This window comes from Novosphingobium sp. FG90 (assembly GCF_057808725.1).
Genome location: NZ_JBMDIO010000024.1, coordinates 1 through 83632 on the forward strand (window position 1 = coordinate 1; position 83632 = coordinate 83632).

At 67.0% G+C, this 83632-nt stretch carries 87 protein-coding genes; 38 read left to right on the top strand and 49 right to left on the bottom strand.

Features of this window, described 5'->3' with window-relative positions; genetic code table 11:
- Positions 1-110 precede the first annotated feature (110 nt).
- From ACODRZ_RS18435 to ACODRZ_RS18445, 3 genes are all read left to right on the top strand, one after another.
- Positions 111-1856 (top strand): methanol/ethanol family PQQ-dependent dehydrogenase, encoded by a 1746-nt coding sequence (locus ACODRZ_RS18435; protein WP_488972023.1) that lies wholly within the window; start codon positions 111-113, stop codon positions 1854-1856.
- A gap of 61 nt (positions 1857-1917) precedes the next feature.
- Positions 1918-2598, top strand: coding sequence for a response regulator transcription factor (locus tag ACODRZ_RS18440; RefSeq protein WP_008830497.1), 681 nt, complete (start codon positions 1918-1920; stop codon positions 2596-2598).
- Between the two features lie 45 nt (positions 2599-2643).
- Positions 2644-3075, top strand: coding sequence for an acyl-CoA thioesterase (locus ACODRZ_RS18445; protein ID WP_488972022.1), 432 nt, complete (start codon positions 2644-2646; stop codon positions 3073-3075).
- Positions 3076-3172: 97 nt separating this feature from the next.
- Here ACODRZ_RS18445 and ACODRZ_RS18450 read toward each other — a convergent pair whose 3' ends face one another.
- The 4 genes from ACODRZ_RS18450 to adh form a co-directional block, all read right to left on the bottom strand.
- The gene (locus ACODRZ_RS18450) at positions 3173-5404 is read right to left on the bottom strand and encodes a hybrid sensor histidine kinase/response regulator (RefSeq protein ID WP_488972021.1); all 2232 of its coding nucleotides are present in this window, start codon (positions 5402-5404) and stop codon (positions 3173-3175) included.
- A 198-nt stretch (positions 5405-5602) separates the two neighbouring features.
- Positions 5603-6778 (bottom strand): FIST N-terminal domain-containing protein, encoded by a 1176-nt coding sequence (locus ACODRZ_RS18455; RefSeq protein ID WP_488972027.1) that lies wholly within the window; start codon positions 6776-6778, stop codon positions 5603-5605.
- A 63-nt stretch (positions 6779-6841) separates the two neighbouring features.
- Positions 6842-7279: a DUF779 domain-containing protein gene (locus ACODRZ_RS18460; RefSeq protein ID WP_488972026.1), complete on the bottom strand. Its 438-nt coding sequence runs from the start codon at positions 7277-7279 to the stop codon at positions 6842-6844.
- A 328-nt stretch (positions 7280-7607) separates the two neighbouring features.
- Positions 7608-9128 carry an aldehyde dehydrogenase gene (adh, locus tag ACODRZ_RS18465; protein WP_488972020.1) on the bottom strand — a complete coding sequence of 507 codons (1521 nt, stop codon included), beginning with the start codon at positions 9126-9128 and terminating at the stop codon, positions 7608-7610.
- A 202-nt stretch (positions 9129-9330) separates the two neighbouring features.
- Here adh and ACODRZ_RS18470 point away from each other — a divergent pair, with 202 nt between their 5' ends.
- From ACODRZ_RS18470 to ACODRZ_RS18480, 3 genes are all read left to right on the top strand, one after another.
- A complete protein-coding gene (locus ACODRZ_RS18470) occupies positions 9331-10818 on the top strand; it encodes a helicase HerA domain-containing protein (protein WP_488972019.1) in 1488 nt (495 codons plus the stop codon).
- Positions 10819-11058: 240 nt separating this feature from the next.
- Entirely contained in the window at positions 11059-11235 is a 177-nt protein-coding gene (locus ACODRZ_RS18475; RefSeq protein WP_488972018.1) for a DUF4169 family protein, read from the top strand.
- Positions 11235-11438 (top strand): hypothetical protein, encoded by a 204-nt coding sequence (locus ACODRZ_RS18480; RefSeq protein WP_488972017.1) that lies wholly within the window; start codon positions 11235-11237, stop codon positions 11436-11438. Before ACODRZ_RS18475 ends, ACODRZ_RS18480 begins: the two co-directional genes overlap by 1 nt.
- A gap of 96 nt (positions 11439-11534) precedes the next feature.
- On the opposite strand, the gene ACODRZ_RS18485 is transcribed toward ACODRZ_RS18480, so the two are convergent.
- The 3 genes from ACODRZ_RS18485 to ACODRZ_RS18495 all read right to left on the bottom strand — a co-directional run bounded on the left by ACODRZ_RS18485 (position 11535) and on the right by ACODRZ_RS18495 (position 13775).
- Positions 11535-12014 (bottom strand): hypothetical protein, encoded by a 480-nt coding sequence (locus tag ACODRZ_RS18485; RefSeq protein ID WP_488972016.1) that lies wholly within the window; start codon positions 12012-12014, stop codon positions 11535-11537.
- A 115-nt stretch (positions 12015-12129) separates the two neighbouring features.
- On the bottom strand, positions 12130-13188 hold the full coding sequence (locus tag ACODRZ_RS18490; RefSeq protein WP_488972015.1) for a L,D-transpeptidase family protein: 1059 nt from the start codon (positions 13186-13188) through the stop codon (positions 12130-12132).
- Positions 13189-13304: 116 nt separating this feature from the next.
- The gene (locus ACODRZ_RS18495) at positions 13305-13775 is read right to left on the bottom strand and encodes a peptidylprolyl isomerase (protein ID WP_488972014.1); all 471 of its coding nucleotides are present in this window, start codon (positions 13773-13775) and stop codon (positions 13305-13307) included.
- Between the two features lie 237 nt (positions 13776-14012).
- Between ACODRZ_RS18495 and mgtE the strand changes: the two genes are divergently transcribed.
- The 3 genes from mgtE to ACODRZ_RS18510 are packed head-to-tail and all read left to right on the top strand — an operon-like array spanning position 14013 to position 16109.
- On the top strand, positions 14013-15446 hold the full coding sequence (mgtE, locus tag ACODRZ_RS18500) for a magnesium transporter (RefSeq protein ID WP_488972013.1): 1434 nt from the start codon (positions 14013-14015) through the stop codon (positions 15444-15446).
- Positions 15447-15474: 28 nt separating this feature from the next.
- Positions 15475-15870 carry a DUF1489 family protein gene (locus tag ACODRZ_RS18505; protein WP_488972025.1) on the top strand — a complete coding sequence of 132 codons (396 nt, stop codon included), beginning with the start codon at positions 15475-15477 and terminating at the stop codon, positions 15868-15870.
- Between the two features lie 32 nt (positions 15871-15902).
- Positions 15903-16109, top strand: coding sequence for a helix-hairpin-helix domain-containing protein (locus tag ACODRZ_RS18510; protein ID WP_488972012.1), 207 nt, complete (start codon positions 15903-15905; stop codon positions 16107-16109).
- A gap of 1 nt (position 16110) precedes the next feature.
- Here ACODRZ_RS18510 and ACODRZ_RS18515 read toward each other — a convergent pair whose 3' ends face one another.
- From ACODRZ_RS18515 to ACODRZ_RS18530, 4 genes are read right to left on the bottom strand one after another with little or no spacing between them, the layout of a single operon-like run.
- The gene (locus tag ACODRZ_RS18515; protein ID WP_488972011.1) at positions 16111-16518 is read right to left on the bottom strand and encodes a DUF1801 domain-containing protein; all 408 of its coding nucleotides are present in this window, start codon (positions 16516-16518) and stop codon (positions 16111-16113) included.
- Between the two features lie 32 nt (positions 16519-16550).
- Entirely contained in the window at positions 16551-17471 is a 921-nt protein-coding gene (nudC, locus tag ACODRZ_RS18520) for an NAD(+) diphosphatase (protein ID WP_488972010.1), read from the bottom strand.
- Positions 17443-18741: a serine hydrolase domain-containing protein gene (locus tag ACODRZ_RS18525; protein ID WP_488972009.1), complete on the bottom strand. Its 1299-nt coding sequence runs from the start codon at positions 18739-18741 to the stop codon at positions 17443-17445. Before ACODRZ_RS18525 ends, nudC begins: the two co-directional genes overlap by 29 nt.
- Entirely contained in the window at positions 18738-19790 is a 1053-nt protein-coding gene (locus tag ACODRZ_RS18530) for an A/G-specific adenine glycosylase (RefSeq protein ID WP_488972008.1), read from the bottom strand. Before ACODRZ_RS18530 ends, ACODRZ_RS18525 begins: the two co-directional genes overlap by 4 nt.
- A gap of 29 nt (positions 19791-19819) precedes the next feature.
- Here ACODRZ_RS18530 and ACODRZ_RS18535 point away from each other — a divergent pair, with 29 nt between their 5' ends.
- The 4 genes from ACODRZ_RS18535 to ACODRZ_RS18550 all read left to right on the top strand — a co-directional run bounded on the left by ACODRZ_RS18535 (position 19820) and on the right by ACODRZ_RS18550 (position 25557).
- Positions 19820-20401, top strand: coding sequence for a DUF721 domain-containing protein (locus tag ACODRZ_RS18535; protein ID WP_488972007.1), 582 nt, complete (start codon positions 19820-19822; stop codon positions 20399-20401).
- Positions 20401-21138 (top strand): thioredoxin domain-containing protein, encoded by a 738-nt coding sequence (locus tag ACODRZ_RS18540; protein ID WP_488972006.1) that lies wholly within the window; start codon positions 20401-20403, stop codon positions 21136-21138. The genes ACODRZ_RS18535 and ACODRZ_RS18540 overlap by 1 nt, the downstream gene beginning before the upstream one ends.
- A gap of 189 nt (positions 21139-21327) precedes the next feature.
- The gene (locus ACODRZ_RS18545) at positions 21328-22089 is read left to right on the top strand and encodes a DsbA family protein (protein ID WP_488972005.1); all 762 of its coding nucleotides are present in this window, start codon (positions 21328-21330) and stop codon (positions 22087-22089) included.
- A gap of 27 nt (positions 22090-22116) precedes the next feature.
- Complete coding sequence (locus ACODRZ_RS18550; protein ID WP_488972004.1) at positions 22117-25557, top strand: AAA family ATPase; 3441 nt, start codon at positions 22117-22119, stop codon at positions 25555-25557.
- Positions 25558-25560: 3 nt separating this feature from the next.
- Here the strand turns inward: ACODRZ_RS18550 and soxR are convergent, their stop codons facing one another.
- Positions 25561-26001, bottom strand: coding sequence for a redox-sensitive transcriptional activator SoxR (gene soxR / locus ACODRZ_RS18555; protein WP_488972003.1), 441 nt, complete (start codon positions 25999-26001; stop codon positions 25561-25563).
- A gap of 95 nt (positions 26002-26096) precedes the next feature.
- Between soxR and ACODRZ_RS18560 the strand changes: the two genes are divergently transcribed.
- Entirely contained in the window at positions 26097-26468 is a 372-nt protein-coding gene (locus ACODRZ_RS18560) for a VOC family protein (RefSeq protein ID WP_488972002.1), read from the top strand.
- A 4-nt stretch (positions 26469-26472) separates the two neighbouring features.
- Here the strand turns inward: ACODRZ_RS18560 and ubiA are convergent, their stop codons facing one another.
- Entirely contained in the window at positions 26473-27387 is a 915-nt protein-coding gene (gene ubiA, locus ACODRZ_RS18565; RefSeq protein ID WP_488972001.1) for a 4-hydroxybenzoate octaprenyltransferase, read from the bottom strand.
- 130 nt (positions 27388-27517) lie between these two features.
- On the opposite strand from ubiA, the gene ACODRZ_RS18570 reads away from it, so the two are divergent.
- Together ACODRZ_RS18570 and ACODRZ_RS18575 are read left to right on the top strand one after the other, a co-directional pair.
- On the top strand, positions 27518-28264 hold the full coding sequence (locus ACODRZ_RS18570; protein ID WP_488972000.1) for a 16S rRNA (uracil(1498)-N(3))-methyltransferase: 747 nt from the start codon (positions 27518-27520) through the stop codon (positions 28262-28264).
- 69 nt (positions 28265-28333) lie between these two features.
- Entirely contained in the window at positions 28334-29707 is a 1374-nt protein-coding gene (locus ACODRZ_RS18575) for a glutamate--cysteine ligase (protein ID WP_488971999.1), read from the top strand.
- A gap of 180 nt (positions 29708-29887) precedes the next feature.
- Here the strand turns inward: ACODRZ_RS18575 and ACODRZ_RS18580 are convergent, their stop codons facing one another.
- From ACODRZ_RS18580 to ACODRZ_RS18600, 5 genes are all read right to left on the bottom strand, one after another.
- Entirely contained in the window at positions 29888-31207 is a 1320-nt protein-coding gene (locus ACODRZ_RS18580; protein WP_488971998.1) for a methyltransferase family protein, read from the bottom strand.
- A 114-nt stretch (positions 31208-31321) separates the two neighbouring features.
- The gene (locus ACODRZ_RS18585; RefSeq protein WP_488971997.1) at positions 31322-32683 is read right to left on the bottom strand and encodes an outer membrane protein assembly factor BamB family protein; all 1362 of its coding nucleotides are present in this window, start codon (positions 32681-32683) and stop codon (positions 31322-31324) included.
- Positions 32684-32708: 25 nt separating this feature from the next.
- Positions 32709-33497, bottom strand: coding sequence for a tetratricopeptide repeat protein (locus ACODRZ_RS18590; RefSeq protein WP_488971996.1), 789 nt, complete (start codon positions 33495-33497; stop codon positions 32709-32711).
- A gap of 121 nt (positions 33498-33618) precedes the next feature.
- The gene (locus ACODRZ_RS18595) at positions 33619-34746 is read right to left on the bottom strand and encodes a glycosyltransferase family 4 protein (RefSeq protein ID WP_488971995.1); all 1128 of its coding nucleotides are present in this window, start codon (positions 34744-34746) and stop codon (positions 33619-33621) included.
- Between the two features lie 2 nt (positions 34747-34748).
- On the bottom strand, positions 34749-35615 hold the full coding sequence (locus tag ACODRZ_RS18600) for an alpha/beta fold hydrolase (protein WP_488971994.1): 867 nt from the start codon (positions 35613-35615) through the stop codon (positions 34749-34751).
- Positions 35616-35691: 76 nt separating this feature from the next.
- Between ACODRZ_RS18600 and ACODRZ_RS18605 the strand changes: the two genes are divergently transcribed.
- Together ACODRZ_RS18605 and ACODRZ_RS18610 are read left to right on the top strand one after the other, a co-directional pair.
- Complete coding sequence (locus ACODRZ_RS18605; RefSeq protein WP_488971993.1) at positions 35692-37089, top strand: protein adenylyltransferase SelO family protein; 1398 nt, start codon at positions 35692-35694, stop codon at positions 37087-37089.
- A 113-nt stretch (positions 37090-37202) separates the two neighbouring features.
- Positions 37203-38648: a succinylglutamate-semialdehyde dehydrogenase gene (locus ACODRZ_RS18610; RefSeq protein WP_488971992.1), complete on the top strand. Its 1446-nt coding sequence runs from the start codon at positions 37203-37205 to the stop codon at positions 38646-38648.
- Between the two features lie 124 nt (positions 38649-38772).
- Here ACODRZ_RS18610 and ACODRZ_RS18615 read toward each other — a convergent pair whose 3' ends face one another.
- Both ACODRZ_RS18615 and ACODRZ_RS18620 read right to left on the bottom strand, forming a co-directional pair.
- Positions 38773-39486, bottom strand: coding sequence for a hypothetical protein (locus tag ACODRZ_RS18615; protein ID WP_488971991.1), 714 nt, complete (start codon positions 39484-39486; stop codon positions 38773-38775).
- A gap of 251 nt (positions 39487-39737) precedes the next feature.
- Positions 39738-40178, bottom strand: a complete 441-nt coding sequence (locus tag ACODRZ_RS18620) for a glycine zipper 2TM domain-containing protein (RefSeq protein ID WP_271180871.1) — start codon at positions 40176-40178, stop codon at positions 39738-39740.
- Between the two features lie 221 nt (positions 40179-40399).
- Between ACODRZ_RS18620 and rarD the strand changes: the two genes are divergently transcribed.
- Positions 40400-41320, top strand: coding sequence for an EamA family transporter RarD (gene rarD, locus ACODRZ_RS18625; RefSeq protein ID WP_488971990.1), 921 nt, complete (start codon positions 40400-40402; stop codon positions 41318-41320).
- A 24-nt stretch (positions 41321-41344) separates the two neighbouring features.
- On the opposite strand, the gene ACODRZ_RS18630 is transcribed toward rarD, so the two are convergent.
- Together ACODRZ_RS18630 and ACODRZ_RS18635 are read right to left on the bottom strand one after the other, a co-directional pair.
- The gene (locus tag ACODRZ_RS18630) at positions 41345-42670 is read right to left on the bottom strand and encodes a dihydroorotase (RefSeq protein ID WP_488971989.1); all 1326 of its coding nucleotides are present in this window, start codon (positions 42668-42670) and stop codon (positions 41345-41347) included.
- Between the two features lie 89 nt (positions 42671-42759).
- On the bottom strand, positions 42760-43302 hold the full coding sequence (locus ACODRZ_RS18635) for a hypothetical protein (RefSeq protein ID WP_488971988.1): 543 nt from the start codon (positions 43300-43302) through the stop codon (positions 42760-42762).
- Between the two features lie 251 nt (positions 43303-43553).
- On the opposite strand from ACODRZ_RS18635, the gene rplU reads away from it, so the two are divergent.
- The 4 genes from rplU (at position 43554) to ACODRZ_RS18655 (ending at position 45736) form a co-directional block, all read left to right on the top strand.
- A complete protein-coding gene (rplU, locus tag ACODRZ_RS18640) occupies positions 43554-43850 on the top strand; it encodes a 50S ribosomal protein L21 (protein WP_008828935.1) in 297 nt (98 codons plus the stop codon).
- Positions 43851-43874: 24 nt separating this feature from the next.
- Positions 43875-44144 (top strand): 50S ribosomal protein L27, encoded by a 270-nt coding sequence (gene rpmA / locus ACODRZ_RS18645; RefSeq protein ID WP_008828936.1) that lies wholly within the window; start codon positions 43875-43877, stop codon positions 44142-44144.
- 282 nt (positions 44145-44426) lie between these two features.
- On the top strand, positions 44427-44984 hold the full coding sequence (locus ACODRZ_RS18650; protein WP_488971987.1) for a GNAT family N-acetyltransferase: 558 nt from the start codon (positions 44427-44429) through the stop codon (positions 44982-44984).
- A gap of 188 nt (positions 44985-45172) precedes the next feature.
- Complete coding sequence (locus tag ACODRZ_RS18655; protein ID WP_008830645.1) at positions 45173-45736, top strand: GNAT family N-acetyltransferase; 564 nt, start codon at positions 45173-45175, stop codon at positions 45734-45736.
- Between the two features lie 22 nt (positions 45737-45758).
- Here the strand turns inward: ACODRZ_RS18655 and ygfZ are convergent, their stop codons facing one another.
- Both ygfZ and ACODRZ_RS18665 read right to left on the bottom strand, forming a co-directional pair.
- Positions 45759-46508 carry a CAF17-like 4Fe-4S cluster assembly/insertion protein YgfZ gene (ygfZ, locus tag ACODRZ_RS18660; protein ID WP_488971986.1) on the bottom strand — a complete coding sequence of 250 codons (750 nt, stop codon included), beginning with the start codon at positions 46506-46508 and terminating at the stop codon, positions 45759-45761.
- Between the two features lie 40 nt (positions 46509-46548).
- On the bottom strand, positions 46549-47463 hold the full coding sequence (locus ACODRZ_RS18665; protein ID WP_488971985.1) for a LysR family transcriptional regulator: 915 nt from the start codon (positions 47461-47463) through the stop codon (positions 46549-46551).
- A 115-nt stretch (positions 47464-47578) separates the two neighbouring features.
- Here ACODRZ_RS18665 and ACODRZ_RS18670 point away from each other — a divergent pair, with 115 nt between their 5' ends.
- The 4 genes from ACODRZ_RS18670 (at position 47579) to ACODRZ_RS18685 (ending at position 50140) form a co-directional block, all read left to right on the top strand.
- Positions 47579-48277: a pirin family protein gene (locus ACODRZ_RS18670; RefSeq protein ID WP_008830642.1), complete on the top strand. Its 699-nt coding sequence runs from the start codon at positions 47579-47581 to the stop codon at positions 48275-48277.
- 84 nt (positions 48278-48361) lie between these two features.
- Positions 48362-48940 (top strand): nitroreductase family protein, encoded by a 579-nt coding sequence (locus ACODRZ_RS18675; protein WP_271180865.1) that lies wholly within the window; start codon positions 48362-48364, stop codon positions 48938-48940.
- 143 nt (positions 48941-49083) lie between these two features.
- Positions 49084-49416, top strand: coding sequence for a hypothetical protein (locus ACODRZ_RS18680; RefSeq protein ID WP_488971984.1), 333 nt, complete (start codon positions 49084-49086; stop codon positions 49414-49416).
- A 16-nt stretch (positions 49417-49432) separates the two neighbouring features.
- Complete coding sequence (locus ACODRZ_RS18685; protein ID WP_488971983.1) at positions 49433-50140, top strand: HPP family protein; 708 nt, start codon at positions 49433-49435, stop codon at positions 50138-50140.
- Positions 50141-50249: 109 nt separating this feature from the next.
- Here the strand turns inward: ACODRZ_RS18685 and ACODRZ_RS18690 are convergent, their stop codons facing one another.
- The 15 genes from ACODRZ_RS18690 to coxB all read right to left on the bottom strand — a co-directional run bounded on the left by ACODRZ_RS18690 (position 50250) and on the right by coxB (position 61913).
- Entirely contained in the window at positions 50250-50669 is a 420-nt protein-coding gene (locus tag ACODRZ_RS18690) for a hypothetical protein (protein ID WP_488971982.1), read from the bottom strand.
- 213 nt (positions 50670-50882) lie between these two features.
- On the bottom strand, positions 50883-51323 hold the full coding sequence (locus ACODRZ_RS18695; RefSeq protein WP_488971981.1) for a molybdenum cofactor biosynthesis protein MoaE: 441 nt from the start codon (positions 51321-51323) through the stop codon (positions 50883-50885).
- A gap of 1 nt (position 51324) precedes the next feature.
- The gene (locus tag ACODRZ_RS18700) at positions 51325-51579 is read right to left on the bottom strand and encodes a MoaD/ThiS family protein (RefSeq protein WP_488971980.1); all 255 of its coding nucleotides are present in this window, start codon (positions 51577-51579) and stop codon (positions 51325-51327) included.
- Position 51580: 1 nt separating this feature from the next.
- The gene (gene moaA / locus ACODRZ_RS18705) at positions 51581-52600 is read right to left on the bottom strand and encodes a GTP 3',8-cyclase MoaA (protein ID WP_488971979.1); all 1020 of its coding nucleotides are present in this window, start codon (positions 52598-52600) and stop codon (positions 51581-51583) included.
- Positions 52597-52944, bottom strand: a complete 348-nt coding sequence (locus ACODRZ_RS18710) for a Rossmann fold domain-containing protein (RefSeq protein WP_036529442.1) — start codon at positions 52942-52944, stop codon at positions 52597-52599. Before ACODRZ_RS18710 ends, moaA begins: the two co-directional genes overlap by 4 nt.
- Complete coding sequence (locus ACODRZ_RS18715; protein WP_488971978.1) at positions 52941-53312, bottom strand: dihydroneopterin aldolase; 372 nt, start codon at positions 53310-53312, stop codon at positions 52941-52943. The genes ACODRZ_RS18710 and ACODRZ_RS18715 overlap by 4 nt, the downstream gene beginning before the upstream one ends.
- 13 nt (positions 53313-53325) lie before the next feature.
- Entirely contained in the window at positions 53326-54213 is an 888-nt protein-coding gene (locus ACODRZ_RS18720; protein WP_488971977.1) for a class I SAM-dependent methyltransferase, read from the bottom strand.
- Positions 54213-55616, bottom strand: coding sequence for a threonine synthase (thrC, locus tag ACODRZ_RS18725; protein WP_488971976.1), 1404 nt, complete (start codon positions 55614-55616; stop codon positions 54213-54215). Before thrC ends, ACODRZ_RS18720 begins: the two co-directional genes overlap by 1 nt.
- 239 nt (positions 55617-55855) lie before the next feature.
- The gene (locus ACODRZ_RS18730) at positions 55856-56410 is read right to left on the bottom strand and encodes an SURF1 family cytochrome oxidase biogenesis protein (RefSeq protein ID WP_488971975.1); all 555 of its coding nucleotides are present in this window, start codon (positions 56408-56410) and stop codon (positions 55856-55858) included.
- Positions 56411-56498: 88 nt separating this feature from the next.
- Complete coding sequence (locus ACODRZ_RS18735) at positions 56499-57320, bottom strand: cytochrome c oxidase subunit 3 (protein WP_008831555.1); 822 nt, start codon at positions 57318-57320, stop codon at positions 56499-56501.
- Between the two features lie 82 nt (positions 57321-57402).
- Positions 57403-57990 (bottom strand): cytochrome c oxidase assembly protein, encoded by a 588-nt coding sequence (locus tag ACODRZ_RS18740; RefSeq protein ID WP_069708864.1) that lies wholly within the window; start codon positions 57988-57990, stop codon positions 57403-57405.
- A complete protein-coding gene (locus ACODRZ_RS18745) occupies positions 57990-58115 on the bottom strand; it encodes a hypothetical protein (RefSeq protein ID WP_256434530.1) in 126 nt (41 codons plus the stop codon). Before ACODRZ_RS18745 ends, ACODRZ_RS18740 begins: the two co-directional genes overlap by 1 nt.
- Positions 58116-58124: 9 nt before the next feature.
- Complete coding sequence (locus ACODRZ_RS18750; protein ID WP_271180858.1) at positions 58125-59051, bottom strand: heme o synthase; 927 nt, start codon at positions 59049-59051, stop codon at positions 58125-58127.
- Positions 59052-59163: 112 nt separating this feature from the next.
- Complete coding sequence (gene ctaD / locus ACODRZ_RS18755; RefSeq protein WP_488971974.1) at positions 59164-60852, bottom strand: cytochrome c oxidase subunit I; 1689 nt, start codon at positions 60850-60852, stop codon at positions 59164-59166.
- Between the two features lie 29 nt (positions 60853-60881).
- A complete protein-coding gene (gene coxB / locus ACODRZ_RS18760) occupies positions 60882-61913 on the bottom strand; it encodes a cytochrome c oxidase subunit II (protein ID WP_488971973.1) in 1032 nt (343 codons plus the stop codon).
- A 210-nt stretch (positions 61914-62123) separates the two neighbouring features.
- On the opposite strand from coxB, the gene pyrE reads away from it, so the two are divergent.
- Genes pyrE through ruvX form a run of 6 tightly spaced genes read left to right on the top strand, consistent with a single transcriptional unit; the run spans position 62124 to position 66432 of the window.
- The gene (gene pyrE / locus ACODRZ_RS18765) at positions 62124-62705 is read left to right on the top strand and encodes an orotate phosphoribosyltransferase (RefSeq protein WP_008831550.1); all 582 of its coding nucleotides are present in this window, start codon (positions 62124-62126) and stop codon (positions 62703-62705) included.
- A gap of 21 nt (positions 62706-62726) precedes the next feature.
- Positions 62727-63467 carry a pyridoxine 5'-phosphate synthase gene (locus tag ACODRZ_RS18770; RefSeq protein ID WP_488971972.1) on the top strand — a complete coding sequence of 247 codons (741 nt, stop codon included), beginning with the start codon at positions 62727-62729 and terminating at the stop codon, positions 63465-63467.
- Positions 63468-63492: 25 nt separating this feature from the next.
- A complete protein-coding gene (gene acpS, locus ACODRZ_RS18775) occupies positions 63493-63897 on the top strand; it encodes a holo-ACP synthase (protein WP_488971971.1) in 405 nt (134 codons plus the stop codon).
- Positions 63898-63916: 19 nt separating this feature from the next.
- Positions 63917-64837 carry a signal peptidase I gene (gene lepB, locus ACODRZ_RS18780; protein WP_488971970.1) on the top strand — a complete coding sequence of 307 codons (921 nt, stop codon included), beginning with the start codon at positions 63917-63919 and terminating at the stop codon, positions 64835-64837.
- 6 nt (positions 64838-64843) lie between these two features.
- Positions 64844-65965 carry a DUF3089 domain-containing protein gene (locus tag ACODRZ_RS18785; RefSeq protein WP_488971969.1) on the top strand — a complete coding sequence of 374 codons (1122 nt, stop codon included), beginning with the start codon at positions 64844-64846 and terminating at the stop codon, positions 65963-65965.
- A complete protein-coding gene (ruvX, locus tag ACODRZ_RS18790; protein ID WP_488971968.1) occupies positions 65941-66432 on the top strand; it encodes a Holliday junction resolvase RuvX in 492 nt (163 codons plus the stop codon). Before ACODRZ_RS18785 ends, ruvX begins: the two co-directional genes overlap by 25 nt.
- Before the next feature lie 223 nt (positions 66433-66655).
- Here ruvX and ACODRZ_RS18795 read toward each other — a convergent pair whose 3' ends face one another.
- The 4 genes from ACODRZ_RS18795 to argH are packed head-to-tail and all read right to left on the bottom strand — an operon-like array spanning position 66656 to position 70371.
- Positions 66656-67432: a precorrin-2 dehydrogenase/sirohydrochlorin ferrochelatase family protein gene (locus tag ACODRZ_RS18795; protein ID WP_488971967.1), complete on the bottom strand. Its 777-nt coding sequence runs from the start codon at positions 67430-67432 to the stop codon at positions 66656-66658.
- Positions 67433-67436: 4 nt separating this feature from the next.
- Positions 67437-68696 carry a diaminopimelate decarboxylase gene (gene lysA / locus ACODRZ_RS18800; protein WP_488971966.1) on the bottom strand — a complete coding sequence of 420 codons (1260 nt, stop codon included), beginning with the start codon at positions 68694-68696 and terminating at the stop codon, positions 67437-67439.
- A gap of 9 nt (positions 68697-68705) precedes the next feature.
- The gene (locus tag ACODRZ_RS18805; protein ID WP_488971965.1) at positions 68706-68990 is read right to left on the bottom strand and encodes a hypothetical protein; all 285 of its coding nucleotides are present in this window, start codon (positions 68988-68990) and stop codon (positions 68706-68708) included.
- Between the two features lie 7 nt (positions 68991-68997).
- Positions 68998-70371, bottom strand: a complete 1374-nt coding sequence (gene argH, locus ACODRZ_RS18810) for an argininosuccinate lyase (RefSeq protein WP_488972024.1) — start codon at positions 70369-70371, stop codon at positions 68998-69000.
- Positions 70372-70390: 19 nt separating this feature from the next.
- On the opposite strand from argH, the gene ACODRZ_RS18815 reads away from it, so the two are divergent.
- Complete coding sequence (locus tag ACODRZ_RS18815; protein ID WP_271180850.1) at positions 70391-70993, top strand: TlpA family protein disulfide reductase; 603 nt, start codon at positions 70391-70393, stop codon at positions 70991-70993.
- 27 nt (positions 70994-71020) lie between these two features.
- Here ACODRZ_RS18815 and ACODRZ_RS18820 read toward each other — a convergent pair whose 3' ends face one another.
- From ACODRZ_RS18820 to ACODRZ_RS18845, 6 genes are all read right to left on the bottom strand, one after another.
- A complete protein-coding gene (locus ACODRZ_RS18820) occupies positions 71021-71446 on the bottom strand; it encodes a Rap1a/Tai family immunity protein (RefSeq protein WP_488971964.1) in 426 nt (141 codons plus the stop codon).
- Positions 71447-71503: 57 nt separating this feature from the next.
- Positions 71504-72418, bottom strand: coding sequence for a VOC family protein (locus ACODRZ_RS18825; RefSeq protein ID WP_488971963.1), 915 nt, complete (start codon positions 72416-72418; stop codon positions 71504-71506).
- A 128-nt stretch (positions 72419-72546) separates the two neighbouring features.
- Complete coding sequence (locus ACODRZ_RS18830; protein ID WP_488971962.1) at positions 72547-73905, bottom strand: aromatic ring-hydroxylating oxygenase subunit alpha; 1359 nt, start codon at positions 73903-73905, stop codon at positions 72547-72549.
- 95 nt (positions 73906-74000) lie between these two features.
- Positions 74001-75248, bottom strand: a complete 1248-nt coding sequence (locus ACODRZ_RS18835; RefSeq protein ID WP_488971961.1) for an MFS transporter — start codon at positions 75246-75248, stop codon at positions 74001-74003.
- Between the two features lies 1 nt (position 75249).
- Positions 75250-75663 carry an EthD domain-containing protein gene (locus ACODRZ_RS18840; protein ID WP_488971960.1) on the bottom strand — a complete coding sequence of 138 codons (414 nt, stop codon included), beginning with the start codon at positions 75661-75663 and terminating at the stop codon, positions 75250-75252.
- A gap of 12 nt (positions 75664-75675) precedes the next feature.
- Positions 75676-77268, bottom strand: a complete 1593-nt coding sequence (locus ACODRZ_RS18845; RefSeq protein WP_488971959.1) for an SMP-30/gluconolactonase/LRE family protein — start codon at positions 77266-77268, stop codon at positions 75676-75678.
- 270 nt (positions 77269-77538) lie between these two features.
- Between ACODRZ_RS18845 and ACODRZ_RS18850 the strand changes: the two genes are divergently transcribed.
- The 4 genes from ACODRZ_RS18850 (at position 77539) to ACODRZ_RS18865 (ending at position 83516) form a co-directional block, all read left to right on the top strand.
- Positions 77539-78465, top strand: coding sequence for an SDR family NAD(P)-dependent oxidoreductase (locus ACODRZ_RS18850; RefSeq protein WP_488971958.1), 927 nt, complete (start codon positions 77539-77541; stop codon positions 78463-78465).
- 80 nt (positions 78466-78545) lie between these two features.
- Positions 78546-80390: a flavin-containing monooxygenase gene (locus tag ACODRZ_RS18855; RefSeq protein WP_488971957.1), complete on the top strand. Its 1845-nt coding sequence runs from the start codon at positions 78546-78548 to the stop codon at positions 80388-80390.
- Positions 80391-80694: 304 nt separating this feature from the next.
- Positions 80695-83094: a DNA translocase FtsK gene (locus ACODRZ_RS18860; protein ID WP_488971956.1), complete on the top strand. Its 2400-nt coding sequence runs from the start codon at positions 80695-80697 to the stop codon at positions 83092-83094.
- The gene (locus ACODRZ_RS18865) at positions 83091-83516 is read left to right on the top strand and encodes a hypothetical protein (protein WP_488971955.1); all 426 of its coding nucleotides are present in this window, start codon (positions 83091-83093) and stop codon (positions 83514-83516) included. The genes ACODRZ_RS18860 and ACODRZ_RS18865 overlap by 4 nt, the downstream gene beginning before the upstream one ends.
- Positions 83517-83632: the final 116 nt, after the last annotated feature.

Here is an 83632-nt window from a genome sequence, read left to right on the forward strand (position 1 = left end):
CTGACGATGGCCCACGGCCACAGCCGAAATTACACCACCTTGACGGACGCGACCGCATTGTCCCGAAGCACGCACCCCCGGCCGGGATACCCGAAAAACGGAGGGACAGGATGAAGCGGCGTTTCACATATATACTCGCAGCCCTGACGGCAGCCAGCAGCCTCGCGGCAGTGCCGCTCTCGGCAGCGGACGGCCCGACCGGCGCCGACCTGCTCAAGGACGCCGACACCCCCGGCGACGTGCTCACCTATGGCATGGGTCCATGGCAGCAGCGCTTCAGCCAGCTCGACCAGATCAACACCGGCAACGTCGCGAAACTGCTCCCGGTCTATGCCTCCTCGCTCGGCGGCGAGAAGCAGCGCGGGCAGGAAGCGCAGCCGCTGGTCTATGACGGCACCATCTACGTCACCGGCTCCTACTCGCGCCTGTTCGCCTTCGATGCGCGCACCGGCGAGAAGAAGTGGGAATACAACGCCCGCCTGCCCGACGCGATCATGCCGTGCTGCGACGTCGTCAACCGCGGCGCCGCGATCCATGGCGACAAGATCATCTTCGCCACCCTCGACGCGCATCTGGTGGCGCTCAACCGCAACACCGGGAAGGTCGTGTGGAACAAGAAGACCGGCGACTATCAGGCCGGTTATTCCGCCACCGCCGCGCCGCTGATCGTCGGCGACAAGGTCATCATCGGCAACTCGGGCGGTGAATTCGGCATCGTCGGCGCGGTTCAGGCGCGCAATGTCGATACCGGCGAACTGATCTGGGAACGCCCGGTGATCGAGGGCCACATCGGCACCCTCAACGGCCAGCCCAACGGCATGACCGGCAAGCTCAACGCCACCTGGCAGGGCGACTTGTGGAAGACCGGCGGCGGCGCGACATGGCTGGGCGGCACCTATGACCCCGGCACCAACCTCGTCTACTTCGGCACCGGCAACCCGGCGCCGTGGAACAGCCACCTGCGCCCCGGCGACAACCTCTACACCTCCTCGACGCTCGCCATCGATGCCGACACCGGCGTCATCAAGTGGCACTACCAGACCACCCCGCACGACGGCTGGGACTTCGACGGCGTGAACGAGTTCATCCCCTTCGACGCCACCATCAAGGGCAAGGCGATGAAGCTGGGCGCCAAGGCCGACCGCAACGGCTACTTCTACGTGCTCGACCGGACGACCGGCAAGTTCATCTCCGCCAATCGCTTCGTCATGCAGACCACCTGGGCCGACGGCATCAACCCCAAGACCGGCCGCCCCAACGTGATCGACGCGGGCCGTCCCGGCGCGCCGAGCGGCACCGAAAAGGGCAAGCCGGTGTTTTCTTCACCCTCGTTCCTCGGCGGCAAGAACTGGATGCCGATGGCCTACTCCAAGGACACCGAGCTGTTCTATGTCCCGTCGAACGACTGGGGCATGGACATCTGGAACGAGCCGATCGCCTACAAGAAAGGCGCGGCGTACCTCGGCGCGGGCTTCACCATCAAGCCGATCGCCGAGGACCACATCGGCGTGCTGCGCGCCATGGACCCCAAGACCGGCAAGATCGTGTGGGAATACAAGAACAAGGCCCCGCTGTGGGGCGGCGTGCTGACCACTCACGGCAACCTCGTCTTCACCGGCACGCCCGAAGGCTATCTCAAGGCGTTCGACGCCAAGACCGGACAGGAGCTGTGGAAGTTCCAGACCGGCTCGGGCGTAGTCGGCTCGCCCATCACCTGGGAGCAGGACGGCGAGCAGTACGTCGGCGTCATGTCCGGCTGGGGCGGCGCGGTGCCTTTGTGGGGCGGTGAAGTCGCCAAGACCTTCAAGGAAATCAGCCAGGGCGGCATGCTCTGGGTGTTCAAGATCCCCAAGTAACGCAACCCCAAAATGGCGCGCCGGTTACCGCTGGCGCGCCATCCCTCCCCGGGATAAAGACATGGAAACACTCGCCGTCACGGAAAACAACATGGGCGAATATGGGGCACCCGACCGCGTTCTGATCGTCGACGACCACTCTCTGGTCCGCGACGGGCTACGCTCGATCTTCGACGATGCCTTCCCCGACTGCACGATCCTCGAGGCGGACAGCCTCGAAGCGGCGCTCAGGGTGCTGGACGAAGCGGGCGACGTCGATCTCGTGCTGCTCGACCTCAACATCCCCGACGTCTCGCACCTTTCGGGCCTGCAGGCAGTGCGGGACAAGTTCCCCGCCACGCCGGTGGTGATGGTCTCGGGCGTGACCGACCGCAACGTGGTGCGCGATGCGTTGGCAGCGGGGGCTGCGGGTTTCGTGCCCAAGTCATTGAAGCGCGCGGCGATCGTCGATGCGCTGCAGCAGGTGCTCTCGGGCGAGATCTACATGCCCGACCTCCCCGGAGACGAAAGCGCGGCGGCCGAGGAAGACCTGATCCGCGCCCGCATCGACACCCTCACCCCGCAGCAGCGCGTGGTGCTGGGGCATCTGGTGGCGGGAAGGCTCAACAAGCAGATCGCCTATGAACTCGACGTCTCGATGACGACGGTGAAGGCCCATGTCTCGGCGATCCTGCAGAAGATGAACGTGTTCAGCCGCACGCAGGCGGTGATCATGGCGGGCAAGATCGGCTTTCGGGGGTAAGGAAGCGCTGGCGCTCCTTCGCCGGCTCTCCTAACACCGCCCCCGATGAGCCGAGAACCCTTGCGCCCGCGCACCGCCTACCGCGCCTTCGTCCCCCTGACGACGCGCTGGCATGACAACGACGTCTACGGCCACGTGAACAACGTGGTGTATTATTCGTACTTCGACACCGCCGTGAACACATGGCTGATCGAGGCGGGCCTGCTCGACATCGAGAGCGGCGACCCGATCGGCGTCGTGGTGGAGACCGGCTGCCGCTATGCCGCCTCGGTGCATTTCCCGCAAAAGCTGGAAGTCGGCATGACGGTGGCGAAGCTGGGCACCAGCAGCGTGACCTATCACCTCGGCCTGTTCGTCGAGGGCTCGGAAGAACCGGCGGCCGAAGGGCATTTCACCCATGTCTATGTCGGACGCGAAAGCCGCCGCCCGGTAGCCTTGCCCGATAACTGGCGCGAACAGCTGACTGAACTGGTCTAAAGCACGCGGGGCCTTCGACAAGCTCAGGCTGAGCGGATTCAGGGGTAGGTTTTACTCCCGAACCCCGCTCAGCCTGAGCCTGTCGAAGGCCCCTCAGCTACAGCACATCCATCTGCCGCAGCAGCGCCCGCAGTTGCGCGGGCTTCACCGGCTTGTTCAGCAAGGGGAGCGCCAGTTCGGCCAGTTGCGCCTTGGTTTCCGGCCCGCGATCGGCGGTGATGACCATCGCCGGGATGGCCCGCCCGGCCTTCTCGCGCAGCATCGCCACCGCGCGGTCGCCGGTCAGCCGGTCGTCGAGGTGGTAGTCCACGATCAGCATCGCCGGTCCCTGCTCCAGCGCGGCCAGCGCCGCCGCATCGGCAGGATCATTGGCGGTCACCACGTCCAGCCCCCAGTTCTCCAGCAGCGCTTCCATCCCCGCAAGAATGCCGGGATCGTTGTCAATCACCAGCACCAGGCCGCCCGCCCCGGCGCGCGGAGCGGCAGGCATCGCGCCCGGCGCCTCCGGCGAGGCGACCGGGTCCACGCGCGGCAGGCGGATCGAGAAGGCCGCGCCCTTGCCCGGCGCGGTATCGAGTTCGATCCCGTGGCCCAGCATCGTCGTCACCCGCCGCACGATGGCGAGCCCGAGACCCTTGCCGGGGATCTTCTGCGTCTTGCCGACGCGGCGGAACTCCTCGAAAATCTCGTCGCGATCGGCCTCGGCGATCCCCGGCCCGGTGTCGCGCACCGTCACCACCACCGCCCCGGCCTCCTCGCCGACCTCGACGGCGACGCTGCCGCGCTCGGTGTAGCGGATCGCGTTGGAGACGAAGTTCTGCAGCACCCGGCGCAGCAGGCGCGGGTCCGAGCGCACCCATAGGCCCGTATCGGGCACCACGAAGTCCAGCCCACCCGCAATCGCCAGCGGCCCGAACTCCACGCGCAGCGCGGAGAGGATCGCGCCCAGCGACAAGTCCGCGAATTCGGGCTGGATGGCGCCTGCATCGAGCCGCGAAATCTCGAACAACGCTTCCAGCAGGTCTTCCACCGAATCGAGCGCCGTCGACGCCTGATGGGCCAGCGAACGCGGCCGCTCCGCCATTGCATGACCGTCCATCGCGGACACGAACAGCCGCGCCGCGTTCAACGGTTGCAGCAGATCGTGGCTGGCCGCCGCGATGAAGCTGGTCTTGGAGCGATTGGCCGTCTCCGCCTCGTTCTTCGCCTCGACGAGTTGGCGGTTCACCTCGACCAGTTCGGCGGTGCGCTCGACCACGCGGCGCTCCAGCGTCTCGGCGGTTTCGGTCAGGGAGCGTTCGAACTGGATGTGGTCGGTCACGTCGTCGAACGTGAAGACCATGCCGCCGTTCTTGAGCGATACCGAGCGGACGGTGAAATAGCGTTCTCCTCCGACGCCGTCCCGCATCGTGCAATTGGTGACGACCCGCGCCCCGCCGCCCGCGCGCCAGTCCAACGCTTCGGCGCGGTCCAGCCCGCGCTCGCCGATGCACCAGCGCATCAGCGCCTCGTGCGTGTCGATGCGGGGGCCTTCCTCGACCGCGTGGTCCATAAGCGCGAGGACCGTTAGCATGCCCTCGTTCCATGCCTGCAACTGGCGCTGGGCATCGAACAGGCACACCCCTTCGGAGAGCGTGTCCAGCGTCGCCTGCAGCGCGAGGTTGCGCTCGGCCAGTTCGCGAGCGCGCTGGCGGGCATCCTCCGCCTTCACGGTGGTGATGTCGGTATAGATGCCGACGGTGCCGCCATCGGTCGTGCGCAGTTCGTTGATCTGGATCCAGCGCCCGTCCGCCAGCGCCTGCACGTGGGCACCCTGCGCCCGGCGATGCTGCGCCATGCGATCGCTCAGCCAGCGCTCGGGCGCCATGCGCGAACCCATCGTGGCGCCTGTCTGGGCAAGGCGGCTGGCCAGCTCGGCGAACTCCGGGGCATCGTCGCTGACACCCTCGAAATTCGGGAAGATCTTCAGGTAGCCGCGGTTGCACAGGACCATGCGGTCTTCAGCATCGAACAGCGCGAAGCCGTCCGACAGGGATTCGATGGCGTCGCGCAGCATGATCCTGGTGGCGGTAGCGTCGCCGTGCGCCGCTGCAAGTTCGGCATTGGCGGTGTTGAGCCGCTCCAGCGCGACTTCCAGCGCCTCCGTCCGGTCGCGCACCATGGCGTCGAGGGAGATCGCCGTCTCGAACATCGAGAACGCTCCGCCCTGCATGTCGGTGGAGCGCTCCACCCGGTCCATCAGCGCGGCGTTGATCTTCTCCAGCTGCGCGATACGGGCGCGCAGGCGGGCGGTTTCGGTGTCGCGGGCGTCGGGGTCAGTCAGGGCCATGATCGAGCCCCAACTCCGCGCCCTATTCCCCCGTCACCCTGAACTTGTTTCAGGGTCCATCGCGCAGCAACCACTGCCCTATCCCGCAGCAAACCGACAGCGCCGCTGACGAACCGACCCTCCGGCACCAACCGCCCAATGGACCCTGAAACAAGTTCAGGGTGACGAATCTGGTGGAGGCGAGCCAGCGCGAGCATGCTACCGGTCCGTCACCGTTTCCACCGCCCGCCCGATCGCCAGCCCGCTGAAAGTCTGGTTCATATGCGCGGCGAGGAACTGCTCGCCATAGGTGCTGAACCCCAGCACGTTGTTCTCGACATAAATGTCGGAAACTTCGCGCATGATCTGCCGGTCCTCGGCGTCGAGGCGATTGAGCACGCAGTCGAAACCGATGATGTGGTCGATCTCCCCGACCTTGCGCGAGACCGACTGGAACAGCTCGCGCATCCAGGTGAGCCGGTCGACCGGCTCGCCGATGGTCAGTACGACGCCAGTGTCGATCGCGCAGTAGAAGGTCAGCGAGCCGTCGGGGTTCGCCGTCTGCACCGAGCGGACGTGATACTGCCCGCCGGTCCGCACCATCGGCGGATGGGCGGCGAAGAAGTGGACGTCGAGTTCCTCCCCCGGAGAGCCGGAAAGCCGCAGGTATTCCTCGGCGGCGGGGGCGGCGTTGATCTCGTAGACGGTGCGGGTTTCCGGGTCCGCCTCGGTGATAACCATCTTGGCCGGGCCGGGGCGGTAGTGATTGGCGCAGAAGACGTGCATCGGGCGGCGGCTGGTCAGCACCGCGATAACCGCCGCGTCGGAATGGAAGCGCCCTTCGTGCAGCACCGCCGTCTCGCGGAAGGACAGGCCGTCGCCGCTGGAGCCGCCGATCAGCTGGACGTCGCCCAGCGCATGCTGCGCGGTCATCGTCAGCAGTTCCTCGCGGTGCGACAGGCCGTCCACGAAGAACAGCGCCACCTGATGCAAATCCTCCGCCGCGCCGTGATCCAGCCGCGCCCCCGCGACGAGCTGACGGATCGCGCCCTGTGCGGTCACCGGGTCGAAATTGTCGAGATCCTCGAACCGCAGCGAGGCCATCGAAAAGCCGGCAGCGGGAAAGCCGATCAGCAGCAGGCTGTCCGTGTCATAGCCCCGGCTGGTGAGTTCGCCCGCGCTGGTGCAGCCGATCAGCGGCACCCCCGGCAGCCTTGCGGTGAGTACGCGCGCCAGTTCCTCGCGCGGGTAGCGGTGCGAGCAGAACAGCAGCGCGCCTGCCAGTTCCACCCCGCCGATCGCCTCGACCAGTTCCGCGACGGCATCGCCCGGATCCTGCGCGTGCGAGGCGCAGGCCACCAGCGGGCGGTCACCGTCGTGAAGCTGTGCGTCCATTCGCATGTCCCTCTCCTTCCGGCCGCCCTCTTCGGTGCGGTCCGTGACCCAAGCGCGAAAGTTCTAGGCCGAACCGCTCCCCTCGCCAAGCGCATTCACGGCATCGCCCCGCAGTGGGTCACCTGCCGCTTCGAGCGCGGCGTTTTCCTCGTCGGTGAAGATGCGGCTGCGCACGATGAAGCGTACGCCCTCGGGCGCCTCCAGGCTCATGCCCGAGCCGCGTCCGGGCACCACGTCGATGGTGACCTGCGTGTGGCGCCAGTATTCGAACTGCGCCGCGCCGATCCACACGCGGGTGTTGCCGATGAGCGTGCCGAGCAGCACGTCCTGCGCGCCGACGCGGAACTCGCCCTCGGTGAAGCACATCGGAGCGGAGCCGTCGCAGCAGCCGCCCGACTGGTGGAACATCAGCGGGCCGTGGATGGCGCGCAGCCGCTCTATCCATTCCTCCGCCGCCGGTGTGGCGAGGATGCGGGCCGGGAGATTGGCAGGCAGGCTCATGACGCCGAAAAGCGGCGGATGGCGCAAGGGCCATCCGCCGTTTCGAGGTATCCGGCGCCGTTATGGTGGCGGGACGCCGGGTTGAGAGCCTGTGAGACTGTGGCAAGCGCCACGGTCGAAATCCTGTCTTCGTCACCCTGAACTCGTTTCAGGGTCCATTCGGCCGCCAGCCCTGCGCTGTGCCGCAGTAAACCGAAAGAGCCGATGGCGAACCGACGCTCCGGCACCAACCGCCCAATGGACCCTGAAACAAGTTCAGGGTGACGGAGCGAATGTTGGAAGGAACTGTGGCTGGACGAGATCGTCGCCCAGCCTTGGTCTGCCTTCATTAGAAAAAGCCGAGCTTCTTCGGGCTGTAACTGACGAGCAGGTTCTTGGTCTGCTGATAGTGGTCGAGCATCATCTTGTGGTTCTCACGACCGATCCCCGACTGCTTGTAGCCGCCGAACGCCGCGTGGGCGGGATAGGCGTGGTAGCAGTTGGTCCACACACGCCCGGCCTGGATGCCGCGGCCGATGCGGTAGGCCCGGGTTCCGTCGCGCGTCCATACCCCGGCGCCGAGGCCGTAGAGCGTGTCGTTGGCGATCTCCAGCGCCTCCTCGTCGGTCGAGAACTTGGTCACGGCAAGCACCGGACCGAAGATCTCTTCCTGGAACACGCGCATCTTGTTGTGGCCTTCCAGCACGGTCGGCTGCACGTAGTAGCCCTGCGCCAGTTCGCCATCATGCGTGGCGCGCTCGCCGCCGGTTAGCACCTTGGCGCCTTCATCCTTGCCGATCTGGATATAGCTGAGGATCTTCTCCAGCTGGTCGTTCGATGCCTGCGCGCCGATCATCGTCGAAGCATCGAGCGGACTGCCCAGCTTGATCGCCTCGACGCGCGCGATCGCCTTCTCGATGAAGGCGTCGTAGATCGATTCGTGGACCAGCGCGCGGCTGGGGCAGGTGCAGACCTCGCCCTGGTTGAGCGCGAACATGGTGAAGCCTTCGAGCGCCTTGTCGAGGAAGTCGTCGTCGTGGTCCATCACGTCGGCGAAGAAGATGTTCGGGCTCTTGCCGCCCAGTTCCAGCGTGCAGGGGATCAGGTTTTCCGAGGCATACTGCATGATCAGGCGGCCGGTCGTCGTCTCGCCGGTGAAGGCGATCTTGGCGATGCGCTTGTTCTGCGCCAGCGGCTTGCCCGCCTCGATGCCGAAGCCGTTGACGATGTTGAGCACGCCCGGCGGCAGCAGGTCGGCGACGACTTCGGCCAGCACCAGGATCGACATCGGCGTCTGCTCGGCGGGCTTGAGCACCACGCAGTTGCCCGCAGCCAGCGCCGGGGCCAGCTTCCACGCGGCCATCAGGATCGGGAAGTTCCACGGGATGATCTGGCCGACCACGCCCAGCGGTTCGTGGAAGTGGTAGGCGATGGTGTCGTGGTCGATCTCGGCGATCGAGCCTTCCTGCGCGCGCAGGCACGATGCGAAGTAGCGGAAATGGTCGATCGCCAGCGGAATGTCGGCGGCGGTCGTCTCGCGGATCGGCTTGCCGTTGTCGATCGTCTCGGCCAGCGCCAGCTTGTCGAGGTTGGCTTCGAGGCGGTCGGCGACCTTGAGCAGCGTGTTCGCGCGCTCGGTGGGCGAGGCCTTGCCCCAGGCGTCCTTGGCGGCGTGCGCGGCGTCGAGCGCCAGTTCGATGTCCTCGGCGGTGCCGCGCGCCACCTGGCACACGACCTGCCCGGTCACCGGCGAGATATTGTCGAAGTACTGCCCCTTGACCGGGGCCACCCACTTGCCGCCGATGAAGTTGTCGAACTTCTCGCGGATGAGCGACTCGCCCGCGAATTTGCCAATCGCCTGTTCCAGCATCCCAAATCTCCGAACCTGACCCCCGTGGGGTTTCGACAGGCAATGTGAGCCGATGGGCGCGGCAGGCCAATTGTACCTTGGGACGATGAAAGGCGAGGCGTGCGGCAGATCGGCCCGCCACCCCAAGCGCGCCAGGACGCAACCTCTGGATAACCCCCCGCCCCGCTTGCACCCCGCCCCCCGCTTTGGCACTAGCCCGGACGTGAGCGCGAACATCGTCATCGGCACCGCCCAGCGCGGAGAGCCGGTAGAGATCGACATCAAGGAACTCTTGGCGACCCGCCTGCTGGTGCAGGGCAATTCCGGGTCCGGCAAGTCGCACCTGCTCCGCCGCATCCTCGAGGAGAGCGCCGGGATCGTCCAGCAGGTCGTGATCGACCCCGAGGGCGACTTCGTCAGCCTTGCCGAGCAGTTCGGCCACGTCGTCATCGACGGTTCCGCCTATGGCGAGGCCGAGATCGCCCGCCTCGGCGCGCGCATCCGCCAGCACCGCGCCTCGGTGGTGCTCGCGCTCGACGAGCTGGAGATCGACCAGCAGATGAAGTGCGCCGCGCAGTTCCTCAACGCCCTGTTCGATGCCCCGCGCGATCAGTGGTATCCTGCGCTCGTGGTGGTGGACGAGGCGCAGATGTTCGCCCCCGCCGCTGCCGGCGAGGTCTCCGAGGAAGCCCGCCGCGTCAGCCTCGCGGCGATGACCAACCTGATGTGCCGCGGCCGCAAGCGCGGTCTGGCGGGCGTGATCGCCACCCAGCGCCTTGCCAAGCTGGCCAAGAACGTCGCGGCCGAGGCCAGCAACTTCCTGATGGGCCGCACCTTCCTGGATATCGACATGATCCGCGCCGCCGACCTGCTCGGCATGGAACGGCGGCAGGCCGAGACGATTCGCGACCTCGGGCGCGGACAGTTCCTCGGCCTTGGCCCCGCGATCGCGCGGCGGCCGGTGTCGGTCAGCGTCGGCACGGTGCAGACCGGCGCGAAGTCGGTGACGCCGGGCCTCGCCCCGCTGCCCACGGCGACCACCGAGGAACTGCGCGAACTGCTGCACGACAATCTCCACGTCGAGCCGGACCGTCCCGAGTTCCACCGCCCCGCCCCGCGTGTGGACGATGCCGAGACGCTGGCCCGCCGCATCGCCGCGACCGAACTGCTCGAACCCACCACCGCGCAGGCCCGCGAACGCGAGCGTGAAAGGGAGCGCAACGAGCCCGGCGCCGAGGAAACCCGCGCGGCGATGATCGAGATCATGAACGTGATGGCCGAGGAACCGGACTGCACGTTCCAGTCCGCGACCACGCTGTTCCAGGACTTCACCATCCGCTGCCGGATGAAGGGCATCTCGGTGCGCGGGCTGGACGCGACGATGTTCCGCCGGGGCTTCGCCGCCGCGCTGGCGGGGATCGAGAACCCCGACGACGCGCGCTGGGAAGACCTCATCAACCTCTCCAAGCACGTGCCCGACGATGCGCTGGCGACGTTCTACGTGATCGCCCGCGCCGCGATCGACGGCAAGCCTTGCCCGGACGACATGGACCTCGCGCGGATCTACGGCACCAGTTCGCCCCGCCGCGTGCAGCGCCTGCTCGATTATCTGGAGAAGGACGGGCTGATCGTGGTGCGCACCGACTTCTCTGGCAAGCGCTCGGTCGGCCTGCCCGATCTGGGCGTGACCACGGCACCGGTCGAGGCGTGACCGTTCACCGGGCCGATTACCACACACCGTCACCCTGAACTTGTTTCAGGGTCCATTGGGCCGATGGCGCGGTGTTGTAGTTCCTGAAGCGCCAACGCGGCTCTGTGACTCGACGCTCCGGACAATGCTGCCCGATGGACCCTGAAACAAGTTCAGGGTGACGACGAATTTTTCCTGGACGTGGAGCGTTCTCGAAACGCCGGTCTATCGCGCCTCACCGAACCCGTGTAGGACGCCCCCATGGCCGAGATCATCAACCTGCGCATGGCCCGCAAGGCCAAGGCCTGCTCCGCCGACAAGGCCGAGGCGGCTGCGAACCGCGCCCAGCATGGCCGCACCAAGGCCGAGAAATCCGCCACGCAGGCCGAGATCGCGCGGATCGATCGCACGCTCGACGGGGCCAGACGGGAAGACTGATGCGCACGACTTACGAAGACGCCAGCGTGCGCCTCTACTACCTCGATGGCGGGGCCGAGGGCGGCGCGGCGAACACGCTGTTCTATGGCCCGCTGTCCGAAGCCATGCGCATCGCCTCACTGCAGAGCGAGGAGGTGCAGGACGGCCTGTTCCTCGCCACCGACAACGATGTGGTGGCTTACGTGGACCTGCTGGAAAGCTGAACCTGTTCCGTCATTGCGAGCGCAGCGAAGCAACCCAGGGCGGTTTGATACTGCCCTGGGTTGCTTCGCTGCGCTCGCAATGACGAAGGGGCGAGATCAGAACTTCGCCTGCACACCCGCCGCGACATAGTGATCGCCGACGTTCACCTTGCCCGAGAGGAACGGCGCCAGCGGCATCGCGGCGGTGCCGTAGGCACGCAAGTCGTTGCCGATCAGGCGCGCGCCGAGGCCGAAGGTGAACGACATCGGCAGCGTGTAGGTCGCCTCCACTTTGCCGAAGATCTTGGTGCCCGAACTATCGCAATGGCCGTCTCCAACCTGCTCGTCGTTGGAGCGGCGGAAACACTGCGAGTTGTCCTCGTAGTACCCGTCATGGTCACGCTTGTGGAAGAACGCCCCGACCGCCGGAGTGATCGCGAAACCGCCGTCCTGGATCACCGGCACGCCGACGGCGAGTTCTCCGCCCCAGCTGCCTTCGGAACGGGCGACATTGGCCTCGGCGGTGACGGTCGCCGCATTGGCGGTGGAGGCGGCAAAAGCGCAGATGCCCGCAAGGGCGATCAGGCGGATCTTCATGGGCGGGGGACTCCCTGTATCCTTGGAAACGATGGGAATCGGCTAGATTCCACGCATCGCGCGAACAAGAGGCCCGGATTCGCCCTGCCCCGTTAAGGACTCGGCCCGTCCGTTTTCACGCCTGGAACAGAACTTCGGTTCCCGAATGGACCATCTGTGCAAGGCGCGCCGCGTCCCAGTTGGTCAGGCGCACGCATCCATGGCTTTCTGTGCGACCGATCTTCGCGGGCTCGGGCGTGCCGTGGATGCCGTAGTGGTCCTTGGACAAGTCGATCCACACCACGCCGACCGGGCCATTGGGGCCGGGGGCGAGGCGCTTTGCAGTATCGTTCTTGTTGGCGTCCCAGAACAGGTCCGGATCGTACTGGTAATCCGGATTGCGCGAGGTACCCTTGATCTCCCACTTGCCGAGCGGGAGCGGATCATGGCCGCTGCCCGTGGTGACGGGGAATTGCGCGATGAGTTTGCCTTGCTTGTCAAAGGCCTGCAGGGTACCCTCGGACTTGTCGACGACGATCTTCTCGGCTGTCGGCTGGTCGCCGGCGACACCGAGGCGCTGCAGCGTGTCGGACCAGCCGCGCTCGTCACCCTCAATCTTCGCGACGGGCACATTGGCGATCGCGGGAACGCGCACCGTAGTGCCCGAACCGACTTTCGTGCCGTGGCCGTTGAGTGCCACCAGCGTATCGGGCGTCGTATGAAAACGCTCGGCCAGCGCCTCGGTCAGCGAGCGGTAGCCGAGATGGTCGAAGCCCGCCTGTTGGGAGGTTCTGGTTGGCAGGTTGCGCGTGAAAGGCCCCCGCGCGAAGGCATCGGGGATCACCACCAGCCGCGTCGCCGCCATGCCCTGTCCGGGGAACAGCGCCTGCTGGGTTGCCGGATCGAGCTGTCCGCTACGGGGAAGCCCGCGCGCTTCCTGGAAACCGCCGAGCGCCAGCTTGTAGGATTGCCCGTCCTTTCCATCGATCACGCCGGGCGAGAACCCCGCGCGGTCGAGCGCCACTTGCGCGCGCATCAGCAGGCTGTCGGCGGCCTCCGTCTCGCCGCCGCCGGGGGCATCGGCGAATGCAAGGGTGTCGGAATTCTTCGCGGGAGCTTTCGCCTGCTCGGCCTGAGGCCCGCATGAGGCCAGCAGCACGAAGCAGGAAAGGCTGAGGGGAACGAGACGTTTCAAGCATCACCCATCGTTATGGTTCTGTTGCCTTGAAAACGCCCGAAAACCGCGAAAGCTCCGCAAACGAAAAGGGCGGCCCCGCAGGACCGCCCTTCCGTGTTCCGTTTCGGGACCGCTCAGCCTGCGCTGACGGTCGCCTTGACGATCTTGCCCGGCTCGCGCGGCGGCTCACCCTTGGGGAGCGCATCGACGTGCTCCATGCCTTCGACGACCTGGCCCCAGACGGTGTACTGCTTGTCGAGGAATGTCGCGTTGTCGAACACGATGAAGAACTGGCTGTTGGCCGAGTGCGGCGCGCTGGTGCGGGCCATCGAGCAGACGCCGCGCACGTGGGGCTCGGCGTTGAATTCGGCCTTCAGGTCGGGCTTCGACGAACCGCCCATGCCGGTGCCGTTGGGGCAGCCGCCCTGCGCCATGAAGCCGGGGATCACGCGGTGGAATTTCACGCCGTCGTAGAAGCCTTCGCCGGCCAGTTCCTTGATGCGCTCGACGTGGCCGGGGGCGAGGTCGGGGCGCAGCTTGATCTTGACGTCGCCGCCTTCGCCGTTGCCGGTGTCGAGCGTGAGGGTAAGGAATTCGTCAGCCATTAGCCTGTCTCCATGAGGCCGATGCACGATGGCACCGGTAAAACTTTGGCGCCCGATATAGGCGATGGCGCGGCAATGTCACGGGGGGACCGCAAGACCACCTTTCCCCACCACCCCCGTCACCCTGAACTTGGTTCAGGGTGACGAAGTGGGGGACAGCTTGCTCATCTGCCAAATCTGCCCAAACCGGCCCTGCCCCCTGTTGCAATTGCGAGATAGCTGCGTAGACCGGCGCGCATGAGCGAAACGGACCTCAAGCACGACCCGATGGGAGAAGCGGAAGACACCGCACGTCAGGATGTGCCCGAGTCCGAATCGCTGGACGAAGACAACCGCCTCAAGCCCGAATTCGTCCGCAGTGTGAAGGAAGCGCTGGACGACGAGGACACCGACCGCGTCTACGACCTCGTCGAAGGGCTCCACCCTGCCGACATCGCCGACCTTTTCGAGCTGTTCGACGAACGCGAGCGCCTGACACTCGCCAGCGCGATCCGCGACCTGATGGGCTCGGAAGTGATCGCCGAACTCAACGACTGGGTCCGCGAGGCGCTGGTCGAGGCGCTGCCCGCAGACGTCGTCGCCGAGATCGCCGAACAGCTCGACACCGACGACGCCGTCGCGATGCTGGAGGACCTCGACGAGAAGGACCAGCAGGCCGTCCTTGCCGAAATGGAGCCGGAAGACCGCGCCGCCATCGAATCGGCGCTGTCCTACCCGGAGGAATCCGCCGGCCGCCTGATGAGCCGCGAGCTTGTCGCGGTGCACGAATCGATGACGGTGGGCGACCTCATCGATTTCCTGCGCGAACATCGCGAACTGCCGACCGAGTTCTGGGAAGTGTTCATCGTCGATCCCATGCACCGCCCGATCGGCACCTGCTCGCTCTCGTGGATCCTGCGCACGCCGCGCAACATCCCGCTCTACGACGTCATGGCGCGCGACCAGACGCTGATCCCGGCGGACATGGACCAGGAAGAAGTCGCGCTGCGCTTCCAGAAGTACGCGCTGATCTCGGCAGCGGTGGTGGACCCTGCGGGCCGCCTGATCGGCCAGATCACCGTCGATGACATCGTCCACATCATTCAGGAAGAAGCGGGCGAGGACGCCCTCTTGCTCTCCGGTGCAGGCGACGGCGACATCAACGAGCCGATCCTGCTGACGGTGCGCGCGCGCCTGACGTGGCTGGTGGTGAACCTTGCGACGGCGATGCTCGCGGCTTCGGTCGTCGGGCTGTTCCAGGGCGCGATCGCGAAGTTCGCGCTGCTGGCGGTGCTGATGCCGATCGTGTCGGGCATGGGCGGCAATGCGGGCACGCAGACGCTCGCCGTGGCGGTGCGCGCCATCGCCACGAACCAGCTGACCGATTCCAATACCGTCAGGATGATCCTGCGCGAATTCCGCATCGCGCTGGCCAACGGCTTCGCGCTGGGGCTGCTGATCGGCGTGGGGACGTGGCTGATATTCTCCAACCCGCTGCTCGGCGCGGTGATCGCTTCGGCCATGGTGATCAACAATCTGGTCGCAGGGCTGATGGGCATCCTCGTGCCGGTGGCGCTGGACAAGTTCAACGTCGATCCGGCGGTGTCCTCGGCTGTCTTCGTGACGACGGCGACGGACACGATGGGCTTCTTCTCGTTCCTCGGCCTTGCGGTCGTGGTGGGGCTGGCCTGACAGGCAAAGCGATCCTATCTTGGCGGCCATGCCGCTCAACATGACCAAGATCGCCTTCTCTGCCGAAAGCCCCGCCTCCTTGCGCGCATGGCTGGAAAGCCACCCGGACGAGGCGCTGATGACCACCCGCTATCTACCCAAGCGGCACGAGGAGATGATCGGCGGCTCGCTCTACTGGATCTTCGAGCATGCGCTGATCGGCCGCTCGCCGATCGTGCGGTTCTCGCAGCGCGAGGACGGCCGCTGGCACATCCACCTCGAACCGCGCCTGATCCCGGTCGTCACCCAACCCAAGCGCGCGCATCAGGGCTGGCGCTACTTGTCCGAAGAAGACGCCCCGCGCGATCTGGGCGAAGGCGAAACGGCAGGCGATGCGATGCCGCCCAAGCTGGCGCGCGAACTGGCGAAGCTGGGGCTGGTCTAATGGATCGCTTCAATGAGACGGAACGCGCGGCCTTGCTTGCTGTCAAAGGCGTAGGCCCCACGGTCGTATCGCGTCTGGAAGAACTGGGCATCGCCGGCTTCGCCGACCTCGCCGCCGCAGACGCCGACGAAATCTGCACGCAAGTCTCCGCCAGCCTTGGCGCGACATGCTGGCGTAACAGTCCGCAGGCCCGCGCCGCGATCAGTGCCGCGATCGCCCGGGCGCGCGAACCGGCGTGATCTAAAGCCGCTCATTAGGCAGTTCGCTGGCCTGCCTGACCCAGTCGGCGAAGAGGGCCTCGTCGATCCTATCATCCTCATGAATGTGGAAGTGGCGGACTTCAGCCTGCTTCGACTTCTCCGGCGGCTGAGGGAGCAGCGAAGTGCCCTTGAAGAACGTCACTTTCACGTAGCGATCGAAGCAGTGGAAGCCGAGGAACCACTCTCGCTCGGCCATGCCGTATAAAGGCGTGTTCCACTTCACCGCCTTGCGCACGCCGGGCACGCTGCGCGTTACGATGGCATCTATCGCCTCACCCACCCGGCGCTTCCAGCCCGGCATCGCGGAAATGTAGGCTTGCACGGGCGCGTCGCCATCACCCTTGGGTATCTGCGGGTTACCCCCGGAAAGCAGTTTCTGTTCGCTCATGCCTCACACCTCTTCGGCGGAGGCTATCGCGATCAGTCTCCGCGTTCCACCCACCACTTGAGCAGCACATGCGCCACCGCGTGCTTCGGCGGCGCCCCGAAAGCGCGGCCCATCTCGCCCGCAGCGACGGCTTCGAGCGCATCCACGCATTCCTCGCGGGTGAACCAGCGCACGTCTTCCAGCTCGGTCTCGTCGATGACGATGGCCGGGTCGTCGGCGAAGGCGTGGCAACCGATCATCAGCGAGGACGGAAAAGGCCAGGGCTGGCTCGCGACATATTCGACATCCCGCACACGCACACCCGCTTCCTCGAAGACCTCGCGCGCCACCGCTTCCTCGATCGTCTCGCCCGGCTCCACGAAGCCTGCCAGCGCCGAGTAGCGATGCGCCGGAAAACGCGGCTGGCGGCCGAGCAGCAGCTTGCCGTCATGCTCCACGGTCATGATGGTCACCGGATCGACGCGCGGGAAGTGCTCGGCCCCGCAGCCGGTGCATGAGCGCTGCCAGCCGCCCTTGGCAAGCACCGTGGCCGCGCCGCAGACCGCGCAGAAGCGGTGCCGCGAATGCCAGCCGACCAGCGCCCGCGCCCCGCCGTAAGCCGCGAGTTCGCCCGGCTCCAGCGCGTTCATCGCATTCCAGCTCGGCGCTCCGGCGGCGGGAATGCCCGGCAGCACTTGCGCGAAACAGCCGCGCCCACCTTCGAGGCCGAGGAAAAGCAGTTCCGCATCGTCTTCCGCATCAGCGAGGCTGCCCCAAACGAGCCCGCCCTCCGCCGTCATCACCGGGTCGAGTCCGTCCAGCTTCAGCAGCCGCGCGCTCGGCCCCATCAGCGCGGCAATGGCCTCCGGGTCGCCGCGCACGTGGTCGGCGCGGTCGATCGGCGATCCGCCGAAAGCGATAGGAGCGTCATAGGTCAGCAGCACGTCAATGTTTCTCCAGGATCGCGAGCACATCGGCCTTCAGGGCCTTCTGGAATTCAGGCAACAGGTCGAGGGCATTGGGCGGCATGAACTGCACGAAGATCTGCGAGCGCAGGCCATGGACCATGTCGACCATGCCCACCGTCCCTGCCGCGCCCGACCAGCCGTAGAGCCCGCTCTCCGCCCCCTGCCCGACGCGCCCTCCAGCGCCGAAGCCGCTGGGACCGCCGAACATCTCGGGCACGAGGACACCGGGCGGGAGCAGATTGGAGGTGCCCATCCGCACCGCGCTCTCGGACAGCACGCGCACGCCGTCGATCATGCCCATCTGCGCCAGCATGCGCAGGAACCGGTCGTAGTCGCGCGGACTGCTGACCAGGCCCGCCCCGCCGAACGGGAAGGCGGGCTTGTCGAGGTAGATCGAACTCGCCCCCTCGTCGATCGGCGCCAGCACGCCGCCGACGGCCGCGTAATTGGTGGTGAGGCGGTGGGCGTCGGCGGCCGGGACGCGAAAAGCCGTGCTGGTCATCCCGGCGGGGCCGAAGATCGTGTCCTGAAGGTAGACGTCGAACGGCTTGCCCGAGACGACCTCGATCACACGCGCCATCAGGTCGAGGCCCATCGAATAGCTCCAGCGCGTGCCGGGATCGGCGACGAGCGGCACTTGCGCCAGCCCGCGCGCGAATGCGTCCAGTCCCTTGACCGGCTCACCCCGGAACAGGCCGGGCAGCTTCATCCGGCTGATCTGCCCGGCGACGAGGCCCTTGTCCTCCATCAGCGTCTTGATCGGCCCCTGCTGGATGATCGTGTAGCCGATCCCGGACGTATGCGTGACCAGATGCCGCATCGTGATCGGCCGGGGCGCGGCGTGGACCTTGGTAATCGAGCCGTCGTACTCGTCCTGCACCATCATGTGCGCATATTCGGGCAGCACGTCCGCCACGGGCTGGTCAAGGCCGATGCGCCCTTGCGCCACCAGTTCCATCGCGGCCATGCCGGTGATCGGCTTGGTCATTGAATAGATGCGGAACAGACTGTCGGCGGTAACCGGATCGGCGTCGTTGAAGCCTTCCGAGCCCCGCGCGACATATTCGGGCTCACGTCCCGGAAGGCCCAGCGAGGCGACCATGCCGGGAAACCTGCCCGGCCCCACCCAGCGCTCGACGACCGCGCGGACCTGCGGGATCAGCTCCGGCTGCTGCGCGGCGCGCGCCAGTCGCGGCAGTATCGCCCCGAGCCCCGCAGCCGCCCCCATGCCGAGCAGCATGCGACGGTCCAGCGCGGCTTCGAGGCGATCGATCATGCGTCTTCCTTCTCAGCCAGCGCCAGCCGCGCGGCCTTGGCGAAGAGGGTGGGCAGCCCCGCCTCGTCGAGCCGGTCGAGCGGCCACCACTCGCCCTCCCCCAGCCCCTCGAATCCATCGCCGAGGTAGACCGCAAGGTTCAGTTCCAGCGCGAAGTGCGTGAAGACGTGGCCGACCTTGCCCGCGCTTTCCCACGGTCCGGCGAGCGGCCCCTCGCCCGAACCGTCGATGCGCGCGGCCCAGCCATCGTCGGGCAGGGCGCGCATTCCGCCGAGCATGCCGCTGCCGGGGCGGCGGACCAGCCAGACCTCGGCTTCGTCCCGCTCGATCCAGAAGGCGCGGCCCTGTCGGACCGCCTTGGCCTTCTTCGCGGCCTTGACCGGAAGCCTTGCCGGATCGCCCATCCGCCGCGCCTCGCACGGCGCGGAAATCGGGCAGAGCAGGCAGCGCGGATTGCGCGAGGTGCAGACGGTCGCGCCAAGGTCCATCATCGCTTGCGCAAAGTCACCCGCGCGCAAATCCGGCGTAATCGCGTCGGCCTTGGCGCGGATGGCAGGGCGCGAACCGGGCAAGGGCTCCTCGATAGCGAAGAGCCGCGAGACGACGCGCTCGACATTGGCGTCCACCACCACCGCTCGCCGCCCGAAGGCGATCGCGGCAACGGCGGCGGCGGTATAAGCCCCCAGCCCCGGCAGTGCGCGCAGGCCCTCCTCGGTATCGGGAAAGCGCCCGGTCCGCGCCACTTCGCGCGCGCAAGCCAGCAGGTTGCGGGCACGGGCGTAGTAGCCGAGCCCCGCCCACGCCGCCATGACCTCCTCGTCCGCAGCCGCCGCCAGCGCCTGCACGGTCGGCCAGCGCGCGGTAAAGGCGGCAAAGTAGTCCTTCACCGCCGCAACCGTCGTCTGTTGCAGCATGACTTCGGACAGCCAGACCCTGTACGGATCAGGCGCAGGCTGGCCCGGAAGCGCGCGCCACGGCAGGTGGCGGGCATGGGCGTCGTACCAGTCGAGCAGCAGCGCCGCGATTGCAGTATCCGAACTGGCATCCATGCCGCCGCTATGGCATTGGATCGCGGGCAATGGAACGGAATAGCGGCAAATCCCCCGGTGAATCGAAGGCACGTCCCGCCAAGGGCAAGACGGGCCTCAAGCAGTTCGAGCGCATGCGCGGCGGACAGGCGCGGCAGATCTCGGACCTGATGCCCGAAGTCGGCCGCACCGCCTTCCGGCGCTTCGGCTTCGTGCAATCGAGCGTGGTGTCGCGCTGGCCCGAGATCGTCGGCGCCCGCCACGCCCGCGTCTGCTCGCCGGAATCGATCCGCTTCCCGCCCGGAGAGAAGAGCGACGGCATCCTCCAGCTGGTCGTCGTGCCCGCTCATTCGCCGATGATCCAGCACGTGATCCCCGAGATCATGGACCGGGTGAACCGCTTCTTCGGCTATCAGGCGGTCGCCAAGGTGAAAATCCGGCAAGGTGAGGTTAAGCCGCCTGTTGCCACGCAGCCGCGCCCGTCCGCGCCGCCTTCGCTGAAACCGGTCCCGTTCGAGCTTGGGGAGTCGCTGCGCGACATCGGCGACCCGGAGCTTCGCGCGGTCCTCGAATCGCTGGCACGCAGCATGGGCGCTGCCGAAAGCAAGCCTGACAGTCAGGAAGACAAGTGATGACCAAGACCGTCTTTCGCGCCGTGGCGCTCGCCGCCTGCGCCGTTCTCAGCATGGCCGCTGCTCCCAAGGGCGCCGCGCCGAGGAAGGGGCTGCCCGCCGCCTCGACGAACTGGGCGACTGCCACCGCCGTAACCGCCGACGGCAGCCACCGGCTCGGCAATCCGGACGCGCCGCTCAAGCTGGTCGAATACGTCAGCTACACCTGCCCGCACTGCGCCCACTTCCACAAGGAAGCGGACCCGGTCCTGCGCCTGACGATGGTGCCCAAGGGCCAGATCTCGGTCACGGTGACGAACTTCCTTCGCAATCCGATCGACCTCACCGTGGCCATGCTGACCAACTGCGGCGATCCGAAGCGCTTCTTCGTGCGCCACAACGCCTTCTTCGCGTCGCAGGACAAGTGGCTCGCCAAGGCCGAGGCGACCAACCGCGAACAGCAGCAGCGCTGGTATCAGGGCGACTTCCCCGCCCGCATGCGCGCCATGGCGAGCGACCTCGGCTTCTACGACCAGACCGCTTCGTGGGGCCTCAGCCGCGCGCAGACCGACCAGTGCTTCGCCAACACCGCGATGCTCGACAAGCTCAAGGGCCAGCAGGGCGAAGTGCAGGCGCTTGGCCTGCAGGGCACGCCCAGCTTCACGCTCAACGGCAACCTGCTCGACGGGCACGACTGGGCCACGGTGTCCAAGGCGATCATCGACAAGCAGGCCCAGCAGCGCGCGGGCAATATCTGATCCACGAGCCCACCCCCGGCCCGTCCCGCATGCGGGAGGGGAGCGAGACTTGGCAGCTTGCTGCCTAGTCGCAGCGGGGTGGGCATTCCCACACAACGCCACACTTGTGGAATACCCCCGTCCACGCTTCGTTTTCCCCCCTCCATGGGCTAGCCCTGTAACAAATCCACACGAAGGATTCGCCTCCCGATGACCCGCACCCGTTTCCGCACCATCGCCCTCGGCCTCGTGGTCGCCCCGCTGGCCCTCGGCCTCGCCGCTTGCGGCAAGAAGGACGAGCCCACCGCCGGTGCCACCTCCGGCGCGCCGATCGCCAAGATCGCCGCTCCTGCAGGCAAGTCCTGGGCCGACACGATCGAGAAGACCGCCGAGGGCGGCTATCGCATGGGCAACCCGAACGCCCCGATCAAGCTGGTCGAATACGGCGCCCTCAGCTGCTCGCACTGCGCCCTGTTCGCGCAGCAGAGCTTCGAACCGCTGCGCGACGACTACGTCGCCAGCGGCCGCGTCAGCTACGAACTGCGCTACTTCATGCTGAACGCGCTCGACATTCCGGCCTCGCTGCTCGCCGAATGCGGCTCGACCGAGGCGGTGATCCCGCTCAGCGAGCAGTTCTGGGCCTGGCAGCCCAAGATGTTCGAGAACATGCAGGCCGCCAGCAAGGAACGCCTCGCCCAGATCGATGCCTTGCCCAAGGAGCAGCAGCTCGCCGCCATTTCCGAAGTCGCGGGCATGACCGACTTCTTCGCCTCGCGCGGGATCGCGCGCGATCAGGCCGCCGCTTGCCTCGCCGACACCACCAAGGCCAAGGCACTCGCCGACGGTACGCAGAAGGCGAGCGAGCAGTTCAACGTCACCGGCACCCCCACCTTCATCATAAACGGCAACAACGTCGGTTCGATGGAATGGGACAAGCTGGAGCCCAAGCTCAAGGAAGCAGGCGCGCGCTGACCGGCGTGATCGCCTGACCCGACCTCGATGCGCATCCACCGGCTAAAGCTCAGCGGCTTCAAGAGCTTCGTCGAGCCCGCCGAACTGCGCATCGACCCGGGGCTGACCGGCGTGGTTGGCCCCAACGGTTGCGGCAAGTCCAACCTGCTCGAAGCGATCCGCTGGGTCATGGGCGAAAGCTCGCCCAAGTCGATGCGCGGCGGCGGGATGGAGGACGTGATCTTCGCGGGGACGGACAAGCGCCCGCCCCGCGCCTTCGCCGAAGTCGTGCTCAAGGCGGAAACCGCGCCGGGCGCCGAAGGCGTGCGCGACGAACTCGAAGTCGTCCGCCGCATCGAGCGCGGCGCGGGCAGCGCCTACCGCATCAACGGGCGGGACGTGCGCGCCAAGGACGTGGCGCTGATCTTCGCCGATGCCGCCACCGGCGCGCACAGCCCGGCGCTCGTCAGCCAGGGCCGCATCGCCGCCGTCATCGCCGCCAAGCCCGCCGAGCGGCGCGCCATGCTGGAGGAGGCCGCAGGCATCGCGGGCCTCCATGTCCGCCGCAAGGACGCGGAGCAGCGCCTGCGCGCCACCGAAGCCAACCTCGCCCGCCTCGACGACATCATGGCGGGCCTCGACAAGCAGGTCGGCACGCTCCGGCGCCAAGCGAAAGCCGCGGAGCGCTACAAGGCCCTGACCGACCAGATCCGCCTCGCCGAAGCCCGTGTCGTCTTCGCCCGCTGGCGCGAGGCCGCCGCTGCCGCCGATGCGGCACGCAAGGAAGCGCAGGCCTCCGAGGAGCGCGTCACCGTGGCGCAGGCCCTCGCAGTGGAGGCCCAGAGCCAGCAGGCAGCCGCCGCCGAAGCGCTGGCCGAAGCGCGCGACGAACTCGCCGACCGCCGCGACGATGCCAACGCGGAAGGGCACCGCATGGCGACGCTGACCAGCCAGCTCGAAGCCGCCGAGCAGCGTCTCGCCGATCTCGACCGCCAGCGCACCCGGCTGGAGGAAGACCGCCGCGACGCCGACCGCCTGACCCGCGACGCCGCCGAAGCCCTCGCCCGGCTGGAACGCGAACTGGCTGAAGGCGAAAAGCAGCTCGCCGCCGACGAAGCGCAGCGCCCCCGCTTCGCCAATAGCGTGGACGGCGCCGAACAGGCCAGCCGCGCGGCCGAACTCGATCTCGCGCAGGCGACCGCGAAGCAGGCGGGCGTCGAGGCCGAATGGCGCATCGCCGAAGCCGAACTGACGCAGGCGAAAGCACGGCAGGCCCGTGTCGCGCAGGACGTCGCCCGGATCGAAGCGCAAGTCGCCGCCCTGCCTGACCTGGGCGATCTAGAAACCGCCATCGCCGCCGCGCGTGCGAAGGCGCAAGAGGCAACTGCGGCCCTCGCCCGCTCACGCGAGGGGTTGGAGGAGATGCAGGCGCGCAAGACTACGCTGCAGGCCGAGCGCGACACCGCCGCCTCGGCGCTGGCGGGCGCGCGCGCCGACCTGACAGGCATCGAACGCGAACATACCGCTCTCGTTCGCGACCGCGAAGCGCGGGCCAAGGGAGCAAAGGCCGCGCATGGCCTGCCCGTCGCCATCGACGCTGTACGTGCCGCGCCGGGCTACGAACGCGCTGTCGCCGCCGTGCTCGGCCGCGACGCAAAGGTGCCGCTGGGCGCGGTGCCGAACGCGGATGGCCGCTTCTGGACCGGCGCCGAGGCACCCCCGCCGGTGGCAGAGAGCCTTGCCGCCCACGTTGCGCAATGCCCGCCTGAACTCGCGGCCCGCCTCGCGCTGGTTCATATCGTCGATGAGGACGATGCCCGCGCGCTGAAGCCTGGCGAATGGCTGGTCACCCGCGCGGGCGTGCTGCGCCGCTGGGACGGCTTCGTCGCGCGCGGCGAAGGTGCAGCCGAAGCCGCGCGGCTTGAGGCGGAAAATCGCTTCGCGCAACTCGACGCGCAGCTGCCACCATTGCGCGACGCCGTATCAACCGCCGAAGCGAAGCAGGCCGCAGTGCAGCGGGAACTGGCGGACCTATCCTCGCGCGTGATTGCCGCCGAGCGCAGCATAGCTTCCGCCGCCGACGCCGAGCGCGCCGCGCTACGCAGCGTCGATCAGGCCGAGGACGCAAAGGCTCGCCAGCAGGCCCGCCGCGCCGAACTCGACACGACGCTCGCGGAAATCGCCGACCAGCGTACCGGCGTGGAGGCGGAAGTCGCCGGCGCCGAGGCGAAGCGCACCGCCCTTCCCGACCCCGCCGCCGGCCGCACCGAACTGCAGACGGCCCAGACACGCAATGTCGAGGCACGTTCCGCCCTCCAGCACGCGATGGCCGCACTCGCCGGGCACGATCAGGCGCTTGCGGTCGCCCGCGAACGAACCACCACCCAGCGGGCCGATATCCGCGGCTGGCAGGCCCGATCGGGCGACGCGGCCAACCGCCTCGCGCAGATGGCCGGGCGGCTCGAGGAAATCGAGAACGAGCGGGCCGTCGTCGCCGCGAAACCCGCCGCGCTGATGACCCAGATCGAACAGGGCGAAGCGGTCCGCGTGCGTCTGGGTGAGGAACTGGCCAGGGCCGAAACCGCCGTCACCTCAGCCACCGATGCCGCCAGGCAGGCCGACATGGCGCTATCGGTTGCACAGGAAACCCTCGCCGCCGCTCGCGAGGCCCGTGCCGGAGCCACGGCACGCGCGGAGCATGAGGACCAGCGCCGCTTGGAGACCAACCGCCTGTCGGGCGAGCGCTTCCAGTGCCCGCCCCCGGTACTGCCCGAACGCTTCAGCTTCGCGCCCTCTGAAGTCGGCGGTACCGAGGCCGAAGGCAGCGGCATGGACCGCCTCGTAGCCGACCGCGAACGGATCGGCCCGGTCAACCTCGTCGCCGCCGACGAACTCGCCGAAGCCGAGGCACAGCTGGGCCTCTCGGTCAACGAGAAGGCCGAACTGACCGAGGCGGTGAACCGCCTGCGCGGCTCGATCGGCAACCTCAACCGCGAAGGCCGCGAACGCCTGCGCGCCGCCTTCGAGGCGGTCGATGGCCACTTCCGCCGCCTGTTCCAACAACTGTTCCAGGGCGGTCAGGCGCACCTTGCCCTCGTCGATTCGGACGATCCGCTGGAGGCCGGCCTAGAAATCTACGCCCAGCCGCCGGGCAAGCGCCTGCAGTCGCTGACGCTGCTTTCAGGCGGCGAGCAGGCGCTGACGGCGGTGGCGCTGATCTTCGGCCTGTTCCTGACTAATCCCGCGCCGATCTGCGTGCTGGACGAAGTCGACGCCCCACTCGACGACGCCAATATCGAACGCTTCTGCGACCTCCTCGAAGCGATGACGAAGGAAACCGACACCCGCTACCTCGTAGTCACCCACAACGCGGTGACGATGAGCCGCATGCACCGCCTGTTCGGCGTGACGATGGTGGAAAAGGGTATCTCGCGCCTCGTCAGCGTGGACCTCGGCGGCGCGGAGGAACTGCTGGCGGCGGCGGTCTAGCCTTCAGCTCAGCACGAAACGCGGCCCCGGCCCGTGCGCCCCCGCCATATCATCGGCGTTGTACAACCGACATTTCGTCAGGCTGAGGCAGCCGCAGCCGATGCATTCGTCCAGCTTGCGCCGGGTCAGTTCGAGCAGCGCGATCTTCTCGTCGATCGAGGAGCGCATCGAGCGGCTGATGCGCTCCCAATCCGCCAGCGTCGGCGTGCGGCCTTGCGGCAGGTCCGCGAGTTCGCGCTCGATCTCGGCCAGCGCGAGGCCCAGCTTCTGCGCGATCAGGATGAAGCTGACGCGGCGGATGTCTGAGCGCAGGAACCGTCGCTGGTTGCCCGAAGTGCGCAGCGCCTGCAGTAGCCCCTTCTCCTCGTAGAAACGCAGTGCCGATACCGCGACGCCGGTGCGCCGCGCGAGTTCGCCGATGGTGATGAAGCGGTCCGCGACCAAATCCTTGCCTTCTCGAAAGTGCTTGATCTCAAGTTAGGTTGAGGTTGCACTTTTGCCAAGCCGGCTGATTCGCCGGTGACGCAGGAGAAAGAAGAATGGCCCAGGGCCGCCTCGAACATGCCAACCTCACCGTCAGCGACATCGAGCGTTCGTCCGCCTTGCTGCAGGACCTGCTCGGCTGGCACGAACGCTGGCGCGGGCCTGCCATCAACGGCGGCGAGACGATTCACGTCGGCGGGGATTTCAGCTACATCGCCGTCTATACCGACCGCCGCAAACACGATCGCTATGGCAAGGGCGCGCCGCTGAACCACGTGGGGCTGGTGGTCGATGACCTCGATGCGGCGGAACGCAAGGTTATCGCGGCAGGGCTCGAACCCTTCGCCCACGACGATTACGATCCGGGCCGCCGGTTCTACTTCTTCGACTGGGACGGGATAGAATTCGAGCTGGTCAGCTACGAGTAGGCGATCAGATAACCCCAGCGTTGCCGACCACCCAGCAGGCCAGCGCCATCACCAGCCCGGCATCGCGGTTGGAGCGGAAGCGGGCGAGCGCGTTCTCGCCGTCCGCCGGGTCCAGCGTCATGACCTGGAAGCCCAGATGCAGCGCCATCGGCACCAGCGCGACGAGCGCCACCCAGTCCGGCCGCATCGCCCAGAACGCCAGCGCCCACAGCGCCAGCGCGAGGGCATAGAAACCGCCGACCCCGCCCTTCACACGCGCGCCGAGGCGCCGGGCGGAGGAGCGGATGCCGACGATCGCGTCGTCCTCGATGTCCTGGATCGCGTAGATCGTGTCGTAGCCGATGCACCAGACGATCGAGCCGAGGTACAGCGCCGCCAGCGCCTCCAGATGGTCGCTGCGGATCTCGATCCAGCCGACCAGCGCGCCCCAGGTGAAGACCATCCCCAGCCACGCCTGCGGCCACCACGTGATGCGCTTCATGAACGGATAGGCGGCGACGAGGCCGACGCTGCCCAGCGCCACCAGTTGTGCGGGCGGGCGCAGCTGGAACAGCACCACCAGCCCGACGGCGCAGAGCATCAGCAGCCAGGTCCAGGCCGCGCTCTTGCTCACTCGGCCGCTGGCGACGGGGCGCTGCGCGGTGCGCGCGACGCGGCGGTCGAGGTCGGCATCGACGATGTCGTTGAGCACGCAGCCCGCACCACGCATCGCGATCGAGCCGAGCAGCAGCCATGCAATCAGGCTCCAGCGGCTTTCGCCGCCCGCCAGCAGAACGCCCCAGACGCAGGGCCAGAACAGCAGCCACCAGCCGATCGGCCGATCGAATCGCGCCAGCATCGCGAAGTCGCGAAACGGCTGCGGCAGCATCGACACGAGCCCGCGATGCTGGCTGTCAGGGACGAGCGAAGGTTCGAGCATCGCGCGATGAGTAGTGCATCGTGCGCGTCCTGTCATGCCCGAACGTGTCTGGTGAACACAGCTTGCCCACCGTTGCATCCTCTCCGCCAAGGCGCGACAAGGGCCCTTCAGCCCGAGGAACCCCTTGAAGATGCCCGCAACCCCCGCCTGGCCGCCCCGCTCCGCGCCGCGCCTGTTCGTCTCCGGACCGCTCGAGGAAGGCGGGCAGATCGCGCTGGAAGGCCAGCAGGCACATTATCTCGGCAAGGTCATGCGAGTCGGCCCCGGCGACGCGGTGATCGCCTGCGACGATGCCACCGGCGAATGGGCCTGCGAGGTCATGTCAGCCAGCAAGCGCGACGTGGTGCTCTCGGTCCGCACGAAGCTGCGCGAGCGCGAGGATGTGCCGGACTTCGTGCTCTGCGCTGCCCTGCTCAAGAAGCCGAACTTCGATCTCGTGCTCGAGAAGGCGACCGAACTGGGGGTCGCAGCGGTGCAGCCGGTCGTCACCCGGCGCTGCGTGGCCGACAAGCTCAACCCCGAACGCGCGCTGACCATCGTCACCGAGGCGGCCGAGCAATGCGCCCGCACCGCCCTGCCCCGCGTCGAGGAACCGGCCCGGCTCGAAGCGCTGCTGCGCGACTGGCCCGAGGACCGCGCCCTGTTCTTCGCCGATGAACAGGGCGGCGCGCCTGCAGCCGCCGCCTTCGTCGCCCACAAAGGTCCGGCCGCGCTCCTCGTCGGCCCCGAAGGCGGCTTCGACGATACCGAGCGCGACCTCGTCCGCGCCCATCCCCAGGCGCGCGCGATCACGCTGGGGCCGCGCATCCTGCGGGCCGAAACCGCCTGCGTTTCCGCCATCGGGCTATGGATGGCGGTGTCCGGAGATTGGACATGACAGGAATGTTAGACTGACCGGTACAAAAAGTTCTGGCGCGGCGCCGAAGGGCACACTAATTCCGCGCCCATGAGCACTCGTGAGGTTTCGGATCGCGAAGATCCGGTTATCGAAAGCCTGTCCCAACTCGCCGAGCCGATGGCCGCGGGCGAAAAGCCGCGCGAGGCGTGGCGGATCGGCACCGAGCACGAGAAATTCGTCTACGACACCGCCGACCACCACGCGCCTTCGTACACCGAAAAGGGCGGCATCCGCGACCTGCTGGGCGAACTGACCCAGTTCGGCTGGACGCCGATCGAGGAAGGCGGAAACGTCATCGCACTCAAGGGCGCGGACGGCAACGTCAGCCTCGAACCGGCGGGCCAACTGGAACTGTCAGGCGCACCGCTCGAAAACCTGCACCAGACTTGCGCCGAGACCGGGCGCCACCTTTCCGAAGTGAAGCAGGTCGGCAAAAAGCTCGGCAAGGCCTACCTCGGGCTCGGCATGTGGCCGGACAAGACGCGCGAAGAACTGCCGATCATGCCCAAGGGGCGCTACGGCATCATGCTGAACCACATGCCGCGCGTGGGCTCCATGGGCCTCGACATGATGCTGCGCACCTGCACCATCCAGGTGAACCTCGACTATTCGAGCGAAGCCGACATGGCGCAGAAGTTCCGCACCTCGCTGGCGCTGCAGCCGCTGGCGACCGCGCTGTTCGCGAACTCGCCCTTCACCGAGGGCAAGCCCAACGGCTACCTCTCGTACCGCAGCCACATCTGGTCGGACACCGATCCGCACCGCACCGGCATGCTGCCCTTCGTGTTCGAGGACGGCTTCGGCTACGAACGCTACGTCAAGTACATGCTGGACGTGCCGATGTACTTCGTGTTCCGCGACGGCCAATACATCGACGCCGCCGGCCTCTCCTTCCGCGACTTCCTCAAGGGCGAGCTTTCCGTGCTCCCCGGCGAGAAACCCCGCATGTCGGACTGGCAGGACCACCTGTCCACCGCCTTCCCCGAAGTGCGGCTCAAGTCGTTCCTTGAAATGCGCGGCGCCGACGGCGGGCCGTGGGGCCGCATCTGCGCCCTGCCCGCGCTGTGGGTCGGCCTGCTCTACGATCAGGGCGCGCTCGATGCGGCGTGGGATCTGGTCAAGGGCTGGGACATGGAAGGCCGCGAAGCGCTGCGCTCGGCCGCGCCTAAGCTGGGCCTTGATTCACCGATCCCGGGCGGCGGCACCCTGCGCGACATCGCGGGCGAAGTGGTCGACATCGCGCGCTCGGGCCTTGCCGCGCGCGGCCGCCTGAACTCGGCGGGCGACAACGAGACAGGTTATCTCGAACCGCTGGCGGAGATCGTGAAGACCGGCAAGGTTCCGGCGCAGCGCCTGCTCGACCTGTATAATGGCGAGTGGGGCGGGGATCTGTCCAAGGTCTATGCGCTGAAGACGTTTTAAGGGGGGAAATGCAGGGGTTTACCACCCCTGCACCCCGTGTACCGTCGAGGGCACGCGCGCGGCATCGTCATCCAAGACGGTGAACCGGGAGACAGATAGAGCCTGCGGCGCCATTTGAGGCTGACAGGTCTGCGCGCGCGACGACGACAGTTCGGGGGTCTGGGGCAATGGCCCCAGGACTTATTTGAACTTCAACTTCCGCCCGATCTTCCCCAAAGTTCGGGTGATGAAGGCATGTTCCCCCATCCATTCGTAATATTCCCGGTACTTTGGATCCTCGGCCAGCAGGTGAGCCTCCTCGGTCCGGGCGCGCCAGTAGTAGATGCCGCTCACCACGCCCAGCAGCACGGTGTTGCGGATCGCGTCGGTCCATGACCCGTTCGTCACGAGGAATGGCAGGGTCGAGGTCCACCAGAACAGGTTCTTCGACAGGTAGGCCGGGTGGCGCGTGAAGCGGTAGGGGCCGTTCGTCAGCACGCCGCGATAAGTCAGGTTGGAAAAGCGCAGGCCGAAGGCGAAGGTCGCCCAGGCGTAGATTGCGGTCAGCACGACCATCATCGCCGCCCAGCCCCACAGGAGGACGTCGTAAGCCGCCATCCAGTGCGCCCAGCCGCCGGTGTTGACTTCGTAGCCGAGCACGTCTGCGTTGCCCATCGTGCCCCACACGAAGGGCGGGTAGCACATCAGCGCGGCCACCCAGCCCGCCAGCAAAGGGTTGCCGCTGCGGATATGCGCATCGAGCGGGCGGAAAGTGAAAAGGTAGCCGACGGTGCCGATCTGCACGTCGACGAGGAACAGCGCCTCGATCAGCAGAGAGCCCAAGTCCACGGGTTTGTGCGCGATTGCGCCAAAATCCGCCTCGACCACGCGAGCGAAGCCGCCGGGCAGGATCGAGATCATGAAGGCGCCGAAGAAGCCCTTGATCGCCCAGGCGCGCCAGTGCTTCTTCACCTCTTCGGCGGACCATGCCTCGCGGCCGATCAGCATCGCACCGAAGTGCCAGGAGGCGTCGCGCGGCTCCACCATGACCCGGTCGAGCCACAGGACATAAGGCACCGAAAGGACAAAAAGAGGTGCCACAACGGCACTCAACAGGTCCATAGCGAACAGGTACTGCCCCTCCCAGTACCACCGGCACAGGAAATAGAAGCAGCCGATCAGCGCCCAGGTGATCCACAGCCCGGTCAGCTTGGTGATCGAGATGTCGAGCGTTTCGGAGAGCGGGCGACGGCGCGACCAGTCGATGCCGGTTGAGGAGCGCAAGTACACCTTGTCGACCAGCAGCGACCATGCGGTCATGGCAGCGCCGGTGAAGGCCAGCGTGGCGAGCGAGGCATAGGGGCCGCTCATCGGCTCGCGCGGGGCCTGAAGGCCGAGCAGGTCCACCACCGAACCCCAGTTGCGACAGAACAGGATCCACAGGGCCAGCGCGACTAGGCCGGAGAGGCCCACGCCTGCGGAAACGTCGCTGGCCGGACGGCGGGTGGATGTGGTGCTCATGGCCGCAGGGGCTAGCGGCAATTGGTTAAGGGGGCGCAAACCGTCATGCACAAACCCCTCCACCACCCTTCGGGCGGTCCCCCTCCCCGAGACAAGCTCGGGGAGGAACAAGGATCAACGGAAGGCGGTGATACGGCCCGAATCGTCGAGGACGTAGAGCGTCTGGTTCGCCACGACCGGCGCCAGCGAGATCGGATCGCTGAGTTCGGTGAAGGGCGTCATCGTGCCGCTCGACGGATCGATGGTGGCCACGAGCCCGCGCGAGTTGCCGACCCACAGCTTGCTGCCCGCCAGCACCGGACCGACCCAGAAGATCGGATTCTTGCGCTTCTTGGCGTTCTTGTAGCGCTGCAGTTCGGTCAGCCAGCGGACCTTGCCGGTGCCGCGCGCGATGGCGAGGATTTCGGCGTGGTCGTCCAGCGTGAAGACCCAGTCGCCCGCCACCGACGGGGTCGAGATGCCCGCGAGGTTGAGTTCCCAGATGCGCTGGCCGGTGACCAGTTCGTAAGCGGCCATGCGCCCGCCCTGACCCAGCGCGTAGACGCGGCCACGATCGATGATCGGGTCGGCATCGACGTCGGTGAGACTGCCCACTTCGGTCGAGATCGAAGTGCGCGAAAGCGCGTCCGACCAGACCTGACGGCCGTTCTCGTAACGGTAGGCCACCAGTTCGCCGGACGAATAGCCCGCGATCACCGTGCCCTGCCCGAGTGCCGGAGAGGCGACGCCGAAGACGCCCGACTGGGTCAGCGAAGCCGATTCCTGCCACATGGTCGCACCGTCCGCCGCGTTGAGCACGACGATCTGGTTGTCCTGCGTCATCACGAAGACCTGGTTGAACCCGATCGTCGGTGCGCCGCGCAGCGGCCCGGCGGGCTTCTTGGTCCACAGCTGGCTGCCGTCCGCCGCGTTCAGCGCCGCGACTTCGCCAAGGCCGGTGGTGATGTAGAGCTTGTCGCCATCGAAGCTGACGCCGCCGCCGAACACCGACTTGGCATTGTTGCCGGAAACCGAGAAGCTCTTGGTCCAAAGCTTCGCGCCGCTCTGCGCGTCGAAGGCGTGGACAGTGCCTTCGGTATCCATCACATAGAGCTTGCCGCCGCCGATGACCGGCGCCGCTGCAAGGCGCGCACGATTGGTCGAACCGGCGATCTGCGCGGTCCACACTTTAGTCGGGTTGTCCGCCAGCGCGAGGTTGCCGTAAGCCTTGTTCGGGGTGTTGCCGCCCTGCGCCCAGGTCGTGTTGACCTCTGCCGGGGGCAGGATCACCGAAACCGCGCCGAGCGTCGCGTCGACCTTGGCGCCGCTTTCGATGCGCGACAGGATCGGCACGCGGTTGCCCACGGTCGGGGTCTTGGCCGGGCCTTTGCCGCCACCGAACATCTTGCAGCCGGACAGGCCCGCGACGAGTGCGAGGGCGATCAGCGGCACGACCTTCTTCGCGCGCGAAGAGGTCGTGTTGCGAGCTGCGTTCATGCGAATGTCCTCACGTGTCATGGTCTCAGTTCGCCACTTCGGCGGGCTGGATGATCTTGGCGCCCGGCTTTTCAAGCGGCTCCCCCTTGTCATCCACCACGTCGTCCACGGCATCGACGCCGAGCACGGCGGCAAGCTGGCGGGCGCGGCTGCGCAGGCCGTCATCGACGCTTTCGTCCTTGGCGATCGCCGCGAACAGCGGGCCAGCCTGATCCTGCCTGTTCTGCTTCAGGTAGGCCATGCCGACGAGTTCGCCGGCGGGGCCGAACCACGGGTTGCCGGGCGCGGCCATCGGCTTGAGGCGGCTGATGACGTCCTCGGGCTTCATCGCGTCGAAGTCGGCGCCGACCTCGCGCACGGAGGCGAGGTCGCGCAGCACCTGCGGCGCCTTGCCGTCGGCCGCGATCTCACGATAGAGCTTGAGCGCATCGGCCTTCTTCTCCTGACGCAGCGCGATCCCCGCGAGCATCAGGCGGGCCGACACGACGGTCGCGTCCGAGGAATCGGCGCCGGCGATCGGAGCCAGCTTCGCCTTGGCGGCGTCGAGATTTTCCGACTGCAGGGCGTCGAGCGCCTGCACATAGGCCTCCGAACGCGCCTCGCGCTCCTGGGTCTGGCGGTGCTGCCAGTAGATCCAGCCCGCGAAAGCGAGCAGGGCGATGACGATGACGGCGATCAGCGGCTTGCCGTAGCGGCTCATGAAGCCTTCGAGCTGGTCCTGGCGCACGGCGTCGTCGACTTCACGCAGGAAAACGTCCTGCTGGGCGGCATTACGCGCTGCGGCGGCGGAATTGGTGTCGGGGGGCAGAGCCAAGATAGGGCGCTTTCTAGCGAAAAACGGGACGGTTGCGGGGCTGTTTAGCGGATGGGTGGGGGTTTTCAACGGGGATGTCGGTGCCCGTCCCGCGGTGAAGCGCCGCTGAATGAGCGCGGCGTCACGGAAAGTCGCTTTTGCCCATCGCCGCGCCATAGGTCGAGGCATAACTGCGAATCATCGTGTTTTCATCGTATTGGGCCTGGGCAAGCGCGCGGTTGGCCGCGCCGATGCGCGCGCGCAGCCCGTCATCCGCCGCGAGTTCCGCCAAAGCCCGGCCGAGTGCGGCGTCGTCTCCGGGCGGGGTGATGAAGCTGCGGTTTTCCGTCGGCACCATCGCCACCACGTCCCCCACGGCGGGCGAGGCGACCGCGATCCCGGCCGCCATCGCCTCCAGCATGGAGATGGGAAACTGCTCGCTGTCGGAGGACAGCGCGAAGAGATCGAACAGCCCCACCGCGCGCGAGGGATCGGGGACGAAGCCCGGCAGGTGCACCCTGTCGGCCACGCCGGATTCCCGCGCTTGCTGCGTGATTCTTTCGCGGTCCGGCCCTTCACCGAGGATCACCAGCTGCCATTCGGGCGGCAGCGTGGCGAAAGCGCGGACCAGCCGGGGCAGGTTCTTCACCGCGCGCAGGCCTGCCAGCGTGCCGATCCACTTCGCACCGACAGGCTTGGGCAGCCCCGGAATCGCATCGGGCGGGGGCGGCACAAGGTAGGCGGCGGTGCGGATGCCGTTGATGATCAGCTTCACGCGAGAGCGCGGCTGCACCCAGTCGCCGAGCGCGATTCCTTCCAGCCGCTGCGAGGGCACCACCAGCGCCGAGGCCCGCGCCAGCGCCACGCGGCGAAACCAGTTGCGCGAAGGCTTGAGGCCGTCCGCCTCGTCCTCGTTGAAGCCGTCCTCGTGATGGACCAGCGGCGGCAGTCCGAGCACGGCGCCCCAGAGGCGATGCGCCAGCACCGCGTCCATCGCACCCCAGTTGTAGGTAAGGACGAGGTCGAAATGTTTCATGGCGCGGGCGATGCGCAGCAGGCGCAGGGGCGTCGGACGGCCCTGAAGGCTGGGAAAATTCTCCGGAAAATCAACCGTGAGCGCGGGATCGAGCGCGACTTTCGCTCCATATGCACCCGGCTGCGCGGAGACGACAGAATGCGACACAGCGCGACCAAACACGTTCATCAGCCGCACTGCGCGCAGTTCCTTGCCGCCCGCCGCGAAGCTCGAATGGAGGTGGAGGAGGTGCAAGTTCAGGCGGCTTTGGCGAGCAGTCGCTCGATCGCGGCGACCGATTCGGGCTCGTCGAGCGTCGGGGCATGGCCGACGTTGGGCAGCGTCAGCCCCTCCGCGTTCGGCGCGCGGCGCAGCATGTCGTCCAGCGTCTGCGCCGAGAGCAGGTCCGACAGCCCGCCGCGCAGGACCAGCACCGGCACCCGTGCGAGCGCTTCCCACACCGCCCACAAGTCCGGCTGGGCATTGACGTCGAGCGCCAGGAAAGGCTCGGCGATCTTCATGTCGTAGTCGAAGACGATGCGCCCGTTGCCGCCGACGGTCATCAGCCGCTTGGCCATGCCGATCCAGAAATCGAGCGGCTGACCGGGATGCGCGGCGCCCCGCACTTCCTCCAGCCCGCGCGCGGCGTGGACCCAGGTGGGCCAGGTGCGGCCCTGCCCGACATAGTCCTTGATCCGCGCAAGACCCGCCGGTTTCAGCCACGGCCCGACGTCGTTGACCACGGCTGCGGCGATCTTGTCCGGGATGATCGTCGCCAGCCCCATCGCCATCAGCCCGCCAAGCGAGGTGCCGATCACGACGAAGCGCTCCAGCCCTTCCTGCTCGATCAGGGCGAGAATGTCCTCGCCATACTGGACCGGCGTGTAAGTGGCCGAATCCTTGGCATATTCGCTGTCGCCCCGGCCGCGCAGGTCAGGGCAGATTACCCGGCGTCCGGCAGCAAGGCGCGGGGCGAGCACGTCGAAGTCGCGCGCGTTGCGGGTCAGGCCATGCAGGCACAGCACCGGCAGGCCGGTTTCGCCCTCTTCGGGACCGGCATAATCGCGGAAATGGAGCTTGAGACCGTCGCGGCTCGACCAGAAGCGATCTTCGAAAACCTTCATGCGCGGACGGCGACCTCGTCAGATTCAACACAAAGCCCGGCTTGATAGGAGGCCGGGCGGTCCCCACTATCGCCCGATGCCAAGCGATCCGCAACCCGCGCCCTATCTTCCCGACCCGCGAATCGAAACGATCGCCCAATGGATCGGCGACCCGGTCCACGCCGCCGCGTTCCCGAGCCACCAGCTCCGCTGGCGCAACGAGCGCTGGGCGGCGGCAGTCGGCCTCGACGGCTTCGACGAGGCGCGCTGGACCGCGCATTTCGGGCAGTTCCAGTCGCTCCCCGGCAATCTGCCGCAGCCCTTGGCGCTGCGCTATCACGGGCACCAGTTCCGCAATTACAACCCCGACCTCGGCGACGGGCGCGGGTTCCTCTTCGCACAGATGCGCGATGGCGCGGGCCGGTTGCTCGACCTCGGCACCAAGGGCTCCGGGCAGACGCCGTGGAGCCGCGACGGCGACGGGCGGCTGACGCTGAAAGGCGCGGTGCGCGAGATTCTCGCCACCGAGATGCTGGAAGCACTGGGCGTCAACACCAGCAAGACCTTCTCCGTCATCGAGACCGGCGAGGAGTTGTGGCGCGGCGACGAGCCCTCCCCCACCCGCTCGGCCGTGCTGGTACGCCTGTCGCACGGGCACATCCGCATCGGCAGCTTCCAGCGCCTCTACGCGCTGGAGGAGACCGCGCATCTCGCCGCGCTGGTCGACTACAGCCTCGAAACTTACCCCGGCAGCCTGCCACCCGAGGACGCTCCGGGCCGCGACGAACCGGCGGTGATCCTGCTTCACCAGGTCGTCGAGCGACTGGCCGACCTTGCCGCCGCGTGGATGGTGGCGGGCTTCGTCCACGGCGTGCTCAACACCGACAACATGAACATCTCGGGCGAGAGCTTCGATTACGGCCCCTGGCGCTGGGCGCCGCAATGGGATCCGCGCTTCACCGCCGCCTACTTCGACCGCACCGGCCTCTACGCCTTCGGCCGCCAGCCCGAGGCGCTGCTCTGGAACTGCCAACAGCTCGCCATCGCGCTGCGCCCGCTGGCCGAGACCGCGCCGCTGGTCGCAGCGCTGGAGCGCTTCGGGCCGCTCTACCAGCAGGCGCTGTGCCGCCGCTTCACCTGGCGCCTCGGCATCGAATCGCATGGGGTCGAGGCCGACACGGCGCTCGTGCAGGCCGCCGAGCGCAGCATGGTCGAGAGCGGCCTTCCCCCCGAGCAGTTCTTCTTCCTCCACCGTGGTGGCCGCAATGCCGGTGCCGACGACTTCGGTGCGCTGCTGTCCGGCTATGCCCCCGCCGCCACGACGGACGACCCGTTCTGGCAGGAAAGCGCCCCTCCCGGCGTCCTCATCGACGAGGTCGAACGCATCTGGGCCGCGATCGACACGCATGACGACTGGAGCGAACTGGACGCCAAAGTCGCGCAGATTCGCAGGCTGGGCGAACAACTTGGGAAGGCACCGTTTACTCCCCAATGATTTACGCCCCGGTAGGAATACCTGTGCGATTGGGATGAAATGTCGAACCCTATAAGCTAACGGGTCATTAGCCGTATTTCTGCAGCCGCACCGCGTTGGGACCAGATGATTTCGTGACCGCACAACTCCAGAGGGCCGATAGCCGGCCCGATACCAGGGCGGAGATCGTCTCCCACGAACCTGCCTCCGGGGCGGAAGTCTGGCGCGGCCCGGTGGCCGACGTGGACGAGACAGTTGCGCGCGCGCGGCGGGCGTGGCCCTCGTGGGCGGCCCAGCCGCTCTCCACCCGCATGGAACTGCTGCGCCGCTTCGCCAACGAAGTGCGCAAGGACGCCGAGGCGCTCGCCACCTGCATCGCCCGCGAAGTCGGCAAGCCCTTGTGGGAAGCCCGCGCCGAGGTTGATTCGGTCATCGCCAAGGTCGAAGTCTCGATCCGCTCCTACGCCGAGCGGACGGCCCAGCGCCGCCTCGATTCGGCGCTGCAGGGGGCGATGGCGGTGCGTCACAAGCCGCATGGCGTGCTGGTGGTGCTCAGCCCCTTCAACTACCCCGCGCACCTTGCCAATGCGCACATCGTTCCCGCGCTGATCGCGGGCAACGCGGTGATCTTCAAGCCGAGCGAACGCGCGCCCGCGACCGGCGAGATGCTGACCCGCTGCTTCCACCGCGCGGGCGTGCCCGCCGCCGCCATCCAGTTCGCCCCCGGCGGCCCGGTCGAAGGCGCGGCTTACGTGGCGCATGAGGGGATAGACGGCGTCCTGTTCACCGGATCGGCCGCCAACGGCATCGCCATCAACCGCAGGCTGGCGGCCCGGCCGGACCGCATGGTCGCGCTGGAGATGGGCGGCAACAACGCGATGGTCGTGTGGGACACGCCCAAGCTGACCGACGCCGCCGCGATCGTCGTCCAGTCCGCCTTCGCCACCAGCGGCCAGCGCTGCACCGCCGCGCGCCGCCTGATCGTGAAGGACACGATGTACGACGCGCTGATGGCCGAGGTGAAGTCGCTCGCCGACCGGCTGATCGTCGGCGCGCCTTTCGACGAGCCCGCGCCGTTCATGGGGCCGGTGATCGACAATGCCGCCGCCGACGGGCTCACCGAAAGCTTCCTCTACCTGCTCAGCCACGGCGGCCGGGCGATCAAGCACCTCGTCCGCACGCACGACACCGCACCTTTCCTCAGCCCCGCGATCATCGACGTGACGGCGATGGCCGAGCGCCCCGACGTCGAACTGTTCGGGCCGATCCTGCAGGTGGTCCGGGTGTCGGACTTCGACCAGGCGATCGCGCAGGCCAATGCCTCGCGCTATGGCCTCGCCGCATCGCTGGTGGGGGGCACGCCGCAGGAGTACAACCGCTTCTGGGCCAACGTGCGCGCCGGAATCGTCAACTGGAACCGGCCGACGATCGGCCCCAGCCATGCGGCGCCGATGGGCGGCGTGGGGCTTTCGGGCAACCACCGGCCAACCGGGTTCTATGCGGCGGATTACTGCGCCTATCCGGTCGCCTCGGGCGAGATGGAGCAACCGCGCGCGGTGATCGGTGTGGGGTTGCGGTAGAAGCGTCCATCACCTCGTCATTGCGAGCGAAGCGAAGCAATCCAGGGCTGTTAAGCTTCGCCCTGGATTGCTTCGCTTCGCTCGCAATGACGATCCGGGGAGGCACGGACTGGGTGCGTGCCTCTCACTTCCCGCTGGTGACGAGGTCCACTTCGGTCAGCCCGCTGTCCAGCTTGCGCGCGTAGACCACGTAAGCCTTGCCGTCCTTGCGGCCGCCCAGCACGCTGTCTCCACCGTCGATCTTGTACTCCGCGCCGTACCCGGCCCCCAGCGCCCTGGTGTAGTAGAAGCTCACCACGTCGCTGACGCTCACCGGCGTCGCGAAGTTGACTACGCGCAGCGCGCAGCCCTGACCGTCGATCCCGGCCGCTTCCTGCACCGCGCCGCGCGGATAGACCGGCAGTTCGGCGGGCAGCTTGGCCGCCCAGGTGTTGGAATACTGCACCTTGGCCGAACAATCGGCCTTGGCGACCTTGGCCTCCGCAGCGACCTGAGCAGCCGTAGCAGCACCGGCAGCGAGCGCCGCGCCTCCGCCCTGCGCCGGACTGGGCGCGGGCTTGAGCGCACCGCCGACCAGCTGCGCTGCCTGCTTCTTGGCCGCGGCGATCGCTTCGGGCGTGCGGTCCTGCGCAGGGACGGTGATGCGGCGCCCCTCCGCCGAGACGGCCGCGCCCTGATCGCCGGCCATCTCGGGATCGACCATGATCTGATCGCCGAGCGCGCCATTGAGCGCCGGGTCGGTATCGGCCGGGTCCGGCTGCTTGTCGCCCGAGCCGCAGCCTGCCAGCATCAGCGTGCCGATCAGGCCAAGAGCAGTCATTCGGGCCAGAGTCTTCATCGTCGCGTTTCCTTCGAGGGCGGCAGCCAGGCCCTGCTAGGGGCAATAGCTTAGGAAAACGCGAAAAGTCGCAAAGGTGCCAGCGGTGGAATCCCCTCGTCCCATTTCGGGATGGTCGGGACTATGGGCCTTACACATGGTTGAGGGCGCCCGCACGAATGCGGGCGCCCTCCCGCCCGAGCCGTTCAGGCCCGGACGGCTTCCCCGCAAGTCGCCGTACCTGCGGGGAAAGCTGTTCTGTCAGAGGGGCCTTAGCGGCAGCGCGATCCGCCGCGATCGACCTCGCGGCCCAGCAGGGCGCCTGCAGCGGCGCCAAGCACCGTGCCGACGGTCCGGTCGCGGCCACCGTCGATCTCGCGGCCCAGCAGGGCACCGCCTGCACCGCCGATCAGCAGGCCGGTGGTGCCATTGCCCCGGCGGCAGTAGTAACGGCCGTCGTTGCCGCGCCACGAGCTGCGGCGATAGTCATCGCGATAACGGTTGTCGCGATAGCGATAGCTGTCACGATTGCCGTAGCCGCGGCGATAATCCTCGCGCGAATAGCGATAGCGATCGCGGCCATGCTCGTAGGTCTGTTCGCCCGGCGCGGTGAAACCGTTGCCGTAAGGGGCGATGGCGGCCGAAGCAGGCAGTGCGACGGTCAGGCTGGCAGCGGCTGCGGCGATGGCCGAGGCCTTGAAGAATGCGTTCATCTCAACTCTCCTCTTCTAAGGAAGCGAACCGGCCATCCGAGTCGATCCGCCTTACGCATTCATCTTTAAGCCTTAGATCCTGAACGAGCCGCAACGCGCTTGTCAGGATTCGATTTTGCGACGAGCCGTTGGCGCAGGGGCGATGGAGCGAGTGGTTGCCCCCGTTCCGGTGCCCTTCTAAGGGGCATGCACGGCGGATACCCCCCACCGCCGGGAGAGATATGCAGCCGATGCCCGAGACAATGTCCCGCCAAGTGCCCCGGCACTCGCCTTCCGTTTCCGGCCTGCTTCCGGCATTCGGCGCCTACGGCATCTGGTGCCTGTTCCCGCTCTACTTTGCGCTATTAAAAGACGTCGCGCCGTTCGAGGTGGTCGTCTGGCGCCTGATGTGCACGCTGCCGTTCTGCCTCGTCGCGGTAGCCGTGTTGCGGCAAGGCGCGGCACTGCGGGCGGCGCTCACCAACCCGCGCACCCTCGCCACGCTGGCGTTGAGCGGGTTCCTGATCGGCGCGAACTGGCTCATCTATGTCGTCGCGATCATGGAGGGCCACGTGCTCGCGGCCAGCCTGGGCTATTACATCAATCCGCTGATGAACATCCTTGCGGCGACGGTCTTCCTCAAGGAGAAGCTGACGCGGCGTCAGTGGATCGCCGTGGCCCTCGCGACGATCGGCGTGGCGCTGCTGGCGAAGGGCGCGCTCGATACCTTGTGGATCAGCCTGATGCTGGCGCTGAGCTTCGCGTGCTACGGCCTGGCCCGCAAGCTCGCGCCGGTGGCCGCGCTGCCAGGCCTGACGGTCGAGACGCTGGTGCTGTTCGTGCCCGCGCTCGGCCTGATGTGGTGGCAGATGCAGGCGCCGGGGGGGCTGGCGATGGGTTCCTCGACGCGGATCAGCCTGCTGCTGCTCTGCGCCGGGCCGCTGACCGCGATTCCGCTGATGCTATTCGCCACCGCCGCGCGCGCCCTGCCCTTCTCGGTGCTGGGCTTTATCCAGTTCGTGACGCCGACCGGGCTGTTCCTGATGAGCGTGTTCATCTTCCACGAGCCGCTGAGGCCGATCCAGCTGGTCTGCTTCGCCTTCATCTGGGCGGCCGTCGGCGTATTCTGCTGGGACATCCTGTCGCGCCGGAAGGCAGGGTAACCCTCCGGCGCAATGGAGCGGGGGTCAGAGCGCCCCGGCGAACCGCAGCGCCTCGCCCTGCGCCTTGTTGGCGAGCTGGCCTTCCCACATCGCCGAGTGTCCGCGCACGATGGTGCCGACGACGCGGCCTTCCAGTTCCATCCCTGCGAACGGCGTCCAGCCGCAGCGGCTCTCGCCCCATTCCTCGGTCACCGTGAAAGTGCCCTTGCGGTCGACGACGGTGAAGTCCGCATCATAGCCCACCGCGATGCGGCCCTTGCCGACGAGACCGAACACGCGCTGCACGCCCGAAGAGGTCATGTCGATCAGCCGCTCCAGCGTCATGCGGCCCTTGGCGACATGGTCGAGCATCAGCGGCAGCAAGGTCTGCACGCCCGGCATACCCGAGGGGCTGTTGGGATAGGTCTTGGCCTTCTCCTCGCGGGTGTGCGGAGCATGGTCCGAGCCGATCACATCAGGCACGCCCGCACGCAGCCAGTGCCACAGCCCGTCGCGGTGTGCAGCAGAACGGATCGGCGGGTTCATCTGCGCGAAGGTCCCGATCTTGGGATAGGCTTCCTCGGCCGCCAGCGTCAGGTGCTGGGGGGTCACCTCGCAGGTCGCCACATCGCGGTGCTGGGCGATCAGCTCCAGCTCGGCCGGGGTGGTAATATGGAGAATGTGGATCGGGCGGCGCGCCTCGCGGGCGAGGCGCAGGATGCGCTTCGTCGCCAGCATCGCGCTTTCGTCGTCGCGCCAGACCGGGTGGCTGGAGGGATCGCCTTCCACCCGCAGATCCTTGCGCGCGTTCATCCGCGCCTCGTCCTCGGCATGGATGGCGACGCGGCGGCGCCCGTGGGCCAGCACGCGGGCGAGCTGCTCGTCCTCGGCCACCAGCAGGCTGCCGGTCGAGGCGCCCATGAAGATCTTGACGCCCGCCGTACCGGGAATGCGCTCGAGGTCCGCCAGCGCGACCGCATTGTCGGCCGTGGCGCCTACGTAAAACGCATGATCGCAGTACATCCGGTGATGCGCGCGCTTCAGCTTATCGAGGACTCGTTCCTCGGTATCAGTATTGGGGTTGGTATTGGGCATCTCGAACACTGCGGTGATGCCGCCCATGACCGCCGCGCGGCTGCCGGTCTCGAGGTCTTCCTTGTGCTCCAGCCCCGGCTCGCGGAAGTGGACCTGGCTGTCGATCACGCCGGGCAGCACGTCGAGCCCGGTGCAGTCGATCCGCTTCGCCGCGTCCGGATAGGAACCGACGCCGAGGATTTTGCCGTCACGCACGGCGACGTCGGCAACGACCGGGCCGCTCGGCGTATGGACGGTGCCGCCGGAAAGGACGAGTTCGGGTGCGGTTGCAGTCATCTGGGACGGCCTTTCTGCGGCAATTTCACGAAGAAGGCCGACCTAGGCCCCTCTCCCGCCGCTTTCAAGGCAATCCGGAAGGCGGCCGGTCAGGTCCTGAGGCGGCTCGCCAGCCCCGCCAGCACCTTGTCCTGCGCATCGAGCAGCGCGGCGACTTGCGTGCGGGCGTCGGCGATGGCCTTCACCTCCGGCGATTCCTCGACCGGCGCCTTGTCGCGCGCGTCGGCATAAAGAACGTCGAGTTCGGCGAGCGCCGTCATGCCCGAGGAGCGGCTCGATTCGAGCTTCGCCAGGGCGACGCTGGCAGCGCTCCACGAATCGCTGCATGTGGAACCTGCCGCGGCACTCGCCCGCTCGGCGGCGGGGCGATTGGACTGGAACTGACGATCCGCCTGCTCCGCGATTTTCACGAGGCCCGCAAGGCGCGTGACGAGATCGGCGCTCGCAGGCGGCAACGCCGGAGCAGCCTGCTCCGAATCTCCGGGCGCGGCGCTGGCGGTGCCGCTGACGCGCTCGACGTCGCGCTGCGCCAACGAGGGGTAGCCACCGGAAGACGAGCAAGCCGTCATGGCGAGGGAAAGAACGCCGCACAGGATGGCGGGGGCGGTCAAACGGACTTTCGCGCGGATCATGAGGCTGCCATAGCACGGCCGGCGCGAAGCGGGAGAGGCTTTGGACCGCCGAAACGGCCCCAGTCACCACCAAGTCCTTGGTTGACACGAATCGGCCCATCCCCTAACGGCACCCATCTTTCCGGCACCTCGCATCACGCGGGGCGGTCGGCACGTCGCCCGAAAAGTTCCATGGTCCTTCGGGACCTGAGCGGCCGGGGCAGGTTTGTTTCGGCTCGTTTCGGGCATTTTTGAGATTAGGTAAGGGCACCATGTTCGCAGTTGTGCGCACGGGCGGCAAGCAGTACCGGGTTGCCGCCGGAGACAAGATCGCGGTCGAGAAGCTGGCTGGTGAAGCCGGTGACAAGATCACCCTGGGTGACATCCTGCTCGCAGGCAAGGACGGCGAAGTCGCGGACATCGCGAACGTGACCGTCGCCGCCGAGATCATCGCCCAGGCGAAGAGCGAGAAGGTCGTGGTGTTCAAGAAGCGCCGCCGCCACAACTATCGCCGCAAGGCCGGTCACCGCCAGCAGATGACCCTGCTGCGCATCGTGTCCGTCGGCTGACCCCAGAATTCGGAGTAACCAGCAATGGCACATAAGAAAGCAGGCGGTTCGTCGCGTAACGGTCGCGACTCCGCGGGACGCCGTCTCGGCGTCAAGAAGTTCGGCGGTCAGGAAGTGATCGGCGGCAACATCATCGTCCGTCAGCGCGGCACCCGCGTGTACCCGGGCGTGAACGTCGGTCTTGGCAAGGACCACACCCTGTTCGCTCTCGCGGAAGGCCGCGTGCGCTTCCACGACGGCAAACAGGGCCGCAAGTACGTCTCGGTAGACGTCATGGCGGAAGCCGCCGAGTAATCGGATGGTCTCTGTAAGGGCCATCCTGACGGGATGGCCCCGCTGATTCTCCTTTGAGAATCAGCAGAATGAGGGAGAGGGCCCCGCCCGTCTCCCTCTTTTCGTATCTCCCTCCAGCGTGTCCGGGAACCGACACGACGCCTTCGGGTTGCACCGCGCACGGTGCGGCGGCGATGGCGCGCGTCCCCTCGGATCTGTTGCGATTACCGCCCTGTAACCACGGGCGTAATTGCAGTGTCACGCCGGCCCGCTAAGCGCGCGCCGGGGGTTGGAGTAACGAAGATGTTCATTCGCAGCGAAAGGCTGTTCCTGCGCCCTGCCTGGCCGGAGGATCGCGACGAGCTGATGGCCCGGATCGGCCATGAAGCCGTCGTGAGCAACCTCGCCCGCGTGCCCTGGCCCTATACGGCCGAGGACGCCCGCGCCTTCGTCGAAAAGCCGCAGGATCACCGCCTTCCCAGCTTCCTCGTCACCGCGCCTGGTGCCGAAGGTGCCCGTATCGTCGGCGGCTGCGGCCTGTCGATGCTCGATGGCGAGGTTAACCTCGGCTACTGGATCACGCCCGACGAACAGGGACGCGGCTATGCCACCGAGGCCGCCCGCACCCTGCTGTCGCTGACCCGCGCGCTCGGCCACGACCGCGTCGTGGCGCACCACTTCGTCGACAATGCCGCATCGGGCCGGGTGCTCGAGAAGGTCGGCTTCAGCCGCACAGGCCGTGTCGCCGAGCGTTTCAGCCGCGCACGGGGCTATGCCAGCCCCTCGCGCGAGCACGAGATCGTGTTCGAGAGCCCGGCCGATTGCGGCGGCGATTCGATGAATCGCCGATGCGCGGCCTGATCCCTCCCATTAACCACTGAAAACGGCGCTAGGGGTAATCCCCTGGCGCCGTTGTCATATCCGGTTAACCGGCGCCTGCGACGATTTCATCGCCGATCGCGAGGGATTCGCACCAAACTGCGTGCATCTGCGACGACTTGCGTGCATGATCCGAGTCGCAGGGCACTAGCACGACGGAGAACCGTGGAATGTTCGTCCGCACGGAGAGGTTGTTTTTGAGACCGGCATGGCCGGAGGACTTCGACGATCTTGTCGAGGCTCTTTCCGACGATGACGTTCAGCGCACTGTCGGCGTGGCTCCTTTGCCCCGTTCGGCGGAGGAACTGCGCATCTATCTGGACCGGCCGCGAGATCCGCGCCTTCCCCATTTCTTCATGTATCTGCGCGCGCCCGGCGGGCCGCAACTGGTCGGAAGTATAGGGTTGGGTCGGAGCGACAGCGCTCTCGGCGCCAAGGAGATTGAGGTCGGCTACTGGATCGTCCCGAGATATCGGGGTCGCGGCTATGCCGGAGAGGCCTTGCGCGCGGTGGTGAACCAGGCGCGCTCGCTCGGCCATCTGCGGGTCATCGCCAGCCACTTCGCCGACAGCCGGGGCACGCAGCAGGTGCTGGAAAGCGCCGGCTTCCACGATACCGGGCAGGTACGGTCGCGCTACAGCGCCTCGCGGGCGATGGAGCATCCGGCGCGCATCTACGTCGCCGATCTCGACCGGCGCCTGAGCCCGCGCATGGAAATGGCCGGAGCCGCCTGACAGGCTGCTCCGGTGCGTTGCCTCAGGCTTCTGCGGCAATCCACTTGGGCATGACGTCGGCCGGGATGTCCTCCACCCTCAGGTGATCCACCGCGAGCCCCAGTTCGGGGTAGGCGGCGCGGCGGCGCTTCTCGTCCGAACGGGCCAGCGGCACCACGACAAGGCGGCGGTTGACCTTCTGGCGCCAGTTCATGCGCGCGGTGTTTTCCTGCCCGACGTAGCAGCCCTTGGTGAAGCTGACGCCGTGCAGGTCCGCCGCGTTGCATTCGAGCCAGAGCGTTTCGCCGTCGCCCAGTTCCGCCCGGCCTTCGGGCACCCGCAGCGCCAGACGATGCGCGCGCCAGGCGGCGTCTGCGCCAGTTTCTTCCTCGGCTGGATCGGTGGCATCGACCACCGCGACCCAGCGCTCGCCAAGGGCGTGGAGGCGCGGGTCCGGCGCGGCGCCGTCGCCCGTATGCGGCCGCCAGTGGACGGCGAGCCGGTCGTCGCGGGCAATGTCGATCGCCTTGCGGAGCCTGTACATCGACAGACGCTTCACCAGCGCATCGGCGACCTCGGCCTCGCAATCGATCAGCAGTCCCTTGCCGCCTGGCCAGACGATGAAGTCGAACAGCGCCTTGCCCTGCGGCGTCAGCAGTCCGGTCCAGACCGGCAGCGTTCCGGCGACGTCGGACGTCACCAGCCCCTGCAGGAAATCGACGACGTTCTCCCCCGAATCGGGGCGCGGGGACAGCCGGATCAGGGCGCGGTCGAACAGGCGGGTAGCGGTCATGCGCCTTAAGTGGAGCAGCCCGAACCGACCCGCAAGACCCTCACTTCGTCGACGGACATTTCGCAAGCCGTTCGCGCATTTCGTCGAGCACCCAGACGGCGGCGGGGCCGGGGCGGCTGTCCTTGCGCCATAGCGCGACGAGCGCGTAATCGAGCGCGGACCGCTCGGGCAGCCTCAGTTCCACCAGCGTGCCCGCCTCCAAGTCTGCCCTCACGGCATGGCGCGGCATCGAGCCCCAGCCGATGCCTTCCTTGAGCAGCGCGTGCTTGGCGCCGAGGTCCGCCAGCCGCCACGAACGCGGGCTGAACACCGAGAAATCGCGCCCCTCCGTCAGCGGCGAACGGTCGGTCAGGACAAGTTGCAGGTGCTTGCGCGTCTCGCCCGGCTCGATCCGCTCGAACTTGGCGAGGGCGTGGTCGGGGGCGGCGACGGGAACCATCTCGACCGAGCCGATCGTCTCGCGCTCGATCTCCGCAAGGTCCATGATGTCCGGCCCGGCGATACCCAGCGTTGCGCGCCCGTCGAGCACCAGCGCGGCGACAGCGCCCAGCGCCTCGATGTGGAGGCGCAGCGGAACCGTCGGAAAGCGCACCTGAAAGTCGCGCAACAGGCGGGCGAGCACGTTGCCCGGCACCATCACGTCCACCGCCAGCGACAGCTCCGCCTCCAGCCCCTGCCGCAGACTGCGGACCTTGGCGAGCAGGGCATCGACGTCGTCGGAGATCGCGTGAGCCTCGGACAACAGCGCCCTGCCGGCTTCGGTCAGCTGCGGGCGGCGGGAGCCTTCGCGGTCGAACAGGCGCACGTCGAGCTGGCTTTCGAGCTGGGCAATAGCGTAGCTGACCACCGAAATCGCGCGGCCAAGTCGCCTGGCGGCTGCATTGAAGCTGCCCTCTTCCACCACGGCCAGAAAGCAGCGCAAGTGATCGAGACTGGGCGGGACGACGTCGACCATTCAACTTTCCTGAATAATTCAGCCGAGTTTATCACAATTTCGCGATAGCCACGCAAGGGCTACATGGCACTCAACAGGGCCTTAACGGCACCTAACGCATACAAAGGAGTGCCCCATGATCGAACTGCGTCCCTTCGAGAGCATCGGCGCCGCCAATCACGGATGGCTCGATGCCCGCCACCATTTCTCCTTCGCCGACTACCACGATCCGGCGCGCACCAATTGGGGGCGCCTGCGGGTCTGGAACGACGACACCATCGCCGCCAGGTCCGGCTTCCCGCCGCACCCCCACCGCGACATGGAGATCGTCACTTATGTCCGCACCGGCGCGATCACGCACAAGGACAGCCTGGGCAACACCGGCCGCACCGGCGCGGGCGACGTCCAGGTGATGAGCGCCGGCACCGGCATCCAGCACTCGGAGTACAACCTAGAGGACGAGGCGACGACGCTTTTCCAGATCTGGATCATCCCAGACCGCCGCGGCGAGCAGCCGAGCTGGGGCGCCCGTCCTTTCCCCAAGGAGGACCGTTCGGGCCAGTTCGTGACCTTGGCAAGCGGCATCGCCGGGGACGACGACGCCCTCCACATCAACGCCGAGGCGCGCGTGCTGGGCGCGACGGTGAAGGCGGGCGACACGGTGACTTACGCCACCGACGCCGCGCGCCACAGCTACCTCGTCCCCGCCACCGGCCGCATCCGGGTTGGTGACGTGGAAGCCAATGCCCGCGACGGCGTGGCCATCACCGGGCTCGACACGATCACCGTCACCGCTCTGGAAGACGCGGAACTGGTGCTGGTGGACGCAGCCTGACATAGCGCAGGGGGGCGATTCGAAAGGATCGCTCCCCTGCTTGCGCATTCTCCCTAAGCCCTTAGCAGACAAGGACATATTTCGATGACCGGACGTATCGCCAATCCCAAGATCGAGAAGCTCATCGTCGACCGCTGGAGCCCGCGCGCCTTCGACGGCAGCGAGATGCCGCAGGAAGACCTCGACGCGATCCTCGAAGCCGGTGGCTGGGCGCCTTCGGCCTACAACGTGCAGCCCTGGACCTTCCTCTACGCCAAGAAGGGCGACGCGAACTGGGATCTGTTCCTGTCGGGCCTGATCGACTTCAACGCCGGCTGGGCCAAGGAAGCCTCGGCGATCGTCTACGTCGTCTCCGACAAGTTCATGCGCTCGGACAAGGGCAATTCCGAGAACCACAGCCACAGCTTCGACGCCGGCGCTGCCTGGGTGCTCGCCGCGATCCAGGCGCAGGCACTGGGCTACCACACCCACGGCATGACCGGCCTGAAGTTCGGCGAGGCCGAGGCCGCGCTCGGCATCCCGGAAGACCATCGCCTCGAAGCCGCCTTCGCCATCGGCAAGCAGGGTGACAAGTCGGTCCTGCCCGACTTCCTGCAGTCGCGCGAAGTCGCCAGCGACCGCAAGCCGCTGGCCGAGATCGCCAAGGCCGGCAAGTTCGCCTGATCCTTTCGGCGCCCGCCCCCTCCCCCCTCGAGTGCGGGCGCTCATCGGCCCGGTCCTCCGAACGGAGGGCCGGGCTTTTTGATTCGCGGCCCGATCTTCCCGCTGCCCTGAAATCGCCGCGATCGCATGGCCTCCTGCTTTCCATGCCGATCGCCGACCTCCCGCCCGAACCGCCTGCGATCGCAGCGCCGCTGTTCGACCTCGCGCAGATGCCGCAGGACGGGACGGTCGATCTCCATGCCGTCAAGCCGCGCTGCCCGGTCGGCCGCCCCGGAGAAATCGTCGTCTGCGCGGCCAATCCGGAAAAGGAGCGCTTGCGCCCGCTTCCCGACACTTACGAAACGCCGGACGGCCTGCCCCGCGCGCAGATGGGCCTGAGCGAAAACTCCTCACTCGGCGTCGAGCTTGATTCGGCGACGCTGGGCGGCGGGCAGGTCAGCAACCGGGCGATGGTGCGCTACAAGCTGAAGTTCTGATAGCCTGCCTATCGCGGTGCGAGGCAAATCCGGGCTCGTCACCCGCACTGCTCTGCGCCATAGCGCCGCCATGGTCCGGCACATTCACTCCCTGCGCCTCCACGCCCTTGGCCGTCTGGGCTGGGCGCGCGGCGCGATCGGTGCGGCGCTGGGGATCGCGTTCTCCGGCTTCGCGACATGGGCGCTGCTCGGCGGCCATCAGGCCCACGCCCTGCCCTTCCTCGTCGCGCCGCTGGGCGCCTCGGCGGTGCTGGTGTTCTGCGTTCCGGCGAGCCCTCTCGCGCAGCCGTGGTCGGTGATCGGCGGAGACCTGCTCTCGGCCGCGATCGGCATTTCGATCGGGCACCTGATCGGCAATCCGTGGCTGGGCGGGAGCATCGCGGTGGGGCTTGCCATCGCGGCGATGTCGGTGGCGCGCTGCCTCCATCCGCCGGGCGGTGCCTGCGCCCTGCTCTGCGCGCTCGGTGCGGGCGGGCAGGTGCCGTGGGACGCGACGCTGATGATCCCGATCGCCGCCAACGTGCTGGTGCTGTGCAGCTTCGGCTGGCTCTACAACAACTTCACCGGCCACGCCTGGCCACATGTCGCGCTGCCCCCGCCGGTTCCCGTCTCCACGCGCGAGGACGTCGTCGCAGTGCTGGAGGAATGGGACGAAGTGCTCGACGTGGACGTCGATGATCTCGACGCCTTCGTGCAGGCGGTGCTGCGACGCCGGGCGTCCTGACGCGAAAAGTCCCACCCCCCGGCCAGAAGGGTGGGACTCCCCGAACGTTCCGACAAAGTCTGCCTGAAAGCCCCCCGGCCTGGTGGACCAGATTCAGGCAGGCCCCGCGTCAGGTGAAGGCGACGATGACCGCGACCGCCAGGCCCCAGCACAGGATCAGCACGGGTAGCGTGAGAACCTGGACGGCCGCTTCGCCCGCCGTGAGCCTTCCGTTCAGAGTGTCGATGCCGCGTGCGGCAAGCTGGCCCCAGGTGGGCGCGGCGGCATCGTTGTGGGGTTTCATCTTCACCCAGTACCCGGCCAGCCCGAACGCCATGATCACGAAGCCCGCGAAGATGACCATCGGGATGGCCAGTTCCGGGTTCATGAACGTGGCGGCCATAACACCGATGAAGGCGAGATAGAGCGCGACCGTGGCGACGTAGAAGCCGGTCGGCAGCCCGAAGCTGCGGTCTACTTTGACGCGGGCGGGAACGGCCGTGACCGTGGCCAGACCCTGAAGCTGCTGCCGGGTAAGACGCTGGGACATGATGCTGATCTCCTTGGGTGATCGGCATATGCGCTCGTCCGCGTCATGATTCGTTGATGCGGGTCAAAACCCTCGTTCGAGAAGAAAAGATTCGTCGTCCCGGACTTGATCCGGGACCGCTGGCCGTGACCAGCCCACCTCGCTGCACGACCGCAAGCCCATCGCCTGAAGATTTGCCAGCGGTCCCGGATCAAGTCTGGGACGACGACGGGGCTACCAGCGCGCGATATCCTCGAAGTCCTGCGCGCGCGGTTCGATCCAATGCCATTCGCCGCCGGTCTTCTCACGCTTCCAGAACCACGATTCGCTCTTGAGGTGGTCCATCGCGAAGTCCGCCGCCGCAAAGGCGTCGCGCCGATGCCGGGCAGCGGCCGCAACCAGCACGATCGGCTCGGCCGGGAGCATCACCCCGCTACGGTGGATCACCAGCAACCCGTCGAGCCCCCAGCGCCCGCGCACCCGCCCGGCCAGATCGCGCATAGCGGGCAGAGTCAGCGGATCGTAGTGCCGCAGTTCCAGCGCCTCACAGCCCCCGCCCTCGCGCACCTGCCCGAGGAAGCTGACGATCCCGCCCGCCTGCGGATGCGCGGCGGTGAAAGCGCGCAGTTCCGCCGCCGGATCGAACGCAGAGGTAAGCAGGCGCACGTCGGACATCTCAGCCACCCGATACCGGCGGCAGGAAGGCGAGTTCATCGCCATCCGCCAGCACGATCCCGCCCTTGTCGGCGATCAGCGCGCCGTTGAGCGCCACTTTCACTCGCACCCCGGCGATGGTCTCGACCAGTTCGGGCGCATGATGCTCTTCCAGATGCGCCAGCAGAGCCGCCCAGCCGAGCGGCGCATCGATGGTGGCGCTATCCGTCCCCGCCAGCTCTTCCAGCCGACCGAGGAACACCAGTCTTGCGGTCATCTCAGCCCCCGGTCATCGACATGTGGCGCGCCAGCGCGGGCGCCTCGCCGCGCGCATCGATGGCGAAGTGATGGCGCTCGGGCTTGATCCGCATCGCGGTGTCGAGCGCCGCCGACAAGGCGCCTTGCGGATCGTCCGAACGCAGCGCCGCGCGCAAGTCCACCTGCTCGTTGCCGCCGAGACACGCATAGAGCTGCCCCGTCGCGGTGACGCGGATGCGGTTGCAGCCCTCGCAGAAGTTGTTTGTCAGCGGGGTGATCAGGCCGAGCCTGCCCCCGGTCTCCGCCACGTCCCAGTAGCGCGCCGGGCCGCCGGTGCGGTGCCCGCTCGGCGTCAGGGTCCAGCGCCGGGCCAGATCGTCCTGCACCGCGACGAGCGGCAGGTAGTGATCGAAGCGGTCTTCCTCCACTTCGCCCAGCGGCATGACCTCGATCAGCGTCGCCTCGAAGCCCTGCCCGTGCGCCCAGCCGACGATATCGGCGATCTCGTGCTCGTTGATGCCCTTGAGCGCGACCGTGTTGAGCTTGACCCTGAGGCCCGCCGCCTTCGCCGCCGTCAGCCCTTCCAGCACCTGCGGCAGCGAATCGCGCCGTGTGAGCCTCTCGAACACAGCGCGGTCGAGGGTATCGAGCGAAACATTGATGCGTCGCACCCCCGCCATGCGCAGGTCGTCGGCGAATTCGGCAAGGCGGGTGCCGTTGGTGGTAAGGGTCAGTTCCTCAAGCGCGCCGTGCCCGTCATCCGCGCCGATCCGTCGGCCAAGCGCCTGCACCAGCTCGATCATGTCGCGCCGTACCAGCGGTTCGCCGCCGGTCAGCCGGAGCTTGGTGATGCCCCGGGCGATGAAACCAAGCGCAAGGTCGTGCATCTCGTCGAGCGTCAGCACGTCCTTCTTGGGAAGGAACGTCATGCGCTCGGGCATGCAATAGGCGCAGCGCAAGTCGCAGCGGTCAGTCACCGACAGGCGCAGATAGGTGATCCTGCGCTGGAACTGGTCGACGAGGGGCTGCGGCGTGCTCATTCAGACGGATATAGCACTCCGCCCGCGCCCTTGCCATTGAGCGGTAGTAATTGTCCCGTCACACCGCCCGCACCATCGAGCCAGCGTTGCGCCGCTGCCACAGCCTCGCGCTCATCGCTCTCGACGGCATTGACCCGCGAAGGTGCAAAGCGGCGGGCAAGGCCCTGCACGGCGGCAAGGCGCCAGGCGCGATGCTCGTGATTCGCCGGCAGGAAAACCAGCGTCAGCGGATCGGCGCCGCCCGACAGCGTCGCCTCGATCCCGGGCAGCAGGCGGGCATGGAAATCGGCCGCAGCCTCGAGCGCGTCGTCCGACAGCGGCCCGAGATGGAGCAGCTCGTTCAACGACGTTCCCGCGTCAGGGTCATGCCGATCAGTTCGTTGACCTCGGTGAGCGCCAGCTTGACGATCTTCACCGTCACCGCCTCGACACGCTCGTCCTGCAGGAACAGCGTTTCGCAGACATGGTCGGCGACCGCTTCGATCAGCTTGAAGTGAACCCCCTGCGGCAGCGCTTCCGACGCCGCGAACTTGAGGTCCATGTAGTTCTTGCTCGCCGTCAGCGGCGTGTCTGGGGCGTAATGGTCCGCAGGCTTCAGCTTCACCGTGATGGTGAAACGCAGGGGCTGCGGCTTGCCGGTTTCCTCCGAGTAGATGCCGGTGAGGACATCCTGCTCGAAATCGGCGACTTCAAGGATCAGCGAATCGGCCATGATGTGCGCGCCTTTAGGCGGGATTGGACCAGCGCGCAAAGATCGCTGTGGGCAGCAAGCGCCCCTCGCCGTCCTCGCGCACCGAAAGATCGCCGTGTTCGATCCTGCCCGGAAGCCCCGCGAACAGCTCGTCCATCAGCCCGGCAAGCGCCAGCGAGGACATGCGCACCGCGTACACCGTCAGGAACAGGAACCGGCTGTCGGCATCGAGCAGCTTGCGGCAATCCGCCAGAAGGCCCGGAAGGTGCTCCTCCAGCCGCCACGTCTCACCGGTCGGACCGCGACCGAACTTGGGCGGGTCGAGGATGATGCCGTCGTAACGCTTCTCACGTCGGACTTCGCGCGCGGCGAACTTGGCGGCGTCGTCGATCATCCAGCGCACCGGACGGTCCTGCAGCCCCGCCAGCGCGGCATTCTCGCGTGCCTGCGCGACCGACTTCTTGGAGGCGTCCACATGCGTCACCGGGCCATGGGCCGACAGCGCAAGAGTACCGACGCCGGTATAGCCGAACAGGTTCATCGTACTGGCATCGGTGCGCCCAGCCAGCATCCCGCGCATCCAGTCCCACACCGGCGCCATGTCCGGGAAGAAGCCGAGATGGCGGAACGGCGTGCACTGCGCGGTGAAGCTGACCTCGTTCCACGCCAGCGGCCAGCCGTCGCGGGGCACGGGCTTGTCAAACTGCCAGCGGCCACCGCCGTCCTCGTCGGAACCAGGCACGAACTCGCCGTGCGCGTCCCAGCGCTCCGAACGCGGGGTCCACATCGCCTGCGGTTCGGGGCGCACGAAGCGGTAGTCGCCGTAGCGCTCCAGCTTGCGTCCGTGGCCCGAATCGACGAGGCCGTAATCCGTCCAACCCTCTCCGGCGAGGATCAGCGGCTGGGTGACAAGCTCAGCCATCAGACCTTGGGCGCAGCGTGTGCCGCCACGAACTCGGTCACGGCCTCGAACGTGCCGGGCAGCGTTTCGTACTTTTCCTCGCGCTCGAACAGATCGCCGACGCGCGCAGGCAGGCTCGGGCGCTGGCCGGTGGCGCGCTCGACCGCCTCCGGGAACTTGGCGGGGTGCGCGGTCGCCAGCGTGACGACCGGGATGCTGGCGTCGATGCCCGCCGTGCGCGCGGCGAAGAGGCCGCAGGCGGTGTGCGGGTCGATCAGCTCGCCGGTCGCCTCGTAGGCCCAGCGGATGGTCGATGCCATTTCGTCCGCATCGGCGCGCGCCGACGAGAACAGCGCCGATGCGCCCTCGCGCTGCGCGTTGGTCAGCTGCATCGCCTTGGTCGCCTCGAACCCGGCCATCTGCTCGGCCAGAGCCTTGCCGTCGCGGCCGCCAAGGTCGAACAGCAGGCGCTCGAAGTTCGAGGAAACCTGAATGTCCATCGACGGCGCAGCGGTCGGCGTCACCGTCCCCTGCGAGTAATCGCCCTCGGCCAGCGCGCGGTGAAGGATGTCGTTCACGTTGGTCGCGACGATCAGCCTCTCGACCGGCAGACCCATCTGCGCCGCCACATAGCCCGCGAAAACGTCGCCGAAGTTGCCCGTCGGCACCGAGAACGCCACCTTGCGATGCGGCGCGCCAAGCTGCAGCCCGGCCGCGAAGTAGTACACGACCTGCGCCATCAGGCGCGCCCAGTTGATCGAGTTCACCGCGCCGATGGCGAAGCGATCGGTCATGCCCTTGTCGTTGAATACGCGCTTCACGATCGCCTGCGCGTCGTCGAAGTTGGCGTGCTCCAGCGCGATGTTGTGCACGTTGGGCGCCAGCACCGTCGTCATCTGGCGGCGCTGCACGTCCGAAACGCGGCCCTTGGGGTGGAGCATGAAGATGTCCACCTTCGCACGCCCCGCAACCGCGTCAATCGCCGCCGACCCGGTATCACCCGAGGTTGCGCCCACGATCGTCAGGTTGCGATCCGAACGACCAAGGAACTCCTCGAACAGCAGGCCAAGCAGCTGCAGCGCCACATCCTTGAACGCCAGCGTCGGACCGTGGAACAGCTCAAGCAACCACTGCTGCGAATCGAGCTGCTTGAGCGGCGTCACACCGTCATGCGCGAAACGACCGTAAGCTGCCGTGGTCAGCTCCAGCAGACGCTCTTCGGTGAGGCTGCCCGCAACGAACGGCGCCATGACCTTGGCGGCCAGCTCGGCATAAGGAAGCCCCGCCCAGCTCGCGATTTCCTCGGCCGAGAAACGCGGCCACTCACGCGGAACGTAAAGGCCACCATCCGATGCGAGGCCGGCAAGCGTCGCGCCTTCGAAATCAAGCGCCGGAGCGCTGCCGCGGGTGCTGATATAGTCCATCGGGCGCGGTTAGCCGTGAAGGCGGGAAATGAAAAGAGCGTGAAGGGTGTGAAGAAGGAAAGAAATGAATCTGGGGCCATCGCCCCAGCCCCCCATACCGTCGTCGTCGGGCGTGCAGCAGCCTCAGTCCCACATTGCGCCGCAGGCTATTAGTCTCCCGGCTCGGGGTGGGTGCGGGAGGAGGCTGCGCGCGTGATCTCGACGGTTAAGGGGTCTGGGGCAATTGGCCCCAGGACTTCCTACTTCCTCTTCTTGAGCGCCAGAAAGTAGATCACCAAAGCCGTAGCCGCGAAGAAGAACCACTGCCCCGCATAGGACAAGTGGTTATTCGGCAAGTCCGCTGGATCGGGAATCGCGTTCTCCTCCAGCCCTCCGACCGCGGGCATCGCAACGAGGCGCGGGCCGGGCGCGATCATGCCGGTTACCTCTCCGCCCTGCCATGCTCCGGCGTTGGGCTGGAGCGACCACCCCATCACCACCAGCGCACGGCCCCCGCCCGGCAGCGTGCATTCCGCCGTCTGGGCCACGCCGGGCTCCCCTTTGGCGTTGCTTCCGGCGATGCTGCTGCGATCGCCGATCGTCGAACAGGTCAGGTGGGCGCGGCGATAGAGCAGGTCCTTGCCAACACCTCGGGACGTCCACTCGACGAACGCCGGGTTCTTCTGCGCGGCAGCGTAGTGGGCCAGCAGCGCTTCCTTCTCGTGAAGACGGCGCAATTGCCAGAAGCCCATCGCGATCATCACCGCCACGGCGGCGAGGACGATCAGGGTCGCGAAGACGGGGATGCGGCGCATGTCAGGTCTCGATGCGAAAAGGGCAGCCGAAGCGGTCTTCGGCTGCCCTTTCGGAATGAACAATCTGTTCGATCAGTGGGTGGGCCAATTAATGCGTGGGATAGCCCCAGCCGCCCCAGATGTAGACCGCAACGAAGAGGAACAGCCACACCACGTCGACGAAGTGCCAGTACCATGCCGCAGCCTCGAAACCGAAGTGCTGGCGGGGGGTGAAGTCGCCGTTGTAGGTGCGCTTGAGGCAGACGATCAGCATGATCGTGCCGACGATCACGTGGAAGCCGTGGAAGCCGGTCGCCATGTAGAAGGCCGAGCTGTAGGTGTTGCCGCCGAAGCCGAACGGGGCGTGCATGTACTCGTAGGCCTGGATGCACGAGAACAGCGCGCCGAGCAGGATCGTCGCCCACAGGCCTTTCTTGAGCCCTTCGCGGTCGCCGTGGATCAGCGAGTGGTGCGCCCAGGTGACGGTGGTGCCCGAGCACAGCAGGATCAGCGTGTTGAGCAGCGGCAGCGCGAAGGGGTCCATGACCGCCTCGATCGCCTTGGGTGGCCACTGTCCGCCGATGACGTCCGCCAGTTCGGAGGGGAACAGCGAGAAGTCGAAGAAGGCCCAGAACCAGCCGACGAAGAACATCACTTCCGAAGCGATGAACAGGATCATGCCGTAGCGCTGGTGGAGCTGGACGACGGGCGTGTGATCGCCCGCGTGCGCCTCGTTGACGATCTTGGAGAACCACATGAACATCGAGGCCAGCAGGATCGCGAGCCCGGCCCAGGGCACGAAATGGCCGCCGGGCATCTTGTGCATGAACAGCACCATGCCGGTGGTGAAGGTGAAGGCGCCGATGGTCGTCGCCAGAGGCGCGATGTCGGGCGGAAGAATGTGGTAATCGTGGTTCTTCGTACCTGCCATGGTGCCTTCGTCCCCGTTCATCCAATCTCGTGTGCCGTCTGCCGCCCTGTTTTATCATGGCCGACGGTTCTTGGTACTTCGCTTAACTGCCCGTGCGCGGATGGTCCAGTGCCTTTGCGTCCTCCACCCGCGTGACGTGGAAGGTATAGCTGAGCGTGATCTGCTGCACGTCCTTGTTGTCCGGGTCGGTCAGGATCGCCGGATCGACGTAGTAGAGCACCGGCATGCGCACTTCCTCGCCGGGCTTCAGCGTCTGCTCGGTGAAGCAGAAGCACTGGATCTTGTTGAAGTAGCGCGCGGCCTGTTCCGGCTCGACGTTGAAGCTGGCGGTGCCGGTGACGGTCTTGTCGCTGTCGTTCTTGGCCCAGAACAGCGCCATGTCGCGGGCACCGATCGAGACCGTGTCGGTGCGCTGCAGCGGCTTGAACTGCCAGGGCATGTTGCGCTCGACATTGGCGTCGAAGCGGATCGATATCGTCCGGCCGCTGTCCTTGACGGTGGCAGCCTTGGCCTCGTCGGCGCGCTGGGTGGTGCCGCCGTAGCCGGTCACCTGACAGAAGATGCGGTAGAGCGGCACCGACGCGAACCCCAGGCCGAGCATCGCCAGCGCCGCCGAAGCGGCCGTCAGCGCGACCTTGCGGTTGGAGCGGGATTCGCCCTTCCCCGCCATCAGCCCATCTTCACGATGGAGATGCAGAACACCAGCACCACGAAGGCCGCGAGGCTGAGGCCGAGGGCGCGGTTACGGCTGCGGCGGATCTGTTCGATGGTCTTCTGTTCCTGTGGCGCGGGCATGAAACGTCCTCAAAGCGGAATGTAGCGATCGACCACGAGCGCGGCGAACAGGGCGAAAAGGTAGAGCACCGAGTAGGCGAACAGTTGCTTCTCGGGCTTCATGGCATCGTCATCGCCGCTGCGCGTGCGCAGTCCAACGCGGATCGAGAGGGCGAGGAACACCGTGGAGAGCGCCAGCGCCGAGATGCCGTAGATCGCGCCCGCGTGCTCCTTGCCCGGCAGCCACCATGGCAGCGCGCTGAGCGGCAGCAGCAGGACGGCGTAGGCGAGGATCTGGCGGCGGGTGGAGCGTTCGCCCGCGACGACCGGCATCATCGGGATGCCGACCTTGGCGTATTCGGTCTTCACGAAGAGCGCGAGCGCCCAGAAGTGCGGCGGCGTCCAGAAGAAGATGATCGCGAACAGGACGACCGGCATCGTCGAGATGTGCCCGGTCGCCGCGATCCAGCCGATCAGCGGCGGGAATGCACCCGCGCCGCCGCCGATGACGATATTCTGCGGGGTGCGGGGCTTCAGCCAGATCGTGTAGATCACGGCATAGTAGACGATCGAGATCGCAAGGATCGCGGCGGCCAGCCAGCTGATCGCGAAGCCCATCAGGAACACCGAGGCAGCGCACAGGATACCGGCGAAGTCGCGCGCGGTGGTGCGGTCCAGCCGTCCCTGCGGCAGCGGGCGCTTGGCGGTGCGCTTCATCCCGGCGTCGATGTCCGCTTCCCACCACTGGTTGAGCGCGGCGGCTCCGCCTGCGCCCATGGCGATGCACAGGATCGCGGTGAAGCCGAGAACGGGGTGGATGCTTTCAGGCGCGGCGAGCAGGCCGCACAGGCCGGTGAAGATCACCAGGCTCATCACGCGCGGCTTGGTCAGCGCAATCAGGTCGCGCCAGTCGGCAGGTGCCGAAGTGGTGGCAGGAATCGAATTCGTGGGGGTCATGATGGGCCGCCCATACACCCGGGGACCGATTCAGGCGAGTGCCAGAACGTCTCAGCCCCGTCCGGATAAAGGTAGCGACCGCCCCGGACACGTCCGGGGCGGCTGCAGGGGATCAGTGGTGCACCGTCTCGCCGATGACCGGGAGGGTCTCGAACTGGTGGTACGGCGGCGGGCTGGAGAGCGTCCACTCGAGCGTGGTCGCGCCTTCGCCCCAGTAGTTGTCGCCCACCTTCTTGCCGGCCGTGAATGCGTAGATGATGTTGATGAACCAGATCACGAGGCTGAAGGCCATAACCATGTAGCCCACGGTCGCGATGTGGTTCCAGTGGGTATAGGCTTCCGCGTAGTCCGGATAACGGCGCGGCATGCCCTGCAGGCCCAGGAAGTGCATCGGGAAGAAGATCATGTTCACGCCCACGAAGAAGATCCAGAAGTGGACGTGGGACAGGAACTCCGAGTGCATGCGGCCGCTCATCTTCGGGAACCAGTAGTAGAACCCGGCGAAGAGCGCGGTCACCGCACCCAGCGACAGCACGTAGTGGAAGTGCGCGACGACGAAGTAGGTGTCGTGCACGACGTCGTCGATGCCGCCGTTGGCGAGGTAGACGCCGGTGACGCCGCCCACGGTGAACAGGAAGATGAAGCCCATCGCCCAGACCATCGGCGACTTGAACTCCACCGAACCGCCCCACATCGTGGCGATCCACGAGAAGATCTTCACGCCGGTCGGCACCGCGATGACCATGGTGGCGGCGGTGAAGTACATCTTGGTGTTCACCGAAAGGCCGGTGGCGTACATGTGGTGCGCCCACACGATGAAGCCGACCACGCCGATCGCGACCATCGCGTAAGCCATGCCGAGGTAGCCGAACACCGGCTTCTTCGAGAAGGTCGAGATGATCTGCGAGATGATGCCGAAGCCCGGCAGGATCATGATGTAGACTTCGGGGTGGCCGAAGAACCAGAACAGGTGCTGGTAGAGCACCGGATCACCGCCGCCCGAAGCGTCGAAGAAGGTGGTGCCGAAGTTGCGGTCGGTCAGCAGCATGGTGATCGCGGCGGCGAGGACCGGCAGCGAGAGCAGCAGCAGGAACGCGGTCACCAGCACCGACCACACGAACAGCGGCATCTTGTGGATGGTCATCCCCGGCGCGCGCATGTTGAAGATCGTGGTGATGAAGTTGATCGCGCCCATGATCGAGCCTGCGCCCGCCAGATGGAGAGCGAAGATGCCGAAGTCCACCGCAGGTCCGGGCGAACCGCTGGTCGAGAGCGGCGCATAGACCGTCCAGCCGGTGCCCGCGCCGTTGCCCGTGCCGCCCGGCACGAAGGCGGAGCACAGCAGCGAGCAGAAGCCCGCAACCGTCAGCCAGAACGAGATGTTGTTCATGCGCGGGAACGCCATGTCCGGCGCGCCGATCATGATCGGCACGAACCAGTTGCCGAAGCCGCCGATGATCGCGGGCATCACCATGAAGAACACCATGATGAGACCGTGCGCGGTGATGAGCACGTTCCAGGTGTGCAGCGTGGTGTTGAAGTCCGGGTTCACCGCGCCGAACCAGCGGGCGAACGTATCGAGATACTGGATGCCCGGCTCGTTCAGCTCGACGCGCATCATGCCCGAGAAGGCGCCGCCCACGATCCCCGCGATGATCGCGAAGATCAGGTACATCGTGCCGATGTCCTTGTGGTTGGTGGACATGAACCAGCGCGCGAAGAACGCGGGCTTGTGATCGGCGTCGTGGTGGTGGCCGTGGTCTTCCGGGTGAGCCTGGAAGTGGTCAGCGGTGGTTGCCATGGTGGGGACCCTGTCCTCTCGTATCGCTATTATTCGGCTTCGGCGGTCGCTTCGCCGGCAGGCGCTTCGGAAGCGTCTGCGGCGGGAGCGGCGGCAGGAGCCGCAGCGGGTTCGGCAGCGGCGGGCTTCTGCCCGTCGATCGCGCCACCGGCATGGGTCAGGACCCAGGCATTGTACTTGTCACGCGGCAGCGCCTCGACTGCGATCGGCATGTAGCCGTGCTTGGCGCCGCACAGTTCGGAGCACTGGCCATAGTAGACGCCCGGCTTCTCGACGAAGAGCACCTTCTCGTTGATGCGGCCCGGAACGGCGTCCAGCTTGAACCACAGCGAGGGCACCGCGAACGAGTGGATCACGTCGGTGGCGGTGATCTGCAGACGGATCGGCTCGCCGACCGGCACGACCATGCGGTTGTCGACCTCGAGGTGCGACGGACCGTCCCAAGGCTTCGATCCGACTTCGCGCACGCCGTTGTTGACCACCGGCTGGCCGGGGATGTTCAGCATGTTCGAGATCACCTCGAAGTCGCCGTTGTCCGGGTAGCCGTACGTCCAGAACCACTGGTTGCCGGTGACCTTGACGGTCAGCGCGGTCTTGGGCGCAGGCTTGTACTGCTTGGCGATGAGGTCGATCGAGGGCACCGCGATGCCGATCAGGATCAGCACCGGAGCCAGCGTCCACACCACTTCGAGCACGGTGTTGTGGCTGGTCTTCGACGGCACCGGGTTGGCGCGGCGGTTGAAGCGCACGATGACGATGGCCAGCAGCGCCAGCACGAACAGCGAGATGATCAGGCAGATCCACAGCAAACCGTGGTGCAGCCATTCGCCATATTCGCCGGTGGGCGAGAACTGCGTCTGCAGGTTGATCCCGCCGTCCACCGGCATGCCGATGCCCGGCGTCGGCTTCATCGGGGTATAACTTCCGGCGGAAGGAGCGGCGGCGTCCTGCGCCATCACGGGCGCGGCGAATGTCAGCACGCTGGCGAGTGCCCCTGTGAGGGATAGTCCAAGGGCTTTGCGAACCCTTCCTGCACCAATGGAAATCTTGCCCAATGTCATGGTTTTTTGCGCTTCCACTTCCTTCGAACGCCCGTGCCGTATCAACGACTTCAAGCGCACCCCTGTCATGGCGGCGTTTTTCGCCCCCTTTGGGCCGGGCTATACGCGGCCTTGCCGCCCGTCTCAAGCGCCTCTAGGGGAATTTTTGCCGCAAGCGCCAGACGAACTGCGCGCGAACACTCGAAAAACGCTCCAGAGGTATAGTTGCAAATGCTTGAAGAAGAGGTCCTCGCCGAATTCCGCGCCTGCAAGGCGCTGCTGGAAGGACACTTCCTGCTCTCGTCCGGCCGCCACAGTGCGTACTATCTTCAGTGCGCCCGCGTGCTGATGAACCCCGACCGCGCCGCGCGTCTTGCCGTAGCGATCGCATCGAAGCTGCCGCACGATATTCGCAAGCAGATCACCAAGGTGGTTTCGCCCGCGATGGGCGGCGTCATCATCGGCCAGGAGATGGGCCGCGCCCTGCAGGTCGACGCGATGTTCGTCGAGCGCCCGACCGGCACTTTCGAACTGCGCCGCGGTTTCTCGCTGGAACCGGGCGACAAAGTGCTGATGGTCGAGGACGTGGTCACCACCGGCCTGTCCAGCCGCGAGGCCATCAAGGCCATCGAGGAAGCCGGCGGCACCGTGATCGCTGCGGCCTCGCTGGTCGATCGCTCGGCCGGATCGGTGGATCTGGGCGTCCCGTTCTTCCCGCTCGTCGCGCTGAACTTTCCGACTTACGCGCCGGACGAACTGCCGCCCGAACTCGCCTCCTCGCAGGCCGTCAAGCCCGGCAGCCGCGCCCAGTAATTCTCATTATCGGATGATCCAATGAACGTGCTCAAGCCCGCCCGCCTGCGTCTCGGCGTCAACATCGACCATGTCGCGACGATCCGAAACGCGCGCGGCGGCGAGCATCCGGATCCGGCCCGTGCTGCGCAGATCGTGGCGCGCGCCGGGGGCGACGGCATCACCGTGCACTTGCGCGAGGATCGCCGCCACATCCGCGACGACGACCTCTTCCGCGTCGCCGAGGCCACCGGCCTGCCGATCAACCTGGAGATGGCGGCGACCGACGAGATGCTGGAGATCGCCCTCAGGCACCGCCCCCACGCCGTCTGCATCGTGCCCGAGCGGCGCGAGGAGCGCACCACCGAGGGCGGCCTCGACGCGGCGGGCCAGCACAACCGCCTCGCGCCCATCGTCGCGCGTCTGTCGGACGCGGGGATTCGCGTCAGTCTGTTCATCGCCCCCGAACCGCGCCAGATCGAAGCAGCAATGAAACTCGGCGCCCCGGTGGTGGAATTCCACACCGGCGAATACGCCCATGCCGAGGGCGAGCAGGTCGCGCACGAGTTACGCCGGATCGTCGACATGTCGGCGCTGGCGGCCAAGAACGGCATCGAGCCGCATGCCGGGCATGGCCTGACTTACGAGAACGTCCAGCCCATCGCGGCGATTCCGCAACTGGCGGAACTCAACATCGGACACTACCTCATCGGCGAGGCGATCTTCATCGGGCTGGAAGCCAGCGTGAAAAAGATGCGCGCGCTGATGGACGAGGTGCGGTGATGACGAAGCAACCGGGAGCCCGGGCATGATCATCGGCCTCGGTTCGGACCTGTGCAACATCGAGCGAATCGCCAGTTCGCTTGAGCGCTACGGCGACCGCTTTCTGGGTCGCGTCTTCACCGAGGTGGAGCGCGCCAAGGCCGCCCGCCGCCCGCACACCATCGCGGGCACGCTGGCCAAGCGCTTCGCTGCCAAGGAGGCGTTTTCCAAGGCGGTCGGAACCGGGTTCAAGGCGGGCGTGTTCATGAAGGACATCGGCGTCGTCAACGCCCCCTCGGGCGCGCCGACGTTGGCGCTGACCGGCGGCGCGAAGGAACGGCTGAATTCCATGATCCCCGCAGGCCATGAAGCCGTGGTTCACCTGACACTCACGGACGACCACCCATGGGCGCAGGCCTTCGTGATCATCGAAGCACGCCCCCTCTCCTAATCGCCGAGTTTCCCCCCGCATGACCGAACAAATCGCCCGGCCCGAAGCTATCGAACAGGCAAAGCCGGCAAGGCAGCCTCGCACCACGAACTGGTGGCACGAATTGCGCGGCCTTTTCGTCATGCTGCTGGGCGTGCTGGCGTTTCATTCTCTGGTGGCCAAGCCGTTCTACATCCCCTCGATCTCGATGATGCCGGGGCTGCTGGTGGGGGACCGGCTGGTGGTGTCGAAGTATCCCTACGGCTGGAACTGGTCGTCGCTGAGCTTCCACCTGCTGCCGCGCTCGACCACGCGCATCCTCGGCTCCACGCCCGCGTACGGCGACATCGTCATCGTGGTGCCCGGCAACCGCAAGGCCGACCTCATCAAGCGCGTCGTCGCCCGTCCGGGAGACCGCATCGCCGTGATCGACGGCCGCATCCGCCTCAACGGCAAGTTCATCCCGCGCGAGATCGAGCCGCCGGTGCAGATCCCCGCCGACGACAAGCTGACCTGCGAAGGGCAGGAGCCGGGCCACTGCTACGACGGCTTCGAGCAATACCGCACCCGCCTGCCCTCCGGCCGCGAGGTCTACGAACTGCCGACCTACCGCGAGACGCTGCCCAACGGCGCCAGCTATCAGGTGATCGACTATATCGACCAGAGCCTCGACAACTACCCCGAGGTGACGATCCCGGAAGGCCACGTCTTCCTGATGGGCGATGACCGCGACCGTTCGGCGGACAGCCGCGCACCCTTCACCACCAACTGGCAGGGCCAGCCCGACGGCGGGCTCGGAGGTCCGGTGCCGCTCTCCGACATCGGCGGCCGGGCGGAGTTCATCACCTTCTCGCTCGACGGTTCGCAAAGCTGGAACCCGCTGACCTGGTGGAGTTCCATGCGCGAAGGCCGCGCCTTCACCAGCCTGCGCCCGCGCGTCGATCCGTCCAAGGCGTACTGACGGGGCATGGCGCGCAAGTTCCTCTACGTCATCGCGGGACTGACGGTAGCGGTGCTGGCGCTGATGCTGGCTTTGTGGTTCTGGTCCGAGGACCTGACCGAGATGGCCTTCGTGCCCAGCGTCTCCTTTGCCGAGCAACAGGCGCTGCCGCCCGAATCGTGGAACAACCCGGCGATGTGGGTCGCCCGGCCGGGCATGAAGGACGATCCCTCCTCGTGGCTCCCTCCCGGCATCGAGGCCCCCCAGACAAAACTCCCGGTCGCGGTCTTCTTCGTCCACCCAACCAGCTACATCGCACGTGACGCCTGGAACGCCGCGCTGGACGACACAGTCAGCCGCGACCGCGCGAACCTCTTCGTGCAGGGCATGGCTAGCCCGTTCAACGAAGGCGAAATCTGGGCGCCGCGCTACCGGCAGGCCGCCGTCGGCACCTTCCTGACCGCCAAGCCCGAGGCCGCGCAGGCAATCGACCTGGCCTACGCCGACGTGCTCGCCTCGTTCGAAATCTTCACCCGCAACCTCAAACCAGACCAGCCGATCGCGCTGGTGGGCCACAGCCAGGGCGCGTTCCTGCTGCGCCGCCTGATGCGCGATCGCATCGCCGGGACGCCGCTGGCGCAGCGCCTCGTCGGGGCATGGGTGATCGGCTGGCCGGTCTCGCTGGAGCATGACCTGCCAAAGATGGGCGTCCCCGCCTGCCAGCGCGCGGACGAGCCCGGCTGCATCGTCAGCTGGCTTTCGGTCGCCGACCCGGCGGATACCGCGATGCTGCTCAAGGCCTATGCCCGGCGCACCGGGCTTGACGCGCAGTCGGTGGCGGGCAGCGCGTTCCTGTGCACCAACCCGCTGACCGGCGTGCCGAACAGCGCCGCCGGGGCCGAGGCGAACCTCGGCACCCTCGTCCCCGACTTCAAGGCGCGCAGCGGGACCATGGCCGCGCAGATCGTTCCCGCGGCTTGCGGCCCCGACTACTTCCTCCACATCGGCCCGCCGCCCAAACTCGACCTTGGGGCCTACGTGCTGCCGGGCAACAACTATCACCTCTATGACGTGACCCTGTTCTGGGCGAACCTCAGGGCCGATTTCGAAAGGCGCACCCAAGCGTGGCTGGCGAAGCAGCAAAAGTGACCCCCACCACCAGTTCGCTGGAGTTCCGCGAGGCCCTGCCGAACAAGGGCGCGCTGCTCGGCCTCGACCTCGGCACGCAGACCATCGGCACCGCCTTCTGCGATGCCGGCTGGCGCATCGCCTCGCCCGGCAAGACGATCAAGCGCGGCAAGTTCGGGGCCGACAAGGCGCTGATGGAGGACCTGATCCGCGAACGTTCGATCAGGGGCATCGTCATCGGCTTGCCGCTCAACATGGACGGCTCCGAAGGCCCGCGCGCGCAGTCGAGCCGCGCCTATGCGCGCAACCTGTCGGTACTGGGCCTGCCGATCCTGCTATGGGACGAGCGCTGGTCCACCTCCAGCGCCGAACGCGGCCTCATCGAACAGGACATGAGCCGCGCCAAGCGCGCCACGCGGATCGATTCGGCGGCGGCGGCGGTGATCCTGCAGGGCGCCATCGATGCGCTGGCTGGGGGGCTGTTCTAGAAGGGCGCTGGACGGAATTGCCGCTAACACCCATTGCCGCCCGAACATCATCGTCGTCCCAGCGAAGGCTGGGACCGCTCTCGCCATCACGCTGCTTCTCGGCAAGGCCGGGATGGGGTTAGCAATGCCTTGCCGCGAGGGCTCATCATGGTCACAACGGTCCCAGCCTTCGCTGGGATGACGGTCTGAGCCTACCACCCAGACAGGACCTGCTGCCCCCTTTTCAACCGAGCGTCAGCACCACCGTCAGTCCTGCGCGCGGCGGGGCCTTGGGCAGAACATGCCGCTGTGCATCGGCGCGGGCGCGATCGAGGATCGCCTGCGGCACGCGCGGATCATGGATGACGACATCGGCAGCGCCCAGCAGGCGGGCCTGGCGGAGCGTCAGATCGTCGGGATCACCGCTGCGAAGGGTGATTTCCACCAGTTCGCCCTCGTCGGCGACAGCGTCCTTCACCCAGCCATCCACCCGCTCAGCGCTGCTCGCGACAAGCGGATCGAGTGTACCGCCCGCCGTCAGCGCCGCATCCAACGCACGGCGACGGTCGCCGGGTTCGGGAAAGCGTTCGCGCAGCCGCCCGCGTGCATTCTGCAAAGCAGAAGCGAGTGCGCCGAGCGATTGTGGCAGCAGCGTTTCCAGCCGCAACCGCAATTGCTTCGCAAGGCCAGCCGAGGCACCGCCCGTGCCTACCGCAATAAGCACCGGCGAACGGTCCAGGATCGAGGGCACCGTGAAATCGCAAAGGGCCGGGCGGTCGGTGGCGTTCACCAGCAGCCCCGCCCGGCGCGCTGCGGCGACGTCCGCCTCGGCCCGGGCGTCCTCTTCCTGCACGACGAAGGCCAACCGGGCACCTGCCGCGATGCCCTCGTCGAGGTTGCCGACCACCAGCCCGCCAGCGCGTTCGACCAGCCGCCGCTTGGCTTCGGCCGCCTCCCCCTCACCCAGCACCACGACCGGACAGCCAGCGATGCGATGAAACAGGGGAAGGCTTTCGATCATGCCGTCAGTCCAGCCAGTCCGGAACCTGCTCGGCGGCGAGGATCGTGGCAGGCTCGATGCGGTTGGCGACGAGCGCCCACTTGTCACCGTCCACCATAACCTCGGGCACCAGCGCGCGGCTGTTGTAGGTGTTCGCCATCGTCGCGCCATAGGCACCGGCGGTGCGGAACACGCCGAGGTCGCCCGCCTTCACCACGTCGATTTCGCGCGCCATGGCGAACGTGTCGGAGCTTTCGCAGATGGGGCCGACGATGTTCGCGGTCATCGTCTCGCCCGAGGGGTGCACGGCCGCAAAGTCGTGCCAGGCATCGTACATCGCCGGGCGGGCGAGGTCGTTCATCGCCGCATCGACGACGATCCACGGATTCGTGGTGCCCTGCTTGACGCGCACCACTTCCGTCACGAGCACGCCCGAGTTGCCGGTGATGACGCGGCCCGGCTCGAACATCAGCGTCACGCCCCAGTCGCCCGCGACTTCGGCCACCATGCGGCCGTAGTCGGCGGGCGTCGGCAGGTCGTCGGTCGCCTTGTAGGGCACGCCGAGGCCGCCGCCGAGGTCCATGTGCGTGACGGTCAGGCCCTGCGAACGCAGCGTTGCCATCAACGCGCCCATCTTGATGAACGCCTGGCGCGAGGGTTCGAGGTCGCTGATCTGGCTGCCGATGTGGACGGCAAGGCCGCGCATCTCCAGCCCCGGCAGCGCCGAAAGGCGGGCATAGATACCGGCCGCGCGGTCATAGGCGACGCCGAACTTGTTCTCGGCCTTGCCCGTCGAGATCTTCGCATGTGTGCGCGCATCGACGTCCGGATTGACGCGAAGGGTGCAGGTCGCCTTGGCGCCCAGTTCCGCCGCGATCTCCGAGAGTTCGACGCCCTCTTCCTCGCTTTCGAGATTGAACTGGCCGATCCCGGCGCGCACGGCGGCGGCCAGTTCGGCGCGGGTCTTGCCTACGCCGGAGAAAACGACGTCCTGCGCCTTCATGCCCGCTGCCAGCGCGCGGTTCATCTCGCCCTCGGAGACGACGTCGGCGCCGTAGCCTTCCTTCGCCAGCAGGCGCAGGACGGCAAGGTTCGGGTTGGACTTCACCGCGAAGGCGATGTGGATGCTGGGCAGCGCCGAAAGCGCCTCGCGGAACACCTTCGCATGGCGCGAGAGCGTAGCGCGCGAATAGACGTAGACCGGGGTGCCGACTTCGCGGGCGATATCGGCCAGCGGCACCTGTTCGGCGTTCATCGCGCCGTCTGTAATTGCAAAATGATCCATGGAATTTTCTTACTCGGGCTGGCCGGATGCGGCTGTAGTCGGGTCGGGCTGCGGGGCTTCGGGCGGCGGCAGGTCGAACGGGTCGTCCTGGCGTTCCTCGGAGCGGGTCCGCAGCTCGACGCTGCGCTCGGGGATGGCGATGGTCGGCGTGGTGAGAAGTTCCGAGGCCGCCGGTTTGTCCGCCCGGCCATAAGGCGCGGGCGGCATCTGCTGCCCCGGTTTCAGGCCGAGCGCCGATTTCTGCCCGCACGCGGCAAGGCTGAGGAGCACCAGAACAACAGCGGCCTTCTTCATCAACCTACTACTCCAGACCAAGCGAAACGCGGGCATCCGCCACGCGCAGGCGCACTTGCTCGGGCGCGGTGCCGCCGTGCGAGCACCGCGCGGCGACCGAAGCCTCGACCGAGAGCGCGTTGAATACGCGCTCGTCGATGCGACTGTCGATGGCCTTGAGGTCTTCGAGCGGCAATTGATCGAGAGGCACCCCGCGCTGCTCGGCCAGCTTGACCGCCGCGCCGGTGATATGGTGCGCCTCGCGGAAGGGAATGTCGGCCTGACGCACCAGCCAGTCGGCCAGATCGGTCGCGGTGGCGAAGCCCAGTTCGGCGGCGGCGCGCATGCGGTCGGTCTTGAAGCGGGTGTCGGCGACCATGCCGGTCATCGCCGCGATCGACAGCGCCAGCAGGCCCGCCGCCTCGAACACCGGCGGCTTGTCGTCCTGCATATCCTTCGAATAGGCGAGCGGCAGGCCTTTCATCGTCATCATCAGCGACATCAGGCAGCCGGAGATGCGGCCCGAGTGGCCGCGCACCAGCTCGGCCGCGTCCGGGTTCTTCTTCTGCGGCATGATCGAGCTGCCGGTGGACAGAGCATCGGGCAGCGCCACGAAGCCGAAGGGCTGGCTGGCCCAGATGATGAACTCCTCGGCCAGACGCGAAAGGTGCAGCGAGCACTGGCTGGCGGCCATCAGGTAATCGAGCGCGAAGTCGCGGTCGGACACCGAATCGAGGCTGTTGTCGGTTGGGCCGTCGAAGCCCAGCGCCTGCGCGGTCATCAGGCGGTCGATCGGGAAGCCGGTGCCGGCCAGCGCCGCCGAACCCAGCGGGCTGCGGTTCATGCGCTTCCTCGCATCGGCGAAACGCGAACGGTCGCGGCCGATCATCTCGTAGTAAGCCATCAGGTGATGGCCGAGCGTCACTGGCTGCGCGGTCTGCAGGTGCGTGAAGCCGGGCATGATGCTGTCGGCATGTTCGCCGGCGCGGGTGACCAGCGCAACCTGCAGCGCCTGCAAGCCCGCATCGGCCTGGTCCATCGCATCGCGCACCCAAAGGCGGAAGTCGGTGGCGACCTGATCATTGCGCGATCGCGCGGTGTGGAGGCGCCCGGCCGCCGGACCGATGAGCTGCGCGAGGCGCGACTCGGTGGTCATGTGGATGTCCTCGAGGTCCCAGTCCTCGGGTACGCCATCGGCTTCGTACTCGGCGGCGACGGCGTCGAGGCCGTCGCGGATGGTCACCGCGTCGGCGTCCGAAACGATGCCGCAGGCGCCCAGCATCGCGACGTGGGCCTTGCTGGCGGCGATGTCCTGACGCCACAATGCCTTGTCGAAGGGAATCGAGGCGTTTATCTCGCGCATGATTGCCGACGGTCCCTGTGCGAACCGTCCGCCCCACATTGCATTGGAGCCTGTCGCCTTGCTGTCTTCCCGTTCGCTCAAGTCGCTCGTCCTGTGTTCGCTGGCCGGGGCCTCGGCCCTCGTGATTGCGGGCTGCGATAGTAAAGGGAACAAGGACGCGCAACCGGCGGCTTCCGAAGAAGCGAAACAGGCCGGCCCGGCACAGGCGCCGGAAGCAGGCGGCAAACTCGATCGCTCGCACAAGGGCGAGCCGATGCCGACCGTCAGCCTGGTAGACAACACCGGCGAAAGCCTCGACCTCTCCTCGTTCAAGGGCAAGCCGCTGCTGGTCAACCTGTGGGCCACGTGGTGCGCACCGTGCATCGCGGAAATGCCCACGCTCAACAAGCTGATCGACCGCGAAGGCGAACTGGGCGTGACGATCCTGCCGATCTCGCAGGACATGGGCCAGACCGACAAGGTCGTCGAGATCCTGCGTCGCCGCGAACTCGAGCAGATCCAGCCCTGGGTGGACGAGCAGGGCGACCTCGGCTTCCAGTACGGGGGCAACCTGCCGGTCACCATCATGTTCGACAGGCAGGGCAAGGAAGTGTGGCGCTATACCGGCGGCAACGACTGGACCTCGCCCGAGGCGCTCAAGCTGATCGCCGAAGCGAAGTAAAACCGGGACCGCAGCGCCGGCCCGCTGCTACCTTTTCTTCTTCGTCGCCTTCTTCTTGGTCTTGGCCGGCGTCGCGGGCTTGCTGGCACAGGGCCATTGCGTGCGCGTCGCCGCGAAGACGAGATCCGACGCGGATTCGCTGCGCTTGTCCGGGTTATCGGAAAGATAGGCCACCGTCGCACGGCGCAACTCGGCGATCGTCACATCCCCGGGGATGCAGGTCTTCGCCGTGCTGGTCCGACGAACCGTGTTGAACGCATCGACGGCGCCGGTGATATAGGCGATGCATTCGTAGGTGTTCTCTACATACGTGTTGCTGCCGCGATCAGCGGTGCAGACCTTGTAGAGTTCGTTGCCGGTATAGAAGCTGGCGTCGGCGGCGACGGGAAGCAGCCCCAGCGGCGCCGCCACGGCCAGGCAGGCCAGCCTGGTCACCAGATGTGCAGATGGCATTCTCACGTGTCTCCAACAGGCACGCCGGACATTCGGTCCGAATGCCGCGCCCGTCAATCAACTCGGCGGCAGGGAGAATGTGCCCAGCTTCGATCCGACCGGAGGATAGCCCGGCGGGATTTGGCCGGTAAGCCAGATCAGCCGCCCGTGCGCCGCATCGGGGTGGATGGCGAAACGGTCCTCCACCTCGCCGATCAGCGGCAGGCCCCGGCTCCGCAGCCGGGCCGCCGCCGCTGCCGCATCGCGAACCTTGAAGACGAGATGGCAGATGCCCTTCACCTCGGCAGCATGACGCGCGGCGGATGAACCGGGTGCGCCTTCCAGCGCCTCGATCACGGTGTCGCCCATGGCAAAGGCAGCGCAGCGCCCTTCGGGCAGGTCGCGTTCGCCGATCGCGGGCCATTCGAGCCCGTCCCCGAACAGAGCCCGCGCCTCGGCCAGCGAGGGGGTGCTGACACCGACCGCCTGCAGCCCCTCGATACCGAGCGGATGATCTCCGGAAGGACGCCATGCCGGATCGCGGCGCGGATCGTTCGGCATGTCCTGCTTCACGATCTCCAGCCGCATTCCCAGCATCTGGCCCTTCGGCACGAGGAAATAGTGCGCTTCCATTCCGGGATCGTAGAACCGCTTGAAGCCGCACGCGGCGAACCACGCATCCGCCTTGCCGAGATCGGCCACCTTGAGCGCCAGCCCGATCCAGCGCTCCGGCGCCGCCGAACGGCGCAGCATGTCGCCCAGCGGGTTGCCTTCCACCGTGCCGGGACCAGCGGGCGCGATCGGGATGACCATGGTGTCGCCGATCATCAGCAGCGATTCCTCACGGTCGAGACCGAGCTTTTCCGTCTCCGGCGTGACGAGTATCTCGTAAGCGGTCTGCGCACCGAACACCTCCCGGAAGAAGGCGTCGCAGGCGGGACGCTGTGCGTTGTCGGCCAGCGCCCAGCTTACATGGACCAGGGGGAACTGCATGAGGTCTTTCCGCTATGCCAATGGGGCTTTGACAAGCTCAGCCTGAGCGGGATTGGAAGGTTTGCACTACCCCCGCCGCTTACCCTGAGCTCGTCGAAGGGTCACGGCTGAGCCTGTCTAAGCCCCCCTCAGTACGTCTTCGGCGCGCCCGTCCCCATGAACTTCGCGAGGTTCATATGCAGCGAGGCGACCGAGCGCTCCATGTAGGGATTGGGCTGCGCACCCCGGAAGCCGACGTTCTTCATCCCCTGCTGCACCGCCGCCATGTTGGCGAAGTCCTGCTGAAGCACCGGCGGCCAGTCGGCGGGCTCGGTGTATTCCCAGTCGGTCTGCGGCGCCTCCCCTTCCGGCCAGAGTTCGTAGACCGCCGCCTCGAAGATGCACTTGTCGGGATCGGTGCCATAGGGCCGCGCCTGATAGCAGAGCATGTTGTTGACCGCGTGGCCGATCTGGAAGTTCGGGAAGATCTGCCAGGCCGTGCCCGCCTGCGCCGTATGGAGCGGATCGACCTGCGCCCAGACGACGCCGCGCGCTGCGTCCTCGGCCTTGGCGGTCTGGATCCAGTACTTCGAGACTTCGGCCGCCGGCGTGCCCTCGGGCAGTTCGTCCTTGAGCCGGTTCGCCACGCCCACCAGCGTCATCGTGGTGTTGGTGTTGGCGTTGGCCCAGGTGAAGTTCTGCATGTCCGCCGTGGTCAGGCGCGGGTCCTCGCCCGCGCCGAGGCGCAGCTTGCCGGAGTCCTCCTCCTGCCCCTTGGGAGCCTCGTAGCCGATGTTGGAATGCAGGCCCTGATTGCGCGCCCAGCCCCGGAACTGGCCGAATTCCATGAATTCCGGATGCGTGGTGGAGACGTGGTAGGTCTCGCAGAAAGCCTCCATCGCGACCTTCCAGTTACACTCGAACACCACCCACTTGCGCCAGCGCGGGCGCATGTTCTGGAGGCCGTAGGGATCGAGCATGGTCGCGGCAGGATTGAGATAGTCCGCCAGCGGCATCGCCTCGGGATCGAGGGTGATCCAGAGCCAGCCGCCCCACGTCTCCACCCGCACCTTGCCGAGATCGGCACGGCCGGCGCACAAGTGCCCCTGCCAGTCGTCCTGATGCTCGACATACGTGTTCGCGCCGTCGAGGCCGAAGGTCCAGCCGTGGTAGCCGCAGATCAGCGTCCGCCGGTTGCCGCGTGCGTTGCGCTGGCCGGGCGGCACGTCGACCAGCTTGCGTCCCCGATGCGGGCAGACGTTGTGAAAAGCGTGGATCTCGTCCGCCGAGGCGCGCACGATGATCACTGAATCGTGGACGATGTCGAAGGTGATGAAATCACCCACCTCGGGGATGTCCTCCACCCGCCCGGCCTGCAGCCAGACCTTGCGCCACAGCTTGTCCACCTCGGCGCGCGCGTATTCGAGGGAGACGTAAGCCTCGGCTGGCACATTGACCGGGGCGACCAGTTCCTCGGGCGCCTGAACGATCTTGCCGATTTCGCCCATGGATATCCTCGTTCCTGCTTGTTCGGGTTTGCGGCCGTTATCTCATTATCGGTATGCGGGAGCAAACCGCCGGGGCGTTCCTTGAGCGCGGCCCTTCAGTGCGCGGCATATGCCGCCTGGCCCCTCGGCAGCGTCCCGATGGCGACGCTGCTCGCGGCCATGAAAGCCAGCGCCAGCCACAGGAACCCCGCGTAACTGCCGGTCCGATCGTAGAACTGCGCCGCCACGAGCGGCCCGATCGCCGTGCCGATCGACAGCGCCGCCAGCAGGCCGCCATAGAGCCCGCCGAAGTTGCGCAGGCCGAAGTGCCGGGTCAGCAGGTAGACGACGACGTCGATCTCGGCCCCCAGAGTAAGCCCGATCAGCGCCGAAGCCGTGCCCATCGCGGCCAGCGAGCCGCCGCCGAGCAGGAGCAGCAGGCATCCCAGCACCGGCAGCATGAACACCGCCGCGCCGACCAGCGAGGCCGGCAGCCGGTCGAGCAGCGCTCCCGTCCCCAGTCTTCCGGCGAGCGAGAACCAGCCTACGAACGAGGCGATGGCGGCAGCCGTCATCGGGCTCGCCCCCGCATCGCCGAGGATCGCGGTGAAGTGGACCACCAGGGCGATCACGGTGAACGTGAACAGCAGGCTGGCGATGAACAGGCGATGGTAGACGCTCGAGGTCAGTCCCTCGCGCAAGGTCGCTCCGGGAAGGTCGGCGGGGCACGAAACGGCGTCCTCTGCAGTCTGCTTGCGGCCACGGTCGTACCGGCCATGGAAAAACACGAAGATCACCGGGAATGCGATGCCCAGCCAGATGGCGGCCTGCACCGGAAATGCCCCTCTCCAGCCAAGCGCACCGATCAGGGCCGTCGCCATCGGCGGGAACACCCCCGCCGCGATCGATGCCCCGCACAAGGTCACCGCGAAGGCCATGCCCCGCGACACGGTGAAGCGCGAAGCGACCGCGCTCGTCCACACAGAAGCCTGCACCGGCAAGGCGGCAAGCGCGACGAGGCCCCAGAGCAGATACCAGTTCAGCAGCGATCCGTCGGCCGTACCCAGCAGGGCGAAGGCGATTCCCAGCAGCACCAGCCCGGCAACCCCGAACCGGCGCGGGCCGAACCGATCGACGGCAAGGCCGATGAACACCCCGCCCACCGCCTGCACCAGCGTCGCCAGCGTCAGGCCGAAAGTGACTTCGGTGCGGCTCCAGCCGAACTCGGTGGCGACGGGACCGTAGAACGGGCCGATGCCGTAGATGTGGATGACGCTGGTGGCATAACCGAGCCCCGCCGCCACCGGCAGCAGCGGATGCGCGCGCCATTCGTCGCGGGCGGATGGGGAAGCGGGGGCGTGCACCTCAGTTCTCGTACCGCAAGTCCACATGCGTGTTCTCGCCGTTCGGCCCCATCGGCGAATCGTACTCGATGCACGTCACCACCGGGTTGTCATGGCTCGCGAACAGCTTCTCCTCGTCCGCCCGGGTCATCGGCAGGCGCTCGGGCGCGGAAATGATCGCCTGAGAGCGTTCGAAATCCTCTCGGCTGTTCCACCAGATTTCCATGATACAGTCGTAGCCCGGATCGTGGATCTGGCCGGTGATGGGGTTCTTCTCAGGCACCAGATAGCGCCGCACATAGCGCACCGCGTTCGGGATCGCGGGCTTGGCGCCGGACTTCTTCGCCAGCTGCGAATGCTGGTTCTCGTAGTAGTCCATGAACTCGTCCATGGTCATGTCGGGTCGCTTGCGGAAGAAGCAGATCTGCTTGAGCATCGACAGAACTCCTTAGAGACGGCGGAAGGCGACGACGCTGCCCTCGGCGTCGGCGGAGAGATAGACGGTGCCGTCGGGCGCCACGGCGACGCCGGTGAACGTGTTCATCGGCCCGCACATGTCGCCAACCCCGCCAAGCTGCACCGGCTGCAGCCCGCCCGGCCCGCCCATCGGCAACTCGCTGGCGACAACCTCCCGTGCGCCGCCCGACAGGTCGCTGGCGACGAGGGCATTGGCGCCCGGATCGGCGATGAACAGCGTAGCCCCCGCGATCGTCAGCCCCTCGGGCCGTGCGAGGCCGTCGAGCACCACCTCCTTGCGCCCGCCCGCCAGCTTTACCACCCGCCCCGCGCCGCTCTCGGCCACGTAGACGGTTCCATCGCCGGACACCGCCACACCCATCGGCCGATCGAGACCGCCGGCGAGTTCGCTGACGTTGCCGCCTTCGATCGCGTGCACCCTGCCGGTGCCGAACTCGGCGAACACGGCGCCGCCGGATGTGGCCGCGACACCCATCAGGCGGTCATGGCCGCTCGCCAGAACCTCGCTGGTGGCCGCCGCCGGGTTCCAGCGGGCCACATCGCCGTTGGCGGTGGTGACGATCCATTCGTCCGGACCGCTTGCCGTCACGTCGCGCACCCAGCCCGGGAACCCGGGCGAGAACAACATCCCCGCCAGTTGCAGCGGTTCGCCGGGACGCAGCAGGTACGTGAAGCCACCGTCCGCAACCAGGACGTGCCCGTGCTCGTCCACCGCAAGGCCGAGCGGCCATTGCAGCCCCTTCTCCACCAGCGGCCTGGTCTGCCCCGGCGCGGTGATCTCGGTAATCGAGCCGTTGATGTGGCTGACAAACGTTCGTCCGTTCACGAAGGCGACGTTGTCGAGCCCCGGCCCGATGTCGGCCAGTACCGTCTTCGCGCCGGTGCGCGGATCGATCTTGAGCACCTGCCCCGAATAGACCTGGGTGGAAATGATCGAGCCGTCGGGATGGAACTTCACCGAATCCGGCACGCCGAGGTCCTTCGCCACCACTTCCGGCTCGCCGCCGTCGAGGGAGATGCGCCAGATCTCGTTCGCGCCCTGCGCCGGGAAGTAGAGATTGCCGTCCGGGCCGACCTCGAAGGCATTGGCCATCGGCACCCCCTCGAAGATCACGCGCGGCGCGCCGCCATCGCGGTCGAGTTCCATGATGCGCCCGCCGATGCGCAGCTCGCCCGCGATCAGGCGGCCCTGATGATACGTGATCGGGTTCGCCACCGGCATGTCGCCGTGGATCACCCGGTACTGCCCCGAGGGCGTCATCATCGAGACGCGCCCCTCGGTGATCTCGGTGCAGTAGAGGTTGCCCGCCTCGTCGAAGGCAAGGTCGTCCGGACCGACGATACCGCCGCCATTGGGAGAGATCGTCTCGATCGCGCCAGTATCGACGTCGATCGCGCTGACCTTGCTGCCCGCGACCTGCGCCACGTAAATACGACCGTCCGCACCGGTGCGGATGCCGTTGGCACCGTTGAGGCGACTGGCCGGGGTCATGCGGTGCAGGCCCCAGCCCTCGCCCGGCTTGGCGGTCAGTCCATTGGCGTTGCGGCCGGCGGCTTCCAGCATGTATACATTCCTCTCCCCCAGCCCAAGGCCGGGTCTTTGGCTGGACGGTATAGGCGGGCGCGGGCCGGTGCAACGCGATGTGCCCGCGCCGACAGGACCTGGCGCATAGCATCGCCCGAGCGACGCGCCCGGCGTTGCCAAGCCCCTCCGCGTGCAGATATTCGTCCGCCTGACCGATAACCAATTGAGACGCGCCCACCCGGAACGCCGAGCCCCGAACGCCGCCGTTTTTCCGGCGCGGGTGCGCGCCCGAGAGAGGACGCCTGCATCATGTCCAACCCTGAAATGCGTTTCGACGGCCGTGTTGCCGTGGTCACCGGCGGCGGCCGGGGCCTTGGCCGCTCCTATGCGCTCCTGCTGGCCGCGCGCGGCTGCAAGGTTGTCGTCAACGACCTGGGCGGAGCGATCCGCGGGGATGGACCGGATACAAGCGTCGCGCAAAGTGTGGTGGACGAGATCGTCGCGGCGGGCGGCGAGGCGATCGCCAATGCCGATACCGTCGCCACCCCTGAAGGCGGCCGCGCCATCATCCAGGCCGCGCTCGACGCATGGGGCCGCATCGACGTGCTGATCCACAACGCGGGCAACGTGCGCTACGGATCGATCCGCGACATCCCCTATGAAGATTTCCGCGCCGTGGTGGACGTCCACCTGCTCGGCGCGTTCCATGTCGTGCAGGCCGCGTTCGGCCCGATGTGCGACGCGAACTACGGCCGCATCGTGCTGACCAGCTCGATCGGCGGCGTCTACGGCAACGTCAACTGCGTGAACTACGGCATGTCGAAGTCCGGCATGATCGGCCTCAACAACATCGCCGCGCTCGAAGGTGAGGCGCATGACGTCAAGTGCAACACCATAGTGCCCGGCGCCGTCACCCGCATGGCCGAAGGCCTCGACATCTCGCAGTACCCGCCGATGGACCCGGAACTGGTCGCGCCCGTCGTCGGCTGGCTGTGCCATGAAAGCTGCTCCGTCTCGGGCGAACTGGTCGCCTCGATGGCGGGCCGCGTCTCGCGCATGTTCGTGGCGGAAACCAAGGGCGTCTTCCGGCCGCAATGGACGATCGAGGACGTCGCCGCCACCTCGGACGGCTGGCACGACAAGGCTGGCCTGCTCGACCTCGGCCTGCACGGCTACATGGAGCATCTGGGCTACAGCTTCGCCGTGGCGCGTTCTGAAACCGCGGACGCCTCTTAATCAACAACACTGTTGACATAAATTTACGTGAGAGACACAGCCACTCACAAGATCAGCGCCTCGAACGAATGGGATTGGAAATGACCTGCCTCAAGACCGACGTGCCTGCGCCGGAGGAACTCGACATCCCCGCGCTCAAGGCCAAGTACCTGGCCGAACGCGACAAGCGCCTGCGCCGCGAGGGCGGCGAGCAGTACGTGCGCCCGACCGGCGACTTTTCCGACAACTATGCACATGATCCCTTCACCCCGGTCGCCGAGCGTGCGCCGCTGGTCGAGGACATCGACGTAGCGATCCTGGGCGCCGGGTTCTCGGGCATCCTGGCGGGCTATCACTTGCGCAAGCAGGGTGTGACCAACGTTCGCAACATCGACCATGCGGGCGGCTTCGGCGGTGTGTGGTACTGGAACCGCTATCCCGGCGTGCAGTGCGACAACGATGCCTACTGTTATTTGCCGCTGCTCGAAGAGACGGGCTACATGCCCAGCAAGAAGTTCTCCGACGGCTGGGAAATCCAGGCATATTGTCAGAAGATGGCCGAGGATTTCGAGCTGGCCGACAAGGCGCTGTTCCACACGCTTGTGGAAGGCATCGTCTGGGACGAATCCATCAAGCGCTGGCATGTAAAGACCAATCGCGGCGACGACATCCGGGCGCGCTTCGTGGTCATGGCGGGCGGGGTGATGAACATGCCCAAGCTGCCCGGCATCCCCGGCATCCACGACTTCAAAGGCAAGATGTTCCACACCAGCCGCTGGGAGCATGACTACAGCGGCGGTTCGTGGGAACAGCCGGTTCTGGACAAGCTGAAGGACAAGCGCGTGGCCATCGTCGGCACCGGCGCCACTGCGGTTCAGGCGGTGCCCTACCTCGGCAAGTACGCGAAGCAGCTCTACGTCCTGCAGCGCACGCCTTCGAACATCGACGAGCGGCCCAATCCGCCGACCGATCCCGACTGGGCGGCCTCGCTCCAGCCCGGCTGGCAGCAGGAGCGCATGGCGAACTTCCACCGGGGCGCGCAGGCGTTCTTCCTGCCCGGCGAACCCGACCAGATCTGCGACATCTGGACCGAGATCAGCCGCAACCTGAACCTCGAACTGGAGGCGGACGGCTTCCCCCAGCTCGACATCGGGCAGATCATGGCGCGGCGCGACGTAGTCGACTATCAGGTGATGGAACGCCTGCGCCGCCGCGTCGATGCCATCGTCGAGGACCCGGAAACGGCGGAAAGCCTCAAGCCGTGGTTCCGTTTCATGTGCAAGCGGCCGCTCTCGAACAACGACTACTACCCCACCTTCAACCAGCCCAACGTCAAGCTGATCGACGTCTCCGCCACGCAAGGGGTGGAGCGCATGACCGAGAAAGGCTTCGTCGCCGATGGCGTGGAATACGAGGTGGACCTGATGATCTTCGCCTCGGGCTTCGAGGTGACGTCGGACCTGAAACGCCGCTGGGGTATCGCCACGGTCGAGGGCGAGAACGGGTTGTCGATCTACGACCACTGGGAGAACGGCCCGGCCACGCTCCACGGCGTCACCACCGACAAGTTCCCCGGCATGTTCTACATGGGCTACATCCAGGGCGCGACCAACTCCAGCACCACCGAGCAGTTCGGGCGTCAGGCGGAACACCTCGCCTTCATGATCGGCGAGACGGTGCGGCGCGGGGCCGACAAGTTCTGCGCCACGGCAGAGGGTGTCGCCGGTTACGTCGCGCACTGCCGCGCCAACGAGGTCGACATGTCCGAGTTCCAGCAGGGCTGCACGCCGAGCTACTTCAACAACGAGGGCGACAAGGAACTGAAGTGGGCGCTGTTCAAGGGCTACCTCCCCGGCTGGGACGCCTGGCGCGACATGCTCGCGGACTGGCGCCGGTCGCCCGACCTGCCGGGCGTGGCCTTCGAGGCGCGAGAGGCGGTGAATTGAGGTGAGGGATGGGAAGAGGCGGATGCGTTCTCCTCCCACACCCCGTCACCCTGAACTTGTTTCAGGGTCCATCGTGCCGCGAACGCAGAGCGAGGACCGGCAAACCGCCCCGTCGGCTGGCGGTACAATCCATCGGCTCAAACCGCGAAATGGACCCTGAAACAAGTTCAGGGTGACGAAAAGGAAGAACAAGGCACTAATCCGACTCTCCCACCGGCCTCCACAGCCCTGTTCCCGGTCCATTCTTGACGCGGAGTCCCCCGCGAACGCATAATCGCCCCCGGAAACCCCGAGGGAAATTTTAATGGCCACCCGCCCCATCGCGCCCGGTCGGCGTATCGCCAAGCCGGACTGGCGCGCCGTCCTCAAGCGCTCGCTGCGCCGTGCCGGAGAGCTGTCCGGCGCGCTGGTGCTCTTTGCGGGCATGGTGTTCCTCGCCCTCGCGCTGGTGAGCTACCACCAGACCGACCCCTCCACCTCCACCGCCGCAGGCGGCGACGTGCAGAACTGGATGGGCTCCACCGGCGCCTGGACGGCCGAGCGCGCGCTGTTCCTGTTCGGCCCGGTGTCCGCGCTGTTCGTGCCGCTGCTCTACGTCTTCGGCCGCAAGCTGTGGCTGCTGGTCGAGGAGGACGACGGCGAGGTCGAACATACCGACCAGCGCTGGTGGGTGCCGGTCGGCGTGCTGGCGCTGTCGATGCTGCTGATCGCCACGGTTCTCTCGCTATGGTTCACCAAGCCGGGCGGTACCCTGCCCGCCTCGATGGGCGGCATTTCCGGGCTGCTGGGCGCCAAGGCGATCACCGCGCTGGCGGGCCTTGCGCCCGAGGCGGCGCATGGCGGGATCAAGTTCGCTCTGGCCGTGATCTGCCTCGGCCTCGGCCTCGTGCTGGCGGGCCGCGTCTTCGCCTTCGACTGGGCGCGCCTGCTGACCTTGCCAGGCCGCATCGGCCGCCTCCCGATCAGCCTCCCGTCCGCCGAAGACCTGCCGTTCAAGCCCGGCAAGGAACGGGAGACCAAGGCCGAGCGTGCGGACAAGCCGGAGAAGGCCGAAGCCCCGCTGCGCGCCGCCGAGATGCCTGCTGCTGCCTCTGCGCCTGCCCGCAAGGCACCCGAAATCAGCGCCCCCAAGGCCGCGCCGATCCCCGCGCAGTTCGGTTCGGACAGCCGCCAGAAGGACATGTTCGACAAATACGAGTTGCCTAGCCTCGACCTCCTGGCCGACCCGGCACCGAACTCGCAGCCCAAGATCGACAAGCTCAGCCTCGAACGCAACGCGCGCCTGCTGGAAACGGTGCTCGACGACTTCAACGTCAAGGGCGAGATCACCGCCGTGCGCACCGGCCCGGTCGTCACCATGTACGAACTCGAGCCCGCGCCCGGCATCAAGGCCAGCCGCGTCATCGGTCTGGCCGACGACATCGCCCGCAACATGTCGGCGATCTCGGCCCGCGTCTCCTCGATCCCCGGCCGTACGGTCATGGGCATCGAACTGCCCAACGCCAACCGCCAGATGGTCTCCTTCAAGGAGATGGTCGCCTCCGAAGCCTTCGCGCACCACAAGGGCATGCTGCCGATCATCCTGGGCAAGGACATCGCCGGCGAGCCGGTCGTCGCCGACCTCGCGACGATGCCACACCTGCTGGTCGCGGGTACGACGGGTTCGGGTAAGTCGGTCGGCCTCAACGCGATCCTGCTGTCGCTGCTGTACCGCCTGACGCCCGCGCAGTGCCGCCTGATTCTCGTCGATCCCAAGGTTCTCGAACTCAAGAGCTACGACGATATTCCGCACCTGCTCTCGCCGGTGGTCACCGAGCCGCCCAAGGCGATCCGCGCGCTCAAGTGGGCGGTCGAGGAGATGGAGCGCCGCTATCGCCAGATGAGCGAGATTTCGGTTCGCAACCTCGCCAGCTTCAACGAAAAGGTCCGCACCGCCGCCGCCAAGGGCAAGCCGCTGGGCCGCCGCATCCAGATCGGCTTCGACCCCGAGACGGGCGAGGAACTCTATGAAGACCGCCAGCTCGACTACGAGGCGCTGCCGCAGATCGTCCTGATCGTCGACGAGCTTGCCGACCTCATGGTCACCGTCGGCAAGGAAATCGAAGTGCTGATCCAGCGCCTTTCGCAAAAGAGCCGCGCGGCGGGCATCCACCTGATCATGGCGACGCAGCGCCCCTCGGTCGACGTCATCACCGGCGTCATCAAGGCCAACCTGCCGACCCGCGTGTCCTTCGCCGTCACCAGCCGTATCGACAGCCGCACGATCCTTGGCGAACAGGGCGCGGAGCAGCTGCTGGGCAAGGGCGACATGCTCTACAAGCCCAGCTCCGACCCCATCAAGCGCGTCCACGGCCCCTTCGTCTCGGACGAGGAAGTCGAGCAGGTCGCGACGTACTGGCGCTCGCAGGGCAAGCCCGACTACGTGGACGCCGTCACCAACGAGCCCGAGGAAGGCAGCTTCGGCTTCGACGACCTCGACGCGACGGCCTCCGACCAGCCCGACGAGCGCAAGTACCGGCAGGTCTGCCAGCTGGTGTTCGAGAACCAGAAGGTCTCGGTCTCTTGGCTCCAGCGCCAGATGGGCGTGGGCTACAACACCGCCGCCAAGTGGGTCGAGCGCATGGAGCAGGACGGCTACGTCGGCCCCGCCAATCACGTCGGCCGCCGCGACATCTACCGCGACGAGAACGGAAGCCCGCTTTGAGGCTGGCCATCGCGCTGGTGCTGGCGGGTGCTCCGGTGGCGGCCATCGCGGCGACGTCCACGCTTACCGCGACCTCGGGCAACTGGGTGCGCGTGTTCAGGCAGGAGGTCGAGACCGCCGTGGGCCGCAGCGTCCGCATCGATACCGCGAGCATGAGGGCGGGCGGGCTCGGCCGCACCTTCCGCGAACTGGATGTACTGACCAGGGCGCAAGGCCAGATGCCGCGCGGCACCATGCAGTTCATGCTGCGCAGCATGAACTGCGCCGCCGGGACCACGCGGGTGGAGCAATGGCAGGTACTCAATCCGGGCGGCGCGGCGCTGGGCGGCTCGGCAACGCCGGGCGCGACGCAGCGGGTGCGCTGGGACAATGAGGACGGCCTCGTCATCCGATACGTGTGTCAGGGCATATTGCCGCGGTGACACGGTTGCGCGCGGCAGGGGCTTCGACAGGCTCAGCCTGAGCTGATTAGAGAGGCAGGTCTTTAACAGGTTGCGGAAAAAGGTTCTTTCCTTGAGCCGCTTGAGGTGATTCAGAC

What these genes read in the sequence shown, in the direction of transcription:
- ACODRZ_RS18435 (WP_488972023.1), top strand. Translation starts at nt 111, where the DNA reads ATGAAGCGGCGTTTCACATATATACTCGCAGCCCTGACGGCAGCCAGC.
- ACODRZ_RS18440 (WP_008830497.1), top strand. Translation starts at nt 1,918, where the DNA reads ATGGAAACACTCGCCGTCACGGAAAACAACATGGGCGAATATGGGGCA.
- ACODRZ_RS18445 (WP_488972022.1), top strand. Translation starts at nt 2,644, where the DNA reads ATGAGCCGAGAACCCTTGCGCCCGCGCACCGCCTACCGCGCCTTCGTC.
- ACODRZ_RS18450 (WP_488972021.1), bottom strand. Translation starts at nt 5,404, where the DNA reads ATGGCCCTGACTGACCCCGACGCCCGCGACACCGAAACCGCCCGCCTG.
- ACODRZ_RS18455 (WP_488972027.1), bottom strand. Translation starts at nt 6,778, where the DNA reads ATGGACGCACAGCTTCACGACGGTGACCGCCCGCTGGTGGCCTGCGCC.
- ACODRZ_RS18460 (WP_488972026.1), bottom strand. Translation starts at nt 7,279, where the DNA reads ATGAGCCTGCCTGCCAATCTCCCGGCCCGCATCCTCGCCACACCGGCG.
- adh (WP_488972020.1), bottom strand. Translation starts at nt 9,128, where the DNA reads ATGCTGGAACAGGCGATTGGCAAATTCGCGGGCGAGTCGCTCATCCGC.
- ACODRZ_RS18475 (WP_488972018.1), top strand. Translation starts at nt 11,059, where the DNA reads ATGGCCGAGATCATCAACCTGCGCATGGCCCGCAAGGCCAAGGCCTGC.
- ACODRZ_RS18480 (WP_488972017.1), top strand. Translation starts at nt 11,235, where the DNA reads ATGCGCACGACTTACGAAGACGCCAGCGTGCGCCTCTACTACCTCGAT.
- ACODRZ_RS18485 (WP_488972016.1), bottom strand. Translation starts at nt 12,014, where the DNA reads ATGAAGATCCGCCTGATCGCCCTTGCGGGCATCTGCGCTTTTGCCGCC.
- ACODRZ_RS18495 (WP_488972014.1), bottom strand. Translation starts at nt 13,775, where the DNA reads ATGGCTGACGAATTCCTTACCCTCACGCTCGACACCGGCAACGGCGAA.
- mgtE (WP_488972013.1), top strand. Translation starts at nt 14,013, where the DNA reads ATGAGCGAAACGGACCTCAAGCACGACCCGATGGGAGAAGCGGAAGAC.
- ACODRZ_RS18505 (WP_488972025.1), top strand. Translation starts at nt 15,475, where the DNA reads ATGCCGCTCAACATGACCAAGATCGCCTTCTCTGCCGAAAGCCCCGCC.
- ACODRZ_RS18515 (WP_488972011.1), bottom strand. Translation starts at nt 16,518, where the DNA reads ATGAGCGAACAGAAACTGCTTTCCGGGGGTAACCCGCAGATACCCAAG.
- nudC (WP_488972010.1), bottom strand. Translation starts at nt 17,471, where the DNA reads ATGTGCTCGCGATCCTGGAGAAACATTGACGTGCTGCTGACCTATGAC.
- ACODRZ_RS18525 (WP_488972009.1), bottom strand. Translation starts at nt 18,741, where the DNA reads ATGATCGATCGCCTCGAAGCCGCGCTGGACCGTCGCATGCTGCTCGGC.
- ACODRZ_RS18530 (WP_488972008.1), bottom strand. Translation starts at nt 19,790, where the DNA reads ATGGATGCCAGTTCGGATACTGCAATCGCGGCGCTGCTGCTCGACTGG.
- ACODRZ_RS18535 (WP_488972007.1), top strand. Translation starts at nt 19,820, where the DNA reads ATGGAACGGAATAGCGGCAAATCCCCCGGTGAATCGAAGGCACGTCCC.
- ACODRZ_RS18540 (WP_488972006.1), top strand. Translation starts at nt 20,401, where the DNA reads ATGACCAAGACCGTCTTTCGCGCCGTGGCGCTCGCCGCCTGCGCCGTT.
- ACODRZ_RS18545 (WP_488972005.1), top strand. Translation starts at nt 21,328, where the DNA reads ATGACCCGCACCCGTTTCCGCACCATCGCCCTCGGCCTCGTGGTCGCC.
- ACODRZ_RS18550 (WP_488972004.1), top strand. Translation starts at nt 22,117, where the DNA reads ATGCGCATCCACCGGCTAAAGCTCAGCGGCTTCAAGAGCTTCGTCGAG.
- ACODRZ_RS18560 (WP_488972002.1), top strand. Translation starts at nt 26,097, where the DNA reads ATGGCCCAGGGCCGCCTCGAACATGCCAACCTCACCGTCAGCGACATC.
- ubiA (WP_488972001.1), bottom strand. Translation starts at nt 27,387, where the DNA reads ATGCTCGAACCTTCGCTCGTCCCTGACAGCCAGCATCGCGGGCTCGTG.
- ACODRZ_RS18570 (WP_488972000.1), top strand. Translation starts at nt 27,518, where the DNA reads ATGCCCGCAACCCCCGCCTGGCCGCCCCGCTCCGCGCCGCGCCTGTTC.
- ACODRZ_RS18575 (WP_488971999.1), top strand. Translation starts at nt 28,334, where the DNA reads ATGAGCACTCGTGAGGTTTCGGATCGCGAAGATCCGGTTATCGAAAGC.
- ACODRZ_RS18580 (WP_488971998.1), bottom strand. Translation starts at nt 31,207, where the DNA reads ATGAGCACCACATCCACCCGCCGTCCGGCCAGCGACGTTTCCGCAGGC.
- ACODRZ_RS18585 (WP_488971997.1), bottom strand. Translation starts at nt 32,683, where the DNA reads ATGAACGCAGCTCGCAACACGACCTCTTCGCGCGCGAAGAAGGTCGTG.
- ACODRZ_RS18600 (WP_488971994.1), bottom strand. Translation starts at nt 35,615, where the DNA reads ATGAAGGTTTTCGAAGATCGCTTCTGGTCGAGCCGCGACGGTCTCAAG.
- ACODRZ_RS18605 (WP_488971993.1), top strand. Translation starts at nt 35,692, where the DNA reads ATGCCAAGCGATCCGCAACCCGCGCCCTATCTTCCCGACCCGCGAATC.
- ACODRZ_RS18615 (WP_488971991.1), bottom strand. Translation starts at nt 39,486, where the DNA reads ATGAAGACTCTGGCCCGAATGACTGCTCTTGGCCTGATCGGCACGCTG.
- ACODRZ_RS18620 (WP_271180871.1), bottom strand. Translation starts at nt 40,178, where the DNA reads ATGAACGCATTCTTCAAGGCCTCGGCCATCGCCGCAGCCGCTGCCAGC.
- rarD (WP_488971990.1), top strand. Translation starts at nt 40,400, where the DNA reads ATGCAGCCGATGCCCGAGACAATGTCCCGCCAAGTGCCCCGGCACTCG.
- ACODRZ_RS18630 (WP_488971989.1), bottom strand. Translation starts at nt 42,670, where the DNA reads ATGACTGCAACCGCACCCGAACTCGTCCTTTCCGGCGGCACCGTCCAT.
- ACODRZ_RS18635 (WP_488971988.1), bottom strand. Translation starts at nt 43,302, where the DNA reads ATGATCCGCGCGAAAGTCCGTTTGACCGCCCCCGCCATCCTGTGCGGC.
- rplU (WP_008828935.1), top strand. Translation starts at nt 43,554, where the DNA reads ATGTTCGCAGTTGTGCGCACGGGCGGCAAGCAGTACCGGGTTGCCGCC.
- rpmA (WP_008828936.1), top strand. Translation starts at nt 43,875, where the DNA reads ATGGCACATAAGAAAGCAGGCGGTTCGTCGCGTAACGGTCGCGACTCC.
- ACODRZ_RS18650 (WP_488971987.1), top strand. Translation starts at nt 44,427, where the DNA reads ATGTTCATTCGCAGCGAAAGGCTGTTCCTGCGCCCTGCCTGGCCGGAG.
- ACODRZ_RS18655 (WP_008830645.1), top strand. Translation starts at nt 45,173, where the DNA reads ATGTTCGTCCGCACGGAGAGGTTGTTTTTGAGACCGGCATGGCCGGAG.
- ygfZ (WP_488971986.1), bottom strand. Translation starts at nt 46,508, where the DNA reads ATGACCGCTACCCGCCTGTTCGACCGCGCCCTGATCCGGCTGTCCCCG.
- ACODRZ_RS18665 (WP_488971985.1), bottom strand. Translation starts at nt 47,463, where the DNA reads ATGGTCGACGTCGTCCCGCCCAGTCTCGATCACTTGCGCTGCTTTCTG.
- ACODRZ_RS18670 (WP_008830642.1), top strand. Translation starts at nt 47,579, where the DNA reads ATGATCGAACTGCGTCCCTTCGAGAGCATCGGCGCCGCCAATCACGGA.
- ACODRZ_RS18675 (WP_271180865.1), top strand. Translation starts at nt 48,362, where the DNA reads ATGACCGGACGTATCGCCAATCCCAAGATCGAGAAGCTCATCGTCGAC.
- ACODRZ_RS18680 (WP_488971984.1), top strand. Translation starts at nt 49,084, where the DNA reads ATGCCGATCGCCGACCTCCCGCCCGAACCGCCTGCGATCGCAGCGCCG.
- ACODRZ_RS18690 (WP_488971982.1), bottom strand. Translation starts at nt 50,669, where the DNA reads ATGTCCCAGCGTCTTACCCGGCAGCAGCTTCAGGGTCTGGCCACGGTC.
- ACODRZ_RS18695 (WP_488971981.1), bottom strand. Translation starts at nt 51,323, where the DNA reads ATGTCCGACGTGCGCCTGCTTACCTCTGCGTTCGATCCGGCGGCGGAA.
- ACODRZ_RS18700 (WP_488971980.1), bottom strand. Translation starts at nt 51,579, where the DNA reads ATGACCGCAAGACTGGTGTTCCTCGGTCGGCTGGAAGAGCTGGCGGGG.
- moaA (WP_488971979.1), bottom strand. Translation starts at nt 52,600, where the DNA reads ATGAGCACGCCGCAGCCCCTCGTCGACCAGTTCCAGCGCAGGATCACC.
- ACODRZ_RS18715 (WP_488971978.1), bottom strand. Translation starts at nt 53,312, where the DNA reads ATGGCCGATTCGCTGATCCTTGAAGTCGCCGATTTCGAGCAGGATGTC.
- ACODRZ_RS18720 (WP_488971977.1), bottom strand. Translation starts at nt 54,213, where the DNA reads ATGGCTGAGCTTGTCACCCAGCCGCTGATCCTCGCCGGAGAGGGTTGG.
- thrC (WP_488971976.1), bottom strand. Translation starts at nt 55,616, where the DNA reads ATGGACTATATCAGCACCCGCGGCAGCGCTCCGGCGCTTGATTTCGAA.
- ACODRZ_RS18730 (WP_488971975.1), bottom strand. Translation starts at nt 56,410, where the DNA reads ATGCGCCGCATCCCCGTCTTCGCGACCCTGATCGTCCTCGCCGCCGTG.
- ACODRZ_RS18735 (WP_008831555.1), bottom strand. Translation starts at nt 57,320, where the DNA reads ATGGCAGGTACGAAGAACCACGATTACCACATTCTTCCGCCCGACATC.
- ACODRZ_RS18740 (WP_069708864.1), bottom strand. Translation starts at nt 57,990, where the DNA reads ATGGCGGGGAAGGGCGAATCCCGCTCCAACCGCAAGGTCGCGCTGACG.
- ACODRZ_RS18745 (WP_256434530.1), bottom strand. Translation starts at nt 58,115, where the DNA reads ATGCCCGCGCCACAGGAACAGAAGACCATCGAACAGATCCGCCGCAGC.
- ACODRZ_RS18750 (WP_271180858.1), bottom strand. Translation starts at nt 59,051, where the DNA reads ATGACCCCCACGAATTCGATTCCTGCCACCACTTCGGCACCTGCCGAC.
- ctaD (WP_488971974.1), bottom strand. Translation starts at nt 60,852, where the DNA reads ATGGCAACCACCGCTGACCACTTCCAGGCTCACCCGGAAGACCACGGC.
- coxB (WP_488971973.1), bottom strand. Translation starts at nt 61,913, where the DNA reads ATGACATTGGGCAAGATTTCCATTGGTGCAGGAAGGGTTCGCAAAGCC.
- pyrE (WP_008831550.1), top strand. Translation starts at nt 62,124, where the DNA reads ATGCTTGAAGAAGAGGTCCTCGCCGAATTCCGCGCCTGCAAGGCGCTG.
- ACODRZ_RS18770 (WP_488971972.1), top strand. Translation starts at nt 62,727, where the DNA reads ATGAACGTGCTCAAGCCCGCCCGCCTGCGTCTCGGCGTCAACATCGAC.
- acpS (WP_488971971.1), top strand. Translation starts at nt 63,493, where the DNA reads ATGATCATCGGCCTCGGTTCGGACCTGTGCAACATCGAGCGAATCGCC.
- lepB (WP_488971970.1), top strand. Translation starts at nt 63,917, where the DNA reads ATGACCGAACAAATCGCCCGGCCCGAAGCTATCGAACAGGCAAAGCCG.
- ACODRZ_RS18785 (WP_488971969.1), top strand. Translation starts at nt 64,844, where the DNA reads ATGGCGCGCAAGTTCCTCTACGTCATCGCGGGACTGACGGTAGCGGTG.
- ACODRZ_RS18795 (WP_488971967.1), bottom strand. Translation starts at nt 67,432, where the DNA reads ATGATCGAAAGCCTTCCCCTGTTTCATCGCATCGCTGGCTGTCCGGTC.
- lysA (WP_488971966.1), bottom strand. Translation starts at nt 68,696, where the DNA reads ATGGATCATTTTGCAATTACAGACGGCGCGATGAACGCCGAACAGGTG.
- ACODRZ_RS18805 (WP_488971965.1), bottom strand. Translation starts at nt 68,990, where the DNA reads ATGAAGAAGGCCGCTGTTGTTCTGGTGCTCCTCAGCCTTGCCGCGTGC.
- argH (WP_488972024.1), bottom strand. Translation starts at nt 70,371, where the DNA reads ATGTGGGGCGGACGGTTCGCACAGGGACCGTCGGCAATCATGCGCGAG.
- ACODRZ_RS18820 (WP_488971964.1), bottom strand. Translation starts at nt 71,446, where the DNA reads ATGCCATCTGCACATCTGGTGACCAGGCTGGCCTGCCTGGCCGTGGCG.
- ACODRZ_RS18825 (WP_488971963.1), bottom strand. Translation starts at nt 72,418, where the DNA reads ATGCAGTTCCCCCTGGTCCATGTAAGCTGGGCGCTGGCCGACAACGCA.
- ACODRZ_RS18830 (WP_488971962.1), bottom strand. Translation starts at nt 73,905, where the DNA reads ATGGGCGAAATCGGCAAGATCGTTCAGGCGCCCGAGGAACTGGTCGCC.
- ACODRZ_RS18840 (WP_488971960.1), bottom strand. Translation starts at nt 75,663, where the DNA reads ATGCTCAAGCAGATCTGCTTCTTCCGCAAGCGACCCGACATGACCATG.
- ACODRZ_RS18845 (WP_488971959.1), bottom strand. Translation starts at nt 77,268, where the DNA reads ATGCTGGAAGCCGCCGGCCGCAACGCCAATGGACTGACCGCCAAGCCG.
- ACODRZ_RS18850 (WP_488971958.1), top strand. Translation starts at nt 77,539, where the DNA reads ATGTCCAACCCTGAAATGCGTTTCGACGGCCGTGTTGCCGTGGTCACC.
- ACODRZ_RS18855 (WP_488971957.1), top strand. Translation starts at nt 78,546, where the DNA reads ATGACCTGCCTCAAGACCGACGTGCCTGCGCCGGAGGAACTCGACATC.
- ACODRZ_RS18860 (WP_488971956.1), top strand. Translation starts at nt 80,695, where the DNA reads ATGGCCACCCGCCCCATCGCGCCCGGTCGGCGTATCGCCAAGCCGGAC.